Below are 114066 nucleotides of genomic sequence, written 5' to 3' on the forward strand. Positions count from 1 at the left end.
GACTCAACCCACTCGGCAGTCTCTTCCGGATCACGATCAGGCAGCTGGTTAGTCAACCCGCTGAGGATATGGGAGGTATCTTCTCCTGCAGCCATGGCAGCCTCTTTTCATCTTTGAATGCGTAGGCGATGTTTTCGGATGGTGAGAAAACACTTTTGCCATTCGAGATTAGAGAGGCGCGGACGTACGATGCAATTATGACTGGCCAAGCGAGGAGAACACCGTGAGTACCCCTGATCAGATCCGAAAAGTCGCCGTCGTCACAGGAGCCGGTTCCGGCATCGGGAGGGAGGTGGCCCGGCAGATGCTGGCGGACGGCTACCGGGTGGCACTGGCCGGCCGCAGGGAGGAGCAGCTGAAGGAGACCGCCAAAGGTCATCCGGACGCGCTCGTGGTCCCCTGCGACGTCACCCGGCCCGACGACGTCGAGCGGCTTTTCGAGGCAGCCCGCCAACAGTGGGGGCGGGTGGATGTGCTGTTCAACAACGCCGGCGTCTTTGGTCCGGCGGCCGGTGTTGACGAAATCAGCCTGGCGGACTGGAACGCGACGCTGGCGGTGAACCTCACCGGATCCATGCTGTGTGCTGCCGCAGCCGTCCGGACCATGAAGGCGCAGGAGCCACAGGGCGGGCGGATCATCAACAACGGCTCCATCTCCGCGCACTCACCGCGGCCACGGACCGTGGCGTACACGGTCACCAAGCACGCGATGACCGGGCTGACCAAGAGCATTGAACTGGACGGGCGCGGCTACGGCATCACGTGCGGACAGATCGACATCGGCAACACGGCCACGGAGATCATGGACACCATCGGCGTCGGTTCCGGGGCGTTGCAGGCGGACGGCAGCCGCAAGGTGGAACCGATGTTCCCCGTGGCGGACGCGGCGCGCGCAGTGCTGCTGATGGCCAACATGCCGGCCTCGGCAAGCGTGGGTTCCGTGGTCGTCACGGCGGCCGGAATGCCCTTCATCGGCCGCGGGTAGATCGGCGGCCCGCCCGGGCGCTAGAACGGCAGCAGTGCCGACAGGTCCGCGCGCAGGCCGGACGCTGCTACCTTGCCCGCGCCCACGGCGTCCGCCCAGTCCAACTGGCCCGTGACCATCGCAAGCCAGGTGGCGGCGTCGCACTCAATGACGTTGGGCGGGGTGCCGCGCGTATGCCGCGGGCCCTCCACGCACTGGGTGACGCCAAACGGCGGCACCCGCACTTCAACCGAATTACCCGGCGCCCGCGCCGTCAGCTCCTCCAGGGAGTACCGTACGGCAGTTGCCAAGACGGTCCGCGGCAGGGGAGCGTCCGACGGCGGCCGGGCGGCTTCCAGCCACGCGTTCAGCGCTGCTTTGCCTTCCTGGACGTCAATACGACGACGGGCTACGGCCATGCTTTCAGTCTTCCTTCTGCATCGGTTGGGGAGGGTCAGTCCAGGAGCGCGGAAACCGCAGGCCCCAGCCGGATCTTGCCCACCGGATGGCCGCCACCCAGCACGGGTTCCACCACTTTCTCCAGGGCGCTGGCAACGCCAGGGATCTCGACGGCGCCTGCTGCGGCAAGCAGGGTCAGGGCCACCAGCGATGTTGCCCGGATGTTCCCGTCCAGGACCTTGACGGCGACGGAAACCCCTTGGGGCGTGGCCATGGCCAGGACGCCCTCGGCCCCGATCTTGGCGATAATCTCCAGCTCGTCCATCACCAGGGTGTTGGCCTCGCCGCGGCCCTGCACGGCCCACGGGTAATCGAGCATCGAAGTGGCGATGGTGGCCGCCCTGGCGCTGTAGCTCTGGTCACCGGGTGCTTTGGCCAGCTGGGAGTAGGCCCGGGCCAGGCCCTTGAGCGAAACAGCTGCCACGGGGGCACCGCAGCCATCGATTCCCAGATGGGCGATCTTCTCACCGGTGTATTCCTCAATGACGCTGCGCACCCGCTGCTGCAGCGGGTGGTTGGGCTCCAGGTAACTGTGCGTGTCCCACCCGTTCTCCGTGCAGGCCCAAAGGAACGCGGCGTGCTTTCCGGAACAGTTGTAGGCCAGCCGCGACTTCCCCTTTTCGGAGCGCACCAGCCAGTTCCGGGCCGTTTCGTCCTGCGGCCAGGCTTCGGGGCACTGCAGCTGGTCTTCACGGACGCCGGCCGCTTTGAGCATGCCCGCCACCACGTCCATATGGTCCAGGGAGCCGGTGTGGCTTCCGCACGCAATGGCCACCTGGGCGCCGCGCAGCGGAACCCCGGACTGCATGGACGCCAGCGCCTGGAACGGCTTCAGGGTGGACCGGGCATAGATGGGCGTATTGATGTCGCCAAGCTCAGTGACTACCGAACCGTCGGCGGACAGAAGGACGGCAGAACCGATGTGCCGCGACTCCACAAAGCCGCTGCGTTCGATCACGGCCAGTTCGACGGCGGAGTCCACGGTAAAGGTTGCGTGCGGATTGTGCGGCATGATGCCAGTCTATGGGCCCGTTCCGCAGATTCCCGGGCAGGGCGGCGGCAGGCGGCTGGGCATCTACTGCACGGTGACCATCACCGACTGCCACCCAGAGGCGCCGTCAGGCACGGGATCCGCGCGCTTGTCCGTCTGGACCTGGCCGGTCCCGTCCGTGGCCCGGACCTTGATGTAGTGCGGACCGGGCGTGGCGTCCCACTCATAGGACCACTGGCGCCAGGTGATGGTGGAGGCTTCTGCGGAAAGGGTGGCTTCCCCCCAGTCGCCGTTGTCGACCTGGATTTCCACCTTGGTGATGCCGCGGGTCTGGGCCCAGGCGGTACCACCCACGGCGACTTTGCCGGCCGGCACTTTGGCGAAGGACTTGGGCACGTCCACGCGTGCCATGGTCTTGATGGGACCACGCTCTGACCAGCCGCGCCCGGTCCAATAGGCCTTGTTGTCCGCGAAACGGGTGACCTCCAGGTCCACCACCCATTTGGTGGCGGAGACAAAGCCGTAAAGGCCTGGAACCACCATCCGCACCGGATAGCCGTGCTCCAGCGGCAGCGGTTCGCCGTTCATGCCGATGGCCAGCATGGCATCCCTGTAATCCTGCAGGACCTCCAGGGGAGTGGAGGCGCTGAAGCCGTCGATGGACTTGGACAGCACCATATCGGCACCGTCCTTGGGCCTGGCCCGGGCTAAGACCTCGCGGATGGGAAGGCCCAGCCATTTGGCGTTGCCTGCCAGGTTGCCGCCCACGGGGTTGGAAACGCAGGTGAGGGTCACGTGGGATTCGATCAGTTGCGCGTCCAGCAGGTCCTGGAAAGTCAGCGTGACCTCCTGCTCCACGAGGCCGTGGACGCGCAGCTGCCAGTCATCAATGTTGATTTCGGGAACGCTCAGGGCCGTATCGATGCGGTAGAAGTCGTTGTTGGGTGTCAGCCACGGGGTGACGCCCGGTACCGGGGACTGGACCCCGGCCGGTACGGGGGACGCCGCCCTTGCCGGCGACGGCAGCGAGAGCGCTTCACGCGCCCTGGTGACGTTGCTTCGGGCGGCGCCCAGGAGCCGCCCGCCGGTGGCGGCGATGCCGGCGGCCACGGCGGTAACCCCGGCAGCAGCAAAGAAGCGCCGGCGGTTGGTGCCTGCACCCTGCTGCCGGGCGTCGTCGTCGTCCGCTTGGTCCGCCGGTGCTTCCGGCCAGGCCTTCAGCCCCCACAGCGGCACCATGAGCCGGCGAAGGACCACCAGTCCGGCAACCGTCCCCAGCACGGACGGGATGGCGTCCGCGTCGCTGACGCCGGAGCGGGTCACCACGCAGGCCACGATCACGGCCCCCATGAACAGGACCCCCAAAACCCCCAGCGCCCACTTCCGGTAGGCCAGCACGCCGAGAATGCAGGCAAGCACTGCAATGGTCAGGCCCATGCCCACGAACAAGGCGGCCTTGTCGTTGGTGCCGAAGGTGGCGATCGCGAAGTCCTTCAGCCCGGGCGGCGTGAAGTCGATGAAGGTGGACCCCAGGGCAAACAGCGGGGTTGCCCTGGCGGTAAAGAATGCGCCAATCAGCTCCGCAACGGCAAGAACGACGGCGGCTGCCACCACGCCTGCCAGTGCGGCCATGGGGGCGGGGCCCGTCATCCGGTTTCGAAGCTTTGTCATGGTGGTGGTTCGGAGCGGGCGGCAGCGCGGATTGACCGGGCGGACGGGGAAGGACACAGCTTAGGAGCAAAAAGGGTGCACAAAGTACCCTTGGACACTGTGAAGGTACTCGTCATTGGCCCCGGAGGCCGCGAACACGCCATTGTCCGCTCCCTGCTTGCCGACCCCAACGTGTCCGAAGTCCACGCGGCGCCCGGCAATGCCGGCATCAGCAAGCTGGTCCCCACGTACGACATCAACGGCAACGATCCGGAGGCGGTTGCGGAGCTGGCCACCCGGCTCGCCGTGGACCTGGTGGTGGTAGGCCCCGAGGCTCCGCTGGCCGCAGGTGTCTCCGACGCCGTCCGCGAAGCCGGTATCCCCGTCTTCGGACCCAGCAAGGCCGCCGCCCAGCTGGAGGCTTCAAAGGCCTTCGCCAAGGAAGTCATGGCCGAAGCCGGTGTTCCCACCGCGATGGCCATGGTGGCCACCAACGCCGAGGAAGCGGCGTCCGCACTGGACACCTTCGGCGCGCCGTACGTGGTGAAGGATGACGGCCTCGCTGCCGGCAAGGGCGTAGTGGTCACCAGGAACCGGGAGGAAGCCCTGGCCCATGCGCAGTCCTGCTTCACCGCGGGCGGTTCGGTTGTGATCGAAGAGTTCCTGGACGGTCCCGAGGTTTCCCTCTTTGTCCTCTGCGACGGCCAGAACACCGTGGCGCTCTCGCCCGCCCAGGACTTCAAGCGCATCTTCGACAACGATGAGGGGCCCAACACCGGCGGCATGGGTGCCTACACCCCGCTGGAGTGGGCGCCGGAGGGCCTGGTGCAGGAGGTCCTCGAAAGGGTAGCCCAGCCCACCGTCAACGAGATGGCCCGCCGCGGAACGCCCTTTGTCGGCGTCCTGTTCGTCGGCCTGGCCCTCACGTCACGCGGGACCCGGGTCATCGAATTCAACGTCCGCTTCGGCGACCCCGAAACGCAAGCGGTCCTTGCCCGGCTCAAGACCCCCCTCGGCGCTCTGCTGATGGCAGCGGCCAAGGGCGAACTGGACAAGGCAGAAGAGCTGCGGTGGGCCAAGGAAGCCGCGGTCGCCGTCGTCATCGCCGCCGAAAACTACCCGGACAAGCCCCGCACCGGCGACCGGATCCGCGGGCTCAAAAAGGTGGAAGCCCTTGACGGCGTGCACGTCATCCACGCCGGAACCGCCCTGGATGCGGACGGCAAAGTAATTTCCGCCGGCGGCCGCGTCCTGGCCGTCGTCGCCCTGGGCAGCGACCTGGTGGAGGCCCGCGAAAAGGCGTACGACGGCGTGGAGCTGGTCCAGTTGGAAGGCTCGCAGTTCCGCACCGACATCGCCCGCAAGGCCGCCCGCGGCGAAATCAAGGTTCCGTACGGCGCCACGGGCTCGATGCCCATCGTGAAAGCAAAGGCCTGACATGACTGAAACCCCGGAGAACCGCGGCTACGCCACCGATACCCTGGACCTGCCCGGCTGGAAGCACATCTATTCCGGCAAGGTCCGCGACCTCTACGAACCCGCGGATGAGTCCATCCTGCAGCGGCTTGGCCAGGACTGCGTGCTGGTGGTGGCCAGCGACCGCATCAGCGCCTACGACCACGTGCTGTCCAGCGAAATCCCGGACAAGGGGCGCATCCTCACCCAACTGAGCCTCTGGTGGTTTGACCAGTTGGGCGTCGAACACCACGTGCTCGGCTCCACCCTGGAGGACGGGGTCCCGGCTGAGGTTGAGGGCCGGGCCATGATCTGTAAAAAGCTGGACATGTTTCCGGTGGAGTGCATTGCCCGCGGCTACCTCACCGGGTCGGGCCTGCAGGAATACAAAGCCTCCGGCACGGTCTGCAATATCCGGTTGCCGGAAGGGCTGGTGGACGGATCGCGCCTGGAGCATGCCATCTTCACGCCGTCGGCCAAGGCCCTGATCGGCGAGCACGACGAGAACATCACCTACGACGCCGTCGTGGCCCTGGTGGGGGACGACATCGCTGCCCGCCTGAGCGAGCTGACCCTCAAGATCTATACGACGGCGGAAAAGATCGCCCGGGAGCGCGGCATCATCCTGGCGGACACCAAGGTGGAGTTCGGGTACGACGCCGTCTCCGGGTCCATCACGCTGGGCGACGAGGTGCTGACCCCCGATTCCTCGCGGTTCTGGGACGCAGCCACCTACAAGCCGGGCCAGGCCCAGCCGTCCTACGACAAGCAGTACGTGCGCGACTGGCTGACCTCCGCCGAGTCCGGCTGGGACAAGTCATCCGACACCCCGCCGCCCGCGCTTCCGGCGGACGTGGTGGAGCGTACCCGCAGCCGGTACGTCGAGGCGTACGAGAAGATCACCGGAAAGACTTTTTCTTAAGATCTGGCAAGAGCCAGGCAAGCCCGCCGTTCCCGGTCTTGCCTGGCTCTGCTTAACTCGCTTTCTGGTTTGTGGGCCCGTGGTCAGCTGGCTTTGGAAGCAGCGGCCGCGCGCTTCTGCGCAAGTTTGATTTCGAGGATGGCATCCAACGCCTGTTGCACCCGGTCCTGGGCACCGGCAGTCGCGAAGGCCTTCTGTGCCTCCTCCAGATGCACGAGCGCTTCGTCCGGTTCCCCCGAGGCTTTGAGCGACTTGCCCAAGAGAAGGGAAACTTCTCCCGCAGTGTGCTTGGCAAGCTCTGCTCGCTCAGCATGGATTTCACGAAGTTTTTCGACGGCGGCCACGATATCTCCGGTCAGGTAGAGCCACCGGGCGCGGATAAAGGCGACCTCCAACTGATCCGACTTATTTCCGCCAACGATCGACAACGCCAGCTCGGCTCGCTCAATCGCCGATAGTGTCTCTGGCTCAACGATTCCCGAGGAAAGTCGGACCGCGGCAGACGCCTTGTTGAACCGCGCCCACAGTCCTATGTCGTTAGCGGGCGAAAGCAGACGGGCCGCCCGCTCGTGATGCCGCACGCCCTCGGCGTAGTCATGCCGCATGAAAGCCACGTTTCCCACCACCCAGGCAACCTCGCCCGCGAGTTGGGTCATCGAGAGCTCGTCGACGTGGTCGATCATGGCCTGGCAATACGTCCAGGCCTCGTCCAACCGGCCGCTTTCGGCCAGGGCACCGATCAGAGCATGGTGGGCGTTAATGATTAGTGTGGACCCCTTAGGGAGCTGCCTGGAAAGGTCAACAGCCTGGATTCCCTGATCGACAGCCAGGCTTAGCTGACCCTGGCCCTGATAGATACCGGCCAGCATCTGATGTGCCCGAACGGCTAATCCGGCCGATTCTCTGGCCATGGGGTGCTCCAGCAAGTGCTCCATGATTTTCTGGGCTTCGCGCCAGTTTCCCTGTTTGATCAGGCACTCGGCCTGCATATAGGTCATGTTCCACCATGCACTGGTGTTCCGGCCTTCCAGGGCAATCTTGGCAGCTGTGGCAGCGTGGCTTGCGGCCAATGGATAGTCACGCAAGTCCCAGGCCTGGCGCGCATACAGGCCAGCCAGCACGTATTCTGCATCGCTGACGGAAATAGGCTGGCTCCATGCTTCAAGAGCTTTCGGTGCCAATTCCAACCGGCGGGCCAATTCTTCAATGACCTCGGCTGTCGGCTCCCTGCGGCCGGTCTCAAGCAGGGAGATATAGCTGGGTGAATACAGGTCTTTGCCCAGTTCGGCCTGCGTCAGTCCACGCTCAAGGCGCTCCGCGCGGAGCTTTTCTCCGAACCCGTTGCCCACGCGTTTCCTCCTTCTGGACACTTGGGCCATCGAATGCTTGACAGCCCCTGTGGAAAATATTTTACAATGTGTGTCAACAAGGACAGTGCTGGCTTTGTAACGAATCCGACTCGTATAGAGGAACTTATATGTTCAAGAAAATCGCAACCGCGGCCGCCTTGGCTGGGGCCCTGGCTTTTTCTGCGGCGGCTCCGGCCGTACTGGCTTCAGGTTCCGTCGCCGACAATTCGGGCGTGTCGGTAGCTGTTGGCAACTGGCCTGACCCCGCCTCCGCAAAGGTGAAGAAGGACAAGAAAGCCGATACTACCCTCACTACCTACGTGGGCAACTGGCCTGATCCCGGATAAACAGCTTCCTCGCAACAGGAGGCGAAGACGGCCCTGGAGCAACAGCTCCGGGGCCGTTACTTTTAAGTGGGAGCCCTGGTGGTGCGCCGTTGCTGTAACCAGATCGAGACGCAAAAAGAGGGCCGCCGCAAGGAGACCCTCTTTTCGTTATGGTCGGGATGACAGGATTTGAACCTGCGACCTCTTCGTCCCGAACGAAGCGCGCTACCAAGCTGCGCTACATCCCGATCCGCTGCAAAAGCAACTTTACAAGGATAGCCGATCCAGCGTCCCGATGCGAAATCCTGGACGGCAACCGGTCTCCCGGACCTCAGACCAGCGAATCCTTCCACGCCCCGTGCAGGTCAGCGAACCGGCCGCCGCCGCCAATCAGTTCTTCGGGCGTGCCGTCCTCCACGATCCGTCCGTCGTGGACCACCAGGACCCGGTCTGCCGTCTCCACTGTGGAGAGTCTGTGGGCGATGATCAGCGCCGTCCTCCGCGCCGCTTCCGTCCCGGCCAGCAGCCTGGCCAGCCCCGCCTGCACCAGGCGTTCGGACGGGATGTCCAGCGAGGAAGTGGCTTCGTCCAGGATCAGCACCGCCGGGCGGGCCAGGAAAGCCCTGGCAAAGCTGATCAGCTGGCGCTGCCCGGAGGAGACCCTGCCGCCTCGTTTGTTGACGTCGGTGTCGTACCCCTCGGGAAGTTCCAGGATGAACTCGTGCGCGCCCACAGCCTTGGCAGCTTCTTCGATTTCAGCACGTGACGCCTCGGGCCGGCCCAGGGCGATGTTGTCCGCCACAGAGCCGCTGAACAGGAAGGCTTCCTGCGTGACCATGACGATGTTCCGGCGGAGATCGGAAGTGGCAAGGTCCCGGAGATCGACACCATCCAGGGTGAGCGTGCCGGAGGTGACGTCATAGAACCGGGCGATGAGCTTGGCAAGGGTCGATTTCCCGGCTCCCGTTTGGCCCACCAGCGCCACGGTCTGGCCGGCCGGGATGTGCAGGTCCAGGGTGGGCACCACCTCGGGGCCATCGCCGTAGCGGAACTCGACGTCGTTAAAGTCGATACGCCCGGTGGCGCTCGGCAGGGCAACCGGGTTCCTTGGCGGCCGGACCGTGGGCACCTCTTCGAGGAGTCCGGAGACCTTCTCCAGGGCTGCCTGGGCACTCTGGAACGAGTTGTAGAACATGGCCATCTGGTCCACCGGCTGGAAGAACCGCTTGGTGGACAGAATGAGGGCCAGGAGGACGCCTACTGCGAGGTCGCCGCCCAGCACGCGGAACCCGCCGAAGAGCAGGACGATGGCCACGCAGACGTTGCCGATCAGCACCAGGCCCGGCTGGAAGATGCCATTGAGGTTGATGGAGCGGACGGTAACCAACCGGTAGTCCTCCGCCAGCTTTCCGTAGCGCCCCGAGTTCTCCTTCTCCTTGCGGAAGGCCTTCACCGCGCGGATGCCGGTCATGGTTTCCACGAAATGCACAATCAGCCGGGCAGAGACCACGCGTGATTCGCGGAAGGCGATCTGCGAGTGCTTCTGGTACCAGCGGGCCAGGAAGAACATGGGCACCCCCGCGGTCAGCACCAGCAGCCCGCTCCGCCAGTCCAGGGCGAAGATGGTGGCGGCGGTGAAGGCCATGAACAGCATGCCGGAGGCCAGGGAACTGACGCCCGAGTCGAGGAGCTCACGCAGCGCCTCCAGGTCAGAGGTCTGCCGCGCGATAATCCGGCCGGACGTGTACTTCTCGTGGAACTCCAGGCTGAGCCGCTGGGTATGCCGAAAAACGCGGACGCGGAGATCCAGCAGCATGGCCTGGCTGAGCCGCGCCGTAGAGGTGACGTAGAGAGCGGTGAGTCCCGCCGTCGCAATGGCTGCCAGCAGGTAGGCGACGCCGGTGAACACCAGCGGTAGGTTGTCGCCGGCCTGGAGGGCGGGGAGGGCATGGTCGATGCCGAACGCGATCAGGGCGGGGCCCGCCACGCGCGCAGCCTGGGAGAGCACCACCATGGCAATTGTCAGCCAGAACCGTCCCCGCACCGGACGGATCAGCGACGCCAGCAAGGCGAGCGAGCGCCGTCGTACCGCCCGGCTCTCCGCCTTGCTCAGGTGGGCGTTGTCTTCGTTGGCTGTGCCGAACGCTGCGGTGCTCATCGGGTCACTTCCTCGGACTGGTCCTCAAGCGCCGACAGTTCGGAGTCCAGGTCCCGCGGCTCCCGGTCCAGGCTGGCGATTACATAGCGGTAGTGCTGGTTGCGGGCCAGCAGTTCGGTGTGCGTTCCGACGGCGGCAATGCGCCCGTGTTCCAGCAGCGCGACCCGGTCAGCGAGGGCCACGGTGGACGGCCGGTGGGCCACGATGAGGGTGGTGGTGTCCTTCAGCACCTCCCGCAGCCGGGCCTCGACCAGTTCCTCCGTGTGGACGTCCAGTGCGGAGAGGGGATCGTCCAGGACCAGGACGCGCGGGCGGGCGGCGATGGCACGCGCCAAGGCAATGCGTTGCCGCTGGCCGCCGGACAGGCTCAGGCCTTCCTCGCCGATCAACGTGTCCACGCCCTGGGGCAGCGAGTAGGCGAAGTGCGCCTGGGCTACGTCCAGGGCCTCGTCCAACGCCTCCTCGGAGCGGACCGGGGCGCCGAGCAGGACGTTGTCCCGCACGGAGTTTGAGAAGAGCGTGGTGTCCTCGAAGGCCACTCCCACGATCCTGCGCAGTTCCTCCACGTCGAAGTCCCTGATGTCGACGCCATCGATGCTGATGCCACCGCTGGTGACGTCGTACAGGCGCGGCACCAGTTGGATCAACGCACTTTTGCCGCTGCCGGTGATGCCTACCAGGGCCATGGTTTCCCCGGGCCGGACAGCCAGGTTGATGTCGTTGAGGATTGGCTTGTCCGGAGCGTCCTCGAAGGCGAAGGTTGCCTTCTCGAAGTGGAGCGCACCGGTCAGTTCATTTGGCCGCCGGGGTTCGGCAGGGCTGGTGATGGTGTTCCGGGTGTCCATCACTTCGTAGTGGCGGTCGACGGCGGTCTTGGCAGTGAGTGCCATGGCCAGCAGCATTCCGGAGAATTCCACGGGGGAGGCGATCACTGCCGCGGTGGCGAAGAACGCCACCAGGGCGCCGATGCTCAGTTCGCCGCTGGCGCACAGCATGACACCCACCACCAGTCCGGCGCCCAGCGCGAGCTCGGGAAGCAGGGTGACCACCATGGTGAACGCAGCCTGGTGGCGCGCCTTCTCGATCTCCGTCTGGCGCAGTTCCTCCGCCTGCTCGTTGAAATTCTCAAGGGCTTCCCGGCTGCGGCCGAACGCCTTGAGCACGCGGATGCCGTGGACGGATTCCTCCACGGTGGTGGCAAGGTCGCCGGCCTGGTCCTGGCTGCGCCGTGCAACCTTGCTGAACCGGGTGCGGAACCGGAAGCTGTTGATGGTGATGGGAACGGCCGCGGCAAGGAAGATCAAGGCCAACTGCCAGCTCATCATGAACATGGCCACGATGCCGATGACCACGGTAAGGGTGGTGACCACCAGCATGATGGCACCGAAGGCCATCCACCGCCGCAGGAAGTTCAGGTCCGTCATGGCCCGGGACAGCAGCTGCCCGGAGCCCCAGCGGTCATGGAATGAGACTGTGAGTTCCTGGAGGTGGTCATAGAGCGAAACCCGCATCCGGGTTTCCACGGTGGTGGCAGGGTTGATGACGAACTGTCGCCGAAGCGCCACCAGTCCCGCCTCGGCGACGCCCAGGACCAGGATGATTCCCGCGGAGGCCCAGACCGCCTCCGCCGTGGCCCCCGGCTGCAGGGCCGTGTTGACCAGGACCCGCAGCACCTGGGGGATGGTCAGTGCCACCATGCTGGCCAGGAGCGCAGAAAGAAGGCCCAGTAAGAGCCTGGGGATGATGGGCCGGACGTGCGGATAAAGGCGGCTGATGGAACGGAAAAAGGGAGTCTGCTTGGCCATGCCCGCTTCTCAAGCTCTAAAACGAATGTAGTTTCCTCTAGCAACAACCCTATGCCATGGAGTGAGGCGACTCACAGAGCTGTGGGCGTCTGCCGGGTGCTTGCCCAGTTATTCAAGTTTGTAATGCGATGGTCAGTTGCGGGAGGTCAGCGTCAGCAGCACGGCTTCCGGCTTGCAGGCGATCCTCACCGGGGCGAAGCGGGAGGTGCCGATGCCGCCGGAGACGTTGACCGGCGTCGTACTTCCATTGCTTGACCAGTCGTTCAGGCCCTTGGCGCGCCAGGTGGGAATATCGCAGTTCGCGATAATCGCACCGTACCCCGGGATGCACAGCTGTCCGCCGTGCGTATGGCCGGCGAGCAGGAGGTCCGCGCCGTTGTCGGTGAAGTGGTCCAGCACCCGCTGATACGGCGCATGGATGACGGCGATCCGGAGGTGGTCGTTTGAGTCCTGGTTGACCGTTCCCCGGGGCCAGCCGGCGTACCGTTCCCGGTTCAGGTGCGGATCATCCACACCGGAGAAGTCGAAGCGCATGCCGTTGAGCACCACTGACTGGTGGCGGTTGGTGAGGTCCACCCAGCCGCTCATGCCGAAACCCGAACGCAGCCGGGGCCAATCCAGGGCAACCGGCTTGGGCTTCACCTTGGACGGTCCCAACAAGTAGGACGCGGGATTCTTGGGGCTGGGCGCGAAGTAGTCATTGGAACCCGGGACGAAGACGCCGGGCAACCGCAGCAGCGGCTTCAAGGCATCCAGCAGCGGGTCCACCGCTTTGACGTGGCTGAGGTTATCTCCGGTGTTCACTACCAGGTCCGGCCGGAGGTCCGCCAGTGACCCAAGCCAGTCAGCCTTTTTCTTTTGCCCGGGCACGAAGTGGATGTCGCTGAGGTGCAGAATCCGGAAAGGGTCCCTGCCCGGCGGGAGGATAGCCAGGGTTTCCTCGCGGAGGACGAACTGGTTCTTCTCCCACAGGCCGTACCCGAAGGCGGCCATTCCGGCCGCGGCCCCGGCACCGGCAGTGACGGCAAAGCCGCGCCCGATCGAACGGGCGCGGCTTGCCAGGCTATCGATACTCATGCGCGCTTAGCCCTTTCCATTGCCATTGCCGTTTCCGTTGTTGCTGGGGGCAGGCGCCGGCGCCTGGGTGGCGGGAGCCTGCGTTGCCTGCGGGGCGGGGGCCGGGGCCTGGGTTGCCTGCGGTGTGGTGGTCCTTCCAGGCGAGGTAGTGGTGGTGCCGCTGATCATGTTGCTCGGTGGCGCGGGGAAGGGGTTGGTCCCGTACGCCGGTGCGATCTTGGCCATGTAGGTGGAGAACATGGGTCCTGCAATCATGTAGCCGTCAATGCCCTGGTAGAACTTCCCGTTGACGGTGATGTTCTGGCCGGCGCGGGTCTGGCCGCCCAAGGGGTCACCGAACCAGGCAGCGGTGGCCAGGCCCGTGGTGTGGCCGACAACCCAGGTGGAACCGTTGTTGTTGGACGTACCGGTCTTGGCCCCAATGGGGAAGCTGGTACGGGTGGAGATCCGGGGCTGGATCAGCGACCCCGAACCCCGGTTAAGCACTTCCTGAAGCGCGTAGTTCACGCCGCGGGCAACCTCGGGCTTGATCGCATCGCGGCAGCTGCTGGACTGGGCCGGGAGCTGTTTGCCCGTGGCGTCGACCACCGCGGTAATGGCGATGGGTTCGCAGTACTTGCCGTCGTTGGCGAAGGTGGCAAATGCACTGGCCATGGTCAGCGGCGACGTCTGGGTGGAACCCAGCAGGTTGCCCAGCGTCATCATGTCCACCTTGGGGTGCGCCTCGCTGCCGTCCGCGGAGGGCAGTCCGCTGTGCAGGCCTACCGCGTCGACGATCTTTTGGATGCCGCAGAAGTCCAGCTGGGCTGCCGAAGCAAACGTCACGGTGTTGATGGAGTTGTAGAGGCCCTCGAGGACCGTCAGCGGCTTGTACCACTGGGGCTCCGCGTTTTGGAGGTCGTCCGCCGCGCCCAGGGACTTCTGCGCTGTGTTGTACGCGCCGTTGACCTTGCCGCAGGTGTTCTTCCACGGGTAGTTGAGCGGGTAGACGCGCTGGGCTGCATTGACCACCGTGTTCATGGTCTTGCCTTCGTTGAGCCACTCGGCGAAGGTGAACGGCTTCATGGTGGACCCCGGCTGGAAGCCGCCGATGCCGTTGAGGTCGTTGCCGTCCTTGTCCAGCTTGTCCACGTTGAAGTTCAACTGGGAATCAAAGCCCTGGCCGGGCAGGAACGTGGTGTTCTGGGCCATCGAGATGATCTTGCCGGATCCCGGCTGCACGGACACCATTGAGGAGCCCCACTTATCGGGGTTGGCCCCCGCGGCTGCGTTGACCTGTTCCTGGGCCGTGGCCTGGGCTTTGGGGTCCAGGGTGGTGGTGATGGTCAGGCCGCCGCCGTAGATCAGGCGCTGGCGTTCCTTGACGTCCGCGCCGTAGGCCGTGTTGTTCTCCAGCAGGTGCAGGATGTAGTCACAGAAGTACGGGGCGGAGGCGGCATAGGCGCAGCCCTGCTTGGGCTGGGTCACCTTGGGCTCCACCGGCGTGGCCACGGCGGCCTCATACTCTGCGGCCGTGATCTTGTTCTGGTCCTTCATCAGGCCCAGCACCAGGTCACGGCGCTGCTTGGACTTCTCCGGGTTGGTGATGGGGTCGAAGGCGGAGGGGCTGTTCACCAGGCCGGCCAGGAGCGCCGCCTGCGGCAGGGTCAGGTCCTTGGCGCTGGTGCTGAAGAAGTAATGGGATGCGGCCTCAATGCCGTACGCGTCACGGTTGAAGAACACGATGTTCAGGTAGCCCTCAAGGATCTGGTCCTTGGTGAACTCCTTCTCCAGCGCGATGGAGAGCTTCATCTCGCGAAGCTTGTCGCCCACACCCTTGTTGACGCCATTGAGCTTGATCTGGTCCTCTTCGCCGGCAGCGGCGAGGTTGGCATTGAGGACGTTGTTGACGTACTGCTGCGTAATGGTGGACGCGCCCTGCTTGTTGCCTCGGGCGGTGGCCACCAGCGCGCGCAGGATGCCGGTGGTGTCCACGCCGCCGTGCTCGTAGAACCTGCTGTCCTCCACCGCGATGATGGCGTTCTTCATGTTCGGCGAAATCTGGTCCAGCGGAACCTTGGTGCGGTTCTCCGTGTACACACTGGCGATCTCGCTGCCGTCCGCAGCCAGAATCCTGGTGGTCTGGCTGGGCGGATCAACCTTCAGCTCCGCCGGAAGGGAATCGAAGAAATCGATCGAACCGCTTGCCGCACTGCCGGAAACGGCCGCGGCAGGGACCAGCAGGCCCGCCACGAGGACACCGCAAATCGCGCTCACACCAAGGAAAAGAAGGATCTTACCCAGTGTGGTGGCAGTGTCGAATAAGGGGTTCTTGCGAGTCGCCATGTTTTCCACTTTACCGGCAAGGGCTACGCTTTCTCTCATGACCAAATGGGAGTACGCGACGATTCCGCTCATCATCCACGCCACAAAGCAGATCCTGGACCAGTGGGGAGACGACGGCTGGGAGCTTGTCCAGGTAGTCCCCGGACCTGACGGCAACGGCCTTGTCGCCTACCTCAAGAGGGAGAAGCAGTAGCATGAGCACCCCCGCAGAAGCCCAGTCCAGCGCCGCAACGGCGCCAGTATCCGCCGTCGAACAGCGCCTCGCGGAACTCGGCCTCACCCTCCCTGAGGTCGCCGCCCCGGTGGCCGCCTACGTTCCAGCCGTCATCTCCGGCAGCCACGTCTATACCTCGGGCCAGCTGCCGTTTATTAACGGCAAACTCGAAGCTACGGGCAAGGTATCCGCCGGCACGGAAGGGTTCGCCGACGAACCGACCGTTTCCCCCGAGGATGCCCAGCGCTACGCGGCCGTCTGCGCTGTCAACGCCCTGGCCGCCGTCAAGAGTGTTATCGGGGACCTGGACCGCATCACCCGCATCGTCAAAGTTGTGGGATTCGTCGCTTCGGACCCGTCCTTCACGGGCCAGCCCGCCGTCGTCAACGGCGCCTCGGAACTGCTGGGCCGGGTCCTCGGTGACGCCGGGCAGCACGCACGTTCCGCCGTCGGCGTTGCCGTTCTTCCGCTCGACTCTCCCGTAGAGGTCGAACTGATCGCCGAATTCAGCTAAGACCGGACACTTCCCTTGCCTCACCTCGCACGACGCCTGTTTGCACTGCCCCAGGATCTTGAAGGGGCAGCACAAAGCTGGCTCGAACACGGCGAACGGACCCCCAGGGCCGCGCGCTATGCATCATCCGTGGTCCTCCTGCGTGATTCCCCCACCGGCCTGGAGACGTGGCTGGGTTACCGGCCCGGCTCCTCGCCGCTGGGGGTCCTCGCCTTTCCCGGCGGGTCGCTTGACCCGGCCGACGACGAGCCCATGGGCTGGCTGGGTCCGTCGCCGCAGCATTGGGCTGAGCAAATGGGAATCGACGACGTCGGGCTGGCGCGGCGCCACGTCGTGGGCGCCGTCCGGGAACTCTTCGAAGAAACAGGCATCCTGCTGGCTGGTGCGGACATGTCCAGCACCGTGGAAGCCACCTCCACCTCTGAATGGATGCGTGCACGCGTGGCCGTTGCGGAACAGGAGAAGACCCTTGCCCAGGTCCTGGGCAAGCGCGGGCTCTCCCTGCGCACCGACCTGCTCAAGTCCCTGGTCAACTGGCGCAGCCCCGACTTTGCGCACCGCCGGTTCGACACGCGTTACTTTGCGGCCACCCAGCCGCTTGGCCAGGAACCGTCGCTGCTTGAGGGCAAAGGCGTCTGGGGCAGGTGGGTCAACGCCGCGCAGGTGGTCCAGGAGCGGGACACCAGCAAGCTCGGTGACGAGGCAGGCCAGGAGAACACGGTGGGCCGTCCCCTGGGCGAGCTGCTGGTCCCGGGCTCCGAGATCATGCTAGAGAAGATGGCTACCGCCAACGGCTGCATTGCCTACCTGAGCTACAAGCGGAAGCCGCACGTGTACCAGCCAACCCTGGTCGAAGAAGACGGCAGGCTGATGCTTGAAGTCGAGGCCGCCAAGACCGTGGCGGGCGACCACCAGCGCGAACGCTGATGCTTCGCCGGGCCGAAGTATAAACTCGTCACCAAAGCCACACCGGGAGCAAGGGGGCGCCTTTGCGCGCAACGGTCAAGGACGTAGCGCGCCTCGCGGGGGTTTCGCCAAAGACGGTTTCCAACGTCATGAACGGAATTGTCCCGGTCAGCGGCCCCACCAGGTTCAAGGTGGAACAGGCCATGGCGGAGCTGGATTACGTTCCCAACCTCTCAGCCCGGGGATTGCGCAACGGCAGGTCGGGCGTCATCGCCCTGGCATTGCCGGACCTGGCCACGCCGTACTCCGCCGAAATCGCCCACAGCGTGGTGGAAGTAGCCCATGAACAAGGCTGGAGCGTGCAGATCGAGGAGACGGGGTCCGATCCCACCCGCGAGTACGAATTGATGTCCCGCGCGCGGTCCAATCTGATCGACGGGCTCATCCTTAACCCGGTGGTGCTGGACGAGAGCGCCGTCAAAGTGGGCGTCTCCCTCCCTCCTGTGGTCCTGCTTGGGGAAGTGTCCCAAAAATTGGCCGACCGGGTGTGGGTGGACAGTGTCGCCGCCGCCCGGGACATGACACTGGCCCTCGGCAGGACGGGCAGGCGGCGTATCGCGGTCCTGGGAGCCGCCGAGGGCAGGGGATCGGCCGCCGCCGTCCTTCGCACCCGTGGGTACCAGGCCGCACTCGATGTACTCGGCATTCCTTGGGATGACTCGTTGATCATCCCCTGCGAAAAGTGGAGCCCCGATACTGCAGCCCGCGCACTTTCCGCTTATCTTGAGGCGCACCCGGTGCCTGAAGCGCTTTTTTGTTTCACCGATTCCATGGCCATCGGGGCCCTGAGTGTGCTGTGGAAGCGCGGCGTTCGCGTCCCCGACGACGTTGCCGTTGCCGGGTTCGACGACATCGCGGACGCGAAATACGCTGTGCCCGCACTGACAACCGTTTCCTTCGACAAGCGCCGCGTGGCCAGTGAGGCGCTGCGCCTCCTCACCGAACGCATGCAGGACCGCGGGGGCCCCCAGCGGGTGGTGGCCGTCGATTACGAGGTCGTGGAGCGGGAAAGCACGTCCGCCTAGGCACTGTCCGGGGGGCCAGCCTCCTGCCGTGAACCGAGACCGGAGGCCCACTTTTGGGAACGCTAACAATTTTTCGTTGCGGTAGCCATTACATCGATGTAATGTGAGGCGTGCGTCACACCGGGCCTGCGGGACTGCGATGAGGGACTACCGGCAGCAACGGTTGTGGCAACGGAATGACTTTCAGCGGACCCATCCAAAGGAGTGACGGGTGAAGCAGTTTGATTTTTTCGAAGGCAGGCAGCTGTCGAGGCGCGGGCTATTGTCGGGAGCCGCGGCGTTGGGAAGCGTGTTCGCCGCAGCAACCTTGTCCGGGTGCGGCGGAAATGCCTCGGCCGGGGCACCCCGGGATATCCAGTTCTGGCATCTCCTGTCCGGCGGTGACGGCATCAAGATGCAGAACATGATCAGCAGGGTGAACGATGCCAACCCCGGTTTCAAGGTGCATCCGACCGTGCTGGCCTGGGGGCCGCCCTACTACACCAAACTGGCCATGGCATCGGCCGGTGGCCGTCCCCCGCAGCTGGCCATCATGCATGCCAGCCGGGTGCCGGGCTATGCGCCGGGCGGCCTGATCGATCCATGGGACCTGGACCTGCTGTCAGAATTCGGTGTCACAGACCAGAGCTTCGCGCCAAGGATCTGGGACAAGAGCCAGAACAACGGCAAAGTCTTTTCCATCGCCCTGGATTCGCACCCCTTTGTCATGTTCTACAACCGGGACGTGGCGGGGAAGGCAGGACTGCTTGGCAGCAACGGGCAGTTGCAGGAGGCAAAGTCGCCGCAGGAATTCATCAGCATCGCGCGGGAAATGCAGAAGGTGACGCAGGCGCATGGTTTGTCCTTCGGATACCTTGGCAGCGGCTCCCAGATGTGGCGTCTCTTCTACACCCTTTACCGGCAGCACGGGGCAACCATGGAGCTGACTCCCGGCAAGCCGATGGTTGCCGACAACGAGGCCGCGGTTGAGTCCCTGGAGTTCATGACATCGCTCTTCGATGACACCATCGCGGCGCAGAGCGGCGATATCAGCACCGGAATCGCAGAGTTCGCCCGCGGCGGATCGGGCATGCTCTTCAGCGGGGTTTGGGAGCTCCCCACCTTCAAGAAGGCAAACCTGCCCGTTGACGCCGCCACCATTCCCACGCTGTACGGGACGCCGGCCGCCTACGCTGACTCGCATTCCTTCGTGCTTCCCCGGCAGCTGAATGTCGACGAAGCCAAGCGCCGCGACGTCTACAAATTCGTGAGTGACATCCTCAAAGGTTCGCTGTCCTGGGCCGAGGCAGGACACATCCCCGCCTATCAGCCGGTGGTGCAGTCCCAGGCCTACCGGGAACTTACGCCCCAGATCCATTACGCCAACGCTGCGGACATCATCGCCTACGACCCTGAGGCCTGGTTCAGCGGATCCGGCTCCGACTGGCAAACCTACTTTGCGGAGACCGTGCAAAACGTGCTCCTCGGCCGCGACAAGGCAACTGACGGCTGGGATGCCTTCGTGCGGCGCACCAACACCCTGCTTTCCCGTCCCAACCCGGTTTGAACCGCCAAGCGACACAGGAGTCCAAATGAGTTCCGTAGCAACATCACACGACAGCGAGGGGCAGGCGGGTTCGCTGCCCGGGTTGTCCCGCCAAAGAATGTCCAACCAGGCGGGGGCCGGGTCCGCCCGGTCCCGTTCCCAGGGAAGCCGGGACAACGTCAGCGGCTGGGCTTTTGCGGCCCCGTTCCTGGCCTTCTTCCTGATCTTCCTCGTCTGGCCCCTCCTTTACGGGCTGTACATGAGCCTGACCGGCAAGTCACTTACCGGCGCCAACGACAGCCTTATTGGGCTGGCAAACTACTCCGAGGCCCTCGCGGACTCCGACATGTGGCGTTCACTGGGCAACACCCTCTACTTCACCGTCATCAGCACTGTCCCGCTGGTGGTAATGGCCCTGGTCATGGCCGCCTTGGTCAACGTGGGACTGCCCGCGCAATGGCTGTGGCGGCTTTCCTACTTTGCCCCGTACCTACTGGCCTCCACAGTTGTCTCCCTGTTCTTCACGTGGATGTACAACCCCCAGCTGGGCCTGATCAACGACTCCCTGGCCAGGATCGGGCTGCCGAAAGTGGCATGGCTGAACGATCCCGGGGTGGCGATGTGGGCAATCGTCATCGCAACACTGTGGTGGACGGTGGGTTTCAACTTCCTCCTCTACCTGGCGGCGATGCAGAACATCCCCGCGCAGCACTATGAGGCGGCGTCGCTGGACGGCGCCGGCGCGTGGCGGCAGTTCTTCTCGATCACCCTGCCGCAACTGGCCCCCACCACCGTGATGATCGTGCTCCTCCAGATCCTGGCGTCGCTGAAGATCTTCGACCAGGTCTACCAAATGACAGCCGGCGGCCCCGGTGGCGCCACCCGGCCCGTGGTGCAGTACATCTTCGAGACCGGCTTCACCGGATACCGGCTTGGCTACTCCGCAGCCATTTCCTACATCTTCTTCGGACTGATCGTGGCTGTTTCGGTCATCCAGTTCCTCATCACCCGCCGCAGGAGTGCATAGCTATGGCAACTGAGACCCTCGCCCGCCCTGTTTCCTCCACTGCCACGACCACTGCCGGGGGAAGGAACGGCCGCAGGATGAGCCCGGGCCGGATGGCGGTCCTGGTGGTCGCCGCCCTCTTGGCCGTCCTCTGGATGGTGCCCTTTGCCTGGGCAACCGTCACCGCTTTCAAGAGCGAGACGGATGCCGCCGCTCCCAAGATCAGCTGGATCCCGCCGTCGGGCTTTACCGCTGATGCGTTCGTCAAGGTGTTCCAGGACGGCAACATTCCGCTGTGGACCTGGAACTCCCTGTACACCTCGGCGGCCATCACCGTGATCACGCTGGTCATTTCCGCACTGGTGGCCTACGCGCTGTCCCGCATCGACTTCCGGGGCAAGAAGGTCCTAATGACGGTGATCATCGCGTCCATCATCGTTCCGCCGCCGGTCCTGATCATTCCGCTGTTCTACCAAATGGTGGCACTGCACCTGATCGATACCTCGTGGGCCATCATCCTGCCGCAGGTCATCCACCCGGCCATGGTGTTCGTGCTCAAGAAGTTCTTCGACCAGATCCCCCGTGAACTCGAAGAGGCCGCGGTCATGGACGGTGCCAGCCGGATGCGGATCTTCCTCCAGGTGGTCCTGCCCCTGTCCCGCCCCATCCTTGCCGCCGTGGCGATCTTCGTGTTCATTGGCGCCTGGAACAACTTCCTGTGGCCCTTTATCGCCACCAACGACGGCTCCGTCCTGACCCTCCCCGTGGGACTGCAGACCATCAAGAGCGCCTACGGCATCCAGTACGCGCAGAACATGGCGTCAGCATTGCTCGCGGCCCTGCCCCTGATCGTGCTGTTCCTGTTCTTCCAGCGCCAGATCATCAAGGGCGTTGCGACGACGGGACTCGCCGGCACCTGACGCCCACCCCTACTTTCCATCACCTGCCTGACGTACAAACCAAGGAGATCGCTTTTATGTCCCGCGCCAGAATCACCCTCGACCGCGACTTCACCATCGGCGAAGTGCCCCGACGCCTTTTTGGCTCCTTCGTGGAACACATGGGCCGCTGCGTCTACACCGGCATCTATGAACCGGGCCACCCGGAGGCGGATGAAAACGGCTTCCGCCAGGACGTCCTTAAGCTCGTCAAGGAGCTGGGCGCCACCGTGGTCCGCTACCCCGGCGGCAACTTTGTCTCCGGCTACGACTGGGAAGACGGCATAGGCCCCCGCGAAGACCGGCCCCGCCGGCTGGACGGTGCCTGGCACACCCTGGAAACCAACGCCTTTGGCCTCCACGAATTCGTTGACTGGTCCCGCCAGGCCGGTACCGAAATCATGGAAGCCATCAACCTGGGCACCAGGGGAGTGGATGCCGCCCGTGCCATCGTGGAGTACGCCAACCATCCCGGCGGCACCCGCCTTTCGGACCTGCGCGCCAAGAACGGCCACAAGGACCCCTTCAACATCAAGTTGTGGTGCCTTGGCAATGAAATGGACGGCCCCTGGCAAATCGGCCACAAGACCGCGGAAGAGTACGGCCGGTTGGCCCAGGAGGCGGCCAAGGCCATGCGGTTCGTCGACCCGGACATCGAGCTGGTGGCCTGCGGAAGCTCCAACTCGAGGATGCCCACCTTCGGGGCCTGGGAACAGACCGTCCTGACCCACGCCTACGACGAAGTGGACTATGTTTCACTGCACGCCTACTACCAGGAGCATGACGGCGACGTCGGCAGCTTCCTGGCCAGCGCCGTGGACACCGACTACTTCATCGAATCGGTCATCGCCACCGCCGACGCCGTCCGGGCCAAGGGCAAGCACAAGAAGCACGTCAACCTGTCCTTCGACGAATGGAACGTCTGGTACCAGCGGGGCCTGGACACGGAGGACCAGCCGCACAACGTTTCCAAGGCCGGCTGGCGGGAGCACCCCCGGGTTATCGAGGACAAGTACAACGTGACAGACGCCGTCGTGGTTGGTACATTGCTCAACTCGCTGCTCCGGCACGGCGACCGGGTCAAGATCGCCAACCAGGCCCAGCTGGTCAACGTCATCGCCCCGATCTTCAGCGAGGAGAACGGCCCGGCCTGGCGGCAAACCATTTTCCACCCCTTCTCCCGGATGGCAGAACTGGCGAAGGGCCAGATCCTGCGGTTGTCCGTCGACTCGGACAAGTACGCCAACGCCCGGTTTGGCGACACGGACCTGGTGGATGTCAGCGCCACCTGGAACGAGGAGACGGGCCGGGTGGCCCTGTTCCTTGCCAACCGCGGGCTCGAGGAGGCGGCGGACGTGGAGGTCAGCCTGCGGGGCTTCGACGCGCAGCGGGTTGTCAGGGCGGAAGTACTGGAAATCCCTGACGGCGGCGACCGCTTCACCATCAACAACCAGCAGAATCCGGACCGCGTGGGCCTGAAGCCACTGGAGGGCGCGAAGGCGAACGGCTCCGAACTGCGGCTCAGCCTTCCTGCGTTGTCGTGGGCTGTCGTCGAACTGGACGTGGTGAAGAGCTGACCTCAAGTCCAGGCAAACAAAAAAGGCCGCCCCTCGGGGCGGCCTTTTTTATTTGGTCCTAGCGGGAGCGCTGGCGCAGGCGCTGCATGTCCAGGATGACCACGGCGCGGGCTTCGAGCCGGAGCCAGCCACGCTGGACAAACTCGGCCAAGGCTTTGTTGACGGTTTCGCGGGAGGCGCCCACCAGCTGTGCCAGTTCTTCCTGCGTGAGCTCGTGCGCCACCAGGACGCCGTCCGTGGCGGGGCGTCCGAAGCGGTCCGCAAGGTCCAGCAGGGCCTTGGCAACGCGGCCCGGGACGTCGGAGAAGACGAGGTCCGAAAGGGAGTCGTTGGTGCGGCGCAGGCGGCGGGCCAGGGCCTGCAGCAGCTGGGCTGAAACCTCGGGGCGGGTGCGCAGCAGGGCGTTCAGGCTCTCGTTCTTGAGCCCGGCCAGCCGGGTTTCGGACACCGCGGTGGCGGTGGCCGTGCGGGGGCTGGGGTCGAACAGGGCCATCTCACCGAAGAGCTCACCCGGGCCGAGGATGGCCAGGAGCGACTCGCGGCCGTCCGGGGACGTGCGGCCCAGCTTCACCTTGCCGGAGACGATGAAGTACAGCTGGTCACCCTGGTCACCTTCGCGGAACACTGATGCGCCACGGGACAGGTCCACCTCGGTGAGCTCGTCCGTCAGCAGCCGGAATGCGTCGTCGTCGAGCGTGGCGAAAAGGGGTGCTCGGCGCAGTACCTCGATGTCCATGAAATCTCCTGAGTAAAAGTATCGGCTGTGGGCGCTTTTGCCATTGTTTCAGAATTTTCAAGGTTCTGTGACGAACTTGGCACGGGAAACACCTGCAGGCCGCCCGCGGCCGGTCCGCGGGAGGCCCCTGCACCCCACAGAAGATTGTCAGCGCCCGCCACTAGAATGGGGGTTCAACTGTAAATAAGGAGCCTTTGTGGTCGGCCTGACTGTCCTGGACATTGTCCTGATCCTGGCGCTGCTGTCGTACCTGGTCTACGGCCTCCGCAACGGGTTCCTGGTCACGGTCGGTGGCCTTGCAGGCTTTGCTGCCGGCGCCATCGCGGCTTTCTTCGCCGTCCCCCTCGTCAGCACCTTCGTTGAGGACTCCGGGTGGAGGCTCACCGCCATCATCGCTGCCGCCGTCGTCCTGATGGCACTGGGCCATGGCCTGGGAACCACGGTGGGGCGCCAACTCCGCGGCGTGGTGCGGATCCGGCCGCTGCGTGCGGTGGACCGGCTGGTAGGCGGGGCGCTGAACCTGGTGGTCTCCGCCCTGGTGATGTCCATGCTGGCATTCAGCGTCAGCTCCCTCGGCGTGCCCGTGGTGTCCCAGCAGCTGGCCGAATCCAAGGTAATCCGCTTCATCGACGGGCTCACTCCTACGCCGGTCAAGGCCACCATGGCGGAGCTGCGGTCCACGGTGATCGGCAACGGCATCCCCACCCTGCTCGAAGGGCTGGACCAGGGCCAGGCAGTCCAGGTGCCCAACACCAGCACTAACACCCCCGCGCTCAACAGGGCTGCCCAGTCCGTCCTGCGGATCGCCGGGACGGCCTATGAGTGCGGCCAGAACCAGACCGGCAGCGGCTTCGTCGTCTCGGAAGACCGCGTGGTAACCAACGCGCACGTGGTTGCGGGCGTGTCGCAGCCCGTCGTGGAAATGCCCGACGGCGGCGCGATGCCCGGACGGGTGGTCTACTTCGACACCCGGCGCGACCTCGCGGTCCTGGCTGTGGACAACCTGCCGTCGCAGCCGCTGCAGCTGAGCCGGGACCTGCCCGGCGGCAGCCAGGCTGCGTTCGCCGGGTACCCCCATGGCGGGCCGTTCCAGTCCAAGCCCGCCACCGTCCAGGACATTGCCACCGTCCTGGTCCCTGACATCTACGGCAACAATCCCTCGCCGGAGGACATCTACCGGTTTGCCGGGGACGTCCAGCCGGGAAATTCCGGTGGCCCGTTGCTGACCACCGGAGGCCAGGTGGCGGGGGTGATCTTCGCCAAGGCAACCTCGGATGCCGAGGTGGGGTTTGCCATCACCATGAATGACTTGGATCCTGTCGTGGAGCAGGCGCCGTCGCTGTCCTCGCCCGTTTCCTCGGGGCAGTGCATCCAGAAGTAGTCTGCTACAGGACCTCGGCCAGGTAGTCGATGGCGAGCTTGTAGCCGAACACGCCGGCGCCCACGATCACTGCCGCGCAGACCGGCGACAGGTAGGAGTGGTGCCGGAATTCCTCCCGCTGGTGCACGTTGGTGATGTGGACTTCGACGGCGGGCAGCTGCACTGCGGCAAGGGCGTCGCGAAGTGCCACGGAGGTGTGCGTGAAGGCGCCGGCGTTCAGGACGATTCCCACTGCCGCGCCCCGCGCTGCGTGGATGGCGTCCAGCAGGACGCCTTCATGGTTGGACTGGACGCACTTCACGGCGAAGCCATGGTTCTTCCCGGCGGCCGCAACCAGCTGTTCCACGTCGGCAAGGGTGGAGGTGCCGTACTTTTCCGGCTCCCGTGTACCCAGCAGGTTCAGGTTGGGGCCATTGATCACAAGGATGGTGCCGCGGCCGGCTTCGACAGTGGAGGAGGCTTCAGTCATGCCTGCAAATCTATCGGTTGGCCCTGCCCGCCGCGCATTCTTACGTTGGCACACCCCATCGATTGCTGAGTACTTGTCGTTGTGAAGCTCGAAAACGACAAGTACCCAGCAATGGATTAGAGGGCGGTGACCTTCAGCAGGACTGCGTGCTCCGGGTTGAGGATGGGCATGGGCAGCCCTACTTCTGCCAGGAACTTGCCGTTGGCCGCCGCGCCTTCGGCCAGCCATGCAGGCGGCTGGACCTGCGTGAACGTGTGGGCGTAGTCGGCGTCGTCCACAGTGGGGAAGACCGCCTCCACCCGGTAGGAGCGCCCGGCGTCGAGCCCCGGGATGCCGATCCTGCCGGGGGCCTCTGCGGCCGAGGTGCGCGTGCTGACCAGGGCGAACAGCGCCGCCGTCGTTCCTTTCTGCACTTCAATGCCGTCCCCGGCAGGTTCAGCTGCCACCACGCCGTGCAGCAGCAGTGACTCGTCCGCGGGGTCGGCGTGGACCCGGCGGCCGCTGTGGATCAGGTCCCGGTGCTCCTTGTACAGGCCCACGATGCGCCGAAGTTCCTCGCGGTCCTTGCCCTCGACGCCCCGGATGTCCCACTCCATGCCGAAGTGCCCGAACAGCGCGGTGATGGCGCGGAAGGACAGGTCGTGGGTGCGGGCCGTGGTGTGCGAGGTCGTGGGCCCGATGTGGCTGCCCACCAGTTCGGGCGGAACCACGGCACCGGTCCAGCGCTGGATGGTCTGCCGTTCCAGCGCGTCGTTGCAGTCGGAAGCCCAGACGCGGTCCGTCCGTTCCAGGATGCCAAGGTCAACCCGTGCCCCCCCGGAGGAGCAGCTTTCGATTTCCACACCGGGGTGTGCCTTCTTGAGCTCGTCAAACAAGCGGTACGCGGCCAGGGTCTGCGCGTGCACCGAAGCCCGGCCGGCGTGGCCGTGCTCGGCCAGGTCGCGGTTCTGGTCCCACTTCAGGTAGCTGATGTTGTTGGCGGCCAGGAGCGCATCAATCCGGTCAAAGACGTACTGCCACGCCTCGGGATTCACCAGGTCGATGACGTGCTGGTTGCGCCACTCCAGGGGCAGCCGGCCGCCGTCCTTGTGCGCCGCGGCGGACGGGCCGACAATCCAGTCAGGGTGCGCGCGGGCGACGTCAGAGTCAAGGTTCACCATTTCCGGTTCCACCCAGAGACCGAACTCCATGCCGCGCGAGGTGACAGCCTGGATCAGCGGGGTGAGGCCGTCCGGCCAGACGGTCTCGTCGACATACCAGTCGCCCAGCCCGGCGTGGTCATCGCGGCGGCTGCGGAACCAGCCGTCGTCGAGCACGAAGCGCTCCACCCCAAGGTCGGCCGCGGACTCCGCCAGTTCGATCAGCGTGTCCAGGTTGTGGTCGAAGTACACAGCCTCCCACGTGTTCAGGACCACCGGACGCGGTTTGCCGGCAGGCAGGCCGGCGGACGCGGCGGGCAGGACGTGGTGCGGGCGGGAGCGGAACCAGCTGTAGAACGCCTCGGTGATGCCGTCCAGGCCGCGGTCCGAGTAGGCGGCAAAGAGTGCCGGCGTGGTGTAGCTGCCACCCGGTTCCAGGGTGACCTCCGCTGGGCCCAGTAGCTCCGAGCCGCCGATCATGGTCCGGCCGTCACCGATAGTGTCAGCGAACTGTTCGTGGTTGCCGCTCCAGGCCAGGTGCGTCGCCCAGACTTTGCCGTGCCGGTTGCCGAAGCCCTGGGTGCCGGCGGCGAACAGCAGTGAGGAATCGTGGCCGGTGCGGCCGTGCCGGCCGGTCCGCACCCAGGTGCCCTGCTGGATCCGGTGCCGCTGCGGGTGGCGTTCCCGGCACCAACGCCCGGTCAGGTCCAGGAGTTCGACGGCGTCCGGCGCCACGGGCAGGACAGTGGCCAGTTCGTCGACCTGGAAAGCCGTGGTGCCGTCATTGGTGACGGTATGGCGCAGTTCCAGCAGGCCGCCGGGGTGCAGCGCCAGATGCGATGAGACACTCAGGCCCGCGTCGCCGTCGGCCTGCACGATGGTGGCCGTGGCACCCTCGGCGGTCACGGACGTGATTCGGAGGCGGGACGAGAAATCGAAGCCGGCGCCGTCGGCGGTGATGCGATGGCCGCGCAGGGCCGGCCGGCCCCGCCAGGCGGAAGCGGCCGAGGGGAGGAGTCCGGCGGGAACGCGGGCGTCAATGGAGGAGTGTCCCACAGGGGCGGCCAGGATGGCGAGGTCCGGCACATCTGCTCCGAGGTCGGCGCCCCAGTGGATGACTTCGGCCTCCCCGCTGTCGAAGCTGACCAGCAGGCTGGTGCCGGCGGAACGGAGGTACAGGGGGTCCATAGGAAAGTCTCTCTTCGTGATGGTGCTGTGCGCGGTTGGTAAAGGATGATGGCCGGATGCCGCCGCCGCGAGGAGGGGGCGGCATCCGGCCGGGTGGCTGCGACCACATACGCAGCCACGTGCGGGGGGCTACTTGAACAGGGCGTTGACCTGGTCGTTGGCGGCCGTGAGGGAGCTCGCCGGGGCCTTGCCGGAGACCACCGCGTCCATGGCCGGCTTCATGATGCCGTCAACCTTGGCCGCCTTGTCAGCGATGGGGAAGAGGAAGGTGGTGCCGTCCTTGACCTGCTGGCTGAACGGGGTCACGTCCACGCCCTTGGCCTTGAAGGCTTCCACGGCCTTGTCGGCGGAGGACTTGATGGCGGGGAAGACGACGGCCTTGGCGGCCACGACGTCCTGGCACGCGGTGGAGCCCAGGTATTCGACCCACTTGGTGGCGGCCTCAGGCTTCTTGGTTCCGGCGTAGATGGAGTCCGCCAGCCCGTTGTACATGCTTGAGCGCTTGCCGTTCACGCCCGTAGGCGTGGGGGCGATGCCGACCTTGATGTCCTTGTAGCCGGTGTACTGTCCGATCATCCAGGACCCGTTGGCGTTGATCACCGACTTGCCGGCGGCGAAGGTGTCCGCCATGCTGGCGCCCACGGTGGTTTCGAGCTTGGGCATGTAGCCCTTCTCCACCAGCCCGGCGAACCAGTCAATGCTCTGCTGGAACTTGGGGTCGTCATAGTTGAAGTGCTTGCCCCAGGGGTTCTTGTCCGTGTGCGTCCACCCGGTGGTTCCCGTGAGGTAGCTCCACTCGGTCTGCCCCTGGCCGGAGCCGGATCCGTTAAGTCCGAGGCCGTAGACTGCAACGTTGTTCTTGTCGAAGCCGGGCTCGTCGCCGCGCTTGCCGTTCTTGTCCACGGTCAGGTGGGCGATGGTCTTTTCGTACGTGCCGCCGTCCTGGGGGTTCCAGGTCAGGGTGGCCATCTGTTCCGGGGTGACGCCGGCGTCTGCGGCCAGTTTGGTGTTGTAGAAGAGGCCGATCGTGTCCCAGTCCTTGGGGAGTCCGTAGCGCTTGCCGTCCTCGCCCACCCAGAGGTCTGCCAGGCCGGAGTTGTAGATTCCCGTGTCGATGTTGTCCTTCTTGGCGGCGTCATCCAGGGCGAGGATCTGCTTGTTCTTGACGAACTCGGGGTACTTGGCCAAGTGGTCGGTGAAGACGTCCGGCGCGGTGCCTGCGACGAAGCCGTTGGTAAGGGTGCCCCAGTAGTCGTCCCAGCCGCGCTGGGTGACCTTGACGGTGATGTCCGGGTTGGCCTTGTGGAAGTCGTCGGCGCACTGCTTGTAGGCCGGGAGCTGGTTGGCGTCCCAGAGCCAGTAGTTGATTTCGCCCTTGCCGGCCTCGGCGGAGCCACCGCTTCCGCAGGCGGAGAGTGCCAGGACGGCGGCCGCGGCTGCAGCAAGGGAACCGAGTGCTTTCTTCTTGTTCATGGGGGTCCTTTCAGGGTGTACTTCCGGGCGCGCCGCCATGGCGCGTGGAGGAGAGGAGTTGCGGGTGTTGCGGAGAGGGAGTTACTTGATGCCGGAGAAGCCGATGGAGTTGACGATTTTCTTGCCGAAGGCGGCGAACAGGATCAGGACCGGAAGGGCCGAAACCAGGGTGGCCGCCATCAGGCCGGACCAGTCCGGTGCGCCCTGGGGCGACTGGGACTTGAAGACGCCCAGGCCCACGGTGAGGACGCGGACGGACTCGTCCTGGCCTACCAGCAGGGGCCAGAAGTATTCATTCCACTGGCCGATGAAGGTGAGCAGGGCCAGTGTGGCGAGCGGGGCTGCGGCGTTGGGCAGGATGATCTGGAAGAAGATCCTGAGGTGCTTGGCGCCGTCGAGCATTGCCGCTTCTTCGACTTCGCGGGACATGTTCAGGAAGAACTGGCGGAGGAAGAAGATGGCGAAGGGGGTCATGAAGATATAGGGCAGCACCAGGCCCACCATGGTGTTCAGCAGGCCCAGGTTCTTGATGAGCAGGAAGTTGGGCAGGGCCGTGAAGATGGGCGGCACCATCATGGTGGCCAGGAACAGGCTGAACACCGCGTTCCGTCCCCGCCAGCGAAGCCGGGCGAAGGCATAGGCCGCCATGGCGCTGAAGAATACGGCCCCCGTGGTGGTGATGGAGGCGAAGAGTACGGAGTTGCGGAGGTAGCTCCAGAAGTCGATCTGGGCGCCGGAGCCGCCCTGGGCCACCGCTTCCTCCGGCGACTGCAGACCGAAGACGCGCTGGAAGGCGCCCAGGTTGAAGTCTGCGGGAAGCAGGTTGGTGGCGTTGGACGCCAGTGCCCCGTTGGTTGACAGGGCAGTCCGCAGGACCCAGTAGAACGGGAGGACGGACACGGCGACGGCGACGGCGACGAGGGCCCAGGCGCCGGCACGGCGCCAGTTGAACGGACGACGCCGGGTGGCCGGCAGGGCGGGAGTGGAGAGTTTGGCGGTGGTCATGGGTCGTCCTTAGTCCAGGTCCGATTCATTGCCCTTGAGGAACTTCATCTGGATGAAGGCCACCAGGGCGAGGATGACGAAGAGGATGACGGCCAGGGCAGAGCCGTAACCGAAGTCCGATTCCGTGAAGGCCTTTTGGTAGATGTAGAACTGCAGTACGCGGCTGGCGTTGACCGGGCCGCCCTGGGTGGTGACGGCGACGGTGTCGAAGACCTGGAAGGAACCGATGATGGTGACGATCAGGACCAGGGCCAGGACCGGGCGCAGCAGGGGCAGGGTGATCTTCCGGAACGTCTGCCACGGCGAGGCGCCGTCCAGGTTGGCAACCTCGTAGACATGGTGGGGGATGGCCTGCAGGCCGGCGAAGATCAGCAGCGCGGTGTAGCCCATGTGCCGCCACGTGTTGATCAGGGCCTGCGTGGGGATGGCCCATTCCTCGCTGCCGAAGAAGGCGACCTTGGGCATGCCCAGGGCATCGATGAAGTAGTTCACGATGCCGATCTGGTAGTCCAGCAGCCAGAACCAGAGCAGCGCGGCGATCACGTTGGCCATCAGGTAGGGGAGGAGCAGGGCCCCCCGGATGAGCGTTGACTTGGCCACCCGGTGCATCAGGAGGGCCAGGCCCAGGGCCAGCGCGGTCTGCAGGACGATGTTGATCAGGACGTACTGCGAGGTGACGGCCAGGGCATTCCAGAACAGCGGATCCTTGGCGATGGCCTCATAGTTGGCCGTGCCGATCCATTGGGGGTCGCCGAGGATGCTGTACTCGGTGAAGCTGAGGTAGATGCCGCGAAGGGTGGGCACCAGGTAAAAGACGATAAATCCGATCATTGCGGGGGCGATGAAGAACAGTGCGATCTTCAGGTCGCTTTGTCCCCGGCGCTTCAGTGGCCGGTGCGCCGCACGGGCTCCCGGGCTGGCGTTCCTGGTAAGGGTGGTCATCGTCGACCCTTTCCTGAGTGTGATGGAAGTAACAAGCTGGAAGTAATCTACACGAGTAGATTCCAGCCCGCAATACCCTTTCTAAGTGTTTCAAGGTCGAGTGTTTTACGCCATTTGCTGGATGTTGACTCGAGTAGATACAGGTGAAACACTCGGAGAAACCTCAATCGGAAGGCAAACAATGACGTTCTCCATTGGCATCGTGGGCGCAGGCCAGTTCGGCTCCCAGTTCGCCCACCTCTTTAACCTGCATCCCGGCGTAGATTCCGTTTACGTGGTGGACGAGCGCACCGACCGGGCCGCCGAAGCTGTTGAGCGGTACCACCTGGCAGGGCAGAAAGCGGACTTTGACCACCTGCTTGCCTCCGACGTCGACGCCGTGGCCATCTTCACCCAGCGCTGGACCCACGGTCCGCTGGTGGAAAGGGCGCTGCGCGCTGGCAAGCACGTCTATTCGGCAGTGCCCATGGCCATCTCAGAAGAGGAAATCGAGCGCATCATCGTTGCCGTCCGCGAGACCGGGAACGTCTACATGATGGGGGAGACCAGCTACTACAACCCCGCCACCGTCTACGCACGCCAGCAGCACGCCGCCGGCAAGTTCGGGCGGATCTTCTACTCGGAGGGTGACTACGTCCACGACATGGACCTGGGTTTCTACGATGCCTACCAGTACAGCGGCGGCGAGCACTGGAAGGAGACGGCGAGCTACCCGCCCATGCTTTACCCCACCCATGCCATCGGCGGTGTGCTCGGCGCGGTCCCGGCGCACGCCGTCAGCGTCAGCTGCGTCGGGGTCAGGGACCAGCGGAACGACGGCGTGTTCGACAAGGACGTCAGCATGTTCGGCAACGACTTCTCCAACGCCACGGCACTCTTCGAACTGAATGACGGCGGAGTGATGCGCACCAACGAGATGCGCCGGGTGGGTTACCCCTCCCACATCCGCGAATCCCGGTTCCGTTTCTTCGGCACCGAGGCCAGCTTCGAACAGCTCGCCAAGGTCACGGTATGGCAGGACAAACAGAACGTCCACGACATCTCCGAACAAATGGAAACCCGGCCCAGCATGTCCCTGGACGATCCGTCCCTGGCCAACGTCGCCCCGGAACTCCGGGACGCCTTCGTGTCGGGACTCTCCCCGGTGCACGAGCACGACGCAGGGCGGCTGCCTGCGGAGTTCCAGGGAGCGCCCAACGGACACGAAGGCAGCCACCATTTCCTGGTGGACGACTTCGTCACCGCGGTGAACAACCGGACTCTGCCCCCGGTGAACGCCTGGGTGGCGGCACGTTTCACCCTTCCCGGGATTGTGGCCCACGAATCGGCCCGGCAAAACGGCGCCCGGCTGCACATCCGCGACTTCGGCGATGCCCCCGCCGACTCGTAGTTAGCATGGACACCATGACATCTCCGGCAATAAAGGCTCCCCGCGGGGGTCCCGTGACGCGCAAGGACGTGGCGCGCTATGCCGGCGTCAGCACCGCCGTCGTCAGCTACGTGGTCAACGGCGGCCCCAAGAAGGTGGCGCCCGCCACCGAGGCAAAAGTCCAGGACGCCATCCGTGTGCTCGGATACCGGCCCAATGCGGCCGCCCGGGCACTCAAGCTGGGTTCAAGCGAGACCCTGGGGCTCATCATCCCGGACAATACAAACCCTTTCTTCTCCCTGCTCGCCCATGCTGTCGAGGATGCGGCGGCGGACCTGGGGTACGCCCTGGTCCTCAGCAATTCAGACGGGAACCTGGCCAAGGAGCGGCGCAACATCCGCAACCTTGCCGCCCGCCAGGTGGATGGAGTGCTGCTGGCCAGTGTCCTTTTTGAACCGGACCTCGAAGCGCTTGAAACGGCGGACATCCCTGCGGTACTGCTGAACCAGGAACGAGACGCCCCGGGTTTCAACAGCATTGGGGTTGACCTGGCTGCGGGGGCCCGGATCGCTGTTGAGCACCTCATCAGCCATGGTCACACCAACATTGGGCTGGCCATGGGCACCAACGTTTCCGGCAGCATGGATGGCCGTGAGGTGGGCTGGCGCCAGGCGTTGCAGGCGGCGGGGCTGCAGGAAGGACCTGTCGTGTACAGCGGATTCACCTGGCCCGGCGGCTATTCCGCAGGCCAGCGCCTGGTCGCCTCGATTAACAGGCCAACAGCCATTTTTGCGACGTCGGACACGCAGGCAGTGGGTCTGCTGCGGGCTGTCCATGAGGCAGGCTTGGCAGTCCCGGGGGATATCGCCGTGGTGTCCTTCGATGGATCGATTGAAGCCGAATACTCCTGGCCACCCCTGACCACGGTGGAGCAGCCCGTGGCGGCAATGGCGGAGGCGGCCGTGAACGCCCTGGTGGAAGCCCGGCGCGGGGGAAAACCGAAACACGCCATCTTCCCCACCAAGCTTCACGTCCGCCAGTCCTGCGGCTGCCCTTAAACCAAAAAGACACCATCCCCGCCGGCCGCGGGGATGGTGTCTTTCTTGGTGGGGGAGCACTTCCCCCATGGAGAGTCCTGCAGTTACTCCTTGACGGGGATGGACTGCGACTTCAGAGCTTCGATGGTCTTCTTCTGACCGTTCTTGAGGGCATCCAGAAGCGTACCGTTGCCGCCCGTTGCCTTGCCGAAACCGTCTGAAACGTCGGTGTAGGTCTTGGTCATGGTGGGCCCCCAGGTGAAGTTCGGGTTCACGTTTGCGGATGCGTCGGCGAAGACGTCGTAGATCTTCTGGCCGCCGAAGTAGTCCACGCCGCCGGAGAAGGAGTCCAGGTCCTTGGCCGATTTCGCCGCAGGGTAAAGGCCGCCGAGCTTGTTGGCCAGCGCCAGCGCTTCAGGATCGGTGTTCAACCACAGTGCGAACTTGGAAGCCTCGTAGGGGTGCTTTGAGCCCTTCAGGACTGCCGTGGAGGAACCTCCCCAGTTGCCTGCGGCCTTTCCGCCGGCTTCCCACTGCGGCATGGGGGCAACCGCCCACTTCCCGGCCGTATCAGGCGCTCCGCTCTGCAGGGTCGAGGCGCCCCAGACAGCAGAAACCCAGGTCCACTGCTGGCCCTTGTTGAAGGAGGCATTCCACTCATCGGAGAAGGATGGCAGGGTGGATACTTCGCCCTTTTCCAGCAGCTTCTGCCAGTAGTTGGCCACCTTCTCGGACTCCTTGCCGGTCAAATTGACCTCCCACTTGTCGTTGGCGTTCGAGAACCACTGTCCTCCCGCCTGCCAGACATTGCCGGCGAACCAGTTGACGTCGCTGCGCGGGAAGTTGGTGATGTAGGAGCCGCGGGCCTTGATCTGCTCCGCAGCCGCAGCGTATTCGTCCCAGGTGGTGGGGACCTTGATGCCCGCCTCCTTGAACAGGTCGGCCCGGTAGAACATTGCCATCGGGCCGCTGTCCTGCGGAATTGCGTACACGGCCTTGTCTTCACCGAACGTGACCTGGCCCCAGGTCCAGTCGACGAACTTGTCCTTCGCGCCGGTTACCCCCTCACAGGCCGCAATGTTCTCCAGCCCGTCCTGGACCCGGAAGTTCGGCAAGGCGTCGTATTCGATTTGGCCCAGGTCAGGGGCGTTGCCGGCCTGGAGTTGGTTGAAGAAGTTTTGGTACGTGCCCGAGTTGCCGTTGGGGCCCGTCTGGACCTTCACCTTGATGTCGGGGTGGTCCTTGTTCCAGAGGTCCACCACCTTGTCCATGCCGGGTACCCAGGTGGTGAACGACAATTCAACCGGCCCGGAGGAGGGCTTGCAGGACGTGTCCTGGGACGCGGAGGTGCTTTCGCCGCTTGAGCAGCCCGCAAGGGACAGCGCCGAGACTATGGCAAAGGCGGCAGTGGCTTTTCCGTAACGCACGCGCATTTCTATTCCTTATTGGTGGGGTGGGTGTACCGGGGCGGGGCGCCGCGGGACGTGTAATGGGGGGAACTGCAGAGGTTATTTGACGCTTCCGGCGCCAAGGCCGCTGCTCCAGAAGCGCTGCAGCGCCAGGAACGTCGCGATAAGCGGAAGGATCGACACCAGGGCGCCGACGATGACCAGGACCCGCAGTTCCGGAATCTGGCTGATTTGGCTGTTCCACGCGTAGAGTCCCAGCGTGACCGGGAACAGGGCCTGGTCCCGCAGCATGATCAGGGGCAGGAAGAAGTTGTTCCAGATGGCCACGAACTGGAACAGGAAAATGGTCACCAGGGCGGGAGCCATCAGCCGGGTGGAAACGGTGAAGAACGTCCTGGCTTCCGAGGAACCATCCAGGCGCGCCGCCTCCAGCAGTTCCGTGGGGACGCTTGCAGCGGCATAAATCCGCGCGAGGTAGACGCCGAAGGGGCTGACGAGGCTGGGCAGGAAGACGGCCCAGAGGGTGTTGGTGAGTTTCACCTGGCTGAAGATCAGGAACAGGGGAAGGGCAAGGGCCGTGGCGGGAACCAGCACGCCGCTCAGCACGACATTGAAGATTGCTTCCCGGCCGCGGAACTCGTACTTCGCCAGTGCATAGCCGCACATGGCGGCGATGACGGTGCCCAGCAGGGCGCCGAGCCCGGCGTAGAGCGCACTGTTCAGAAGCCACCGGCCAAAGACCCCGTCGCTGTAGGTGAACAGGTTGCCAAGGTTTGCAAAGAACGTGGGGATCGAGTCCGCTGTGAACCACAGCGGCGCCGTGCCGGTGACGTCCCCTCCGTTTTTGGAGGAGGAAACCAGCAGCCACCAGATGGGCGTCAGGAAGTAGAGCGTGAAGACACCCATGATGAGCATCGCCGCGCCGCGGGACATGATGCTGTGCCGCGGGCCCCGGGGGCTGCCGGATACGGGGGCCGTCTTCTTGGACGTGGTCACGGCTGTTGCTGCGCTCACTGGGAAACCTTCCGCTGGGTCGCCTTGAGGAAGACGAAGGAAAGAACGAATGTGGCCAGCGCCAGCACCACGGAGAACGCTGCTGCCAGGCTGTAGTTCGGCACCGACGCTGTTGTGTAGACGGCCAGGTTGGGAGTGAACGTGCTGCTGATGGCTGAACTGAAACTGCGAAGGGTCTGCGGCTCGGCAAGGAGCTGGAGGGTTCCGATGATGGAAAACACTCCCGTGAGGATGATGGCCGGAACCACGAGCGGTATCTTGATCCGCCAGGCGATCTGCAGGTTGCTGGCGCCGTCCAGTTTTGCTGCCTCGTAGATTTCCGTGGGGATGGCCAGCAGTGACGAGTAAATGATCAGCATGTTGTAGCCGACGTAGACCCAGGTCACGATGTTTGCGATGGCCCAGAGGACCAGGTCTGCCGAGAGGAAGTTCACCTGTGACGTAACGGCGCCGAAGGGGGAAAGCGATGGTGAGTAGAGGAAGCCCCACATGATCGCGGCGATAACGCCCGGTACTGCGTAGGGAGCGAAAAACGCCAGCCGGAAGAACTTCTTGCCCTTCAGCAGCGGTGAATCAAGCAGCAGGGCAAACAGGAGGGCAAGACCCAGCATGACGGGCACCTGGACCACCCCGAAGAGCAGGACGCGGCCCACGGATTCCCAGAATTCGGTGTTCTGGAACACCTGCTGGTACTGGACGAAACCGCCGAAGACCTGTTGGGGAGGTCCGAAGGTGCCCTTACGCTCCACCGTGAGGAGGGATTGCACCACGGCGAAGACGATCGGCACCGCATAGAACGCCAGGAAGAGCAGGCCGAACGGCGCAACGAACAGGAGGACGGCGCGGCGCTGGGCGGCCGAAGTCTTGGGTTTCCGGGCTGGCGGTGCCCCCGTGGCCATTGCCGGAGCAGTTTGGTGTCTAGTCACTTTCATCATCCTTAAGGCCGGTGATGCGGCCAGTGGTTGGGGGTGCTGAGCTGTAGCTGCGGACGACCCGTACGGTGCCGGCAGGAATGACGACGGCGGTGGAGACTTCTTCCCCCGCGATCAGTTCGTAGCCGTGTGCAGGGTATTTGTGCTCATCGTCCGAGTGGTTGATAAGGAAGGTGTACGTGTGCTCCGCGTCTGACCTGGCAATGACTTCCAGGCCTGCCGCGGTTGCCTGCACAGCGACACCGGCTTCGGCGGCGGCTCCGGCCACAACGTCGCGGAGGGCTTGGGGATCGAGCACTGTGCCGATGTACCAGGCGTCCCCGGAGCCGTGCCGGTTGCGGGTAACTGCCGGGGTTCCGGCCAGGTGGCCTTCAGTGAAGGATGCCTTCGCCTCTGCACCCTCCAGGCGCAACGCCTCGGCCCACAGGGATGCCGTGGCTCCGTTATCCAGCGTCAGGAGCCGGCCGGGCGGCATGGGCAGGAATTCCTCCGAGCGGACGCCGAGGAGGTCCCGGAACGCGCCCGGGTAGCCCCCGGTCAGTACTCTGTCGTTTTCGTCGACAATGCCGCTGAAGTAGGTGACAACGGCGTGGCCTCCGTTGCTGACAAAGTCTGCCAGGGCCGCGGATTCCTGTTCCCGGACGAGGTAAAGGCCGGGGACCAATGCCAGCTTGTAGCGGGAGAGATCGGAGCCGGGGGCCACGATGTCCACCGTGATGCCGTTTTCCCAGAGCGCTTTGTAAAGGGAGTGCACCTGGTCCAGGTACCGTACGTCCGACGAAGGGTGCGACTCCTGGTCGTAGGCCCACCACGCTTCCCAGCTGAAAACCATTGCAGCTTCGGCCTTCACCGTGGTCCCGGCCACCCCGGCGAGCCTTTCGAGGATGTGGCCGAGCTCTTTGACTTCCCGCCAGATCCGCGAGTCCGTTCCGGCGTGGGGGAGCATTGCCGAGTGGAATTTCTCGCTGCCCTGGACAGAGGCCCGCCATTGGAAGAAGCAGAGTCCGTCCGCGCCGCGGGCCATATGCGTGAGGGAGTTGCGGAGCATCTGGCCGGGGGCCTTGGCGATGTTGCGGGGCTGCCAGTTCACGGCCGAGGTGGAATGTTCCATCAATAACCAGGGTCGGCCCTGGGCCAGTCCGCGGGTGGCGTCGGCAGCGAAGGCCAGCTCCACCGTGGGGTCCTCGAGCCGGTGGTCGAGGTAGTGGTCGTTGGCGATGACGTCCATGTGCGGCGCCCATGCCCAGTAGTCCTGGTTGCGGATGTGGGCAGCGACCATGAAATTGGTGGTGACCGGGATGCTGCTGTGCTTCCTCAGCACGTCCGCCTCTGATTGGTAGTAGCCAAGCAGTTCGTCGGAGCTGAAGCGTTGGAAGTCCAGCAGCTGGGTGGGGTTGTTGGTGGAGACCGTGCTTCGCGGGGGCAGGATTTGCTCCCAGGCCGAGTAGCGCTGGGACCAGAACGTGGTGCCCCAGGCGCTGTTAAGCGCATCGAGGGTGCCGTAACGCGCGGCAAGCCAGGTGCGGAAAGCGGCGGCGGACACGTCGCAGTAGCAGAGGGCGTTGTGGCAGCCGAGTTCATTCGAAACATGCCACAGCCGTACTGCCGGGTGCGAGCCGTAGCGCCGTACAACTTCGTCCACGAGCCGGAGGGCATACTCCCGGTAGCGCGGGGAACTGGGGCACCACGCCTGCCGTCCACCGGGCCATGCCCGGACCCCCGTTGCGGACTCCGGGAGGATTTCCGGATGCAGGGTGGTCAGCCACGCAGGGGTGGATGAGGTGCCGGTGCCGAGGTTGGCCCCGATGCCATTGGCGTGCAGCAAATCCAAGACCTGGTCAAGACCTTCAAAGGAGTAGGTCCCGGGGGAGGGCTCCAATTCGGCCCAGCCAAAGATGTTTACCGCAACGAGGTTGACCCCCGCCTCCTTCATGAGCCGGACATCTTCCTGCCAGACGGCGGGATCCCACTGCTCCGGGTTGTAATCGCAGCCGTAAACGAGCTGTCCGTTCCCGGAAAGCTCGGCAACTGACGTTGTGATGGGGCTCAACCCTGCTCCTTCGGCTTGCTGCAAACGTGCAAGACGGGGAAGCCCCTACTCTTGGACGCTGTTGTCTCAACGATCTCTGTGAACGTTCCCAGACCCAGTCGACAAATAGTGATGCAGGTCATCTGGGAACGTTCCCAGAGTACGGGGGCACTTGGGGCCGTGTCAATGTCTGCGGGAGGACGTCCCCCGTCCAGACTCCGCTACAGTACAAATATGTCGCTGACACGCACCCGTGCCCGCCGCGCCACCATCAACGATGTCGCGGACGCCGCCGGGCTTTCCCGGGGGACCGTTTCACGCGTCATGAACGGGGAAAAATATGTCTCCGACGAGGCCAAGCAGGCCGTGGAAGAAGCCATCGCCCGGGTGGGATACGTCCGCAACAACGCTGCCCGCAACCTGGTCACCCAGGAATCCCGGGCCATCGGGCTGATCATCCACGAACCCCACTCGCTATTGTTCGAAGACCCCAACATTGGCTCCATCCTGCTGGGCGCCAACGAGGTGCTGTCCAAGGCTGATTACCAACTGGTTTCGCTGATCATCGATTCGGACCGCGACAGCCGCAGGGTGGCGGATTACCTGCGGGGCGGCCTGGTTGACGGCGCAGTCATCATCTCGGCGCGCGCCTCTGATCCCATTGCGGCGGCCATAGCGGACATCGGATTGCCCGCGGCATTTGTCGGCCACCCCGAAGGAACCCCGGCGCTGCCGTACGCCGCCATTGACAACGTTGAGGCTGCCCGGAGCATCACCAACAGGCTGCTGGGAACGGGGCGGAAACAGGTGGGGATGATCGCCAGTGCCTTGGACCGCGACTCGGGAAAGGACCGGCTTGCCGGATTCCAAAAGGCAATGGGCGGCCGCTTTGACCCGAACCTGGTGGTGGAATATCCGTTGTACACCTATGCTGCCGGCTTGGAGGGAATGCAGGAGCTGCTGCGGCGCGCTCCCCACCTGGACGGAGTTTTCGCGGCATCGGATGCCGTGGCGGCTGGAGCCATGACGGCATTGCAGGAGGCCGGGCGGCGGGTCCCGGAGGACGTAGGAATCGTAGGGTTCGACGACAGCAGTTGGGCCCTTCGCTGCAGGCCACAGCTGTCCACCGTTCGCCAGCCGGCCGACCTTTTGGGGAGCACCGCCGCTGAACTCGTCCTGGCGCAGCTTCAGGGACTGCCGGGTACGCCCCGTGTCCTCGAGACCACCATCATGTGGCGCGGATCAGCGTAACCGCGCTTACGCGGGCACCACGCGGAGTTTGGCCCGTTCGCCAAGGACGCGCTGGGCCTCGGCGCTGAGCCCGGCATCGCTGATGACCTCATCCACGTCATCGAGTGCTGCGATGGAGCTGATGCCCAGCATGCCCCACTTGGTGTGGTCGGCAAGGACCACGGTTTTGCGGGCGGCGGCCACGAACGCGCGGTCGGTTTCGGCTTCGAGCAGGTTGGGAGTGGTGAACCCGGCGTCCGCGTCCATGCCGTGGACGCCCAGGAACAGGACGTCGAGATGCAGTTGCCTGAGGGCTCCGGTGGCGATGGGCCCGACCAGGGCGTCCGACGGCGTGCGTTCGCCACCTATCAGGATCACGGTGGACCCGCCGGGGTGGAAGAGATCGGCAATCCGCATCGAATTGGTCACCACGGTGATGCGCGGACCGGCTGTCAGTTCCCTCGCCAGCGCCCACGTGGTGGTGCCTGCACTCAAGCCGACCGCCATGCCTTCCTGCACCAGCCCCGCGGCGGCCACCGCGATGGCACGCTTCTCCGCCGTCAGCTGCGTGGACTTCAGCTCGAAACCGGGCTCGTGGGTGCTGGCGTCCCCCGGAAGTTTCGCGCCCCCATGGATGCGTTCCAGCTTCCCGCCCTCTTCAAGCTGCTCAATGTCCCGCCGCACAGTCATCAGCGACACGCCCAGCTGCGCGGCCAGGTCCGAAACCCGCACCACGCGCTCGCGCTGGACGGCATCCACGATGGCCTGGTGTCGAGCAGCTGCAAGCATGTGAACGGATTCCTTCATCGAGGGTTGCGGGGTTTGCTCCCAGCATACGGCGACGGCGCCACCCGGCCGGGCGGCGCCGTCGTCAAACCATGCCTACTTCCGGAGTGACGCGGCGATCTGCTGCATGATGGCCGGGTCCGAAAGGGTGGTGGCGTCGCCCGGATCGCGGCCTTCCGCGACGTCTTTGAGGAGGCGGCGCATGATCTTGCCGGAGCGGGTCTTGGGCAGCTCCGGCACCACCAGGATGTTCTTGGGCTTGGCGATGGGGCCGATTTCCTTGCCCACGTGGTTGCGCAGTTCCTGGACGGTGGCATCGCCGTTGTTCGCGGCGTCGCCGCGCAGGATGACGAACGCGACGACGGCCTGGCCGGTGGTCTCGTCCGTGGCGCCCACGACGGCGGCCTCCGCTACTGAGGGGTGGCTCACCAGTGCGGATTCGATCTCGGTGGTGGAGAGTCGGTGCCCGGAAACGTTCATGACGTCATCCACCCGGCCCAGCAGCCAGATGTCGCCGTCTTCGTCCCTCTTGGCGCCGTCGCCGGCGAAGTACATGTTCTCGAAGCGGGACCAGTACGTGTCCTTGAAGCGTTCCGGGTCACCCCAGATGCCCCGCAGCATGGCTGGCCAGGGCTCCCGGATGACCAGGAAGCCGCCGTGGCCGTTAGGGACTGATTCGCCCATCTCGTCGACGACGTCCACGGCGATGCCGGGCAGCGGCACCTGGGCGGAGCCGGGCTTGGTGGCGGTAACCCCGGGGAGCGGGGCGATCATCTGGGCACCGGTTTCGGTCTGCCACCAGGTGTCAACGATGGGTGCCTTGTCGCCGCCGATGACCTTGCGGTACCACATCCAGGCTTCGGGGTTGATCGGTTCCCCGACCGAACCCAGCACGCGGAGCGACGAGAGGTCGTACTTCGCCGGGATGTCCGAACCCCACTTCATGAAGGTGCGGATGGCGGTGGGCGCGGTGTAGAGGATGGAGACCTTGTACTTCTCCACGATCTCCCACCAGCGGCCCTGGTGCGGGGAGTCCGGCGTGCCTTCGTACATGACCTGGGTGGCGCCGTTGATGAGCGGGGCGTAGGCGACGTAGGAGTGGCCGGTGACCCAGCCGACGTCGGCCGTGCACCAGTACACGTCCGTTTCCGGGCGGAGGTCGAAGACTGCCTTGTGGGTGTAGGCCGTCTGGGTGAGGTACCCGCCGGTGGTGTGCAGGATCCCCTTGGGCTTCCCGGTGGTGCCTGAGGTGTACAGGATGTACAGCGGGTGTTCCGAATCGTGGCCCGGCGCGGTGTGCTCTGACGAGGCGGTGCCGACGGTGTCGGCCCACCAGTGGTCGCGGCCTTCCTTCCAGTCGACGTCCTGGCCGTTGCGCTTGACCACTACCACGTTCTGCACCGTGTGGCCGCCCGCATCTCCCTCGTGGGACAACGCGTCGTCGACGGCGGCCTTGAGCGGGCTCGGCTTGCCGCGGCGGTAAGTGCCGTCCGCGGTGACCACGAGCTTGGCCTCGGCGTCGTCGATCCGGGATCGGAGGGCTTCGGCGGAGAATCCGCCGAACACCACGGAGTGGACCGCCCCGATCCGGGCGCAGGCCAGCAGGGTGATGACCGCTTCCGGGATCATGGGAAGGTACACGGCCACGCGGTCGCCCTTGGCCACACCCAGGGACTCGAAGGCGTTGGCAGCCTTTTTCACCTCTTCGGTCAGCTGCGCATACGTGTACGTCCGGGTATCACCGGGTTCGCCCTCAAAGTAGATGGCCACGCGGTCTCCGTTGCCGGCCTCGACGTGCCGGTCCAGGGCGTTGTACGCGGCATTGAGCTCACCGCCCACAAACCACTTCGCGAAGGGCGGATCGGACCAGTCAAGGGCCTGCGTGAAGTCCTTGGACCAGGTCAGCAGTTCCCTGGCCTTCTTGGCCCAAAAAGCCGGCCGGTCGGCGTCCGCTTCCCCGTACTCGGCGGCGGTGACGACGGCGTTGGCAGCGAACTCCGGGGAGGGCGGGAAGGCCCTGGTCTCATGAAGCAGGTTCGCAAAGGCATCGCCCTGGTGGCCTTGCTGACCTGCCGGCTGGGCGGAAGCGGAAGGAACGGTGGCCGTGGAGCTGGGAGTGTCCTGGGACATGTGAACCTCATCATTCATCGATCTTTGCCGCGCGGGATGCCGCCACCGCGGGGCCCACCGTTCGCACGGCACTGGGCTCCAGCCGGCGCGGACATACCGCAAAGAGCTGTTCCGCAACCTAGCCTAATGCTTGCCGCGTATCCTCTGTGCTCCCCGTCACAGACGCGGCCATGAGCGGCATTTTTTAAGCGGTGAATGGTGTCCGCATTACTCATCCCGGCGCCCCGAAGGCTTGCTCCAGCTAGTGATCAGCCAGGCTGTTGACTAGGCTGAGATGGAATTGTGACTTCACTTCGGACCGCCCCGGCCAGGCACAAACAGCGGCTTGCCGGGCCCGGACCGCATGTCAAGACGGCACAGTTTTCGGGTCCGGACCGGGCCCGGTGCCGCCACGCTAAGGAGAGCAGAATGAACCAGCAGAGCTTCGGCCAGCGAACGGGCCCGGACACCGAGGCGGGCCGCGAAGGCTCCGGATCCGCCGCCGGGGGACCGGGGAACCCGTCGCCCGCCGGTAACACCGCCAACGGACAGGTGGCAGGGCAGAAGGCTGGCTCGGGAAAGATCGACCCGAACGCCAACCAGGCGGTCCTTGGCCCCTTTACCGTGCGGGACCTGGCCGTCTTCGCCGGCACCGTGATCCTGTTCGTTGCGTCCTTGCTGCCCCTTTTCGGTTCCCGGTACAACCTGTGGAACCTGAACAACCTGTTCTTCCTTGGACTGGGCATCATCCTGCCGTTGATCGCAGGCGCGCTGTTCGCCGCCCGCCGCCTGGCCCCTGCCACGAAGATCCGGGTTGGTTCGCTCTCGATCGACCAGTTCGCCTCCGTGGTGGCCTCCTTCGCCCTGGCCTTCTTCTTCCTGTCGGTGGCGGGTGGATACGTGACCAGCCTGCTGGTGGGCCTGATCGGCTCGCTGGTCCTGTTCGCTGCCACAGTGCTGGGCCGTTTCCTGCCGTACCTGTCCGGTGACTTCAAGGACCGGCCCGAGGTCCCGGCGCATGTCGTGGCACGCGAAGCCGCGGTTCCTGCGCGGAAGCCGCGGGCCCCCAAAGCGCCAAAGCCGGAGTCCGGCCCGAACCAGTCTAAGGGTGGCTTCAAGGGCGCGGGTGTATTCGGCGGTGCCGGTGCCGGCTCCTCCGCCGTCCAGCCGGGGACTGCCAGCCCCAGTCCCAGCCCTGAACCGGTCCGTTCCACGCAGGCTCCCGCCACCGCTGCTGTCCCCGTTGCCACCGCCGGGGCCTCGACCTCAGGAACCGCCGGTGCCGCAGTTCCCACGTCGGGAGCCGGCGCTGCTGGAGCCGGCGCCGCAGCCGCCAGGACTGCCGGGCCGGCCACGTCTGCGCCTGTGTCAACCGCCCCCGAAGCTTCGGACCGCACCCCCGCGGTGGACGCCGGCCCGCCCACCCAGGCAGCCGACGTCGTCCGCCCTGCTCCTGCCCCGGCTGTTGAGGAGACCCAGTACGGGGACGTCCCCACAGCCAATGCGCCCCAGGCGGCATGGGAGCCGCCCGCTGCCACCGCCGTCCATCAGCAGGTCCGTGCCGAACAGCCCATCGGGGCCACCGTGGACCCGGCGAACCGCCATGACGAGATGGACGGGCAGCCGATCCACGAGGCCTTCTGGTTTGCCGTTGCCCAGCACCGCACCGCCTTCGACCCCCGGACCGGTGCGCCCGCCTTCGTGATTGAACCCGGCGGCTGGGTACTGGCACTCGAGGACCGCGGCCACGAATTCCTGGTCCAGCACACTGACGGGCGGCTGGGCGTGCTGCGCGACCTCAGCAACATCGAGCGCGGCTGACGCCGGTGGCCGGGGCCCGCACCAAGACCGGCCAGGCCGCAGGGATGCCCGTGGTCTCGTCCGAATCCGTCCTGGCGCTTAAGCGGAGGGCGCGGCGCATCCACAAGGCCCTGGCCGAGAAATACCCGTACGCCCATGCGGAACTGGACTTCCGCAACCCGTTCGAACTGCTCGTGGCCACCGTCCTGTCGGCCCAAACCACCGACGTCACGGTCAACCAGGTCACCAAAGTGCTGTTCGCGCGGTGGCCGAATGCACGGGCCCTGGCCGAGGCGGACCCCACCGAGCTCGAGGCCATCCTCAAGCCCACCGGATTCTTCCGTGCCAAGGCGAAGAACGTCCAGGCGCTGTGCACGCGGCTGGTGGACGAGTTTGACGGCGAGGTTCCCGGCCGGATGAAGGAACTGGTCACGTTGCCCGGTGTGGGGCGCAAGACGGCCAACGTGGTGCTGGCCAACGCTTTCGGCGTCCCGGGCATCTCCGTGGACACGCACTTCGCCCGCCTCGCGAAGCGGTTTGGGTGGACCCAGTCGGAGGACCCCGTGCAGATCGAACAGGACGTGGCCGAACTGTTCGAGCGCAGGGACTGGACCATGCTGTCCCATCGGGTCATCTTCCATGGCCGCCGCGTCTGCCACGCCCGGAAGCCCGCCTGCGGGGCCTGCCCCGTGGCCAACTGGTGCCCAAGTTACGGGCTGGGCGAGACCGATCCCGTCAAGGCTGCCAAGCTTCTCAAATACGAACTCGCTCCCGGCAGCGAGGAGCTGCTGGAGCAGTACCTCGCAGAACAGCACCGGGCCGCGGAGATCCGGATGGCTTCCCAAAAGAGGACCCCTTGAGCGCACGCGAAGACCTTGCCCGGCTGGTCCGGCGGGCTCAAACCGGAACGGCCGGGCCTCCTGATCCGCGCTGGGCAGCCCTGACGGTGGACGCGGCACGCGCCCGCAGGGCTGCAGTCCTGATGCTCTTCGGGGTCCTCGACGACGTCCCCGCGGCGTCCGGCAAGCCACTCGCGCCGGCAGACCTTGACGTCCTGCTGCTGGAACGCGCCCACACTCTGGGGTCCCACCCCGGCCAGGTGGCGTTTCCCGGCGGCGGCATCGACAGGAACGAAACCCCCATAGCGGCTGCGCTCCGGGAAGCCGAAGAGGAGACCGGACTGGATGCAGGCGGGGTCGAGGTGCTGGGGACACTCCAGGAGTTGGGCCTGGCGCACAGCAACTTCCTGGTGACGCCTGTTCTCGGGTGGTGGCAGGCGCCCTCACCGGTCCGGGTGGTGGACTACGGCGAATCCGCCCAGGTGTTCCGCGTCCCGGTGCGGGACCTGCTTGACCCGGACAACAGGGTGATGGCCACCGTCCACCGGGCAGGGCGGACCTTCGACAGCCCCGCGTTCACGGTGAACGGCGTGGTGGTGTGGGGTTTCACGGGCATTGTGCTCAGTGGCCTCTTCGACCAGCTGGGCTGGTCGGTTCCGTGGGACCGGAACCGGCTGCATCCGATCGGGGCCTGACCTTCAGGAGGCCAGGCCTTCAGTAGTCCAGGCTTCAGGCCTGCTGCCGCAAGTCCACCACAATGGCGGTGGCGGCGTTCTCCCGCATGGCCTTGATGCCGTCGCGGAGCATGGTCAGGGACCTGAAGGTTGGCGAAACGGCAACGGTGTTGCCCTCGGCGTCGGTGAGGCGCAGCCGGTACGACTCGTCGCCTGTGCGGTGTATTTCAAATCTTCCCGCCATGGACGGGGACCTCCCTGGTATGCGTCGTTGCATCAGCGTGTGGACCGGTCTGTTTCAGCCACCGGTTCCGACTGTAACCTGCGCCACCCTACCCGTCGAGCTACTGCCGGGTAGGTTACCTTGCGTCTCGTTTGCAGGTACTTGGCGCCCTTCAGGAAAGCTATTTCGCCAGGTTGTAGGAGTCGACGACGGCGAGGCTGACCGGGAACTCCACCGGGATCCGTCCGAACAACAACTCCTTCGCGGCACGGGCTGATTCTTCGATCGCTGAGATGCAGGCGTCCACACCGTCAGAGGGCGCATGCACCATCACCTCGTCGTGCAGGAAGAAGACCAACTCAGCCCCGACAGCCCGGCCGCTGCCGCCGGTGCCGGGCGTCCGCAAGATGCGCAGCCGCCGTCGTAATTCCGCCAGCCAGCATGCCGCCCAGTCCGCCGCAGAGCCCTGGACCACAAAATTCCGGGTGAAACGCCCACGGGACCGGGCAATGGACTCTGCCCGCCGCTGCTCTTCAGCCGTGGTGGAGCGCTGGCTCAGGAACCACCGCTCCGATGGCGGTGGGCTGCTGCGGCCCAACCGGGTGGTCACCGTCCCGCCGGCTTCGCCTGCCCGCGCCGCCCGCTCCACAAAGTCGACGGCACGCGGATAGGTGCGCGCCAGCTGCGGCATCAGGCGCCCTGCCTCACCGGAGGTGGCCCCGTACATGGCGCCCAGCAGGGCCATCTTCGCTTTGGCCCGGTCTCCGCCGAAGCCCTTGGCGGCGATCCCGGCATACAGGTCCTGGTCCCGGGCGGCCTCCGCCATGGAGGAGTCCTGGGCGAGGGCCACCAGGACACGCGGCTCCAGCTGGGAGGCATCCGCGACGATCAGTTTGTGGCCGGGGTCTGCGTGCACCGCGCCGCGGACCTGGCGCGGGATCTGCAGCGCGCCGCCGCCGCGGGACGCCCAGCGCCCCGAAACAACCCCGCCCACCACATACTCGGGCCGGAACCTGCCGCCGTCCACCCAGGCATCCAGCCAGGACCAGCCGTTGGCCGTGTGGAGGCGGGAGAGCTTCTTGTATTCCAGCAACGGCTCGATGACGGGGTGGCTGGATTCCCTGAGCTCCCATTTCCGGGTGCTCTTCACCTCGATGCCGTTCCGGTGCAGGGCGCGCATCAGGTCCTGCGGCGAGTCCGGGTTGAGGCCCGGGGAATTGAGCAGCGTGCGCAGTTCCGCGGCCAATGCCTCCAGTCTTTGCGGGCGCTGGCCGGCGGGCGGGCGCGGACCCAGCTGGTCAACCAGGATCTGTTCGTGCAGGTCCTCCCGCCAGGGGACGCCGGCGTGCTGCATTTCGGCAGCAACCATGGCAGACGCCGACTCCGCCGCCAGCAGCAGCTGCAGGCGGTTCCGGAGGTTCTCCACGATTTCTACGCCGGCGAGGGCGCCCTGCTGGGCAGCGTACTCGGCGCGGAGTTCCTCGAGGGCCCAGCCGGGCGCCGGCCCGGCACCTGGGTCGTCGAACAGCGCGCCTTGGTCCGCAGGGGGACGGGGCGGCAGCAATGACTTCGGCGGAAGCACCGGGTCCTCCACCGGGACCCTGTCTGTATTCCTGGCGTAGTCGGTGTGGGCGCTGAACTGCGAAAAGGCCAGGATGTTGCCGCAGAGCGTGACGTCGTAGCAGCGCTCCACCTCCACGCCTGCTGCGAGCAGGGCGGGGTACCAGTCCTGCGTCCGGTGCCAGATCCAGCGCGGCGGCTGTCCGCCGGGGCGCCGGGCTTCCAGTTCACGGACGACGGCGGAGAGCTCGTTGGGTGCCACCAGCCGGGGCTCGGGGTTGGCCGGTTGGGGGTGGCCTGCCTGTGTCAGTTCCTGCAGTGCCACACCGCGGGGGTGGGCGGCGAGCAGCAGGTACATGCTCCCATTGTGCCTTGCCGGGAGCGGTGGCTCCGGTTGTCCACATACGGGGTTCGCCCCCTTATCTGTCTTTCGCGGCCGCGGCAGAGTGGCTCCATGAGCAGGCACCAGCTGAAAGCACCGCAACCCGGGCCGGGGCAGGCCACAGGTTCCTCCCGGCGGAAACCGAACCGGGACGCACCATCCCGCACTTCGGTGGCGGACAACCTGTCGTCGGGCAGCGAGGCGGGGTACGGTGCGGCCTGGCTGCCGGCCGGTTCCCTGCCGGGGAGTTCAGCCCCGGGTCAATCTGTGCACGATGGACTTGTGGCGGGCGGTCCAGCTTTGGGTGCTTCACCGCCGCATGGTGGGAGGCCGGACGGCTCCGGCGAGGTGCTGCTGGTTACCTCGTCCGGCGTCCTGCGCGCGGAAGTGGAGCGCATAGTGGCAGCCGCTGGTGCCCAGCTCCGCGTGGTTCCGGATGCGGTGGAGGCGGGACGTTACTGGGATGCTGCATCGGCCGTGCTGGTGGGCAGCGATGTGAGGGAGCTTCCACCGCGGCGCCGCATGCCGGCGGTCATGGTGGGCCTCGACGGAGAGGGCGACAGCCTCTGGCACCTTGCCGCCGCCCTGGGTGCTGAACGCGTTGCCGTGCTGCCCGATGCCGCTGCCTGGCTGGCGGATCATCTGAGCCGGTCGCGCTCGCCGGGTCCCGGCGGGCTGGTCCTTGGCATCACGGGAGGTTGCGGCGGGGCGGGGGCCACCACCGCCGCCATTTGGACAGCCCAGGCAGCGGCAGGCCTGGGGGCGCGCGTCCTGCTGGTGGACGGCGACCCCTGGGGCGGCGGCCTGGAGCTTGCGCTCGCCGCGGAGGACAACCCCGGGCTGCGCTGGCCGGACCTCGCGGAGGCAAGGGGCAGCATTGACCCCCTGCAGCTCTCCGACTCCCTGCCCGTCGCCGGAGGGTTTTCCTTCCTGTCCTGGCCTGCCACCCGGGAGCAGCCGGTTCCTGTCCCTGCTGCAACGGCAGCGGGTGTGCTGGACGCTGCCCGCCGTGGTTTTGAGCTGGTCGTTGTGGATGTGGGAAGGGGTGCGGAGTCGCTTCACACTGTGGCGTGGGACTGCGACCGGATCATGGTGGTGGTGCCGGCGCAGCTGAAAGCGGCGGTGGCGGCCGTGCGGCTGCTGCAGGAGCTTCCGCCGGTGGAGGCTGCCCTGCTGGTGCGGGGGCGGCCCGGTGCTGCGCTGGACGGTTCCCTGATTGCTGACGCCGTAGGGCTGCCGGTACAGGGCCGCATCCCCCACCTGCGGGCCGTCCCGGGGGCCATGGAGTCAGGCCGCCTGCTGGACCTTGGGAAGCGGCGGACCATCCGGTATTTCGGCGCCACGGTGCTCGATTGGCTTGGAGAGGACCTGCAGGCGGGGGACGTCGCATGAGGCGGCCGCCCATTGCCCCTTCGTCTCCAGCCCGGGAAACGGGCGGCGCAGGTGGGTCCGGAGGCGTTGGCGCACGGCGCAGTGCACGGATCCTGGAGGCGAACAAGGCTGGCCGCCAGGCGCGGGTCAGCGGCGCCGGTACTGGCCGGACCGTTGATTCCGGGCTGCTGGAGTCTGTCCGTGAATCGATGATGGCGGAGGCAGGAACAGTAACACCTTCGCGCGTTGCCGCGGCCGTACAGGCCACCGGCAAGCTGTTGGGCACCGCCGGAGCGCTTGCCGCAGTGGAGCGGATCAGCGCCGAGCTCAGTGGATTGGGCCCCCTGCAGGAGCTCACCAGGGATCCAGCGGTAACAGACATCTTCGTCAACGCTCCGGATTCCGTGTGGGTGGACCGCGGCCGGGGCATCGAGCGCGTACCTGTCGTGTTCGATGGCGAATCCCAGCTGCGGGCGCTGGCATGCAGGCTCGTGGCCGCAGGAGGGCGCCGCCTGGATGACGGGTCGCCCTGTGTTGATGTCAGGCTTGCCGGCGGCTACCGTGTCCACGCCGTGTTGCCGCCGGTGTCCACGTCCGGGACGCTGTTGAGCGTCCGGATCCGCAGGGAGCAGGTCTTCAGCATGGCAGAGCTGCGTACGGGCGGCATGTTCGGCCAGCGGGTGCAAACGGTGCTCGAACGGATCGTGGACAAGAGGTTGAGCTTCCTGGTCAGCGGTGCTACGGGTTCAGGGAAGACCACGCTGTTGTCCACCCTGCTGGGCCTGTGCTCCGCGCAAGAACGGCTGGTCCTGATCGAGGACGCCTCCGAACTCAATCCTGTCCACCCGCATGTGGTTGCCCTCGAATCACGCCACGGAAACCTTGAAGGCGGCGGTGCCGTGGACTTGGGGGAGCTGGTTCGCCAAGCGCTGCGCATGCGCCCGGACAGGCTGGTGGTGGGGGAGTGCAGGGGTGCTGAAGTCCGCGAGCTCCTCACCGCGATGAATACCGGGCACAGCGGTGGCGGCGGAACCATCCACGCCAATACGGCGGCCGCAGTTCCGGCCAGGCTCAACGCCCTCGGCGCGCTCGCAGGGCTCGGTCCGGAGGCCGTGCGGCTTCAGGCCGCCAGCGCCCTTGATGCTGTCATCCACGTCGGCAGGACACCCAAAGGCAGGGAAGTCCTGGGCATTGGACTCATCGCCAATGGGCCGGAAGGACTGACCGTGCTGCCGGCCATTGGGGAATCAGGTGTCCCGGGTTCCGCGTGGCCGGCGCTCACGGCCCGGCTGGGGATGAACCCCGAGGAGATCCCGTGACGCTCCTCTTCCCCGTGCTCCTGTGCAGCGCTGTGCTGCTGCTTCTCAAGCCGCCCCTGGACGCTGCTTCCAGGTTGCGCGCCGCAACCGGCAACAGGACGAAAGCGGCGGCTCCCCGGAGGGGCCTTGTCCTGCCGTGGAACAGGAAGGGCACCGCAAGGGCGGCAATAGCGCGGGGACCAGGCCTGACCCTGGTGGTGCAGCAGATGGCGGCACTGCTCCGGGGTGGCCGGACGCCCGCACGGCTGTGGGACGAGTTGTGGATGGTGTACGGCAAAGGTGATAACGGGCGGCAACATCAGGAAGCCGCCCCGCTGTCCGGGGCCATGCTGTCAAAGGGATCAGCTGCGGTCCTGGCAACCGCGCGTGCGGCCGCCGCTACCGGGGCTCCCGTTGCGGAAACCGTCCGCCGTGCCGTTTCCACGGCCTTTCCGCCCCGCGACAGGGAGGCCAGGACCTGGTTGGAGCTTGCCGCCTGCTTCGACATCGCCGAAGCCAGCGGGTGCCCGCTCGCTGACGTGCTGACCCGGTTCGCTGCCCAACTGGAAGCAGAGGATGACGCCGACGCGGCCCGGCAGACGGCTCTCGCAGGGCCCAAAGCCACCGTCCGGCTCCTGACCTGGCTTCCCTTGATGGGTCTGGGACTCGGCGCTGCCCTGGGTGTGGATCCCCTGGCCACCCTGCTGGGGACACCCCTTGGACTGGCCGCGTTGTTGGGCGGCGTGGTCCTTACCGCGGCGGGAAGGGCCTGGTCTGCCCGGTTGGTGGCGTCAGCTGCAGGGGCAGGAGCGCAATGAACCCGGTTTGGGCCCCCGGCCTGGCATTGTTCACGCTGCTCGCGGCCGGTGCATGGCTTGCCTGTCCCGGCCACGGGAGGTTGCGAAAACGGCTTCGCCGGGTGTGCCCATCCGCTGCAAGAGCACAGCAGGCGGCCGCCAAGGGGTCGGCAGCGCGTTGCGGCAGCGGCCTGAAGGATACGGCCATGATGCTCGAACTTGTGGCGGCGATGCTGGACGCCGGAGCCGGAATTGGCAGGGCCCTCGACCTGGTGGCTGCTTCCGCTGCGCCACAGTACCGGGACTCCCTGCGGCCTGTGGTCTCCGCGCTGGCCATCGGCGCTGACTGGGAAACAGCATGGCGCAGCTCCGCCGTGCGGCTCCCCGAAATCCTGGAGCTGCGGGACGCCCTGGGCTTCGCCGCGCTCACGGGGGCACCATCATCCGCGATCCTGTATGCCCAGGCTGCAAGGCTTCGCCGGGAACGCTTTCGGGCGGCGGAGAAGCGCGCCGCTTCCTTAGGCGTGAAGCTGGTGGTTCCGCTGGGCCTGTGCTCACTTCCGGCCTTCATCTGCCTCGGCGTGGTCCCGGTGCTCTTGGCCTTGGTGCCGAACGGCGCATAGCCACCCTGCCGCTTCCGTCCCCACGACTCCTCGCCCTGTCTTCCCGTCCCCGCCGCTGCTGGCCCTGTCTTCCCGTCCCCGCCGCTGCTGGCCCGTCCACTCCTCCACAGCGCTGGATCTGCAGAGCTTTTCCACTTAGCGCCCCACCTCCCTTACCGGCAACAGTTCGGCCGGGAAGAGTCAAGAGAGCCGGCAAAACCACCGGCACCAACGGAAAGGAAACACAATGCCCATCAACCACTACCGCCGCAACCCCTCCGCCGGAATGTCCACAGCCCCCTTTTCCAGGCCGATGCGGACTGCCTCCAGTCCGATGTTCGCGGGACCAACCGGCAGCCTTCGCAACACCGGCGCGGCGCCATACGCTTACGCCGTTGACTTCGATTCGACCACGGCCGCATCCACTGCACTCATGCCGAAGGCACCAGTTTCACGTGCATCCTTTCCAGCGGCATCCTTCCCGCCGCCCGGCAACGTGGTGGAGCTGTACCCCGGTGCGGGCGCCACGCGCAAGACCCGGCGCACTGCAAGGCTCGTGGGCTCGGAAGCCGGCATGGCGACGGCCGAATACGCCATTGCCACCCTGGCCGCGGTGGGATTTGCCGGGCTGCTGGTGTTCATTCTCCGCAGCGACGAAGTGCGAGGCTTCCTGCTGAACCTCATCCGCACCGCATTGGCGCTGCCGTGACGCATTCGGCAGGAGTGCTGCCGTCACGGAAGCCCCTGGAATCGGTGACCGGCCGTGTGGCTTGGAGCAACGGAGGAGGGCAACCCTTGGATGAAACCGCGAAGGCCCGGGGCACCGTAACGGCCGAGTTCGCGGTGGCGCTCCCGGCAGTGCTGGCACTACTGGCCATGCTGCTTGCCGGAGCCGCTGCAGGCACGACGCAACTGCGGATCGAAGAAGGAGCCCGGGCCGGCGCCAGGGCCCTGGCCCGGGGCGACAACCCCGCGGCGGTTGAACGGACCGTCAGGACGCTCGCCGGCAGCTCGGCAGTTGCATCAGTTGCCGCCGACGGCGAATGGTTCAGCGTCACCGTGACCGACCGGGTGGCTGGTCCCCTGGGCTCCTCCATTCCGTGGACCCTCACCGCCCGCGCCTCCACGCGCAGCGAGACTCCGGGGACTGCTGCTGCAGGCGGCGCCGCAGGTCAGGCCGGCGCCGGGGGCGCCAGATGATGGATCGCGACGGGCTGCGACACCCCATGATCTGGACCAGATGCCCCAACACAGGGCCCGGTCGCCCTGCCGCCGGGCGATGGCAGCGCACGGCAACGCGGGCTGGCCCTGCTCACGGGCAGTGCAGGCAACGCGGTGCGGATGGCCACGAACGGGGGTCGGGGACGGTCCTTGCCGCAGGGCTGTCCCTGGTGGTCATGATGGCGATGGCCGTCATGTTGCTGCTGGCCCAGTCAGCCGTGCTCGCAAGCAGGGCGGCAGCGGCAGCCGACCTGGCAGCCCTTGCCGGGGCGGATGCCCTTCGCGGCATCACCACGGGGGAGCCCTGCACGGTCGCCGCGGAAGTGGCGGCCCGCCACGCCGCCACGGTCCTCAGTTGCTCCGAGGGTTCGGGGCAGACGATCGAGGTACGCACCGAGCTCGGCGAGCGCCCGCTGCTGGGCGCCGCGACCGGACGTGCCCGGGCGGGTCCGCCGCCATAGGGGCAGCGCCGCCGGGACAGGACACGAGCACATGCGCACACTGTCGCAAGGGGGACGGCGCGCCAAAGAGGGGCAGGGCCATACAGATCAGGGCCATAGGACGGGTCCATAGGACGGGGCCGCCCAGGGACAAGGCCCGTGGCGGGTATCAGCTCCTGGCTTCCAGATCCACCGGCGTGGCTTCCGTGGCGTCCTTGAGCAGCACGTCAAGCAGGGTCACGGCGGCGGCCTTGTCCAGCGGATTGTTCTTGTTGCCGCATTTGGGGGACTGCACGCAGGACGGGCAGCCGGCCTCGCACTCGCAGGCCTTGATGGCATCGCGGGTTGCTGCCAGCCAGACCATGGCTTTGTCGAATCCCCGCTCGGCAAAGCCGGCTCCGCCAGGGTGCCCGTCATACACAAAGATGGTGGGCACCCCGGTGTCGGCGTGCAGGGCAGTGGACACGCCGCCGATGTCCCACCGGTCGCTGGATGCCACCAGCGGCAGGAGTCCTATCGCGGCGTGCTCCGCGGCATGCAGGGCGCCCGGGAACTGCGCTTCGATGAGGCCCGCCCCAGTCAACGAGCGGTTGTCCACCACGAACCACACCGCCTTGGTGAAGAGCTCCCGTGCACCCAGTTCCAGCGGCTCCTCGCCCAGGACCTCATTGGAAATCAGGGCCTTGCGCTGGAAGGAGACAACCTGCGTGGTCACCTTCACGTCGCCGAAGTGCACGGTCACATCGCCCCACTGCATGGTCCGCAGGGTGTCCAGGACTTCGATCTGGGTTACATCCCGTGCTGTGGTGTAGTAGTCGGGGTTGGCCCGGCGGACCATGACGCAGTGGTCGTCTTCGTTCAGGTCCTCCACCACGTAGGTGTCGCCCTGATGGACGTACACCGCTCCGGTGTGGGCTTGGTAGTGCGTTTGAGGCGAATCCATGGTTCCCAGGAGGGAACCGGTCTCTGCGTCGACGATGCTGACGGGTCCGCCGCCGTCTGCCCTCAGGTTGACCATTGCCGCCGCGCTCTGCGAGTGGGTCCAGAACCAGCCGGCGGGGCGCCGGCGGAGGTAGCCTTGCGCCACCAGCCGATCCAGGAGCATTTCAGCGGTCGGCCCAAAAAGGTCCAGCTCGGCAGGTCCCAGGGGAAGTTCAGCGGCCGCTGCGCACAGGTGCGGTCCCAGCACATAGGGGTTGGAGGGGTCAAAGACCGTAGCCTCCACCGACACGTCGAAGATGGCTTCGGGATGGTTCACCAGGAACGTGTCCAGCGGATCGTCGCTGGCCACAAACGCCGCAATGGCATCCTGGCCCGCCCGGCCGGCCCTGCCGATCTGCTGGAACAGTGATGCCCGGGTGCCGGGCCAGCCTGCCACCAGCACTGCATCCAGGCCGGAGATGTCGATTCCCAGCTCCAACGCAGACGTGCTGGAAACGCCCAGCAGCTGGCCCGAACGCAAGGCTTTCTCCACCGCCCGGCGTTCCTCCGGAAGGTACCCCGAACGGTACGCGGCCACCCGTTGCGGGAGGCTCGGATCCACCTCGTCAAGGAGGCGCTTGGTAATGGCGGAGATGGTCTCCGCGCCGCGGCGGGACTTGATGAAGGCGATGGTGCGGACCCGTGCTGATACCAGGTTGGCCAGCAGGTCAGAGGTTTCGGCAACGGCCGTGCGCCGCTCCTTGGCTCCGTTCTCGCCCCTCACGTCGGTCAGCGCCGGTTCCCACAGTGCCACGGTGGTGGCCCCGTGGGGGGAGCAGTCGCGGGACACTGCCTTGACGGGCGCACCGATGAGGCGGGAGAAGGAGACATCGGGCTCGGATGCGGTGGCGGAGGCAGCGATGAACACTGGCTCGGGGAACGTGGTTCCCGCACCGTAGTAGGCGCAGATCCGGCGGAGACGCCGCATCAGGTTGGCCACGTGTGAACCGAACACGCCCCGGTAGCTGTGCGCCTCATCAACGATGACGTAGCGAAGCCGGCGGAAGAAAGCTGCCCACCACGCATGGTTGGGAAGGATGCCGAAGTGCAGCATGTCCGGGTTGGCCAGGATGAAGTTGGCGTGGTCCCGGATCCACCGGCGGGCGGAGGGATCGGTGTCGCCGTCGTAGGTTTCCGCCCGGACCGTGGGCAGCTTCAGGGCGCGGATGGCATTCAGCTGGTCGGCCGCCAGCGCCTTGGTGGGGGAGAGGTAAAGGGTGACGGCGCCGTCGTCGTGAATCCTGCCCGGGTCCGCGAGCACGCGCAGTTCGGACCGGTGGATCGCATCCAGCGAGGGCAGCTGGTACGCCAGCGACTTCCCGGACGCAGTGCCGGTGGCCACCACAACATGCTCCCCAGCGTGTGCTGCATTGGCCGCGTCAACCTGGTGACGGTATGGCTCGCGGATGCCCAGCGTCCCGTACGCCGCAGCAATGTCCGGGTGCATCCACTCCGGCCAGGGCGCGTGGACTGCCTCCCGCGCCGGAATGGTGCGGACATGACGCAGCTGTTCCGGATCCGGGCCGCGGCCCAGCAAAGGAATCAGGGAGTCATGGGGGTTCACCCCACCATTCTTTCATCCGCTGCAGGACCGCATGCCCGCGGTTCGCCCAAGGGAAAACCGTACGGCGGTTCCGGAGCAGCAGGTTCAGCTCAGTGAGAGGTCCGCCCCGTCATGGGACGCTGACAGCATCAGGACCCGGGCCACCGTGGTCCAGCCCAGATGCGAGTAGAGCTTCTGCCCGTCCAGGGACGCCAGCAGCAGGCCGGCGCGGACATCATGCCCGAAGGCCTGGGCCGCCAGCGCCCGCATGATGAAGCTGCCCAGGCCCCTGCGCTGGAACGCCGGCTCGGTGATGATCTTGTCGAACACGGCGGTATCACCCACCACGAACACCCTGCCACTGGCCGCGAGTGTGTCTCCTGAGCGGACCTCCGCGTAATGGACGCCAGCCTGCTCGAAGGTGGACAGGCTGAGGTCGTCGTCGGAAAGCCAGGGGTCCTCGGCGTCCTGCGTCTCCATGTCCACGATCATCATCGTCTGCGAATCAGAGGTGACGTTCAGGCCCCGCCGGGCTACCAGGGCGGCATAGCGGGCGGGGTCGTTGGTGAGGATGGTCAGTACCCGGGCGGGGGATTCCGCCGTCCTGGCCGCGAGGGCGGCGAACTCGTCATCCGTGGGTTCGGACGCGAAGACTTCCCATTCCCCGCTGGTGTCAGCGCGGAGGGCAGCGGGAAATCGGCCTTCCGTGGAAGTCCGGTAGCCGCGACACCCGGCCCAGCCGGCAACCCACACTTCAAGCAGGCCAGTAATGTCTTCCACCATGGTTTGCGGGCTCATGGCATGAACAATATTCCAGCCTGATCACAAGCAACAGAGGGTGCGGAAGTGCTTATGCAATTGTGATCAGCGCCGGGGCCAGGACCTGCAGCCGCCAGGACCGGTCCGGCAGCGCAGCCGGTACCCTTAAATGCGTGGCTTTGAACAAGATTGTGCTCTTTTACGGCTTTACCCCCATTACTGACCCGGACGCCGTCCGCCTCTGGCAGCGTGCCCTGTGCGAAAAGCTTGGCCTGACCGGGCGCATCATCATTTCCAAGGACGGAATCAACGCCACGGTGGGCGGCGAAATCGGCGCCGTCAAACAGTACGTCAAGACCACCCGCGAGTACTCCGGGTTCCGGGGCATTGACGTCAAATGGTCCGACGGCGGCGCGGAGGACTTCCCGCGGCTCAGCGTTAAGGTGCGGGACGAGATTGTGTCCTTCGGCGCGCCCGGTGAGCTCAAGGTTGACGCCGACGGCGTGGTGGGCGGCGGACAGCACCTCAAGCCGGACCAGCTCCACGAGCTCGTCGAGGCCAGGAAGCAGGACGGCGAGGACGTGGTCTTCTTCGACGGCCGGAACGCCTTCGAAGCGCAGATCGGCCGGTTCAAGGACGCCGTGGTGCCCAATGTCGCCACCACCCATGACTTCATCAAGGAGCTGGAGTCCGGCAAGTACGACTCCCTCAAGGACAAACCCGTGGTGACCTACTGCACCGGAGGCATCCGCTGTGAGGTGCTCTCCAGCCTGATGGTGAACCGCGGCTTCAAAGAGGTGTACCAGCTGGACGGAGGGATCGTACGGTATGGCGAAGCCTTCAAGGACCAGGGGCTCTGGGAGGGCTCGCTGTACGTCTTTGACAAGCGCATGCACCTGGAGTTCAGCGAGGACGCCAAGACCATTGGCCAGTGCGCCCGCTGCTCGGCGCCCACCAGTAAATTCGAGAACTGCTCCAACCCGAGCTGCCGCACCCTCACGCTGTACTGCGCCGTATGCGCCGCCAGCCCGGAGACACTCCGCTGCCCGGAAGGCTGCGCGGCGGCCTGAGCCACCAGCGGGTTCAGGCAACCGGGCCGCTCAGCTGGGAACGGCCGGGCAGCCGGCGTCAGAGCCGGTGGACGCGGAACGCGTAGTTCGCGGCAGTCCTGGCCTCCACCCGGACCGTGAGGACGCTGTCCGTTGACAGGTAAATGACGTTCTCGCGGTTGATGCCGCAGCGCAGGCCCAGGTCAACCAGGGTGAGGGTCTCGGTGCGGACCGTGAAGGTCACCCGGCGCTGGCTGCGGCAGGCGATGGACAAAATGTAGGTTCCGGTTTCCAGCTCCGGCGATGAAAAGGTCCGGTCCTCCCCGGCAGCCAGGAGCCCCGCGTCGGCCTGGACCACGGGGCCGGTGGTGCCTGGAAGGGCCCGGGACACCCAGTCACCCAGCTCCGCTTCGCTGACCGGATCCTGTTGCAGCGGGTCGCGGGTAAAGGCCGGCGCCGGGGCAACGGTCGCGGTGCCCTGCGCGTTGCCGGCCCGGCCGTCGTCGTACGTATACTCACAACCGGCCAGCGCACCTGCCGCAAGCACCAGTCCAAGGGCGACGGCGGCCACGGGCTTCGGTGCCCGGGGCGCCCGTGCTGTCCCTTCGGAAAGGGGCGCGGGGGTCCCCCGCACGCTGGGCATAGTCCGACTTTAAGCCCGCAGCGGTCCGCGGGCCAGAGCCCGGACAGTGCTTAGTGCGCCGGTGCCAGCTGGTAGGCGTAGAGCAGCGGAGCGTCCACGCTCGAGCTGCTGATTTCCACCCGGCCCGCGGCGGGCAGGTTGATTTTGGTGGTCTCCTGCCGGCCGTTGCACGCGGCCCCGGCTTCTGCAATGGCTTTGCCGTCCAGGGACACAGCGAAGAAGGCCTTGCCGGTCCCTTCGCAAACCGCCGTGAGTACATAGCTGCCGGCGGGCACCCTGGCGGCTTCCTGCACGATGCGGTCCCGGTTGAGGATCTTTCCCGAATCCTGGAGCACGACACCCGCCGGTGATGATGGCAGCGCTGTGGCCCGCCACTTGGGAACATCCGCGTTCTCCACAGAGTTCGTCGGCGAACACCCCGCCACGGCCAGGCAGAGGACCGCGGCAACCACTGTCCCGGGCAGCGAACGGCGGACTGCGGCGGTTGCCGTGCGGGCGCGCGGAAAGAGGGTGAGTCGGGAAGGCATGGGACCACCGTACCCCGCAGCCACCCCGGACTAAACTTGGGCGATGCCTGGATCCCCTTATGAATTCACCGCCGGAAACACCCCCGACGCTCCCCGCAGCGACCTCCCCGCACTGCTGTCCGCCCTCGCCGCAGACCTGCGCGGGCTGGACTACACGCTCGACGGTGTGGCACGGCTGCTGGGGCCGGCGGCCTCGGCCGCGCTGAACCGGGACCAGATCATCCCCGCGCTGCTCGCCGTTGAGCATGCAGTGCAGGCTGACGACCGGGAGGTGCCGCTTGCCGCCGCCGTCCGCCTGTGGCTCCTCGCCGAGCCGCAGGAACGCCGAACGCTCGACGCCGCCCTGCCCGGTACCGGCGCGCAGGGGCTCCTGGACCTGGGGCTGGTGCAGCCCGTCCCCGGCTCCGGACTGCTCACAGCGAAGGCCGACCTGCGGCCGTACGGCTGGGATAAGAACGACGACGGCAGCGGCGGCGCGGAGCTGTGGGTGGCCAGCGACCTCGCCGCCCACCAGCAGGCGGGGGTACTCCGGCACGACCACGTCCTGGGCATCGGGCAGGCATCCACCACCCTGGTGCAGACCACCATCCGCCGCCACACCGAGCGCGCCCTGGACCTGGGGACCGGCTGCGGCATCCAGGCCTTCCACCTGCTGCACCACTGCCAGCACGTGACCGCCACCGACATTTCGGAGCGTGCGCTGGCCTATGCACGGTTCAACATCCTGCTCAACGCCGAGGCGCTCTCCGTCGACCCGGACCGCCTCGAAGACAGGGTGAGCCTGCGCCTGGGTTCACTCCTGGAGCCGGTGGCCGGGGAGGAATTCGGCCTGGTGGTGTCCAACCCGCCGTTCGTCATCACTCCGCGCAGTACCGGCGAGGACGCGGCGGACCAGTTCACCTACCGCGACGGCGGGCTGCCGGGCGACGGGATCGTGGCCTCCCTGGTGGCGGACCTGCCCACCATTCTGGGGCCTGGCGGATGGGCACAGATGCTCGGCAACTGGGAAGTCGCCAACGGCAGCAGCTGGGATGAGCGGCCGAAGTCGTGGGTGCTGCCCGGCACGGAAGCCTGGTTCATCCAGCGCGAACAGGTCAGCCCGGAACAATACGCCGAAACCTGGCTGCGGGATGCCTCCGAGTCCCGGGACCGGCAGCATTACCAGGAGGCGTATGCGGCCTACCTTGCGGACTTCGCCTCAAGGAATGTCGACGGCATCGGCTTCGGCATGGTCTGGCTGCGCCGCCCCGCCGACGGCCGCCCTGCCGCCATCAGCCGCTTCGAGGAAATCACCTACCCCATCGAACAGCCCATCGGCCCCCACCTGGGCGCCGCCGTCGAACGCAGCGACTGGCTCGCTGCCCATGACCTTGCCGGCACGCACCTGCTCGTGGCTGACGACGTCACAGAGGAGCGCCACCAGCGTCCCGGCGCCGAGCACCCGGGCGTGATACTGCTCCGTCAAGGTGCCGGGCTGCGGCGCACCAACCTCATGAGCACCGAGCTGGCCGGCTTTGTGTCCGCATGCGACGGCGACCTCACCGCCGGGCAGATCGCCGGGGCTTTGGAGGCCCTCCTGGGCGGTGGCGAGGGGTTCGACGCCGGGACCTTCCAGGGTGCGTTGCTCGCCGACGTGGCCAACCTGGTCCGTGACGGCTTCCTCGTCCCGGCCTGAATTCCCGCCCGGCCGCAAGCCCCCTCAAGCCCTCAACAGAGCCCCGTCTTTTCCACATGAATGCGCACGATTCCCCAAAATATGGTGAACTAGGCGAACATGGGCTCATCTGCCCCAGCAACCTTTTTCTGTAGGAGCACCGTGCCAAGCAAGGCCAAAACCGGCAAGAAACTCGTGATTGTGGAGTCTCCGGCCAAGAGCAAGACCATCGCCAAGTACCTCGGCGAGGGCTTCATCGTAGAGGCCTCCATTGGTCACATCCGCGACCTGCCGCAGCCGTCCGAACTCCCTGCCGAGCTGAAGAAAACCTCCGTCGGCAAGTTCGCCGTCGACATCGAACACGACTTCAAGCCCTACTACGTGGTGTCCCCGGACAAGAAGAAAAAGGTTACTGAGCTCAAAGCTGCGCTCAAGGACGCCGACGAACTCTATCTCGCAACCGATGGGGACCGCGAGGGCGAGGCCATCGCGTGGCACCTGCTGGAAGTGCTCAAGCCCAAGGTTCCGGTGTACCGGATGACGTTCGGCGAAATCACCAAGGAAGCCATCCAGCGCGCGATGGGCAACCTGCGCGACGTGGACCAGGACCTGGTGGACGCCCAGGAAACCCGCCGTGTCCTGGACCGCCTCTACGGCTACGAAATCTCACCCGTGCTGTGGCGCAAGGTGGCCCGCGGGCTGTCCGCCGGGCGCGTGCAGTCAGTGGTCACCCGCATGGTGGTGGACCGCGAACGCGAACGCATGGCCTTCAAGGCTGCCTCCTACTGGGACTTGACCGGCCAGTTCGGCGCCGAATCAGGCTCGTTCAAGGCCAAGCTTGCCGCCGTGGACGGTGCCAAGGTGGCCAGCGGCCGTGACTTCAACGACGACGGCGTGCTCACCTCCAAGAACGTTGCACACCTTAACGAGGAGCTGGCAACCTCGCTGGCAGCAGGGCTGCAGAAGGCTGACTTCCGGGTCCGCTCTGTCGATACCAAGCCGTACACCCGCCGCCCGGCCGCGCCCTTCACCACCTCCACGCTGCAGCAGGAGGCGGGGCGCAAGCTGCGGTTCTCCTCGAAGAGCACCATGCAGGTGGCGCAGCGCCTCTACGAAAACGGCTACATCACCTATATGCGTACGGACTCGTCCGCGCTGAGCGACGAAGCCGTCACCGCTGCCCGGCGGCAGGCTTCCGAGCTGTACGGCCCGGAGTACATCCCGGGATCTCCGCGGGTCTACTCCAACAAGGCGGCCAACGCGCAGGAAGCGCACGAGGCCATCCGTCCCGCCGGTGACTCGTTCCGCACCCCCGCCCAGGTGGCAAAGCAGCTCTCCGGCGACGAATTCCGGCTCTACGAGCTGATTTGGAAGCGGACCGTCGCCTCCCAGATGGCTGATGCCAAGGGCTCGACGGCGACCATCCGGCTGGGTGCCGTGGCCGCCGACGGGCGGGACGCCGAGTTCTCCGCCTCCGGCACCGTTATCACGTTCCCCGGCTTCCTTGCCGCTTACGAGGAAGGCAAGGACGAGACCCGGGGCGACGACGACTCCGACGAAGGACGCCGCCTGCCCAACGTGGCCAAGGACGACTCCCTCACGGCCGCGGACATCCAGGCCGTGGGCCACGAGACCTCCCCGCCGCCCCGGTACACGGAAGCGTCACTGACAGCGGAACTGGAGAAGAAGGGGATCGGCCGCCCGTCCACCTACGCCTCCACCATCCAGGACCGAGGCTACGTCCGGAAGCAGGGTTCGGCCCTGGTGCCCAGCTGGATTGCCTTCTCGGTGATCCGGCTCCTGGAGCAGCATTTCTCCGATTACGTGGATTACGAGTTCACCGCCGACATGGAAGGCGACCTGGACAAGATCGCCAACGGCCAGGAAGCCGGTGCCTCCTGGCTGCGGCACTTCTACTTCGGCGAGGATTCCGATCCCGGCCTGCTGAGCATCGTCAACAACCTGGGCGAGATCGACGCCCGGGAAATCAACTCGATCCCCATCACCGACGAGATCACCCTCCGGGTGGGCAAGTTCGGTCCGTACCTGGAAAGTTCTGCCGCCGTGGTGGACCCGAAGACGGGCGAAATCGTGGAATCGGCGCGCGCCAACGTGCCCGAGGACCTAGCGCCGGACGAGCTGACGGCGGCCAAGGCCATCGAACTGATGGAGACGGCTGCGCCTGAGGAACGCGTGCTCGGCAGCGATCCGCACACGGGACACACAGTGGTGGCCAAGAACGGCCGGTACGGCGCCTACGTCACCGAGATCATCCCGGAGATGACCGACGAGGAACTGGCCAACCAGCCGGTGGAGTACTACAAGAACGGCAAGCCCAAGCCGCCCAAGAAGCCGGTCAAGGCCAAGCCGCGCACGGGTTCGCTTTTCAAGTCCATGACGGTTGAGTCCGTGACCCTGGATGAGGCGCTACAGCTCATGAGCCTGCCCCGGGCGCTGGGGGAGGACGCGGAGGGCAACCTGATCACGGTCCAGAACGGCCGGTTCGGGCCCTACCTGAAGAAGGGGACCGACTCCCGCTCCATCGGCTCGGAAGAGGAAATCTTCACCATCACCCTGGAGCAGGCCCTGGAGATCTACTCGCAGCCCAAGCAGCGCGGCGCCCGTGCCGCGGTGCCGCCGCTGGCGGAGTTCGGCCCGGACCCGGTGTCCGAGAAGAACATCGTGGTGAAGGAGGGTCGGTTTGGCCCCTACATCACGGACGGCATCACCAACATCACAGTTCCCCGCGCCACCTCCCTGGAGGAACTCACGCGGGAACAGGCTGTGGAGTTGCTGGCCGAGAAGCGCGCCAAGGGCCCCGTCAAGCGGACCGCCACCCGCAAGGCGCCTGCCAAGAAGAAGGCAACGGCCAAGAAGTAGCCGTGTGGCCGGCACGTTTGCGCCGGCCACCGTATCGTGATCGGCTAGGTGTATGACTGAACAGCCCGCGCACACGGACCTTTCCCCGCTCAACGACCTTGAGGAGAAGCTCGCCACCGGCGGACAGCCTGAGGCGAACCCCGTGGACGTCATCCTGTCGTTCCTCAACAGCGAGGTCTACATCATCAGCTCGGACGCCGTGGAGGGCATCGACTCCCAGGTGGAGCCCCTGGTCCTTGCCAACGCCGACGGCGACCCCGTCCTTGCCGTTTTCTCGCACCCCAGCAGGGTGGACCAGCAGTACCTGGAAGCCGCTCCCAACGTGCTGGGCACGCAGGGCGCTGCCATCATCGCCAACATCGGCGAGGAGCTGGGCATGGTGATCAACCCCGGTGCAGCCTACGGTTTCGAGATCAACCCGGAAGGCGTTGCCAACATCAAGCGCGACTTCAAGCGCGCTGACGAGCAATAATGTCCCCATGCGTCTAGGCGTCCTTGATATCGGGTCCAATACTGTCCATTTGCTCCTGGTGGATGCCCACCCGGGCGCCCAGCCGGTCCCTTTCGCTTCCCATAAGCGGCCGCTGTCCCTGGTGCAGTACCTCGAACCGGACGGCAGCATCAGCGACGAGGGACAGCATGAGCTGACCGAGTTCGTGCTGGAAGCCTGGGAGTTCGCGGCCCGGCACAAAGCGGAGGACCTGCTGGCCTTCTGTACGTCAGCCATCCGTGAGGCCACCAACGGTCCCGCCGTCCTGGCCCGGGTCAAGCACGAAACCACCGTGACCCTGCAGGAACTCACGGGCAGTGAAGAAGCGTCCATGACGTTTTTTGCGGTACGGCGCTGGCACGGCTGGGGAGCCGGTCCCATCCTGAACCTGGACATCGGCGGCGGCTCCTTTGAAATGGCCTTCGGCCAGGACGAGCTTCCGGAAGTCGCCACCTCGGTGCCGCTGGGTGCCAGCAGGCTCACCAGGGACTGGCTTCCCGAAGACCCGCCGTCGGCCAAGAGCGTCAAGGAACTCCGGCGCTACATCAGGGCCACGCTCAAGCCTGCGGTCCGCGAATTCGACGGCCTGGGCCGGGCAAACGTGGTGGCCGGCACCTCCAAGACCTTCCGTTCCCTGGCCCGGATCGCCGGAGCCGCTCCCAGCGCCGAAGGCCCGTACGTCAAGCGGGAGCTGCACGCCTCGGACCTGGGCATCTGGACCCAGCGGATCTCGGCCATGAGTTCCGAAGACCGGCTGCACCTGCCCGGCGTCTCCGAGGCGCGGGCCCACCAGCTCCTTGCCGGCGCTTTGGTGGCCGAAGCTGCGTTGGAAATGTTCAAGTTCAAGAAGCTGCGGATTTGCCCATGGGCGCTGCGTGAAGGACTGATCCTGCGCCGCCTGGACCAGTTGGTGTTCGCCGGACCCCTGGAGCCCGCGCCCCATGTGGCCGCCTCCCGGACAGTCGACGCAACAGTCTAGCCATGGGCATGCTGCCTGGTCTGCAGCCGGCTAGTCAGCCAGTCGGGCGGTTAAAAGCGGAAGCACCGGGGCCGGCAACAGGAAAATGGGGGAAAACCTGCTGCCGTGCCACCGGTGCCCTGGCAGGCATCCCCATGCCTGCCGCATCACTCGCACCCTCAATGAGGTAATAACTACGTTAGGACCCTAAGTTGTGTGCGGGCTGCGCTGAAGATGGGAGTTGCCTGTGAATGCCTCCCAACTGCAATGATGGAGGCATGAGCAACCGAATCGCATTCCTTGGCTGTGGATCCATGAACGAAGCCATTCTTGGCGGCCTGCTGGAGGCGGGGAAGGATCCCGGGGATGTTGTGGCCACGGTCCGCCGCGCTGAACGCGCCGCGGAACTGGCCGAGCGGTACCACGGGATCACCGCCATTGCCGGTGAGGAAGAGCCTGACAACAACAAGCAGGCCGCCAAGGGGTCCGCTGTGGTCATCCTTGGCGTCAAGCCGGTGGGCATCACGGATCTGGCCCGGGAAATCAGCCCTGCCCTTTCGCCTGGCACGGTGGTGGTCAGCGTGGCTGCCGCCGTGTCCATCGCGCAACTGGAGGCCGCACTCCCTGCAGGGCAGCCGGTGATCCGGACCATGCCCAACACCCCCGCAAAGCTGGGCCGCGGTGTCGTTTCCGTCTCGCCCGGCACGCACTGCACCCCGGAACAGCTCCAGATGGTCAAGGACATGCTGCAGGGCGCCGGGACCGTCGTTGAGGTCCCCGAGGAGCAGGTGGACGCCCTCTCGGCCATCAGCGGCTCCGGCCCCGCCTACGCGTTCTACCTTGCCGAGGCCATGGCGTCGGCAGGGGAGGAACTGGGCCTGGACCGGGAGCTGTCGCTGCTGCTGGCCCGCGAAACCGTGGCCGGGGCCGGGCTCATGCTGGCCGAGCCCGGAGCCGATCCTGCAGCGCTCCGCAAGGCCGTCACCAGCCCCAACGGCACCACGGAACGCGCCATCGCCACCTTTGACGAACAGGGCATCCCGGCCATCATCGCCGCGGGCGCCAAGGCGGCAGCGGACCGGGCGGCGGAGATCACCAGGCAGCTCGGCTAACGCTTCGAGGGGACTACGGCCGGGCGGCGAACCTCTCCAGCAGGTCCACGTGGCCGGAGACGATCAGCATGTCCCGTGAGGACACTTTGGTCTCCGGGCGGGCGTAGGTGAAGTCCTCACCCGGGGACTTCACGCCCACGATCGTCACGCCGTACTTTGACCGGACCTTTGACTCATCCAGGGTGAAGCCCACCGTTTCGCGCGGCGGGTACATTTTGACGATGGCAAAGTCGTCGTCGAACTCGATGAAGTCCAGCATGCGTCCGGAGACCAGGTGGGCAGCGCGGACACCGGCGTCGGCCTCGGGGTAAATGACGTGGTTCGCGCCGATCCGGGTGAGGATCTTGCCGTGGGAAGGCGTGATGGCCTTGACCCAGAGGTGCTCGATGCCCAGGTCCACCAGGTTCACGGTGATCAGCACCGATGACTCAATGGAGGTGCCCACCCCCACGACGGCAGAGCTGAACTCCTGCGCGCCGAGCTGGCGGAGAGCGTCGATGTTGGTGGCGTCAGCCTCCACTACGTGGGTCAGCAGGGGTGCCCATTTCTGCACCAGGTTCCGGTCCCGTTCGATGGCGAGCACTTCCCGGCCCTGCTTGACCAGCTGCTCCGCGGTGGATGATCCGAAGCGGCCCAGCCCGATCACCAGTACCGGGGCGTTGTGGGCGGGGCGCCGGGGGGCGTCTGTGGAACTAGCCAATGATCGGCCTCTCTTCGGGGTAGTGGTACAACTGGCTGCGCTGGCGCAGGGCCAGCGCAGCGGCGAGGGTTACGGTGCCCACGCGGCCGGCGAACATGAGGGCCGTGAGGACGTAAACGCCCTCGGGCGGCACCTCGGCGCTGAGGCCGGTGCTCAGGCCAACCGTGGCAAAGGCCGAAATCGTCTCGAACAGTACCCGGTCCAGTGACGCGCCGCTGAACTGCAGGAGCAGGAAGGCGGAGACGGAAACCAGGGTGGCGCCGGCAACGATCACCGAGATGGCCACCCGCATGGTTCCCTGCGGAATGGTCCGGCCGTACACCTTCACGTCGGCGTCGCCGCGGGCCTCGGCAACAATGGCCAGGAACATCACGGCGATGGTGGTCACCTTGATGCCGCCCGCCGTCGACGCCGACCCGCCCCCGGCGAACATCAGCGCGTCGGTCAGCAGCTTGGTGGTGGATTCCATGTGATTCTGGTCCACCAGGTTGAAGCCACCCGAACGCGTCATGACGGAGGCAAACAGGGAATGGGTGATCTTGTCACCCAGGCCCATCGGTCCGATGGTCCGGGCGTTGTCCCACTCCATCAGGGCCCACAGGAAGGTGCCCGCGGCGAGCAGGATGAGGGACACCTGGATGGTGAGCTTGGTGTGGAGGTTCCATTTCTTCCAGTTCAGCCCGTTCTGCTGCAGCACCATCACCACGGGAAAGCCCAGGCTGCCCAGGAAGACGCCCACCATCAGGGGAATGAGGATCCACAGGTCCGTCTCGTAGGGCACGATGCCGTCGGAGTGCGGCGTGAAGCCGGCGTTGTTGAACGATGAAATGGCGTAGAAGACACCGTGCCAGACAGACTGCCAGAACGGTTCGCCCAAGGTGAGGAAGCGGGGGATCAATGTCAGCGCCAGAATGCCTTCGATGACCACTGACGTAGTGATGACGATCCGCAGCAGCGTGCCCACTTCGCCCAGGCGGCCGGCGTTGTTCATGGACTCCGCGGCGATGATCTTGCCGCGCACGCCCAGCCGCTTGCTCACCATGAGCGCCAGCAGCGAGGCGAGGGTCAAGGTGCCCAAGCCGCCGATGAAGATGCCCACCAGGATTACCAGCTGGCCGAAGAAGGACCAGTGGACCGCCGTCGACACCACCGTGAGTCCCGTGACGCACACTGCCGAAACGGCCGTGAACAGTGCTTGGTGGACAGGGGTGGGAGTTCCATCCGCCGAGGCGACCGGCAGGGACAGCAGGAAAGTAAACACCGTGCAGACAGCGGCGAACGCCGTCAGTGCCAGCCGTGCGGGGGAGGTGTTGGCAATATCGTCAATGAAGTCGCGCAGCCGCGTGAAGATCCAGAGGCCCTCCCGCTCCTGCGCCGGGGGGTGCCAGGGGGCCGGGGTCCGGGGCCGCGACTGGCTTTGCGTCATGTGTGGCTTTTCCTCGGTTGAAACGGCTTCCCTCAGTAGTAAACCACTAAAGCCTGCGTCATGGCCGGGCCGGGGGCAGTGCGGGCTCGGGTAGCCTGTGATTGATGACATACCTGCCCGGACTCAGCCAGCCCGCGCCGCCAACGATGGTGGCGTGGAGTCCTGACATGACAGCTTACAACTTCGGTCCGGGCCACCCCATGGCGCCGGAACGGATGGACCTGACGGCGCGCCTGTCCCGCAGCCTGGGGCTCTTCGACCTGGACCACGTTGAGCTGGCAGCGCCCGAGGTGGCGTCCGACGCGGAGCTGGAGTCAGTCCACTCGGCTGATTATGTTGCAGCAGTCCGCCGGGTCAGTGCGGACCCCTCCCGGCCGGATGAAGCGCGCGGGCTGGGAACCGAGGACGATCCGGCGTTCGCCGGCATGCATGAGGCCGCCGCCCGCCTGGCCGGCGGCTCGCTGCTGGCGGCCCAGCACCTGCTGGATGGCTCGGCCGTGCACGCGGTGAATTTTGGCGGCGGCATGCACCACGCCGCCCGGGAGCGCGCCAGCGGATTCTGCATCTACAACGACGCCGCCCTCGCCGTGCAAAAGCTGCTCGACGGCGGCGTGCCCAAGGTGGCCTACATCGACGTCGATGCCCACCACGGGGACGGCACCCAGAACATCTTCTGGGACGATCCCCGGGTCCTCACGCTCTCGCTGCATGAGACGGGGCTGACCCTTTTTCCCGGGACCGGCTTCGCGAACGAGATCGGTGGCCCCGCAGCGGAAGGGACTGCGGTGAATGTCGCCTTGCCCGCAGGCACATCCGACGCCGGCTGGCTGCGCGCTTTCTACGCCGTGGTGCCGCAACTCGTGGGGGCATTCGAACCGGACGTCATCGTGAGCCAGCACGGCTGCGATTCGCACCGCAGCGACCCCCTCACGCACCTCAACCTCAGTGTGGACGGACAGCGCGAGGCCGCGAACGCCGTCGGGCATCTGGCAGAGCGCTACTGCGGCGGACGCTGGATCGCCACCGGCGGCGGGGGTTACAACGTGCTGGACGTGGTGCCGCGGGCGTGGAGCCATCTGGTGGCCATCGCAGCGGGCCGGCCCGTGCCGCTGCGGACGCCCGTGCCGGCGGACTGGCGGCAGTACGTCTTGGAGAAGTTCGGCACCGAGGCGCCCGCCTTCATGGGGGACGACGTGGAGCTGTGGTGGCGCTCCTGGGAGGTGGGTTTCGACCCCAACGACGCCGTTGACCGCACCGTCATGGCCACCCGGAAGGCGCTGTTTCCGCTGCACGGGCTGGACCCCTGGTTCGACTAGTCCGGCCGGAAACCCGTGCCGCCGAAATAGTTGATGCCTTTAGACGTATATGTCGCTAGGGTGGGAGGCATGGTGACAGACGACGTATTTGCCGTCATAGCGGAATCCACCCGGCGGGACATCCTGGTGGCCCTTCGGGCAGGCGACAAAGCCGTGGGGGAATTGGTGGAGGAACTGGCGGCGAGCCAGCCCACCATTTCCAAGCACCTGAAAGTCCTCCGTGAGGCACAGCTGGTCAGCATGCGCGCCCAGGGCCAGAAGCGCTTCTACGCGTTGAACCGGGGCCCTTTGGAGGGCATCGCCAGCTGGCTGGAGACGTTCGACGTCGGCCCTGGCGCCAACGCCGCAGCCGCACCGGCCGGCCTGGATCAGTCGACGGCGGAACAGCCAGCCGCCGGTCAGGCAGTCCCCGCCCCGGCAGCCCCTGCCCACCTGCAGGAAGGCGTCGCCGCTGCCGCCGTGTCGCTGCCGCCGGCCCCGCGGGGGGCGGAGCCTGCTGCGGCGCAGGCGCCCCGGGAGGACGTCCCGGCGCCCCTCCTGGTGCGGGAAGGCGCCGAGCTGAGCCCCGCCGTCGTCATTCCAGGCGGCACTGCCGCCCCGCTGAGCGACGACACCGTTCCGCAGCAAATCGGACGCACCGTTGGCCGCGCCGCCACCAAAGCAGCCGACCTGCTGGCCAACCTCCCCAACCTGCCTAAATTTGGGCGCAAGAAATAGGGTTTGGCCGGAAGGAGCAGGGCTTACTTAGCCAGCAGCCGCACGTGGTCCGGGGTGAGCTCGGAAATCCGGCTGACACCCAGGAGCGCCATGGTGCGGGCCATGTCCTTCTCAAGGATCTGCAGGGCACGGTCCACGCCCGCGCGTCCGCCCGCCATCAGGCCGTAAAGGTAGGCGCGGCCGATCAGCGTGAAGTCGGCGCCCAGGGCCAGTGCCGCCACAATGTCCGCGCCGCTCATGATGCCGGTGTCCAGCATGATGGCTGCGTCGGTGTTGTCACCGGTGAAAGCCTGCTTGACCTCGGGGAGCAGGTGGAACGGGATGGGAGCCCGGTCCAGCTGGCGGCCGCCGTGGTTGGACAGGACCACACCGTCGGCGCCGTGGTCCACAACGCGGCGGGCATCCTCGACGGTCTGGATGCCCTTGACCACCAGCTTGCCCTTCCAGGTTTCACGCAGCCAGTCCAGGTCCCCGAAGGTGAGGGTGGGGTCGAACATGGAGTTGATCAGGTCTGCCACAGTCCCCGTGTAGCGGGACAGCGAGGCGAAGGTCAGCGGCTCGTGGGTGAGGAAGTTGAACCACCAGGCGGGCCGGTAGGAGGCATCCAGCACGGTCTTGAGCGTCAGCGCCGGCGGGATGGTCATGCCGTTGCGGACGTCGCGGAGGCGGGCCCCGGCCACGGCGGTGTCCACGGTGACCATGAGGGTGTCGTTGCCCGCTTTGGCGGCGCGCTCGATCAGCTCCAGTGAGCGGTCCCGGTCCGTCCACAGGTACAGCTGGAACCAGTTGCGCCCGTTGGGGGCAGCGGTGGCCACGTCCTCGATGGAGGCGGTGCCCATGGTGGACAGGGTGTAGGGGATGCCGGCGGCTTCGGCGGCCTGCGATCCGGCGTACTCGCCCTCGGACTGCATCATGCGGGTGAAGCCGGTGGGGGCGATTCCGACGGGGAGCCGCGACGGCTTGCCCAGGATGTCGGTGCTGAGGTCGATGCTGGAGACGTTCCGCAGGATGCCGGGCCGGAACTCGATGTCCAGGAATGCCTGGCGTGCGCGGCGGAGGGTGATTTCCTCTTCTGCGGCGCCGTCCGTGTAGTCGAAGGGGGCCTTGGGGGTGCGGCGTTTCGCGATGTCGCGCAACTCCCAGATGGTGCTTGCCCGCTGCAGCCGGGCAGCCTTGCTGAATTCCGGCTTCTTGAACTGCATCAGCGGCGCGAGGTCCGAGTACTTGGGAATGCGCCGTTTCAGGGCAGCAGGCAGGGCGGACGACGACGGGGCCTGGCCAGATGCCGGCGCTGCGGGAATGTCCGTGGTCTCCGGGGCCGGGGTGGCCTCCGGATTGTTGGGCTGGATGGTGTGGGTCATGGCTCCTCCTATGGTCCAACCACACTCTAGGTCATGTGGTCCAACCACATCAACTACTATTTTGTCATGCGTACTCACCAGCTGGTCCTGCACTGGATCGAGGACCGGCTCTCAGCCGGCGACCTGGCTGTCGGCGGCCGGCTCCCGGCGGAGCGCACTCTGGCGGAACAGCTCCAGGTCTCGCGGACCTCCGTGCGCGAGGCCATCCGGATCCTCGAAGCCATGGGTGTAGTCCGTTCAGGCGTAGGCTCCGGTCCCGACGCAGGGACGGTGGTGATCTCGGATCCCGCCGCCGCCCTCGGCTCAGCCCTTCGGCTGCATGTGGCCACCCAGCACCTGCCGGTGGCGGACATCGTGGAGACCCGTGTCCTGCTGGAGTCCTGGGCGGCTGCAAAGGCCCGCCGGGACGCGCCCGAGCTTGCGGAGGCGGCCACGCTCCTTTCCGCGATGGATACACCTGAAGGACTGCCCGCGCGCGATTTCCTGGCCCTCGATGTGCGGTTCCACCTGGCCCTGGCCAACGCCGCAGGCAACGCAGTGGTCAGCGCCATGATGGGATCGCTGCGCGAATCCATCCAGGGCTACGCCGCCGAACTGACGGGCAACCTGCCGGACTGGAACGCTACCGCCTCGCGTCTGCACGCCGAGCACCACGCCATCCTGGCGGCGATCAGGAAGGGCGACGGCGGCCGGGCGGCCCAGTTGGTGGCTGCCCATATCGAAGGGTTCTACAAAGAAGCCGGGCTGGGCAGGGATCACCCTGCCCAGCCCGGCCTGATCGGCTAGCGGACTTCGATGGCCAGTTCCTGGAAGTCGTCCTCGGCGTGCCGGCCCACGAGGATCCGGAAGGTGCCGCGCTCAAACTGCCAGCCGCCGTCGTAATGCGCGAAGGAACGGGCGGGAATCCGGACCTCCACGCTCTCCGTTCCGCCGGGCGCCAGGTGGGTTCCGGCGAAGCCGGCGAGCCAGCGGACGGGCCGTTCCACGGTGGATTCGGGCCGGTCCAGGTACACCTGGACTACGTCACGGCCGGAGCGGCTGCCGGTGTTGCGGACGGGGACGTGGACTACAACGTCGGAGCCGGCCGGGACCGATTCCCGTGCGTAGGCTGCGCCGAACTCGAACGTGGTGTAGCCCAGGCCGTAGCCGAAGGGAAGGGCCGGTGCGGCACCGCCCGCTGCCTGCTGCTTGAGCCAGGCACGGTAGCCGATGTGGATGCCCTCGGAGTACACCACCTTGCCGTCCACCGGGGTGGTGTCCAGGACCGGGACGTCCGCCAGGGCCGCAGGCCAGGTGGTGGGAAGGCGGCCGCCGGGCTCTTCGGCGCCCAGCAGGATGTCGGCGATGGCGCGGCCGAATTCCTGGCCGCCAAACCAGCCGAGCAGCACGGCCCCCACCTTGTCCAGCCACGGCATCAGGACCGGCGAACCGGAGTTCACCACCACCACGGTGCGCGGGTTCACCGCCGCCACCGCTTCCACCAGCTCGTTTTGCCGGCCCGGGAGGTCCAGGTCCTTGCGGTCGAAGCCTTCGGACTCGATGGCGGCGCTGGTACCCACCACCACCACCGCCACGTCGGCGGACCGGGCGGCCTCCACCGCCGCGTCGATCTCTGCCTGGGGGTCCTCCACCACCGTTTCCTCGCCCAGGAGGATGGCCGTAAAGGGGATGGCCTGCTGCTTGGGCAGCTCGTATACGGCCTCGATGCGCACCGTGCCGCCAGCGGCAGTGGTGACCGGGTGGACAGTCTTGGGCGGGTCGAACAATGCCGCGCCGAGCACGTCGGTGTCGTCCTCGATCTCGCCGTTGAACACCTCCTCACCGTTCAGGGCCAGCCGGATCCGGCCCACGGTGCCGATGCCCAGATGGTGGATGCCCGCCGTCGGGGCGGTCCAGTCCGTTTCCATCCGGATGGCAGCTGCGCCCTCGGGGATGCCCACGCCGAACCAGATCAGGTGTGAGGCCAGGCGGTCCTCGCCCGAAATTTCCGTCCCGTCCTCGGCCAGGAACGTCACCCGCAGGCCGGGCACACCGGAGACCGGGTTGTGCAGCGAGGTGCGGGGGAATGCCTGCAGGCCTTCCGCCACTTTCGCGCCGCGGGCGTAGCTCACGCTGACGCCCGGCAGTGCTTCGCGCAGGCCTTCGAGGGGGGAGACGTTCTGCTTGGGCATGACGGTGGCGCTGCCGCCGCCCTGGGTGCGGGCTTCCTCAGCGTTGTGGCCGCTGACGGCGACGCTGGCCAGGGCCGGGCGATCCAGCGGCAGGAGGCCGTCCCGGTTGCGGACCAGGACGGCGCCGCGGACTGCCACTTCGCGGGCGACGGCGGCGGCATTGAGCGGTGCCGGGAGTTCCGTCACGGAGGGGGAGACGCCGTTCAGGGAACCGACGCGGGCAGCAAGCCGGAGGATGCGGATGACTTTTTCGAGGATGGCGGACCTGCTGACCCGGCCGTCATTGACCGCCGCCAGCAGCTTGGGGCCCCAGTGGCCTACCGGCCCGGGCATTTCCAGGTCCTGGTTGGCGTTTGCGGCGTCGATGGAGCGGACCCCGGTCCAGTCCGAGACAACCACGCCGTCAAAGCCCCATTCCGTGGACAGCGGCGTCTTCAGCAGGTCGTTTTCGCTGGCGGTGGTGCCGTTGATGGAGTTGTACGAGCTCATTACCAGCCAGGCGCGGGCCTCGGTGACGGCGTCCTCGAACGCTGCCAGGTACAGCTCGCGCAGCGGGCGCTCGTCCACCACCGAGTCCGAGGTGAAGCGTTCGGTTTCGGCTTCGTTGGCAAGGTAGTGCTTGGGGGTGGCGCCCACTCCCATCGACTGGACTCCGGCGACGTAGCCTGCGGCCATGGTGGCGGTCAGGCGGGGGTCTTCGCTCATGCACTCGAAGTGGCGGCCGCCCAGCGGTGACCGGTGCAGGTTGATGGTGGGGCCCAGGACCGCGTGGACTCCCTTGCGCCGGGCCTCCTGGCCCAGGACCTGGCCGTAGCGGTGCGCGGTTTCCACGCTCCACGTGGCGGACAGGGCGGACGACGACGGCAGGGAAACGGAGTCGTGGCGCTCGTCGAAGTCTTCACCGCGGACGCCGGAGGGACCGTCGGACATGACAACCCGGGACAGGCCGATAGCGGGCAGGGCATGCGTTGCCCAGACATCCGCGCCGGTCAGCAGCTGGATCTGCTCTTCGAGGGAGAGGCTTTTGGCCAATTCCCGGATGCGGGCCTCGGCATCCGGCGTACCGGCGGCGGGAGCCGTGACGGCGGGGGAGAGGGTGGGATTCATTTACTTGACTCCTTTGATGCGGGTGACGAGGACGGCGCCGATGATGCCGACGACGGCTCCGCCGATGAAGAGGGCCGGGTAGCCGCCGAAGGTGATGACGGGGAAGGCGATGGCGGGTACCAGGGACTGGGGAAGCGCCTGGGCGATGTTGAAAACGCCGAAGGTCTTGGCGTTCTCACTGTTGGTTCCCGGCAGCAGGTCGGTGATGAGGGCAACGTCGACTGCCCCGAAGCAGCCAAGACCCAGGCCGGCCAGGGCCTGTCCCACCAGGACCTGGTCCGTGGTGCTGCTGGTGGCAATGACGATCAGGCCGGCCATCATGATGGCCGCGGAAGCAATGACCATGGCCTTGCGCTTGCCGATCCGGTCGCTGATCCAACCGCCGGCGATGCTGGTGACCACGGTGCCTGCGGAGCTCACCAGGGTTGCCTGGAAGACGAGGCCCGGTACTGCGGTTTCGGCAACGTGGAGGTGGTCGGCAAAGAAATAGGGCAGGTAAAGCAATCCTGCACAGTAGCCGATGTAAACGAGGAACTTGGTGAACCAGGCCCAACCCAGGCCGGGGTACGTGCGGGGGTTGAAGTAGAACGAACCCGCAATCTCCTTCAGGTTGAGCGGGGCGGGCTTTTCCGTCAGCACGCGGTCCTTGAAGGTGAACGCGAAGGCGAGGGTGACGGCAGTTCCTACGACTCCGGGGACCACCGCCATCTGGAAGGCGTTGTCGAACAGCTGGGCAAAGTACGCGGCGGCCACCAGGCCCACCGGCAGGGTCATCCCGATCAGGCCGGACAGGCGGCCTCGCTCGGCGGGGGCCGTCTGGTCCGGGAGGGTGGCCACCAGTGCCGCCAGCGCTGCGTTGAAGCTGAGCTGGGCGATGACCCAGGCAACCAGCACGCCGGTCACGTTGGTGGCGGAGCCCAGCAGGACGAGGGATGCCAGGCCTACCAGGGAACCGCCCACGATCCACGGCTTGCGCATTCCGAAGCGCGATGTTGTGCGGTCGCTGAGCCGGCCGAAGAAGGGGTTGGCCAGGAGCGCGATGAGTGCTCCGACGCCTGCCACCAGGCTAAGCGCGCCGGCGCGTGTCTCGGGGGTGGTGATTTCTGAAACCTTGATGGCCAGCACCACCAGGGCCGGGGCCAGGACGGCCATCCAGAGTCCGGCACTGGCGATGGGCATGCCGATGACGTAGGCCCGGGGTGTGCGGGTGGGCGCTCCCGCAGTAGCGGTTGAAACGGTGGTTGCTGAGGTTCCGCCGGCAGGCAGCCCTGCGGAATCCTCGGTGATGGTCTTGACGGCCACGGTGCCTCCTGACAAAAAGTGACCCTCCGTTGGGTCCTGCAAAAAGATGGTACCGGTAAAAACCGAGTGTGACTAGGTTTTCTCCAAAGGCGGTGAAATACACTGGGCTGATGCCCTCATCAAAGCCGCGCGGCCAATACGCCAAAGGAGCCGAGCGCCGCGAACAGATCATCCAGACGGCCACGGACGTCTTCGCTACTGAAGGCTTTGAAGGCACCGCCCTGAAGCGCGTGGCAGAGCTCGTGGGGGTGAGGGAAGCCACCCTTTTCCACTACTTCCGGGGCAAGCAGGAACTGCTGACCGCAGTCCTGGCTGAGCGGGACCGCCGCAGCCTGGCGGCAATGGGCGCCGAAGAAGCAGGGCTGGCGTTGATGGTGCGTTCTGCGGAGCGGAACCGGAGTGAACCGGGGCTCACCACCCTTTACGCCGTGGCGTCAGCCACCGCCAACGACCCGGGACATGACTCGCACGGCTACTTCAAGGAGCGTTACGGCGAGGTGGTTGACGTGCTGGCAGCTGACATCGAGCGCCGCCAGTCGGCCGGGCAGGCACGCTCCGACCTGCCGGCGGGGGACCTGGCCCGCCTGGTGGTGGCGGTTTCCGACGGCCTGCAGCTGCAATGGCTTTATGACAAGGGCGTGGATGTGGCCGATGGGCTGCGCGAGTTCATCGATGTGCTCCTGAAGCCGCCGTCCGCGTAGGGGGTATCAGCCGTGGACGGTGGTGCGCGGCGCCTTGGCAGGGCCGGTGCTGGCCCGGATTTCAAGGCGCGGCTGGTAGCGGCTGCCCGGGGTTTCGGTCCCTTCCTTCCGGATCAGGGCCCGGAGCTGGTGCCAGGCCTGCTCGCCCAGTTCGGTGATGGGCACCGCGCCGGTGGTGAGTGCCGGCGTCGTATACCTGGCGAAGGGGATGTCATCGAAGCCGGTGACGGAGATGTCGCCGGGAACGTCCATGCCGCGCTCGTGGAGGCCGCTCATCAGGCCCATGGCCACCAGGTCGTTGAACGCCAGGATCCCCGTGGCCCCGCTGGCAAGCACCGCATCCACGGCTTCATGCCCGGTATCGAAGTCAGAGCCGCCCTCCAGCATGGTGACGTCCACTTCGGGGTGGGCGGCCTTGAACTTCTCCAGGCCCTTGAGCCGCATCTCGTTGGAGGCGCTGCGGGGCGGGCCCGCCAGGAAGGCCAGGCGGGTGTGGCCTAGTTCCACCAGGTGTTCGGCGATGTCCTGGACACCTTGGCCGTAGTCCACTACCAGGCTGGGTACATCGGGCGCTGTGGTGGTGCGGTTGATCAGCACCAGGGGGTGGAGTGAGGGTGCAATCTCCTCGAGCTCCGCGTCCGTCATGCGCGGGGCGCACAGGACCAGTCCGTCGCAGCGCCGTCGCGCTTCGCCTGCCAGGATGGATTCCTCGCTGGACACCTCGAACGAGTCCGCAATGAGCACCCGGTAACCGTCCTGCGCCGCGGCCCGGCTCAGGCCGCGGAGGATCGCCTGGAACGTGGGGTTCGCAAGGTCCGGCACCACGATGCCGATGGTGTCCGTCTTGCCCAGCGCCAGGCTGCGGCCCACGGGGTTGGGCTGGTACTTCAGTTCCGCAGCGGCCGCACGAACCCTGGCTGCGATGTCCGGGTCCACGGTGAAGTTCCCGTTCATGACGCGGGAAACCGTGGCATGGGAAACTCCCGCCTTGACGGCGACGTCCGCGATGCCGATCCGGCCGCTTGCCGATTTTCTGGCCATGGAGAACCCTTCTTTTGCGCCGTTGGCCGGCGCCGCAGGCTAAATGTTGGTGTTCGCGGCACGCCGGCCTCCCGGCGGGTGCTGTGAAAGACAGCATATACGGCAGTGGGAAAGCGATTTCTACCTTCTTCCGGGTCATTTTCCCGTGTTGGGTGAAGGGGAGTCGTGATGCCTCGCAGGAAACCGCTTTCTTCCTTTCCTGGAAGTGGTTGACGGATGCGCCGACAGGTTGGTACAACTCTTATAGGGGAGTGAGAAAACGCTTTCTCGCTCCTCTGCCCGGTGCAGCAACGCGCCGCCGCCTGAACACCGCCGCCCTCCGCGGGATATGAGCTTTTTCGAAAGGGACCCCATGGTCAACACAGCCGAGACCACGTCGGCCGCAGCTGCTTCTCAGCCCGGCACTGCCGCCGGCGCCGAGACCGCCACCGCTGGAGGCACTGCCGCCCGGAAGGGCGGGAAGGCCCGCATTGCCCTGATCGGCACCGGCGGCCGCTCCGAAATGTACATCCGCGCCATTTACGGCAAGCATGCGGACACCGCCGAGCTGGTTGCCTTCTCGGATGTGAACCCCGGACGTGTGGGGTTCTACCAGAAGCTCATCCAGGAACTGGGCGCCCCCGGCCCGGTTGCGTCGTTCGACCCCGCCCAGCTCACCGGCTTCGTCCAGGCCAACAACATCGACCGGATCATCGTGACCACGCCGGACTACACCCACGCCGACTACATCGTGGAGGGGCTCCGCGCGGGCGCTGACGTCGTCGTTGAAAAGCCCCTGACCATTGACGCCGGGAGCTGCCGCCGCATCGTCCAGGCTGTCCATGAGACCGGCCGGAATGTTGTGGTCACGTTCAACTACCGCTACTCGCCGCGCAACAGCGCCCTCAAGGAAATCATCCAGAGCGGCGTGATCGGCAAGGTCACCTCCATCGATTTCAGCTGGGTCCTGGACACCGTCCACGGCGCTGACTACTTCCGCCGCTGGCACCGCGAGAAAAAGAACTCCGGCGGGCTGCTGATCCACAAGGCCTCCCACCACTTCGACCTGGTCAACTGGTGGATCGACGATGTTCCGGAGCGGGTCTTCGCTTCCGGCGGCCTGAAGTTTTACGGCGACACGAACGCTGCGGAGCGCGGTCTGGGCCCGCGGCCTGACCGGGGAACGCCCGACGCCGGTGCCCCTGCCGTCGAAAGGGATCCCTTTGCACTCGACCTGAGGGAGGACGAGCGGCTCAAAGCCCTGTTCCTGGACAACGAGCACTACGACGGCTACCGCCGTGACCAGGACGTTTTCAGTGGCGGGATCACCATCGAGGACAACCTCGCGCTGGTGGTGGAGTACCAGGGCGGACCGCGCCTGAGCTACTCCCTGAACGCCCACAGTCCCTGGGAGGGCTACCGGGTGGCGGTCAACGGCACCGAAGGCCGGGCAGAACTTGAAGTGGTGGAGCGTGCCGCCGTCCTGCACAGCACTGACCAGAAGACCGTGGTGGACCCCAGCGCCACCCCCGTCGAGGAGGACGACGCGGTCCGCCGCAACGGCGAACGCCTGGTGGTCCAGCGCCACTGGGAGGCCGCCTACGAAGTCCCCATCATCAACGGCGAGGGCGGCCACGGCGGCGGTGACGAACTCCTGCTTTCCGACCTCTTCAACGGCCCGGGCGAGGACCCGCTGGGCCGTCCCTCCGGCTACCTGGACGGGTTGCGTTCGGTGTCAGTGGGCATCGCCGGCAACCGCTCCCTTGAAACGTCCCTGCCCGTCCGGGTTGAAGACCTGGACCTGGGGGCCGACCTTCGCCGCGGGAGTAAGGGAAAGCCATGAGCAGGATATTCGTTACCGGCGGTGCCGGCCGCCTGGGCCGCAGCGTAGTTGCGGGGCTGGCCGGGGCGGGCCACGAGGTGATCTCCGTGGACCGCGAGGCCGTGCCCGCAGAACTGCTGCCTGCCGGCGTCGTTCAGGAAACCGCCGACCTCCTGGCCCCGGGAGAGGCGCTGCGCCTTCTCCGGGACGCAGCGCCCGACGCCGTCATCCACCTTGCGGCGATCGCGGTGCCGTTCAGTGCGCCCGAGGACGTCATTTTCGCCACGAACACCCGGCTCGCCTTTGCCGTCATCAGCGCAGCGACGGAGCTGGGGGTGTCCAAAATCGTCACGGCCAGCAGCCCCACTGTCCTTGGATACGGCTGCCCGGCCGGGTGGCTGCCGCCGTCGTTCCCGCTCGATGAACGGACCCCGCCGAAGCCCTGGAACGCCTACGCGCTGTCCAAACTCATCGCGGAGCAGACCATGCAGATGTTCGCCGCCGCGCAGGGGGAGAAGATCCGGTACGCCGCGTTCCGCCCCTGCTTCGTCATCTCGCCGGAGGAATGGGAAGGCGCGCCCACGCAGCAGGGCCACACCCTCGCCGAACGCCTGGCGGACCCGGCCCTCTCGGCCCCGGCGCTGTTCAACTACGTCGATGCGCGGGACGTGGCGGACTTCCTGGACCTGCTGCTCGAAAAGATGGAAGACATTCCCAACGGGGAAACCTTCTTCGTGGGAGCGGCAGACGCCCTTGCAACTAAGCCCCTGGCGGAGCTGATGCCGGCACTCCTTCCGGGCAGCGAGGCGCTCAGCTCCGGCCTCACCGGCACCAGCCCCGCTTTTTCCATAGCTAAAGCCCAGGAGCTCCTGGGGTGGCAGCCCAAGCGCAGCTGGCGCACAGAACTCAAGTCAACCCTCAACGACGAGGCCTCCGCGCTGGTAACCGCCGGCACCCGAGGCAAGGAGACATCATGAAATTCGACGGCGTACTGTTCTTTCCCGTGACCCCGTTCACCGCCGAAGGTGCCGTGGACGTGGATCTGCTCAAGGAACACATCAGCTCCCGGCTTCCCTTTGGACCGGGCGGAGTCTTCCCCGCCTGCGGCACCGGCGAATTCCATGCCCTCAGCATCGAGGAGGTCCGCACCGTGGTGGCGGCCGCCGTCGAGGTTGTTGCCGGACAGGTCCCGGTGGTGGCCGGTGCCGGAGGACCGCTGGGCCACGCGCTCGCCGCCGCCCGCGCCGCAGAGGAAGCCGGCGCCGACGCCCTCCTGGTGCTCCCGCCGTACCTGGTCACCGGACCAACCGACGGGCTCGTGGCCTACATCGAGGCGGTGGCCAACGCCAGCAGCCTGCCGGTCATCGTGTACCACCGCGGCAACGCCAGGTTCACGGCCGCCTCCATGGCCAAGCTGGCCGCCAATCCCAAGGTCATCGGGTTCAAGGACGGCCTGGGCGATGTTGGCCTGGCCCAGGAAATCGTCACGGCGGTGAAGGCTGCCGGCCGGACGGACTTCGCCTTCTTCAACGGCCTGCTGACCGCCGAACTGACCCAGGGCGCCTACCGCGGACTGGGCATCCCGCTCTACTCGTCGGCAGCGTTCGCCATGGCACCGGAGATCGCCAAGGCCTATTACGACGCCTACGTGTCCGGCGATGAGGACCGCCGCAACGCCCTGCTCGAAGGCTTCTACGCGCCCCTGGTCCGCCTGCGCGACCAGACCCCCGGGTTCGGGGTCTCCCTGATCAAGGCCGGCTTGAGGCTCGCTGGGCTGCCCGTCGGTTCGGTGCGTCCGCCGCTGGTTGATCCCACGGAGGAACAGCTGGTGGAGCTCAAGGCCATCCTCGCCAAGGGCTACGAGCTGGCTGGCCGCTGATGAGCGCACCGGCCGCGGAGACGGTCCGCACCGTTCCCCGCATTACCGGCCTGTCCACCCGTCTCCTGACGGTTCCGCTGCGGCGGAGCTGGGGTGTGGAGGCGCCCGAGAACCACGTGATCGCCACCGAGATCCACACGGATGACGGCGGCGCGGGGCACGGTTTTTCCTGGACGCCCACCATCGGCCCCCAGGCGGTCCAGGCGCTGCTTGACTACGACATCGCACCGTTCGTTACCGGGCTTCCGGCCAACCCGGAAATTGTTTGGGACCCGCTGTGGAAGCGGCTGCACGAAGCCGGCGGCGGGGGACTCACCACCATCGCGATGGCAGGCGTTGACCTGGCACTCTGGGACCTGCAGGCACGGCGGGCGGGGACGTCCGTCACCGGCCTCCTGGGCCAGCGGCAGGACTCGGCCGAGGTCTACGGGTCCGGGGTGAACCTGCACTACACGCTTGAGGAACTGGTGGCGCAGGTTGACCGTTGGGTCGCCGCAGGCCACCAGGCAGTGAAGATCAAGGTGGGCAAACCGGACCTCCGCGAGGACTATGAACGTGTTGCCGCTGTCCGGTCGGTCCTGGGCCCTGACCGCCGGCTCATGATCGACGCGAACCAGCGGTGGGACCTGCCCGCCACCCTTCGCGCACTGGATGTACTCGCCGAATTCGGGCTGGAGTGGCTGGAGGAACCCATCCGTGCGGACGACCTCTGGGCCTACCGCAGGCTCCGAAAGCATTCCCCCGTGCCCATAGCCCTGGGCGAAAACCTGCACACCATCTACCGGTTCCGTGATTTCATCGAGGCGGAGGCGGTGGACATCATCCAGCCCAACATCATCCGGGTGGGAGGCATCACCCCCTTCCGGCGGATCGTGGAGCTGGCACGGACCCACAGCATCAAAGTCATGCCGCACCTGCTGCCGGAACTGTCCGGCCAGCTGGCCCTGACCCTGGCGGAGCCCACCCTGGTGGAAGACGTCGAAGAGGCGTCCTTCGAACAACTGGGCATCCTTGCCGGGCCATCGCCGGTGCGGTTCCACAACAGCAGGGTGACCCTCATGGACCCTGCCGGGCTGGGCTTCCGCTTCAAGGACGAGCTGTAACGATGCATCCCAACACGACTTTCACTGGATAACGAGGTACCTGACGTGACAACTGCAACGCTTTCCCTGACCGAGCTCACTGCTGCCGCCACGGCGGCAGCGAAAATCTCCGCGGCTGCCTCCGACGCCGAACGTGCGGGCTGGCTCAACGCCGTGGCGGACGCCCTGGACGCCGACGCCGCCGAACTGGTGGACATTGCTGACACCGAAACCAGCCTTGGGGCGCCGCGCCTGACGGGCGAGGTGGCCCGCACCACCGGCCAGCTGCGCCTGTTCGCCCGCGTGATCACCGAAGGCTCCTACCTGGAAGCCATCATCGACCACGCAGACCCGGCGGCAACTCCGCCCAGGCCGGACCTCCGCCGGATCCTCAGGCCCATCGGCCCGGTGGCAGTCTTCTCCGCCTCCAACTTTCCGTTCGCCTTCTCGGTGGCCGGCGGTGACACGGCTTCGGCCCTGGCCGTAGGCTGCTCGGTGATCGTCAAGGCCCACTCCGGCCACGTGCGGCTCTCCGAACGGACCGCGGAAATCATGGCGGAGGCGCTCCGTGCCGCGGGTGCGCCGGAAGGCCTGTTCGCCCTGGTCAAGGGCCGCGAAGTGGGCACCGCCCTGGTCCAGGACCCCGCCATCAAGGCCGTGGGCTTCACCGGCTCCATCCCCGGCGGGCGTGCCCTGTTCGACCTTGCCACCTCCCGCCCCGATCCCATTCCGTTCTACGGGGAACTGGGCAGCCTCAACCCTGTGGTCATCACCGCGGCAGCACTGAAGGCCCGCCCCGCGGAACTCGCTGCCGGGCTGGCAGGCTCCTTCACCCTGGGCGCCGGGCAGTTCTGCACCAAGCCGGGCCTGGTGTTCATCCCGGCCGGGACGGACTTCGCTGCGGAGGTGGCTGCTGCCAGCAAGGACAAGCCCGCCCTGGGCATGCTGACCACCCGCATCGCGGAGGCGTACCCGGACGGCCTGCGCAGCTTCGCTGCAGTGGACGGCGTGGACGTGGTGGGCGGCAGCGTCGACCAGGACGCAGTGGCCAACGGCGCTGCCCCGGTGGTCTTTTCCACCAGCGTGGCAAAGGTCCTGGGGCGGCCGGAGCAGCTGCTCGAGGAATGCTTCGGGCCCACCACCATCCTGATCGAGTATGCGGACCAGGACGAACTGGCTGCCGTCCTGGCCAAGGTCCCGGGCAGCCTCACGGCCACGCTCCACAGCGAACCGGGCGAGGACATCACCGGCCTGGTGGATCAACTGTCCGGGCTGGCCGGACGTGTCCTGTTCGAAGGCTGGCCCACAGGTGTGGCCGTCAACTGGGCGCAGCAGCATGGCGGCCCGTACCCGGCCACCACATCGCTGTTCACCTCGGTGGGGGCGACGGCGGTCCGCAGGTTCCAGCGCCCCGTGGCCTACCAGGACGCCCCGGAATCGGTGCTGCACCCCGCGCTGCGCGAGGACAACCCGCTGGGAATCCCGCGGCGGGTTGACGGGGAACTCCGGCTCCCCTGAAACGCCCGCTCACTTTTGCCCAATTAAACTGGATCGCCCGCTCACTTGCGGCCGCACTGACGGCCCCGAGTGAGCGGGCGTTTCGGTTTTAAGCCCCAAATGAGAGCGGGCGTTGGGCCTAGAGCTGCAGCGTCACCGGCCGGGCCAGCCCGTTCACGGTGGCCACCGGCCAGCGCGGGTCCACGGTAAGGACGCGAAGCCCGGTCTCCGTGAGCTGCACTGTGTCCTCGATCTTGACGCCCGGCCCCGACGGGTTCCACGTGAAGGCCTGGTCCAGCACCACCGTGTCGGTCACAGTAGACGTCACCCGGGGATCCCGGCCGGCGTAACCGGCCGGTCCGCCCTGGTGGTGCTGCTCCCACTGGTCCGCCCCAAAACCGTGCCGCACGTAGGCGGCCTGGATCTCGGCAAAGATCCGATCCAGCGACGCCCCCGGAACCGTGGCGTCGAAAATGTCCGCCTCCACTGCGGCGATGCGGGCCTCGGCGTCGCGCTCCTCGGGGGTGCCGGCGTCGAACCTTATCCAGCGGGTGATGTTGGCAACCAGGCCGTCCCGGCGGGCGCACACCACGGCCATGGCGCGGCGTCCCAAGGGGGAGTGGGTTGCCAGGGGGTGCCGGAAGGCACTGCGGGAGCTGCCGTTGCAGAGGAGAACCAGCGGTTCGGCGCCGGCGGCCACTACGCGGGCAGCCAGTGCAGAAACCAATTCAAACTCTGTGGTGTCCCGGCGGGCTGCGGACAGGACATCCGTCATCATGCCGGCCAACTCCGCGCCAAGCAGCGAGTACCGCGCACCCTCGGCCGGGAGGAGCTGCTGCCGGGCCGCGCGCAGCTCCGCTGTGACGTCGCTTTCCGCCAGCGGCGGCTGGGAGCTATTGCCGGCGGCGGCCGCGGCCTGGGCCAGGTTGCCGTACCAGGGCACACTGTGGAGGTTGACCCCGGGAGGCAGTTCCTCCGCAGCAATGCGGCCGGCTTCGTTATTGAACGTCACCAGGTGGTCGCCGTAGCGGTCCACCAGCAGGGCGGCGATGGGATCACCGGCCAGGCTGATGTGGACCCGGCTGCCGTCCAGGTACCAGGTCAGGGCCGTGTTGGTGGTGAGGAGCAGTGAATCCCGCCCGGCTGCAGCCAGGATGTCCAGCACACGTTGGCGCTTAATGGCCCGGTCGGCCGGCGACCCGGGCGCCAGGCGTCCCCCCTGCGGTGGGGCGGCGGTGGTTGATGTTTGCGTCATGACGGGTCCCCCTGTTGGTTGATGAGTGCTTCGATCTCGGGTGTGGCCAGGATTCCGTCAGCCACGAAAACGGTGATGTGCCGCCGTACCGGACTTCCCGGGCGGGCGATGACGGGGGCGTCCCATGCCAGTGACTGGCCGATGCCCGGGTAGCCGTCCACCCGGACGAACCATGGGTCGGTGCAGTCCCCTGGAGCGACGAACACCAAGGTGGCCGGGCCGCCGTCGAACTGTCCCGACCATGCAAGCCAGCGCGCAACGCTGCCGTGCGTCTCCGCCTCGCCGGTGCCGGCCGGCGTCCATACGGCGGCGTCCGCACAGTGGGGCAGGCGCCAGAAGAAGCCGCCGTAGCCGCCTTCGAACCGGCCGTTGGAGCCGGGGCTGCCCAGGCTCACCGGCTTGTCCCCGGACGGGGACAGCGCGAAGTCCAGGGACAGCTGCCAGATGGAAGGCGCGACGCCGGACCATGCCCAGGTGCGTTCCTCTAGGAGGACGGGGGAGCCGTTGGGTCCGTTCCAGCTCAGGGTCTGCTGCAGACGGCCCTCGTGCCCGCTGCCGGCGTCAGGCTGTTCCAGCGCGGTGCCCGTGCTGGCGATGCTGCCGTGGTCGGGGCGCCAGACGTATGCCCCAGCTTCCCGGGTATAGGTGCGGCCGCCCCAGAAGTTCACCCCGTCCACGTCCTGCAGCGCCACGCCAACGCCCAGGTGCCACACGTGGTCCAGCGGCTGGTGGTCCGTCACCACCGTGCCGCCCAGCGTCCTGACGGGATGCAGGTAGGGCCGCGGGGAGGAGACTGCGCGGATGTGGCTGCCGTCCTGGTAGTCCGCCACCGGCTGGCCGTCCAGGGCCAGCGTGTGGACGGGCGGGAGGCACCGCGCCCAAGGGACACCGAGCTCTGCGAATGTGGCCTGCGCTTTGACGGCGCGCTCCATGAGGTCACTGATGCCCTGGACCACGGGGTGCGCGTCGTCGCCTTGGCCCTCCCAGGAGACGTACTGCGGGTCGATCGGTGTCGGTGCCGGGGAGGTGCGGATGGCTTCCAGCACGGCGGTGAACGCCCCGGTGTCTGCCAGTGCGGACAGCAGCGGTGCCCCCGTGGCACGGGCGTCCAGCAGGTTTTCCAGGAGGTCGGTCCGGCCGTACGTTTCGCGGCGCTCGCCGCCAGGCGTGGAGATAAGGACCTCGTCTTTTGTGTAGGAGAGGGTGATGTCGCCCAGGGTTCCGTGGACGGTGACGGTGGGGTCCAGTTGTTCGGGGGCGCAGAGCGTGAGGGCGCACAGCAGGGCGGATCCCTTGGCGGTGCGGATCCGAAGCACCGAGGTGTCGTCGCTTTCGGTCTCGTGCGCGCGGTACAGGTCCGTTTCCACGGAGGCGACATCCGCCAGGGAGTGGGCACCGGCCACATGCAATGCGGTGGCAACGGCATGGGCCAGCGCATTGGTGGCCACGCCGTCCACCACATCCGTGCCGTCCAGGCTGCGCTTTCCGGCCCAGCGGGAACGCTTGAAATAGGCCTTGGTCCGCAGCCACTGGCCGGTGGCGCTGACACCCAGGACGGTGCCGACGTCCCCGCCGTTCACCGCGTCCCTGATGGCGGGCAGGGCATGCGATCCCAGGCTCTGGAAGCCCACCTGGACCAGCCGTCCGTTCTCCTCCGCCGCTGCAAGGACTTGGCGGAACTGGGCCAGGGACGCCATCGGCGGCTTTTCGACGTAAACGTCCATCCCGGCTTCCAGGGCGGCGATCGCCAGTGGGGCATGGGTTTGGATGGGCGTGGCAAGAATGACGACGTCGACCCCCGGCTGTGCGGCCAGCAGGCCTTCCAGGTCCGGGAACACCGCCACCGACCGGGCCAGCGTGCCGGCTTCGGGCGGGTTGGGATCGGCGACGGCCACCAGTTCCAGGGCTCCGGCCTTTTCGAGCCTTGCCAAATTGGCGAGGTGGTGTTCGCCGAAGCCGTGCACACCCACCAGGGCGATCCGCGGGATTGCAGTGGGCGCGCCCTGGTGGTGCGCGAATTCCGGTGAAGACTGTGTTGTCACGGGCGTCCTTGGGGAGCTGATGGAAGGGTGGTCAGTAGGCCAGCGTCTTGGCCAGGAAATCAGTCGCCTCGGCCTGCATGCCCGCAGTGAAGACATGGCCGCCGGGCCAGAAGCTGCCGGTGTACATGTCCGTGCCGGCATGCAAGGCTTCCAGCCGACGGTGTGCCTGGCGCATCCCGTCCTCTGGAAAAAGTTCATCCGCGAGGGCGTACTGCACCAGAAACCGGGCAGCCGCTGACCTGCCGGTAAGATCCGGCCAGTCGCCGAGCTTCCACAGCCCCGGAGTCTGCAGCAGCCAGGAGTGCGCGTCCAGGTAGGCCGGGAAGAGTGACTCGAAGGTGGTCATCATGCAGGTGACCACCGCAGCCCGGATCCGCGGGCTGAGGGCGGCGAGGACCAGGGACCGGCCGCCCCCGCCCGAGAACCCGATGCACCCCAGGTTCTCCTGCTCCACGCCGGGCAGGGAGGCCAGGATGTCCAGGGCGGCGAGGTCGTCGTACGCCACCGTGCCGGCGAGGCTGGTGCCGAGCAGGCCTGCGGCTTTGGCAACCGTATCCTCGTGGAAGCCGGCGGCCGCGTTGTACTCATCCGCGTCGGAAGGCACGACGCCGTCCTCCCGCCACTGCGACTGCCTTGCCGCTGCCGCGGAGGCGGTCCGCCACGGGGGCGTTGAGAGGTCGAATTTACGGCTGCCCCAGGCGAAGGTGTCGTGGGCCAGCACCGCGAAACCGCGGCGGGCAATATCCGTGGCCAGGGCGCGGCCGTCATAAAGGCCGGTGCGGGCAGCGGTTGCTGACGGGTGGCCCTCCGGGAGCTCCACCAGCCGGTCCGCGCCGCCGAACTTGTTGCCGCCATGGCAGTGCAGTGCCAGGACGCCCGGCAGGGAACCGGAATGTCCAGCCGGCCGGACCAGCCACGCTGTAGTCCGCGGCCCGAAGCCCAACTGCCAGCTGAGCTGGGAGGTGGTGGCGCCGTCGTACGTTTCCTCCCAGTGCACCTTCACCTCTGGCAGCCCGCCAGCGCCCGGTACGCCCAGGGCGTCGGAGAGCTCCTGTGCCGCGGCCGTTGAGGCTCGGTGGCGGGGATGCTCGCGGATGTAGGCAGGCCAGTCATCGTGGCCTGGGATGGCGCTGGGGCGCGGTGCAGACGTCATGCTGCCTGCCTCCTTTCGGTGGGGAGATCTTTCCGAAGAGTACCTCCCTGCCGGTTCCCCGTGCGCCACGGGAGAAGTAACAGAAAGCGTTTTCTGAAAAACTAGCAAAGGGCTATACAGCCGTCAAGAAACCGTTTACTTTGGTACGGAGCCGCTTTTTTGATGGCAGCGCGGCGGCCGGAGTCCTGAAGCCTTTCCAGGCATCAGCCCGGCCGCCGCAGGTGCCGGATCCCCATCGCCCGGCGATGACAGCAACGTGGAGGCCACGATGACCAAAGGAGACCACATGGCCGCAAAACACATCCCCAGGACACCGCGTCCGGCCAAGGTGCCGGATGCCGTGCGCCTGGCGTCCCGGACGGAGCAGTTCCTGTGAGCGCCATCAGCGAGCTCAGCTCCATCACCCGGCGGAAGGGCAAAGCCACCGCCGAGGAAAAGAAGGCCAACAGGCGGGACAATAAGGCCGCCTATATCTTCCTGCTGCCGTGGCTGGTGGGCCTGGTGGCCATCACCATCGGCCCCATGCTGATGTCCCTCTACCTGTCCTTTACGGACTACAACCTGCTCCAGCCGCCCGAATGGACGGGGCTGGACAACTTCACCCGGATGCTCAGTGACGCCCGGCTGCACAACTCGCTGCGGGTCACTTTCACTTATGTCTTCGTCGGTGTGCCTCTGCAGCTCGCCGTTGCGCTGCTTATTGCGCTGGTGCTGGACAAGGGGCTCCGCGGCCTCCCGTTCTACCGATCGGTGTTCTACTTGCCGTCCCTCCTGGGCGGTTCCGTTGCTGTTGCCATCCTGTGGAAGCAGATCTTCGGCACCACGGGCCTGGTCAACCAGGTCCTGGCCATGTTCGGAATCCAGGGTCCGGGCTGGATCTCGGATCCGAGCACCGCTTTGGGGTCGATCATCCTGCTGCACGTCTGGACGTTCGGCGCACCCATGATCATCTTCCTGGCCGGCCTGCGGCAGATCCCCACCATGTACTACGAGGCAGCCAAGGTGGATGGCGCCAGCACGCTCCAGCAGTTCTGGCGGATCACCATGCCGATGTTGAGCCCGATCATCTTCTTCAACCTGGTGCTCCAGATCATCGGTTCCTTCCAGTCATTCACCCAGGCGTTCATCGTCTCGGGCGGCAACGGCGGGCCCTCGGACTCCACCATGTTCTTCACCTTGTACCTGTACCAAAAGGGCTTCGGCCAGTTCGATATGGGCTACGCGTCCGCCATGGCGTGGGTGCTGCTGCTCATCATTGGCGTCTTTACCGCCATCAACTTCATCGCTTCTAAGTATTGGGTTTTCTATGACGACTAACCTGGAGACGCTGCCCCCCGCGGACAAAAAGACCGCGGGCGCCGGCAAGCCTAACAACCGCAAGCGGCGGGTCCGTGAATCGCGTGGGACACTGGCCTTCAGCCGGGCCCAGCGCGGCAAATCGCTGATGAAGCACGGCATCCTGATCCTGGCCGGGGCGCTGATGATCTATCCGCTTCTGTGGATGGTGGTGTCCTCGCTGCGGCCCAACGAGATGATCTTCCGGGAGCCGGGCCTCTGGCTCAACAGCCTGGAGATGGGCAACTATACGTCCGGCTGGTCCGCCCTGACCCACCCCTTTGGCCACTACATGCTGAACTCGGCCATCGTGGTGATTGGCTCCATCCTGGGGAACCTTGTTTCCTGTTCCATGGCCGCCTACGCCTTCGCCCGGCTCCAGTTCACCGGGAAGAAGCTGTTCTTCGGCATCATGCTGCTGACCATCATGCTGCCGTTCCACGTGGTGATTGTTCCGCAGTACATCCTGTTTTCGCAGATCGGCTGGGTGAATACCTTCTGGCCGCTGCTGGTGCCCAAGCTGCTGGCCACGGACGCGTTCTTCGTCTTCCTGATGGTGCAGTTCATCCGCGGCATCCCGCGCGAACTCGATGAAGCTGCGCGGATTGACGGTGCCGGCCATCCGCGCATCTTCCTGCGGGTCATCCTGCCGCTGATGGTGCCGGCGCTGGCCACCACCACCATCTTCACCTTCATCTGGACCTGGAACGACTTTTTCGGGGCCCTGATCTACCTCACCGATCCGGACATGTTCACCGTTCCGGTGGCGCTGCGGGCCTTCGTGGATTCACAGTCGGCCACCAGTTGGGGATCGTTGTTCGCCATGTCCATCGTTTCGCTCCTGCCGGTCTTCCTGGTGTTCCTCTTCGGCCAGCGGTTCCTCATCAAGGGCATCGCCACCACAGGTATCAAGTAACCCCCAGGCAATGCCCCTCAGGGGTCCGCCCCGGCGGCGGGTCCCAGGCTGTTATGGGCAGACGCGTCCACTTACTGCCACGGCCAAGCATCTTGTATTACAAGTTTTAGGCTTGTAGCCTAGGTACCGGAAAGCGCTTTCATAGGTTTCATTTGGACCCGGCGGGTTTCCCGCCCTGACATTCCCCTCAAGCAATTACCAGAGACCACCCACCCGCACCTGGATCAACGAAGATCGGAGTACACAGTGCCGCTTTTTCCCCGACCTGTTTCTGCTGCCAAGCAGCATGCAGGGGCACCCACCTCAGGCCCCAACCCTAGAACCCGCAGTGGCCGGACCCGCAAGGCCGGTGCAGTTGCCGCCGCCGTTGCCGCCGTCATGGCGCTCAGTGCATGCGGGGGAGGAGCCGCGCCGCAGAATGCGGACGGCACCGTCGAGCTCCGCTTCTCCTGGTGGGGCGGCGACAAGCGCGCCCAGCTCACGCAGGAGGCCATCAAGCAGTTCGAAGCCGAAAACCCCAAGATCAAGATTAGACCGGAGTTTGGGGACTGGAGCGGCTACTGGGACAAGCTGGCCACGCAGGTGGCGGCCAATGACGCCCCCGACATCATTCAGATGGATGAAAAGTACATTACGGAGTACTCCAGCCGCGGCGCCCTCCTGGACCTCTCCAAGTACGACATCGACACCTCCAAGCTGGATGAAGCAGCGCTCAACGCCGGCAAGGGAGAGAAAGGCCTGACAGGTATCGCCGCAGGAATCAACGCCGCCACCATCCTGGCCAACCCGGCCGTCTTCCAGGCTGCGGGCGTTCCGCTTCCGGATGACACCAAGTGGACGTGGGACGACTTTGGCCGCATCGCCGCCGAGATTACCGCCAAGTCCCCGAAGGGAACCTACGGCGCTGCGGCTTACGGAACCGACGAGGCGTCCCTGGGGGTCTGGCTCCGGCAGAACGGCAAATCGCTGTATACGTCCGATGGCAAGCTGGGCTTCGAGTCTGGTGACATCGCGGAATGGTGGGCTTTCCTGAAGAAGCTCAGCAAGGACAAGGCGGTGCCGTCGGCATCCGAGGTGGTGGAAGCCGAGGCTGCTCCGCTCGACCAGAGTGGACTGGCAACAGGCAAGAACGGCATGGCCTTCTGGTGGTCCAACCAGGCGCCGGCCCTGGAAAAGGCCAGCGGCGGGGACCTGAAGATCCTGCGGTTCCCCACCAAGACCGGGTCGTCCGCTGACACCGAGCTCTGGTACAAGGCCTCGCAGTTCTGGTCAGCATCATCACGCACCAAGCACCCGCAGGAAACCGCCAAGTTCATCAACTTCCTCACCAACAACGTCAAAGCGGGCGAGGCACTGCTGGCAGACCGCGGCGTCTACCCGAACTCCGACGTCCGGGCAGCCATCCAGCCGAAACTCACGCCGGCCGACGTCAAGGTGGTCAACTTCATCGACCAGATCAAGGATGAGCTCGGCGAGGCCCCTGCCCCGCCGCCGAAGGGTGCCGGCGCCATCCAGGAAATCATCAAGCGCTACACCTCCGAAGTTCTCTTCGAGCGCTTGTCCCCGGAAGATGCCGGCAAAAAAGCAACGGATGAGATGAAGTCGGCCATCACCAAGTAAGTCCACCGCCAACACGGCTCCGGACAGTCTGCAGGGACGCCTCCCAATCCAGACGTTCGACGGCGGGTCGCAGCCCTGCCCCGGAAAGTAACCAATGGTTCTTCCCGGGGTGGGGCTGTTTGGCGCTCTGTTGACTCCGGTATCAGGCACCGCGTGAACTCCGGCGTCAGCAGGGCGAGCAGTACGGAACGCCTGTCTTGCTGGGCCTCGAGTCTTGGGGGAGCTGCCGGGGCCCGGTGGCGCGGGACGGTGCGACCCTCCCCAAAGTGTGGACGGCATGAGTGGGCAGGGCCTGTACACCTTCCTGCGGCCCCTCTGCGCCGCCAGTCCGCCCGGCCGGCGGCGGTGGGACTTCCTGATCTTTGGTTTGTGCTACACAATCCCCGCTGGATGAAAGAGGAGGGCTCGCAGGTCGGGCCATTGGTGGATCGGCCAGTCGAGTGCCTGGGAGTGGTGGAGTGGTAAGTGTGACCGGTTGGGGTGGTGTTCGCCACCGTGTGCCGCGGACCGGGGACGGGTTCCGCTGTCCATCTGGGTGTTTCTTTGGTGTGGTTGCAGGCTTCGCACAAACCCTGCCCGTTACTGGCCGTCGTGGGTCCGCCGTTGTGCCAGGACGTCACGTGGTCGTGGTGCCGGATGGGGGCGTCACAGTACGGGGTCCGGCAGGTATCGTCCCGGACCTGGAGGAAGCGTTTGAGTCCTGCCGGGAAGAGCCGGGCTTTGGAGTCCATTGCCACCAGGTTCCCGCTGCCAGGGGCGGTGTAGAGCCGGCGGACCCAGAGGTCGAGCTCGGGATTCGACCCCGAGTCACGTGTTGCCGTTCCGGCGCGTGCTTCGGTGCCGGCAAGGGCGAGTTCCCTGGCGACTCCTGCGGGAATAATGCCGTAGCCGGGCAGCCGTGCCGGTTCGGCGTCGGCCTGCAGGAGGGTGCGGTCGGTCATGACGAGCTGGATCTCCACCCCGGTGATGCCGCCGGGGGTGCCCGTGACGCGTTCGACCAGGGCGTCCGCCATCAACTGCCCCCGCGACTGGTCATCACCGTTCGAGCGGGCGGTGTCAGCGTCTGTACTGAGAGCGGCGTACGCGGCCACGCCCTGGGCGAGGGGCAGCAGCGCGGTCAGGTAGGCCATCGTGTCCGGGGCCGGGCGCAGGCTCACGGTCCGTTCCGTGACCGCCCGTGCCGCCCGTTTCGCGACCGAGGCGGGGTCCCGCCGGTACGCCGCCGCCCGGACCGCGGCGATGATGGCCTTGTCTCCCATGCCCTCCAGCGCACCGGTGTCGGCGGCGAGTTCCTCATCCACCCCGGCCCGGTCCTCGACCGTCAGGCAGATGGTGTCCTTCACGATCAGGGTGGCCCGCCACTCATTCAACAACCCACTGCGGAACGCCGCGAACGTGTGGGCCATTCCGGTCAATGTTTTGGCCAGGCCCAGCAGCCGGGAACCCCGGGCTGGTGACTCCCGCCGGGCCAACGCGATCTGCGCCGCGACTCCAGAGCCCTGTTCCTCGGCCGGCACTCCGGCGGCCGCCTGCTCCCGCCGCTGGGACAGATCAAAAGCCACGGATATTTCGGCCTGCCGGGCACCCGCGAGTGATTTCAGGTCCTCCAGGCCACGAATCTGATCGATCATCCCCGCACCATCGGCAGGGAACGGGACGCGGGAGAGCAGGCCCAGGACATCACCAAGGGAAGGTGCGGCGGGCGGGTAAAGAGCGGCACCAACAGCGGACAATCCGACGCGTCCCACCGCCCGTTGTACTCCCACCGATTCCACAACCGCTTCCATAACCAAAGTCTTCCACCAGGGTCCGACAACGCCAGCCACCCAAAAGCCCCATGTGGAAAACACGACCTGCGTCCGCAGGAGCCCTGCCATAAACGGAAAGGGCGGCACCCAAAGGGAGCGTGCCGCCGTCGTACGTTTGGCGCAGCAGAGCCTAGCCCTCAGCAACCACCGCCACGCCGCCCGCGGGAACAGAGCCGCCAAATGGCTCACCTGTCAACAGATCGGTGCCCGTGGCGGAAACTGAGGCATCCGAACGAGTGTGGTTGATGGCGAACAGGAAGCTCTGCCCGTCGGCCGACGTCCTGCGGACCAGCTCCACCCCGGCATCGGCGGCGGCAGCGGGGGAGACCCCCGACTCGGCCACCAGCTTGTCCAGGAGAGCACCAATGCCATCCGGGTCGGGGAAGGTCGCCAGGTACCAGGCCGCCCCGGAACCTACGGCACGGCGGGTAAGGGACGGAACACCTTCCAGCGGGTATTCGGTAAAGGCCTGGACGGCTTCGGCGCCCTCCAGGTGGACATGCTCGCTCCACACCGAGGAGACCGTCCCGTCGCTCAGCTTGAGTTGCGACCCGGCAAGCAGGGGGTGGAACTCCTCCACGCGCGCCCCCAACAGGTCGCGGAATGCGCCGGGATAGCCGCCCAGCCGCACGTGGTCCTGCATGTCAACGATCCCGCTGAAGTAGCCCACCAGCACGGTGGCGCCGGCAGCAGCCGCGGCAGCGATGTTGGCTGCATTTCCGTCCGACACCGCGTACAGCGTGCACACCAGCACCAGGTCGTATCCCTCCAATGACGCGGAGGGATGGACTACGTCCACGGAGATCCCGCGGAGGAACAGGTCGCGATGGAACGCCCGCAGCAGGTCCAGGTACTTCACATCGATGCTGGGCTTCGAGTCGATTTCGCCGGCCCACCACGCCTCGTAGTCAAAGACAATGGCGGCCCGGGACCGCACCCGTGAGCCGCGGACCGGCTCCAGCCTCTTCAACGCCTCGCCGAGTTCCACAACCTCGCGCCACACGCGCGTGTCCCGGCCGCCGTGCGGAACCATGGCGGAATGGAACTTCTCCGAGCCGGCGAAGCTCTGGCGCCATTGGAAGAACATCACTGCATCAGCTCCACGGGCCACGTGCGCTAAGGAATTGCGCAGCATCTCGCCGGGCATCTTGGGCTGGTTGCGGGGCTGCCAGTTGACGGCCGACGTCGAATGTTCCATCAGGATCCATGGGTCGCCGCCCGCAATGCCACGGGTGAGGTCCGCGCTGAACGCGAGTTCGACATGGCGTTCGGGGTCTGCGGCCACCAGATAGTGGTCGTTGGCGATGACGTCCAGGTCCTTGGCCCAGTCGAAGTAGTCCATGGCCTTGGTGGCACTTGAGGCCATCAGGTTGGTGGTGCAGGGGATATCCGGGGTCAGCTCGCGCAGGATTGCCACGAGCTCGCGGTAATAATCCATCAGCGCCCAGGAACTGAACCGCTGGAAGTCCAGTTGCTGGCCCGGGTTCAGCGTGGACGGCGCAACAGAAGGCGGCAGGATCTCAGCGAAGGAGCCGTAGTTCTGGGACCAGAACGCCGTGCCCCAGGCGGCGTTGAGCGCGCCGATGGTCCCGTACCGCCGCTCAAGCCACGTGCGGAAAGCGGCGGCGTCTTCCTCGCCATGGAACTCCGAGACGTGGCAGCCCAGCTCGTTGTCCACGTGCCACAGCGCCAGGGCCGGGTGGTCCCCGTACCGTTCGGCGAGGGCCCGCGTGATCCCCGCGGCGTAGCGGCGGTAAACGGACGACGACGGCGTGTAGTGCCGCCGCGAGCCCGGCCCCAGCACGGTTCCGTCAGCCGTGACCGGCAGGATTTCCGGGTGCTTGCGGACCAGCCAAGCCGGGGGAGCGGCGGTGGCGGTGGCCAGGGCTACCTTCACGCCGATCCCTGCGAGGTTGTCCATCACCTCATCCAGCCACCCGAAATCGTACTGCCCCTCGGCGGGTTCAAGCAGTGCCCACGAGAAGATCCCCACGCTGAGGAAGTTCACGCCCGCCTCCTGCATGAGATCCAGGTCCTCCAGCCGGACGCTCACCGGCCACTGCTCAGGGTTGTAGTCACCGCCGAAGGCGAGGCCCTCAACCTTGTTCCAAATGCTCGGAGGGGCGGTGGTTTCCTGCTGTGCCATGTGGCTCCTTTGTCTGCTCGGGAGTTGGAACGGGGTATTGGACAGACGTCTGGAAAACGCTTGCCCAATGACGGGAATGCCGCTATTGTATCGTTTCAGAAGCCGTGTAAGCCAGCTCACTACTCACGTTGTAGAAAGAGAAAAGGGCGACACACATCGAGCAAGGAGGCTCCCGTGATCAACAGAAGGCATTTCCTCACAACCGTGGCCATCGGTACCGCATCTGCCGCTGCACTTTCGGCGTGCGGGTCCGGATCCAGCTCTTCCGGCCAGACCGGAAGCGCCGAGAAGCCTGTCACCATCAACTACACGTGGTGGGGCAACGACGACCGGGCCGAGCGGACGCGCAAGGCCATTGCCCTCTTTGAATCGAAGAACCCCGACATCAAGGTCAACGGCAACTTCACCGACTTCGCGGGTTACTGGCAAAAGCGGGCCACCGAGGCCGCAGGCGGCGGACTTCCCGACGTCATGCAGTGGGACCTTTCCTACCTGCGCGACTACGGCCAGCGCAACCAGCTCCTGGACCTGGGCACGGTCAAGATCAACACTGACGCCTTTGAGAAGTCCCTCTTGCCCTCCGGCCAGATCAAGGGCAAGACCTACGGCATCCCCACCAGCACCAACGCCTTCGCCGTCTACTACGATCCCGCCAAGCTCGCCTCCCTGGGCATCGCCGAGCCGGACGGCAGCTGGACCTATAAGGAATTCAACGACTTCCTGTCCCAGGTGGGTGCTAAGAGCAACGGCGCCCTTTACGGCGGTACCGATTACACCGGTGTGTGGTGGATGTTCAACATCTGGCTGCGCCAGAACAAAATCGAGGCGTTTACCTCCGACGGCAAGCTCGGCTTCACCAAGGATGACCTCAAGAAGTGGTGGGACCTCCCCGCCGAGCTGCGCGGGACGGGTGCCATTATCCCTGAGGACCGCGTAACGCAGCTGGCACCGAAGTCGCCGTTCGGCTCCAACGCCACGGCCACTGAAGTGACCTGGGACAACTTCATGGCCGGATACCTTGGAGACAGCGGCGCGAAGGAACTCAAGCTGGTTCCAGTCCCGTCCGACGACCCGGACAACCTGGGGCTGTTCCTTAAGCCCTCCATGCTGATGGTTGCCAGCGCCAAGACCAAGTTCAAGGATGCGGCCGCCCGCTTTATCGATTTCATGGTCAACGACCCCGAGGTGGGCCAGATCTTCAAGACCTCCCGCGGCGTTCCCGCCTCAAAGACCCAGCGCGACGGCACCACTTTCGAAGGAACCGACAAGCTGGTGGTCGACTACGAGAAGTCCATCGAGAAGTACCTCAAGGATGCACCCGAGCCGCCCATCGTTGGCTTCGGCACGCTTGAAGCCTCCTTCAAGCGCATCGCATCCGACCTGAACTACGGCAAGCTCACCATCGACGGTGCCGCGGATGCGTGGTTCAAGGAAGCCGAAGACCTCATCAAGCAGAACGCCTGATCCGGCGCCATGCCCTCCCACCCAGGTTCCACGACTGACGGAATGAACTCGTGACTCAAAGCCCAACCCTGAGCAGGCCTCCGGCGTCGTCCGCCGCCCCGCTGCCGCGCAAGACACGGCAGCGGGGCGCGGACGCCCGCGCCGGCTACACCTTCCTGCTGCCCTGGCTGCTGGGATTCATTGCCCTCACTGTGGGGCCGATGATCTCCTCGCTGTACCTGTCCTTCACCAACTACAACCTGTTTGAGCCGCCCAAGTGGATCGGCCTGGACAACTACACCACCCTGTTCCAGGACGAGCGCTTCCTGCAGTCCGTGGGCGTGACAGTGGGATACGTGGTCTTTGGTACCCCCTTGAAGCTCGCGGCGGCGCTGGCGGTAGCGATGCTGCTGAACAGCAAGCGCCGAGGCCAAGGCTTTTACCGGTCCGCCTTCTACGCTCCGTCCTTGATCGGCGCATCAGTCTCCATCGCCATTGTCTGGAAAGCCATGTTCGGGGACTCCGGTCCAGTGGACCAGGGCCTGTCCTTCTTCGGGATCAACCTGGGCGGCTGGGTGGGCAACCCCTCAATGACCATGCCGATGTTCATCCTCCTCACGGTGTGGCAGTTCGGAGCCCCGATGGTGATCTTCCTGGCCGGGCTCAAGCAGATCCCCGGTGAACTGTATGAGGCTGCGTCGATGGACGGCGCCGGACCCGTGCGGAAGTTTTTCAACATCACCTGGCCCATGCTGTCGCCGGTGATCTTCTTCAACCTGCTGATGGAAACCATCCACGCATTCCAGATCTTCGCGTCGGCGTACATCATTTCCAACGGTGAAGGCGGCCCCGCCGGCTCCACCCTCTTCTACACCCTCTACCTCTACCTGCGGGGCTTCAGCGACTTCCGGATGGGCTACGCCTCGGCCATGGCATGGCTGTTGGTGATCGTGGTGGGCATCATCACCCTGATCTTCTTCCGCACGTCCAAGTCCTGGGTCCACTACAGCGGTGATTCGAAATGACAACCATGGCAACGCCCACGCAGTCCACACCGGAGGCCGCCGCGCCGGCCTACAACCCCAAGTCAGAGTCGGTTGGAGCCAAACGCGCCAAGAGCGTCATCTTCCACCTCGTTGCCCTCGTCCTTACCGCCATCGTGCTCTACCCCGGCCTGTGGATGATTGCCTCGTCCTTCAAGCCCAACTCGGAGATCGGCGGCCAGAACACGTCGCTGTGGTCAAACAACTTCAATTTCGACAACTTCGTCACGGCGATGGACGGCATCGGCGGGGTGTCCACCCTGCAGTTCTTCACCAACTCGCTCATCCTGGCCCTCGGCGCCGTCGTCGGGACCATCCTGTCCGCCAGTGTCTCGGCGTACGCGTTCGCCCGGATCAACTTTCCGGGCCGCAGCGTGTTCTTCGGCATGATGATCGCCACGCTGCTGCTGCCCTTCCACGTGGTGATCATTCCGCAGTACATCATCTTCCAGCAGCTGGGCCTGGTGGATACCTATGTACCGCTGCTGATCGGCAAGTTCCTGGCCGGGGACGCGTTCTTCGTCTTCCTGATGGTCCAGTTCATGCGCGGCCTGCCCGCAGAGCTGGATGAGGCAGCCAGGATCGACGGCGCCGGGCACGCGCGGATCTTCGGGTCCATCATGCTGCCGCTGATGAAACCGGCCCTAATCTCCACCTCGATCTTCTCCTTCATCTGGAGCTGGAACGACTTCCTGGGGCCGCTGCTGTACCTGAACACCCCTGACAAATACCCGCTGCCGCTGGCCCTGCGGCTCTTCGTGGACCAGACCCAGTCCTCCGACTACGGCGCCATGATCGCCATGTCGGTGCTGGCCCTGCTCCCCGTGCTGATCTTCTTCCTGATCTTCCAGCGGTACATCGTCGAAGGCGTCTCCACCCAGGGACTGAAGGGTTAGGAAAAGGAAAATGAGCGTTATGGACAGCACCACATCCGCAGCAGGCCACCAGCCCATCCCGGTGAACCGGTTCGCCCTGTTCTCCGAAACCGTCCTGGCGGGGGTGCTGGTGCTGGTGCTGTCCATCCCGCTGGTCACCATCCCGGCCGCCTACGCGGCCGGGATCGCGCACCTGGAGCGGCACCTGAATGGCCGGGACGATTCCGTCCGCGGCCTGTGGGGCCTGTTCAGGGCTGCCCTGCCCGGCAGCTGGAAGCTTGGAATGACGACGGCGGCAGCCGCCGTCGTGATTGTCCTGAACCTTTTGCTCGCGTGGGTGGGGCAGCTGCCGGGCAGTGGCGTGGTCCTTCCGGCCACGCTGGTCCTCGCCGCCGGCGCGGCCATCCTGCTGCTGCGCACCGCCTCCGCCTGGTCCGGCGTCCGGGCTTCCGCTGCCACCGGCACGGCCGCCTGGCGCCAGGCCCTCCTAACCGGCAAGGACATCTCCCTGCGTGACTGGACCGGCTCGCTGCTGCTGGCTGCCGCCCTGTTCTGCGCCGTGGTGTTCGTCTGGATGTTGGCCGCACTCTTCGTAGTGGTTCCCGGCACCCTGATCCTGGCCGCGGCCGCCGTCAAACTGCGGTCCAGCAACTCCCGGCGCTGACGGTGCCTTCCCGCCGCGCCCGCTCGGCGCCGCCGGCCCGCCCCCGCATCAGCGAGCCACGCTGGTACCACCCCCTGAAACAACACAATTACCGGATCTTCCTTGCCATGCAGCTGGCCGGCAGCCTGGGCGTGTGGATGCAGCGCCTGGCGCAGGACTGGCTGGTGCTGCAGCTGACGGGAAGCCCCGCCGCGGTGGGCGCCGCCGTCGCCCTCCAATTCCTGCCCATGCTCGTGGTGGGCCCGCTCGCCGGACTGGTGGTGGACATCTTCCCCAAGCGCAGGATCATGATGGTGTGCCAGTCAGTCATTGTGCTGCTGGGCCTGGGGCTGGCGGCCTGGGCTGCCAGCGGCACCATCACCGTCTGGGTTGTGTACGCCAGCTGCATGGCGCTGGGCATCACCGCGGCTGTGGACCAGCCCACCCGCCAGGTCTTCGTCAACGAAGTGGTGGGCGACGCCGCCCTGCGTCCCGCCATCGGACTGAACAACGCCCTCGCCCAGCTGGGCGCCATGGCCGGACCGGCGCTGGGCGGCGTACTGATCGCACAGGCGGGACCGGCCGCCGCCTTCGCCTCAAACGCACTGATCGGTGTGATGGTGCTGGGTCTGATCGCCGGCATCCGGCTGCACGAACTGCATCCGGGCACACCCGCCGAGCGCGGCCGCGGGCAGGTGCTTGCCGGCTTCCGCTACGTCCGCGAACGCCCGTGCCTGCTGCTCCTCATCCTGCTGGCCGGCCTGCTGGGCGCCTTTGGCATGAACGGGCCGGTGGTCCTTGCGGCCTTCGCCCAGGAAGTGTGGCACAACGGCGCAACCGGTTTTGGCTTGTTCAATACCGTCAGCGCCGGCGGTGCCCTGGCCGGCGCCCTCCTGGCGGCCCGGATCGGGAACATGGGCCGCAGGGGCATTGTGGCCGCAGCCGGCCTCTTTGGCCTGTCCCAGCTGGTTGCCGCACTGATGCCCACCATGGTGCTCTTCGTGGCGATGCTGGTGGTGGTGGGCATGATGACGCTGTTGTTCCTGACCAGCGCCGCCACAGCCGTCCAGCTCGAAGCCGGGCCTGCCATCCGCGGCCGGGTGATGGCGTTGTACCTTCCGCTCCTGCTTGGCGGCCACGCTTGCGGCGGCCTGCTGGCGGGCTGGCTGACCGAAGAGTTCGGCGTCCGGACGGGGCTGGTGGTCACCGGCGGCCTTGGCATGCTCTCCGCGGCCGTGGTGGGCCTGCTCCTGTGGCGGCACGCACGGCACCGGGCGGTCGCTGCCCGGGACTGAAGGTCCAGGTTCGGGCTGGTTCTGCCGCCGGGTCTTGAAGCGCTATCAGGACGCCGGGATGTCGAAGACCACCGGCGCAGCGGCAGCCCAGGGCAGCCCCAGCCCGCTGAACGTGGCGTGCTCCCGGCCCGCCTGCTCCAAGGCTTCCTCGATGCCCACCACCACGGCGTGTGCCGCGTCTCCTTCGCCTTCCCAGCGGAGGTAAGCGGGATCGATCGGGGCGGGAAGCGGCGCGGTCCGGATGGCTTCCAGCACCAGCATGAAGGCTCCGCTGTCCTCCAGGCTGCTGGTCAGCGGAACGCCGTGAGCCCGGTGGGCCACGAGGTTCTCCGTCAGGTCGTCCCGGCCGTAGGTTTCCTCCGTACGCCCGGCCGCCGTCTCCACGGTGAGCCGGTCCTCGGTGTAGTGGAACACCGCGGTGCCTGCCGAGCCCTGGAGGGTGACGTACGGCTCAACGGACTCGGACGCGCAGATGGTCAGGGCGCAGGTAATGGGCAGGCCCGCTGCGGTGCGGATCCGGATCACGGAGGTGTCATCCGATTCGATGTCATTGGCCCGGTACAGCTCCGTCTCCACGGAAGCCACATCCCCGGTGGTGCGCGCACCGGCGATCCGAAGGGCAGTCGCGACGGCGTGCGCCAACGGGTTGGTGGCCACGCCGTCCACCACATCGACGCCGTTCATGCTCCGTTTCCCTGCCCAGCGGGAGCGCTGGTAGTAGGCCTTGTCGCGGACCCACCGGCCGGTGGCGGAGATGCCCTCCAGTGTTCCGATGGTCCCGGCGGCGAGCAGTTCCCCGATGGCTTCAAGCGCCTGCGAGCCGAGGCTCTGGAATCCGATCTGGACCCCGCGGCCCGACTCCGCGGCCGCCGAGCACAACCGGTTGAAGTCTGCCAGCGAGGCGACGGGAGGCTTCTCAAGGTACAGCTCCGCGTCAGTGGCCAGGGCAGCCAAGGCCAGCGGGGCGTGCGTCTGGATGGGCGTGGCCACGATGATCAGGTCCAGGTCCCGGGTGGCAGTAAGGAGCTCCTCGAGCCCTGGGTAAACAGCGGCCGACGGCGGGACGGCGCCCGGTGCCGGCGGCTGCGGGTCCGCCACGCCAACCAGTTCAACACTTCCTGCCGCCTGCAGCCGTTCGAGGTTCCGCAGATGGTGGGTGCCAAAGCCGTGCACTCCCACCAGCGCAATTCTTGGTGCCGGTGCGGTTGCTGGGGCTGTGGCCGAGGTGCTGCCGGCGGCTTCCGTTGCCGTTTCCATGGTTCTCCTTCTGCCATTTGGCGCCAGCGTGGCGGGCACCGGGATCTTACGCGAGCACATAGTCAGGCAAGCGCTTTCCACCTTCATTCTGCGCGATCAAGGCCGTTCCCGTCTAGCTGTGTAACGATTCAATTCTGGCCCGCATCCGCTCTGGGAAGCTCCAAGCCGCAGCGGTCTTAGCGGCAACGCAAAGATGGGCAGCCCCTGGGGGACTGCCCATCTTTGCGTTGCAGTAAGTGCTCTAGTGAACTACCGCGTACTAGAGTCCCAGGAGTTGGTTGAGCAGGTTCGCCAGGCCGTTCAGGCCCGTGCCGCCGTCCAGGAGCCCGGTCACCGCGCAGAGCAGGTTGCCCACAAGGTTGCCCGCGCCGGTCTGGGAGGTGATGTCCAGGACAACCTGGTTCAGGTCGACATTGAGGCCCAGAAGGTCAAGATGCAGCGGTCCGAGGACCAGGTTGAGGACGTCGCAGGAGCCGCCCGAGGCTGCGGCTGCCGCGGTGGAGGGTGCCGCAGCGGCGGTGGTGGTTACCGTCTGGCTCACGGGGGTGGCCACACCGGCCAGGTTGGTGAATGTACCCTGCACCAGGCCCGTGACGGTCAACTGGCCGTTTTCGGCGCTGAAGCCGGACGGCGTAAACGAGCCGACGAAGGTGCCCACGCCGTCGATGGTCTGGTTGATTGTTCCAGAGACGTTGGCTACCTGTGATGACTGGGAAGTGGCGGAAGGAGCCGCGGGTGCCGCGGCGGTCGCCGGGCCTGCCATGCCGAAGAGCATGGCGCCGGAGAGGGCGATGGCGGTTACTGAAGCTGAGACCTTTGTGCGCATTTTCGGTAAATCCTTTCAGCACCGGGTTGCGGTGCAATGAATCCCCGAGGCTCCGCCCCCATGGAGAACCCCGGCGGAACTGTTTATTTCAAATGCAGTTCATTTCTGATGCAGCCCTGGCGGGCCGCGACGCGTGGCGTTGGACCGTGATCCCGGCCACGGGCACGTCGACCAACGTATTAGTAAGTATGCTGATGAGTCAAGCTGGCCGCGGGACTGGCTGGGGGCGTAAGCGCCTGGACGGTGCGAGGTGAGGCAAGATGGGGAAGGTCAGGAACTGCCCACTGGAGGGAGGCGTGGTATGGAGCCTGTATTGGTCGACGGCGGCAAGGGCACCGTGGAATTACGCACTGACGGCGTCATCCACCTCATCTGGGAGCCGAAGGTGCGCATCGAAATGGAGGACGCGCAGGCCGCGATGGCTGCCGTGAACCGGATCGCGGGGGACGGCACCTACCCGATGCTGGTGGACATGGCCACCACTGAGAACGTCAGCATGCCGGCCCGCTCGGTGTTCTCGGTCCCGTGCGCGGCAAGCCGGATAGCGCTGCTTGGGACAAGTCCGGTAGACCGGATCCTCGCGAATTTCTTCCTGGGTGTCCATGTCCCGCCCTGCCCAACGCGGTTCTTCACCTCCCGGACCGAGTCCATGAAGTGGCTGCAGGAGACGGGCAAGTAATGCGCGCCGGCTGATCAGCCGGCGTCGGACGCAGCCGTGCTCTGCCGGACAACCAGTTCCGGCGTGAAGACCACGGACCGGTGGGCGGGGTTCTGGGACTCCACCTCTTCGGAGAGCAATTCGATGGCTGTCCGGCCCAGCAGTTGGGTGGGCTGGCGGACGGAAGACAGGGGAACCACCGCGGAGACTGCAAAGTCGATGTCGTCATAGCCGATCAGCGCCACGTCCTCGGGGATGCGGAACGTGTGGGTCATGGTCAGCGACTGCATGACCCCCAGGGCCAGGAGGTCGTTGGCACAGAAAATCCCCTCGGGCAGGTCGGCCCGGCCGCGCCGCACCAGCATGTCACCCACGCTCCGGCCCGCCAGGACGGTTTGGCCCTCCGTGTCCAGCACCTCGAGCGTGGCCGCTGGCTCCTCCTTTACGGCCCGCTGGGCCCCCTGGAGGCGGTCCGCCACCTGCCGGATGGACGCGGGGCCGCCAACGAAAGCCAGCCGACGGCGGCCAGTGTCCAGCAGGTGCCGGGCTGCGAGGTAGCCGCCGGCGTCATCGTCAACGGCAACTGAGCTGAACTTTGATTCGTCAGCCAGCCGATCCACCAGCACTGTGGGCACGCCGCGCTCACGGAGGAGGTCCAGCCTGTCCGTCACATCGCCCACCGGCGAGATCAGCAGGCCCTGCACGCGCTGCTCCTGGAAGAGGTCGATGTAGTTCGCCTCCCGGCTGGCGTTGTGGCCGCTGTCGCCCAGCAGGACGGCGCTTCCCTGCAGTGCTGCCGCGTCCTCTGCCGCCCGGACCACTGAGGTGAAGAACGGGTTGCCGACGTCAAGGACGATGAGCCCGATGGTGCGGCTGTGGCCCACCCGGAGTTGGCGGGCGGCATCGTTGCGCACAAAGCCCAGATGGTCGATGGCGCGCAGGACCCGTTCCTTGGTCCGATCCGACACCCGGTCAGGGTAGTTAAGGACATTGGAAACCGTCCCCACGGCCACGCCCGCGTGGTTGGCCACGTCCTTGATACTGGCTGTGCGGTTCATCGATTCTCCGTGCCGACATGCCCGCCGCGGGAGCTTCCGCGCCGGAAATCAAAAGTTTCTGCCATTGCTTGACACCTGCTCAAATCCAAGAGTACTTTGAATCGTACCAATGAAACGATTCAAAACTTTTTGAAGTTGGAAGGGACATCCAGATGAGGGTGTGTTTCCGTTCTTCCGTCCAGCCAGCGCTGCTCGACGAATATCGACGCCGGCACGCCGCGGTGTGGCCGGAAATGCTGCACGCACTCAAGGAGGCCGGCTGGCATAACTACTCCCTCTTCCTGGCAGAAGACGGGCTCCTGGTGGGGTACGTGGAGTGCGACGACTTTGACGCCGTCCGTGCCCGCATGGCCCTGACGGATGTTAATGCCCGTTGGCAGGCCGAGATGGCCCGCCTCTTTGAAGATTCCGGCCAGGCACCCGACGAAGGGTTCCAGGTGCTGGAGGAAGTCTTCAATCTCGACAGCCAGTTGCTCCAGCAGCGGGGCATCAACCAATCGCATCAGACAGACGCTCAACACCGGAAAGAACCATCATGAACGACGTAGCAACGGCGCTGGGCAGGCTCGGGGAGCTTGCCATTGAGGTCCCTTCGTGGGCCTATGGAAATTCAGGCACGCGCTTCAAGGTGTTCGGCACGCCGGGCACGCCGCGGACCGTGCAGGAGAAGCTGGCGGACGCCGCCAAGGTCCATGAGCTGACCGGCCTGGCCCCGACAGTGGCGCTGCATATCCCGTGGGACAAGGTGGATGATTACGCCGCTTTGAAGGAGTACGCGGCGGGACTCGGTGTGGGGCTGGGCACCATTAACTCCAATACCTTCCAGGACGATGAGTACAAGTTCGGCTCATTGACCTCTTCCAACGAGGCTGTCCGCCGGCGGGCTATCGACCACCACCTGGACTGCATCGGGATCATGCACGCTACGGGCTCGCAGGACCTGAAGATCTGGCTGGCGGACGGCACCAACTACCCGGGCCAGGATGACATCCGTGGCCGCCAGGACAGGCTCGCGGAAAGCCTGCAGGAGATTTACGCAGCCTTGGGCGACGAGCAGCGCCTGGTGCTGGAGTACAAGTTCTTCGAGCCGGCTTTCTACCACACCGACGTGCCGGACTGGGGCACCTCCTACGCCCAGACCCTGGCCCTGGGGGAGAAGGCGTTCGTCTGCCTGGACACCGGGCACCATGCCCCGGGCACCAATATCGAGTTCATCGTGATGCAGCTGCTGCGCCTGGGCAAGCTGGGGTCCTTCGACTTCAACTCCCGCTTCTATGCCGACGACGACCTGATCGTGGGTGCCGCGGATCCGTTCCAGCTCTTCCGCATCATGCACGAGGTGATCCGGGGCGGTGGCTACGGCAAGGACTCCGGTGTGGCGCTCATGCTGGACCAGTGCCACAACCTGGAAGAGAAGATCCCGGGCCAGATCCGCTCCGTGCTCAACGTCCAGGAAATGACCCTGCGTGCCCTGTTGGTGGACACCGAAGCGCTGAACGAGGCACAGTGTGCGGGCGATGTCCTGGCCGCCAACGGCATCTTCAATGATGCCTTCTACACCGACGTCCGGCCCATGCTGGCCGAGTGGCGTGAATCCCGCGGCCTGCCCGCGGACCCGATGGCAGCCTACAAGGCCAGCGGCTACCAGAAACAGATCAACGAGGACCGCGCAGGCGGCCAGCAAGCCGGATGGGGCGCATAACCAGCCATGAGCAATAAGACTGTTGAAGACCTGATTTCGCGTTCGAACCGCCTGGGCGCGGATAAGCGGAACACCAATTTCGCCGGCGGCAATACCTCGGCCAAGGGCACCGAGAAGGACCCGGTCACGGGCCAGGACGTGGAACTGCTGTGGGTCAAGGGTTCCGGCGGGGACCTGGGCACCCTGAAGGAGCAGAACCTTGCGGTGCTGCGCCTGGACCGGCTGACCGCGCTTAAAAACGTCTACCCCGGCGTCGAGCGGGAGGACGAGATGGTGGCCGCCTTCGATTACTGCCTGCACGGCAAGGGCGGCGCAGCCCCATCGATCGATACGGCCATGCACGGCCTGGTGGACGCCGCACACGTGGACCACCTGCACCCGGACTCCGGCATCGCCATCGCCACCGCCGCTGACGGCGAGGCGCTGACCGAAAAGATTTTCGGCAACAAGGTGGTCTGGGTGCCCTGGCGCCGTCCCGGGTTCCAGCTGGGCCTGGACATCGCCGCGATCAAGGACGCCAACCCGCAAGCGGTCGGCACCATCCTGGGCGGCCACGGCATCACCGCCTGGGGCGCCACCAGCGAAGAAGCCGAAACCAACTCGCTGTGGATCATCGACCAGGCCGAAAAGTACATCAAGGACAACGGCAAGGCCGAGCCCTTCGGGCCCAAGCTGCCCGGCTACGCTGCCCTGCCCGAGGCCGAGCGGCACGCCAAAGCCGCAGCCCTGGCACCGGTGATCCGCGGCCTGGCCTCCACGGACAAGCCGGTCCTGGGGCACTTCAGCGATGACGCCGTCGTCCTGGACTTCCTCGAAGCCGCCGAACACCCGCGGCTGGGCGCGCTCGGCACCTCCTGCCCGGACCACTTCCTGCGCACCAAGGTCAAGCCACTGATCCTGGACCTGCCCGCGGACGCCTCCATCGAGGACTCCATCGCCCGGCTGCACGAGCTGCACGCCGACTACCGCGAGGACTACCAGGCCTACTACGACCGGCACGCGGACGTTGGCTCCCCGGCGCTGCGCGGCGCGGACCCGGCGATCGTTCTGGTCCCCGGCGTGGGCATGTTCTCCTTCGGGGCGAACAAGCAGACCGCCCGGGTGGCCGGGGAGTTCTACCTCAACGCGATCAACGTCATGCGCGGCGCGGAGGCGATCTCCACCTACGCCCCGATCGAGGAATCCGAGAAGTTCCGGATCGAATACTGGGCCCTGGAGGAAGCCAAGCTGGCCCGGATGCCCAAGCCCAAGTCCCACGCCACCCGCATCGCGCTGGTGACCGGTGCCGCGTCCGGCATCGGCAAAGCCATCGCCACCCGCCTCGCCGCGGAAGGCGCCTGCGTCGTCATTGCCGACCTGAACGTGGAGAACGCGCAGAAGGTCGCCGAAGAACTCGGCGGCTCCGACGTCGCCATCGGTGTCCAGGCGGACGTCACCGACGAGGCACAGGTCTCGGCCGCGATCGACGCCGCGGTCCTTGCATTCGGGGGTGTGGACCTGGTGGTCAACAACGCCGGCCTGTCCATCTCCAAGCCGCTGCTGGAAACCACCGAGAAGGACTGGGACCTGCAGCACAACGTCATGGCCAAGGGCTCGTTTCTCGTGGCCAAGGCCGCCGCCAAGGTGATGATCGCCCAGGGCATGGGCGGGGACATCATCTACATCTCCTCCAAAAACTCTGTGTTCGCCGGCCCCAACAACATCGCCTACTCCGCCACCAAGGCAGACCAGGCCCACCAGGTCCGGCTGCTCGCGGCCGAACTGGGCGAGTACGGCATCCGCGTCAACGGCATCAACCCCGACGGCGTGGTCCGCGGCTCCGGCATCTTCGCCGGCGGCTGGGGCGCCAAGCGCGCCGCGGTCTACGGCGTGGACGAGGAAAAACTGGGCGAGTACTACGCCCAGCGCACCCTGCTCAAACGCGAAGTCCTGCCCGAGCACGTGGCCAACGCCGCCGCCGTCCTCACCGGCAACGAACTGTCCCACACCACCGGCCTGCACATCCCCGTGGACGCCGGCGTCGCAGCAGCCTTCCTGCGATGAGTAGCGTGTCAGGCGGGGCCGACGCGCATCCTGCCTCTGGCGTGTTTGCCGCCGTCGACATCGGCGCCTCCTCGGGCCGGGTGATGCTGGGACGGGTCTCCCCTGAAGGGGTTTCGCTGGCGACTGTCCACCGCTTCCCCAATGGTGTGGTGGAGCTCGACGGCGGCCTCCGCTGGGACTTCGACGCGTTGTTCGCGGAGGTGCTCAAGGGCTTGGCCGCCGCAGCGAAAGCCGCCGCCGTGCAGGGCGAAACGATTGCCAGCATTGGCATCGACACGTGGGCCGTGGACTACGGGCTGGTGGACGTCGCGGGAAATTTGGTTGCCCAGCCGTTCAGCTACCGGGACGACCGCAGCCGGGCCGCCGTCGCACCTGTCCACGCCAAAGTGGACCCCGCACGCCTGTACCAGACCACCGGACTGCAGTTCCTGCAGTTCAACACCATCTACCAGCTGGCCACCGAGAAGGACCTGGACGGGTTGCAGGCGCTGCTCATCCCGGACCTGATCGCCTTCCTGCTCACCGGAGTGCGCCGGACCGAGGCCACCAACGCCTCCACTACGGGGCTGTTTGACGCCGTGGCGGGGGAGTGGGCCGCCGAATTCTTCACGGCACTGGGGCTGCGGAAGGACCTGTTCCCGCCGCTGATCCAGCCCGGCGAAGCCTACGGGCAGCTCCTGCCGGGGATCGCTGCGGCCCTTGGACTGCCTCAGGACACCCAGGTGGTGGCGGTCGGCTCGCACGACACTGCCTCCGCCGTCGCAGCTGTTCCTGCCGCGGAAGACGCCTTCGCCTACATCTCGTCCGGCACGTGGTCACTGGTGGGGCTGGAACTGAAGCATCCGGTCCTGGCCGAGGCCAGCCGGGAAGCCAACTTCACCAATGAACGCGGTGTGGACGGCACCATCCGCTATCTGCGCAATGTGGGTGGATTGTGGCTGCTGAGCGAGTGCCAGCGGACCTGGGCCGGCGAAGGCTTCCAGCCGGACCTTGGCGCGCTCCTCGCAGCCGCCGCTGCCCTTCCCGCAGGCGGCCCGCAAATCAACGCCGATGACCCGTACTTCATCGCCCCGGACAACATGCCCGACCGCATCCGGGCGGCGGTGCGGCGGACCGGGGAGGTCCTGCCCAATGATCCCGCGGCCATCGCCCGCTGCATCATGGACAGTCTCGCAGCCGGCTACGCGAGGACCATCACTGCTGCGGAACGCCTCGCCGGCCGCAAAGTGGACGTAGTGCACGTGGTGGGCGGCGGCTCGCAGAACAGCCTGCTGTGCCAGCTCACTGCCAATGCCACCGGACGGCCCGTCGTCGCGGGTCCGGTGGAAGCCACTGCCTTGGGCAACGTGCTGGTCCAGGCCCGTGCCGCCGGGGCCGCCGCCGGAGGACTGGCGGAATTGCGTGGAATCGTCGCGGCCGGAACAAGCCTTTGCCGCTACGAACCACTTATCAGCGTGCGTCAGGAATCCATGCAGTAGAAATAGAGGAACTCCACGGCGAGGCTGCCGGCCAACCGAAAACAGGACAGGACAACGATTCCATCTTCGACCTTCCGCTTTCCGGGCTCCGCAACTACGCCTCCGATGTACGGTCCAATGTGACGCGCGTAATTTGGCGGCTGGGCCAGCCGGGGCTTATGGTCTCTTCCATGACTAACCGTTGGTATGCGTATTTTTCGTTGGCTCTGGAGGAGCCCGCGTCTAACTGACACGCATCCAACTTCCTTCAGAGCCAACAGGGCAGAGATCATTCTCTGCCCTTCGCCGTTTCTCCGGCGGGTTCTGAAATCCGGGCCCGCTTCCCATCTGGAACAGGACCCCGAACATGAGCACCGCAACAGCAGCAGCCCCGGCCAGCGCCACCAAGTCCACGTCCAACCTGCGCGTGAGCGAGTTCACTCCGCTGCCCACCCCTTCGGACCTTCTCACCAAACTGCCGCTGGGCGCGCGGGAGGCCGCCGTCGTCGAACGCGGACGGGACGAAGTACGCGCCATCATGGACGGCGTGGATGACCGCCTGCTGGTCATCGTGGGCCCCTGCTCCATCCACGACCCCAAGGCAGGGCTGGAATACGCGCGCCGCCTGGTGAGCCAGGCGGAGAAGCACAAGGCAGACCTGCTGATCGTCATGCGGACTTACTTCGAGAAGCCGCGCACCACGGTGGGCTGGAAGGGCCTGATCAACGATCCCCGGCTGGACGGCAGCCACGACATGGTCACCGGCCTCCGCGCTGCCAGGCAATTCCTGCAGCAGGTCACCGCGCTGGGCCTGCCCACGGCCACTGAATTCCTGGAACCGATCAGCCCCCAGTACATGGCCGACGTGATCTCCTGGGGCGCCATCGGCGCACGCACCACGGAGAGCCAGATCCACCGGCAGCTGGCCTCCGGGCTCTCCATGCCCATCGGCTTCAAGAACGGGACCGACGGCGGCCTGCAGGTTGCCATCGACGCCTGCGGTGCCGCCGCTGCGGCCCAGGCGTTCCTGGGGATCGACGGCGAGGGCCGGGCCGCGCTGGTGGCAACGGCAGGAAACCCGGACACGCACGTCATTCTCCGCGGCGGCCGCAAGGGGCCCAACTACTCAGCGGCTGACGTCGAACGGGCCTCCACCGAACTCGCGGGCAAGGGGCTCAACCCCCGCCTGATCGTTGACGCCAGCCACGCCAACAGCGGCAAGAGCCACCACCGCCAGGCAGAAGTTGCACTGGAAATCGGTGCGCAGCTTGAGGACGGCGGCGCCGCGGCGCGGGCCGTTGCCGGTGTCATGCTTGAGAGCTTCCTGGTGGGCGGCGCCCAGAACTTGGACGTTGCCGAGCACGCCGCGGGCCGGGCGGAGCTGGTGTACGGCCAAAGCGTCACCGACGCCTGCATGGACTGGGACGTTTCCGCATCGGTCCTGGAACAGCTGGCGGCATCGGCACGGAAGCGGCGGCAGTCGAATTAGGGGGTGAAATAGGGGAGGCACTACTTTCACATCTGCCACATGAACATCTAGAGTATCTACTTAGGTGGTTGGTGGATGGCTCAGCATCGGAACACCGCATTGGCACGTACCTGGGGTCACTGTTGTCCATCCGTCAGCAAAGGAAAATAGGGAAATGTCGGCAGAACAGAACTTCTCCAACGCGAAGTTCCTGACCGTGGCTGAAGTAGCCGAGGTCATGCGCGTCTCCAAAATGACTGTTTACCGGCTGGTCCACTCCGGCGAAATGCCGGCGGTGCGGTTCGGCCGCTCCTACCGGGTCCCGGAAAACGCCGTTGAGCAGTACCTTAAGGGCGCCGTTGTGGACGGCCACACCGAGACCGCCTGAGACCGCCTGTCCTGAGCCGCCTCCGATAGGCGGTACCCTGTTAAGGAACGTTTTACGTCATTGTAAGAATCTGTCAGTTGTTCAGTTCGTAGCTTTGTCCACGGACATTCCCCATCAGGCAGGTACTGCATCTAGTTTGTAAGGAACTTTCGTGGGTTCAGTTATCAAGAAGCGTCGCAAGCGTATGGCCAAGAAGAAGCACCGCAAGCTGCTTCGCAAGACTCGTCACCAGCGCCG

Annotated in this window: 96 protein-coding genes, 1 tRNA gene and 1 pseudogene (1 of these 98 only partly in view); 57 read left to right on the forward strand and 41 right to left on the reverse strand. The window is 66.2% G+C overall.

Going from position 1 to position 114066, the window contains the following annotated elements:
• Positions 1–223 precede the first annotated feature (223 nt).
• Positions 224–985 carry an SDR family oxidoreductase gene (locus ACR65J_RS10605; RefSeq protein WP_440168476.1) on the forward strand — a complete coding sequence of 254 codons (762 nt, stop codon included), beginning with the start codon at positions 224–226 and terminating at the stop codon, positions 983–985.
• Between the two features lie 20 nt (positions 986–1005).
• On the opposite strand, the gene ACR65J_RS10610 is transcribed toward ACR65J_RS10605, so the two are convergent.
• The 3 genes from ACR65J_RS10610 to ACR65J_RS10620 form a co-directional block, all read right to left on the reverse strand.
• Positions 1006–1383 (reverse strand): sterol carrier family protein, encoded by a 378-nt coding sequence (locus ACR65J_RS10610; protein ID WP_440168478.1) that lies wholly within the window; start codon positions 1381–1383, stop codon positions 1006–1008.
• 35 nt (positions 1384–1418) lie between these two features.
• The gene (locus ACR65J_RS10615) at positions 1419–2435 is read right to left on the reverse strand and encodes an asparaginase (protein ID WP_440168480.1); all 1017 of its coding nucleotides are present in this window, start codon (positions 2433–2435) and stop codon (positions 1419–1421) included.
• Positions 2436–2498: 63 nt separating this feature from the next.
• Positions 2499–4085 (reverse strand): molybdopterin-dependent oxidoreductase, encoded by a 1587-nt coding sequence (locus ACR65J_RS10620; RefSeq protein WP_440168482.1) that lies wholly within the window; start codon positions 4083–4085, stop codon positions 2499–2501.
• 99 nt (positions 4086–4184) lie between these two features.
• Here ACR65J_RS10620 and purD point away from each other — a divergent pair, with 99 nt between their 5' ends.
• Both purD and ACR65J_RS10630 read left to right on the forward strand, forming a co-directional pair.
• Positions 4185–5501 carry a phosphoribosylamine--glycine ligase gene (gene purD, locus ACR65J_RS10625; protein ID WP_440169082.1) on the forward strand — a complete coding sequence of 439 codons (1317 nt, stop codon included), beginning with the start codon at positions 4185–4187 and terminating at the stop codon, positions 5499–5501.
• A 1-nt stretch (position 5502) separates the two neighbouring features.
• Positions 5503–6441, forward strand: a complete 939-nt coding sequence (locus tag ACR65J_RS10630; protein ID WP_440168484.1) for a phosphoribosylaminoimidazolesuccinocarboxamide synthase — start codon at positions 5503–5505, stop codon at positions 6439–6441.
• Between the two features lie 83 nt (positions 6442–6524).
• Here the strand turns inward: ACR65J_RS10630 and ACR65J_RS10635 are convergent, their stop codons facing one another.
• A complete protein-coding gene (locus tag ACR65J_RS10635; RefSeq protein ID WP_440168486.1) occupies positions 6525–7790 on the reverse strand; it encodes a helix-turn-helix domain-containing protein in 1266 nt (421 codons plus the stop codon).
• A 128-nt stretch (positions 7791–7918) separates the two neighbouring features.
• Between ACR65J_RS10635 and ACR65J_RS10640 the strand changes: the two genes are divergently transcribed.
• Entirely contained in the window at positions 7919–8137 is a 219-nt protein-coding gene (locus ACR65J_RS10640; protein WP_440168488.1) for a hypothetical protein, read from the forward strand.
• Positions 8138–8287: 150 nt separating this feature from the next.
• On the opposite strand, the gene ACR65J_RS10645 is transcribed toward ACR65J_RS10640, so the two are convergent.
• The 5 genes from ACR65J_RS10645 to ACR65J_RS10665 all read right to left on the reverse strand — a co-directional run bounded on the left by ACR65J_RS10645 (position 8288) and on the right by ACR65J_RS10665 (position 15481).
• Positions 8288–8364, reverse strand: a tRNA-Pro gene (locus ACR65J_RS10645).
• Positions 8365–8447: 83 nt separating this feature from the next.
• Positions 8448–10274, reverse strand: coding sequence for an ABC transporter ATP-binding protein (locus ACR65J_RS10650; protein ID WP_440168490.1), 1827 nt, complete (start codon positions 10272–10274; stop codon positions 8448–8450).
• Entirely contained in the window at positions 10271–12079 is a 1809-nt protein-coding gene (locus tag ACR65J_RS10655; protein WP_440168492.1) for an ABC transporter ATP-binding protein, read from the reverse strand. Before ACR65J_RS10655 ends, ACR65J_RS10650 begins: the two co-directional genes overlap by 4 nt.
• Positions 12080–12211: 132 nt before the next feature.
• Positions 12212–13156: a metallophosphoesterase gene (locus tag ACR65J_RS10660; protein WP_440168494.1), complete on the reverse strand. Its 945-nt coding sequence runs from the start codon at positions 13154–13156 to the stop codon at positions 12212–12214.
• 6 nt (positions 13157–13162) lie between these two features.
• Complete coding sequence (locus ACR65J_RS10665) at positions 13163–15481, reverse strand: transglycosylase domain-containing protein (protein WP_440168496.1); 2319 nt, start codon at positions 15479–15481, stop codon at positions 13163–13165.
• 37 nt (positions 15482–15518) lie between these two features.
• Here ACR65J_RS10665 and sp36 point away from each other — a divergent pair, with 37 nt between their 5' ends.
• From sp36 to arfA, 8 genes are all read left to right on the forward strand, one after another.
• Complete coding sequence (sp36, locus tag ACR65J_RS10670; protein WP_003797879.1) at positions 15519–15674, forward strand: Sp36 family protein; 156 nt, start codon at positions 15519–15521, stop codon at positions 15672–15674.
• 1 nt (position 15675) lies between these two features.
• Entirely contained in the window at positions 15676–16209 is a 534-nt protein-coding gene (locus tag ACR65J_RS10675; RefSeq protein WP_440168499.1) for a RidA family protein, read from the forward strand.
• Between the two features lie 15 nt (positions 16210–16224).
• Positions 16225–17136, forward strand: coding sequence for an NUDIX hydrolase (locus ACR65J_RS10680; RefSeq protein ID WP_440168501.1), 912 nt, complete (start codon positions 16225–16227; stop codon positions 17134–17136).
• A gap of 62 nt (positions 17137–17198) precedes the next feature.
• On the forward strand, positions 17199–18200 hold the full coding sequence (locus ACR65J_RS10685) for a LacI family DNA-binding transcriptional regulator (RefSeq protein WP_440168503.1): 1002 nt from the start codon (positions 17199–17201) through the stop codon (positions 18198–18200).
• A 211-nt stretch (positions 18201–18411) separates the two neighbouring features.
• On the forward strand, positions 18412–19746 hold the full coding sequence (locus ACR65J_RS10690; RefSeq protein ID WP_440168505.1) for an extracellular solute-binding protein: 1335 nt from the start codon (positions 18412–18414) through the stop codon (positions 19744–19746).
• A 97-nt stretch (positions 19747–19843) separates the two neighbouring features.
• The gene (locus ACR65J_RS10695) at positions 19844–20752 is read left to right on the forward strand and encodes a carbohydrate ABC transporter permease (RefSeq protein WP_440169083.1); all 909 of its coding nucleotides are present in this window, start codon (positions 19844–19846) and stop codon (positions 20750–20752) included.
• Between the two features lie 2 nt (positions 20753–20754).
• Positions 20755–21651: a carbohydrate ABC transporter permease gene (locus ACR65J_RS10700; protein ID WP_440168507.1), complete on the forward strand. Its 897-nt coding sequence runs from the start codon at positions 20755–20757 to the stop codon at positions 21649–21651.
• A 56-nt stretch (positions 21652–21707) separates the two neighbouring features.
• The gene (gene arfA, locus ACR65J_RS10705; RefSeq protein WP_440168509.1) at positions 21708–23246 is read left to right on the forward strand and encodes an arabinosylfuranosidase ArfA; all 1539 of its coding nucleotides are present in this window, start codon (positions 21708–21710) and stop codon (positions 23244–23246) included.
• A 58-nt stretch (positions 23247–23304) separates the two neighbouring features.
• Here arfA and ACR65J_RS10710 read toward each other — a convergent pair whose 3' ends face one another.
• Positions 23305–23982 (reverse strand): Crp/Fnr family transcriptional regulator, encoded by a 678-nt coding sequence (locus ACR65J_RS10710; RefSeq protein ID WP_011775987.1) that lies wholly within the window; start codon positions 23980–23982, stop codon positions 23305–23307.
• Between the two features lie 196 nt (positions 23983–24178).
• Here ACR65J_RS10710 and ACR65J_RS10715 point away from each other — a divergent pair, with 196 nt between their 5' ends.
• Positions 24179–25363: a MarP family serine protease gene (locus ACR65J_RS10715; protein WP_440168512.1), complete on the forward strand. Its 1185-nt coding sequence runs from the start codon at positions 24179–24181 to the stop codon at positions 25361–25363.
• 4 nt (positions 25364–25367) lie between these two features.
• Here the strand turns inward: ACR65J_RS10715 and aroQ are convergent, their stop codons facing one another.
• From aroQ to ACR65J_RS10740, 5 genes are all read right to left on the reverse strand, one after another.
• A complete protein-coding gene (gene aroQ, locus ACR65J_RS10720; RefSeq protein WP_440168514.1) occupies positions 25368–25832 on the reverse strand; it encodes a type II 3-dehydroquinate dehydratase in 465 nt (154 codons plus the stop codon).
• 116 nt (positions 25833–25948) lie between these two features.
• Positions 25949–28159, reverse strand: coding sequence for an alpha-galactosidase (locus ACR65J_RS10725; protein ID WP_440168516.1), 2211 nt, complete (start codon positions 28157–28159; stop codon positions 25949–25951).
• Between the two features lie 129 nt (positions 28160–28288).
• Positions 28289–29632, reverse strand: a complete 1344-nt coding sequence (locus ACR65J_RS10730; protein ID WP_440168518.1) for an ABC transporter substrate-binding protein — start codon at positions 29630–29632, stop codon at positions 28289–28291.
• An 81-nt stretch (positions 29633–29713) separates the two neighbouring features.
• Positions 29714–30637 carry a carbohydrate ABC transporter permease gene (locus tag ACR65J_RS10735; protein WP_440168520.1) on the reverse strand — a complete coding sequence of 308 codons (924 nt, stop codon included), beginning with the start codon at positions 30635–30637 and terminating at the stop codon, positions 29714–29716.
• 9 nt (positions 30638–30646) lie between these two features.
• Positions 30647–31579, reverse strand: coding sequence for a carbohydrate ABC transporter permease (locus ACR65J_RS10740; RefSeq protein WP_440168522.1), 933 nt, complete (start codon positions 31577–31579; stop codon positions 30647–30649).
• Between the two features lie 181 nt (positions 31580–31760).
• On the opposite strand from ACR65J_RS10740, the gene ACR65J_RS10745 reads away from it, so the two are divergent.
• Both ACR65J_RS10745 and ACR65J_RS10750 read left to right on the forward strand, forming a co-directional pair.
• Positions 31761–32969, forward strand: coding sequence for a Gfo/Idh/MocA family protein (locus ACR65J_RS10745; protein ID WP_440168524.1), 1209 nt, complete (start codon positions 31761–31763; stop codon positions 32967–32969).
• A gap of 14 nt (positions 32970–32983) precedes the next feature.
• The gene (locus tag ACR65J_RS10750) at positions 32984–34006 is read left to right on the forward strand and encodes a LacI family DNA-binding transcriptional regulator (RefSeq protein ID WP_440168526.1); all 1023 of its coding nucleotides are present in this window, start codon (positions 32984–32986) and stop codon (positions 34004–34006) included.
• A gap of 83 nt (positions 34007–34089) precedes the next feature.
• On the opposite strand, the gene ACR65J_RS10755 is transcribed toward ACR65J_RS10750, so the two are convergent.
• The 4 genes from ACR65J_RS10755 to ACR65J_RS10770 all read right to left on the reverse strand — a co-directional run bounded on the left by ACR65J_RS10755 (position 34090) and on the right by ACR65J_RS10770 (position 39390).
• Entirely contained in the window at positions 34090–35418 is a 1329-nt protein-coding gene (locus tag ACR65J_RS10755) for an ABC transporter substrate-binding protein (RefSeq protein ID WP_440168528.1), read from the reverse strand.
• Positions 35419–35493: 75 nt separating this feature from the next.
• A complete protein-coding gene (locus ACR65J_RS10760) occupies positions 35494–36327 on the reverse strand; it encodes a carbohydrate ABC transporter permease (RefSeq protein WP_440169085.1) in 834 nt (277 codons plus the stop codon).
• 77 nt (positions 36328–36404) lie between these two features.
• Complete coding sequence (locus tag ACR65J_RS10765) at positions 36405–37340, reverse strand: carbohydrate ABC transporter permease (RefSeq protein ID WP_440168530.1); 936 nt, start codon at positions 37338–37340, stop codon at positions 36405–36407.
• Entirely contained in the window at positions 37327–39390 is a 2064-nt protein-coding gene (locus ACR65J_RS10770; protein ID WP_440168532.1) for a beta-galactosidase, read from the reverse strand. The genes ACR65J_RS10765 and ACR65J_RS10770 overlap by 14 nt, the downstream gene beginning before the upstream one ends.
• 213 nt (positions 39391–39603) lie before the next feature.
• Here ACR65J_RS10770 and ACR65J_RS10775 point away from each other — a divergent pair, with 213 nt between their 5' ends.
• Positions 39604–40620 carry a LacI family DNA-binding transcriptional regulator gene (locus tag ACR65J_RS10775; RefSeq protein ID WP_440168534.1) on the forward strand — a complete coding sequence of 339 codons (1017 nt, stop codon included), beginning with the start codon at positions 39604–39606 and terminating at the stop codon, positions 40618–40620.
• A 6-nt stretch (positions 40621–40626) separates the two neighbouring features.
• Here the strand turns inward: ACR65J_RS10775 and ACR65J_RS10780 are convergent, their stop codons facing one another.
• Positions 40627–41388, reverse strand: coding sequence for a DeoR/GlpR family DNA-binding transcription regulator (locus tag ACR65J_RS10780; RefSeq protein ID WP_440168536.1), 762 nt, complete (start codon positions 41386–41388; stop codon positions 40627–40629).
• A gap of 93 nt (positions 41389–41481) precedes the next feature.
• Positions 41482–43515 carry an acetate--CoA ligase gene (gene acs, locus ACR65J_RS10785; RefSeq protein WP_440168538.1) on the reverse strand — a complete coding sequence of 678 codons (2034 nt, stop codon included), beginning with the start codon at positions 43513–43515 and terminating at the stop codon, positions 41482–41484.
• Between the two features lie 408 nt (positions 43516–43923).
• Here acs and ACR65J_RS10790 point away from each other — a divergent pair, with 408 nt between their 5' ends.
• The 3 genes from ACR65J_RS10790 to ACR65J_RS10800 are packed head-to-tail and all read left to right on the forward strand — an operon-like array spanning position 43924 to position 46828.
• Positions 43924–45315 (forward strand): energy-coupling factor transporter transmembrane component T family protein, encoded by a 1392-nt coding sequence (locus ACR65J_RS10790; protein WP_440168540.1) that lies wholly within the window; start codon positions 43924–43926, stop codon positions 45313–45315.
• A gap of 44 nt (positions 45316–45359) precedes the next feature.
• Entirely contained in the window at positions 45360–46154 is a 795-nt protein-coding gene (gene nth / locus ACR65J_RS10795; protein ID WP_440169087.1) for an endonuclease III, read from the forward strand.
• Positions 46151–46828: an NUDIX hydrolase gene (locus tag ACR65J_RS10800; RefSeq protein ID WP_440168542.1), complete on the forward strand. Its 678-nt coding sequence runs from the start codon at positions 46151–46153 to the stop codon at positions 46826–46828. The genes nth and ACR65J_RS10800 overlap by 4 nt, the downstream gene beginning before the upstream one ends.
• Before the next feature lie 34 nt (positions 46829–46862).
• On the opposite strand, the gene ACR65J_RS10805 is transcribed toward ACR65J_RS10800, so the two are convergent.
• Both ACR65J_RS10805 and ACR65J_RS10810 read right to left on the reverse strand, forming a co-directional pair.
• Positions 46863–47051, reverse strand: a complete 189-nt coding sequence (locus ACR65J_RS10805) for a YegP family protein (RefSeq protein ID WP_440168544.1) — start codon at positions 47049–47051, stop codon at positions 46863–46865.
• 160 nt (positions 47052–47211) lie between these two features.
• Entirely contained in the window at positions 47212–48948 is a 1737-nt protein-coding gene (locus ACR65J_RS10810; protein ID WP_440168546.1) for a bifunctional 3'-5' exonuclease/DNA polymerase, read from the reverse strand.
• Between the two features lie 96 nt (positions 48949–49044).
• Between ACR65J_RS10810 and ssd the strand changes: the two genes are divergently transcribed.
• From ssd to ACR65J_RS10845, 7 genes are all read left to right on the forward strand, one after another.
• The gene (gene ssd / locus ACR65J_RS10815; protein WP_440168548.1) at positions 49045–50364 is read left to right on the forward strand and encodes a septum site-determining protein Ssd; all 1320 of its coding nucleotides are present in this window, start codon (positions 49045–49047) and stop codon (positions 50362–50364) included.
• On the forward strand, positions 50361–51662 hold the full coding sequence (locus ACR65J_RS10820; protein ID WP_440168550.1) for a TadA family conjugal transfer-associated ATPase: 1302 nt from the start codon (positions 50361–50363) through the stop codon (positions 51660–51662). Before ssd ends, ACR65J_RS10820 begins: the two co-directional genes overlap by 4 nt.
• Complete coding sequence (locus ACR65J_RS10825; RefSeq protein ID WP_440168552.1) at positions 51659–52459, forward strand: type II secretion system F family protein; 801 nt, start codon at positions 51659–51661, stop codon at positions 52457–52459. The genes ACR65J_RS10820 and ACR65J_RS10825 overlap by 4 nt, the downstream gene beginning before the upstream one ends.
• On the forward strand, positions 52456–53061 hold the full coding sequence (locus ACR65J_RS10830) for a type II secretion system F family protein (protein ID WP_440168554.1): 606 nt from the start codon (positions 52456–52458) through the stop codon (positions 53059–53061). The genes ACR65J_RS10825 and ACR65J_RS10830 overlap by 4 nt, the downstream gene beginning before the upstream one ends.
• Before the next feature lie 226 nt (positions 53062–53287).
• Complete coding sequence (locus ACR65J_RS10835) at positions 53288–53749, forward strand: DUF4244 domain-containing protein (RefSeq protein WP_440168556.1); 462 nt, start codon at positions 53288–53290, stop codon at positions 53747–53749.
• A gap of 86 nt (positions 53750–53835) precedes the next feature.
• The gene (locus tag ACR65J_RS10840) at positions 53836–54240 is read left to right on the forward strand and encodes a TadE family type IV pilus minor pilin (protein ID WP_440168558.1); all 405 of its coding nucleotides are present in this window, start codon (positions 53836–53838) and stop codon (positions 54238–54240) included.
• Between the two features lie 26 nt (positions 54241–54266).
• Complete coding sequence (locus ACR65J_RS10845) at positions 54267–54722, forward strand: Rv3654c family TadE-like protein (protein WP_440168560.1); 456 nt, start codon at positions 54267–54269, stop codon at positions 54720–54722.
• A gap of 148 nt (positions 54723–54870) precedes the next feature.
• On the opposite strand, the gene ACR65J_RS10850 is transcribed toward ACR65J_RS10845, so the two are convergent.
• A complete protein-coding gene (locus ACR65J_RS10850) occupies positions 54871–57246 on the reverse strand; it encodes a DEAD/DEAH box helicase (protein ID WP_440168562.1) in 2376 nt (791 codons plus the stop codon).
• Between the two features lie 84 nt (positions 57247–57330).
• On the reverse strand, positions 57331–58023 hold the full coding sequence (locus ACR65J_RS10855) for a GNAT family N-acetyltransferase (RefSeq protein WP_440168564.1): 693 nt from the start codon (positions 58021–58023) through the stop codon (positions 57331–57333).
• 134 nt (positions 58024–58157) lie between these two features.
• On the opposite strand from ACR65J_RS10855, the gene trhO reads away from it, so the two are divergent.
• Positions 58158–59054, forward strand: a complete 897-nt coding sequence (gene trhO / locus ACR65J_RS10860) for an oxygen-dependent tRNA uridine(34) hydroxylase TrhO (RefSeq protein WP_440168566.1) — start codon at positions 58158–58160, stop codon at positions 59052–59054.
• Positions 59055–59112: 58 nt separating this feature from the next.
• Here trhO and ACR65J_RS10865 read toward each other — a convergent pair whose 3' ends face one another.
• The gene (locus ACR65J_RS10865; protein ID WP_440168568.1) at positions 59113–59676 is read right to left on the reverse strand and encodes a DUF6023 family protein; all 564 of its coding nucleotides are present in this window, start codon (positions 59674–59676) and stop codon (positions 59113–59115) included.
• Between the two features lie 50 nt (positions 59677–59726).
• Positions 59727–60203, reverse strand: a complete 477-nt coding sequence (locus tag ACR65J_RS10870) for a DUF6023 family protein (protein ID WP_440168570.1) — start codon at positions 60201–60203, stop codon at positions 59727–59729.
• Positions 60204–60246: 43 nt separating this feature from the next.
• Between ACR65J_RS10870 and ACR65J_RS10875 the strand changes: the two genes are divergently transcribed.
• From ACR65J_RS10875 to proC, 5 genes are all read left to right on the forward strand, one after another.
• Complete coding sequence (locus ACR65J_RS10875; RefSeq protein WP_440168572.1) at positions 60247–61878, forward strand: DUF7059 domain-containing protein; 1632 nt, start codon at positions 60247–60249, stop codon at positions 61876–61878.
• Between the two features lie 141 nt (positions 61879–62019).
• Complete coding sequence (gene topA / locus ACR65J_RS10880; RefSeq protein WP_440168574.1) at positions 62020–64737, forward strand: type I DNA topoisomerase; 2718 nt, start codon at positions 62020–62022, stop codon at positions 64735–64737.
• A 52-nt stretch (positions 64738–64789) separates the two neighbouring features.
• Entirely contained in the window at positions 64790–65209 is a 420-nt protein-coding gene (locus tag ACR65J_RS10885) for an SseB family protein (protein ID WP_440168576.1), read from the forward strand.
• Between the two features lie 7 nt (positions 65210–65216).
• Positions 65217–66206, forward strand: coding sequence for a Ppx/GppA phosphatase family protein (locus ACR65J_RS10890; RefSeq protein ID WP_440168578.1), 990 nt, complete (start codon positions 65217–65219; stop codon positions 66204–66206).
• Positions 66207–66463: 257 nt separating this feature from the next.
• Complete coding sequence (gene proC, locus ACR65J_RS10895; protein ID WP_440168580.1) at positions 66464–67297, forward strand: pyrroline-5-carboxylate reductase; 834 nt, start codon at positions 66464–66466, stop codon at positions 67295–67297.
• Positions 67298–67310: 13 nt separating this feature from the next.
• Here the strand turns inward: proC and ACR65J_RS10900 are convergent, their stop codons facing one another.
• Positions 67311–67997: a potassium channel family protein gene (locus tag ACR65J_RS10900; RefSeq protein ID WP_026265713.1), complete on the reverse strand. Its 687-nt coding sequence runs from the start codon at positions 67995–67997 to the stop codon at positions 67311–67313.
• Entirely contained in the window at positions 67990–69423 is a 1434-nt protein-coding gene (locus ACR65J_RS10905) for a TrkH family potassium uptake protein (protein WP_440168583.1), read from the reverse strand. The genes ACR65J_RS10900 and ACR65J_RS10905 overlap by 8 nt, the downstream gene beginning before the upstream one ends.
• A 104-nt stretch (positions 69424–69527) precedes the next feature.
• On the opposite strand from ACR65J_RS10905, the gene ACR65J_RS10910 reads away from it, so the two are divergent.
• Positions 69528–70739 (forward strand): acetoin utilization protein AcuC, encoded by a 1212-nt coding sequence (locus ACR65J_RS10910; protein ID WP_440168585.1) that lies wholly within the window; start codon positions 69528–69530, stop codon positions 70737–70739.
• Between the two features lie 69 nt (positions 70740–70808).
• Positions 70809–71456: an ArsR/SmtB family transcription factor gene (locus ACR65J_RS10915; RefSeq protein WP_440168587.1), complete on the forward strand. Its 648-nt coding sequence runs from the start codon at positions 70809–70811 to the stop codon at positions 71454–71456.
• A 23-nt stretch (positions 71457–71479) separates the two neighbouring features.
• Here the strand turns inward: ACR65J_RS10915 and ACR65J_RS10920 are convergent, their stop codons facing one another.
• Positions 71480–72817, reverse strand: a complete 1338-nt coding sequence (locus ACR65J_RS10920; RefSeq protein WP_440168589.1) for an alpha-hydroxy acid oxidase — start codon at positions 72815–72817, stop codon at positions 71480–71482.
• A 66-nt stretch (positions 72818–72883) separates the two neighbouring features.
• On the opposite strand from ACR65J_RS10920, the gene ACR65J_RS10925 reads away from it, so the two are divergent.
• A complete protein-coding gene (locus ACR65J_RS10925) occupies positions 72884–73603 on the forward strand; it encodes a FadR/GntR family transcriptional regulator (RefSeq protein WP_440168591.1) in 720 nt (239 codons plus the stop codon).
• Here ACR65J_RS10925 and ACR65J_RS10930 read toward each other — a convergent pair.
• A complete protein-coding gene (locus ACR65J_RS10930; RefSeq protein WP_440168593.1) occupies positions 73600–76095 on the reverse strand; it encodes a beta-glucosidase family protein in 2496 nt (831 codons plus the stop codon). The two genes, ACR65J_RS10925 and ACR65J_RS10930, sit on opposite strands and share 4 nt — an antisense overlap.
• The gene (locus tag ACR65J_RS10935) at positions 76096–77397 is read right to left on the reverse strand and encodes an MFS transporter (protein WP_440168595.1); all 1302 of its coding nucleotides are present in this window, start codon (positions 77395–77397) and stop codon (positions 76096–76098) included. It abuts the gene before it with no gap.
• Positions 77398–77507: 110 nt separating this feature from the next.
• Here ACR65J_RS10935 and ACR65J_RS10940 point away from each other — a divergent pair, with 110 nt between their 5' ends.
• Positions 77508–78098, forward strand: a complete 591-nt coding sequence (locus ACR65J_RS10940) for a TetR/AcrR family transcriptional regulator (RefSeq protein ID WP_440168597.1) — start codon at positions 77508–77510, stop codon at positions 78096–78098.
• 6 nt (positions 78099–78104) lie between these two features.
• On the opposite strand, the gene ACR65J_RS10945 is transcribed toward ACR65J_RS10940, so the two are convergent.
• Positions 78105–79139: a LacI family DNA-binding transcriptional regulator gene (locus ACR65J_RS10945; protein ID WP_440168599.1), complete on the reverse strand. Its 1035-nt coding sequence runs from the start codon at positions 79137–79139 to the stop codon at positions 78105–78107.
• A 352-nt stretch (positions 79140–79491) separates the two neighbouring features.
• On the opposite strand from ACR65J_RS10945, the gene ACR65J_RS10950 reads away from it, so the two are divergent.
• The 5 genes from ACR65J_RS10950 to ACR65J_RS10970 are packed head-to-tail and all read left to right on the forward strand — an operon-like array spanning position 79492 to position 85419.
• Positions 79492–80961, forward strand: coding sequence for a Gfo/Idh/MocA family protein (locus tag ACR65J_RS10950; RefSeq protein ID WP_440168601.1), 1470 nt, complete (start codon positions 79492–79494; stop codon positions 80959–80961).
• Complete coding sequence (locus tag ACR65J_RS10955; RefSeq protein ID WP_440168603.1) at positions 80958–81917, forward strand: NAD-dependent epimerase/dehydratase family protein; 960 nt, start codon at positions 80958–80960, stop codon at positions 81915–81917. The genes ACR65J_RS10950 and ACR65J_RS10955 overlap by 4 nt, the downstream gene beginning before the upstream one ends.
• Complete coding sequence (locus tag ACR65J_RS10960; RefSeq protein ID WP_440168605.1) at positions 81914–82819, forward strand: 5-dehydro-4-deoxyglucarate dehydratase; 906 nt, start codon at positions 81914–81916, stop codon at positions 82817–82819. Before ACR65J_RS10955 ends, ACR65J_RS10960 begins: the two co-directional genes overlap by 4 nt.
• Positions 82819–83922, forward strand: coding sequence for a mandelate racemase/muconate lactonizing enzyme family protein (locus ACR65J_RS10965; RefSeq protein ID WP_440168607.1), 1104 nt, complete (start codon positions 82819–82821; stop codon positions 83920–83922). The genes ACR65J_RS10960 and ACR65J_RS10965 overlap by 1 nt, the downstream gene beginning before the upstream one ends.
• Positions 83923–83967: 45 nt before the next feature.
• The gene (locus tag ACR65J_RS10970) at positions 83968–85419 is read left to right on the forward strand and encodes an aldehyde dehydrogenase (NADP(+)) (RefSeq protein ID WP_440168609.1); all 1452 of its coding nucleotides are present in this window, start codon (positions 83968–83970) and stop codon (positions 85417–85419) included.
• 118 nt (positions 85420–85537) lie between these two features.
• Here ACR65J_RS10970 and ACR65J_RS10975 read toward each other — a convergent pair whose 3' ends face one another.
• From ACR65J_RS10975 to ACR65J_RS10985, 3 genes are read right to left on the reverse strand one after another with little or no spacing between them, the layout of a single operon-like run.
• The gene (locus ACR65J_RS10975; protein ID WP_440168611.1) at positions 85538–86653 is read right to left on the reverse strand and encodes a M24 family metallopeptidase; all 1116 of its coding nucleotides are present in this window, start codon (positions 86651–86653) and stop codon (positions 85538–85540) included.
• Complete coding sequence (locus ACR65J_RS10980) at positions 86650–88695, reverse strand: DUF6807 family protein (protein ID WP_440168613.1); 2046 nt, start codon at positions 88693–88695, stop codon at positions 86650–86652. Before ACR65J_RS10980 ends, ACR65J_RS10975 begins: the two co-directional genes overlap by 4 nt.
• A gap of 31 nt (positions 88696–88726) precedes the next feature.
• On the reverse strand, positions 88727–89848 hold the full coding sequence (locus tag ACR65J_RS10985) for an acetylxylan esterase (RefSeq protein ID WP_440168615.1): 1122 nt from the start codon (positions 89846–89848) through the stop codon (positions 88727–88729).
• A 372-nt stretch (positions 89849–90220) separates the two neighbouring features.
• Between ACR65J_RS10985 and ACR65J_RS10990 the strand changes: the two genes are divergently transcribed.
• The 3 genes from ACR65J_RS10990 to ACR65J_RS11000 all read left to right on the forward strand — a co-directional run bounded on the left by ACR65J_RS10990 (position 90221) and on the right by ACR65J_RS11000 (position 93719).
• Positions 90221–91165: a carbohydrate ABC transporter permease gene (locus ACR65J_RS10990; RefSeq protein ID WP_440168617.1), complete on the forward strand. Its 945-nt coding sequence runs from the start codon at positions 90221–90223 to the stop codon at positions 91163–91165.
• On the forward strand, positions 91155–92099 hold the full coding sequence (locus tag ACR65J_RS10995; RefSeq protein ID WP_440168619.1) for a carbohydrate ABC transporter permease: 945 nt from the start codon (positions 91155–91157) through the stop codon (positions 92097–92099). The genes ACR65J_RS10990 and ACR65J_RS10995 overlap by 11 nt, the downstream gene beginning before the upstream one ends.
• 246 nt (positions 92100–92345) lie before the next feature.
• Positions 92346–93719, forward strand: a complete 1374-nt coding sequence (locus tag ACR65J_RS11000; RefSeq protein ID WP_440168621.1) for an ABC transporter substrate-binding protein — start codon at positions 92346–92348, stop codon at positions 93717–93719.
• 446 nt (positions 93720–94165) lie between these two features.
• Here the strand turns inward: ACR65J_RS11000 and ACR65J_RS11005 are convergent.
• Positions 94166–95350: pseudogene (locus ACR65J_RS11005) on the reverse strand (HNH endonuclease); the annotation flags it as partial.
• A gap of 307 nt (positions 95351–95657) precedes the next feature.
• On the reverse strand, positions 95658–97673 hold the full coding sequence (locus ACR65J_RS11010; protein WP_440168623.1) for a beta-galactosidase: 2016 nt from the start codon (positions 97671–97673) through the stop codon (positions 95658–95660).
• A 174-nt stretch (positions 97674–97847) separates the two neighbouring features.
• On the opposite strand from ACR65J_RS11010, the gene ACR65J_RS11015 reads away from it, so the two are divergent.
• From ACR65J_RS11015 to ACR65J_RS11035, 5 genes are read left to right on the forward strand one after another with little or no spacing between them, the layout of a single operon-like run.
• Positions 97848–99137 carry an ABC transporter substrate-binding protein gene (locus tag ACR65J_RS11015; protein ID WP_440168625.1) on the forward strand — a complete coding sequence of 430 codons (1290 nt, stop codon included), beginning with the start codon at positions 97848–97850 and terminating at the stop codon, positions 99135–99137.
• Between the two features lie 50 nt (positions 99138–99187).
• The gene (locus ACR65J_RS11020) at positions 99188–100141 is read left to right on the forward strand and encodes a carbohydrate ABC transporter permease (protein WP_440168627.1); all 954 of its coding nucleotides are present in this window, start codon (positions 99188–99190) and stop codon (positions 100139–100141) included.
• Positions 100138–101055, forward strand: coding sequence for a carbohydrate ABC transporter permease (locus tag ACR65J_RS11025; protein ID WP_440168629.1), 918 nt, complete (start codon positions 100138–100140; stop codon positions 101053–101055). Before ACR65J_RS11020 ends, ACR65J_RS11025 begins: the two co-directional genes overlap by 4 nt.
• Before the next feature lie 10 nt (positions 101056–101065).
• Complete coding sequence (locus ACR65J_RS11030; protein WP_440168631.1) at positions 101066–101698, forward strand: Poxvirus protein I5; 633 nt, start codon at positions 101066–101068, stop codon at positions 101696–101698.
• 2 nt (positions 101699–101700) lie between these two features.
• Positions 101701–102972, forward strand: a complete 1272-nt coding sequence (locus ACR65J_RS11035; protein ID WP_440168633.1) for an MFS transporter — start codon at positions 101701–101703, stop codon at positions 102970–102972.
• Between the two features lie 45 nt (positions 102973–103017).
• On the opposite strand, the gene ACR65J_RS11040 is transcribed toward ACR65J_RS11035, so the two are convergent.
• Entirely contained in the window at positions 103018–104229 is a 1212-nt protein-coding gene (locus ACR65J_RS11040; protein ID WP_440168635.1) for a Gfo/Idh/MocA family protein, read from the reverse strand.
• Positions 104230–104488: 259 nt separating this feature from the next.
• The gene (locus ACR65J_RS11045) at positions 104489–105055 is read right to left on the reverse strand and encodes an ABC transporter substrate-binding protein (protein WP_440168637.1); all 567 of its coding nucleotides are present in this window, start codon (positions 105053–105055) and stop codon (positions 104489–104491) included.
• A 301-nt stretch (positions 105056–105356) separates the two neighbouring features.
• Between ACR65J_RS11045 and ACR65J_RS11050 the strand changes: the two genes are divergently transcribed.
• Positions 105357–105734: a DUF7793 family protein gene (locus tag ACR65J_RS11050; RefSeq protein WP_440168639.1), complete on the forward strand. Its 378-nt coding sequence runs from the start codon at positions 105357–105359 to the stop codon at positions 105732–105734.
• A gap of 14 nt (positions 105735–105748) precedes the next feature.
• On the opposite strand, the gene ACR65J_RS11055 is transcribed toward ACR65J_RS11050, so the two are convergent.
• Positions 105749–106771: a LacI family DNA-binding transcriptional regulator gene (locus ACR65J_RS11055; protein WP_440168641.1), complete on the reverse strand. Its 1023-nt coding sequence runs from the start codon at positions 106769–106771 to the stop codon at positions 105749–105751.
• A gap of 152 nt (positions 106772–106923) precedes the next feature.
• Between ACR65J_RS11055 and ACR65J_RS11060 the strand changes: the two genes are divergently transcribed.
• From ACR65J_RS11060 to ACR65J_RS11090, 7 genes are all read left to right on the forward strand, one after another.
• Positions 106924–107310, forward strand: coding sequence for an L-rhamnose mutarotase (locus ACR65J_RS11060; RefSeq protein WP_440168643.1), 387 nt, complete (start codon positions 106924–106926; stop codon positions 107308–107310).
• Entirely contained in the window at positions 107307–108473 is a 1167-nt protein-coding gene (gene rhaI, locus ACR65J_RS11065; protein WP_440168645.1) for an L-rhamnose isomerase, read from the forward strand. The genes ACR65J_RS11060 and rhaI overlap by 4 nt, the downstream gene beginning before the upstream one ends.
• 6 nt (positions 108474–108479) lie before the next feature.
• Positions 108480–110516, forward strand: coding sequence for a bifunctional aldolase/short-chain dehydrogenase (locus ACR65J_RS11070; protein ID WP_440168647.1), 2037 nt, complete (start codon positions 108480–108482; stop codon positions 110514–110516).
• Positions 110513–111994: a rhamnulokinase gene (locus ACR65J_RS11075; RefSeq protein ID WP_440168649.1), complete on the forward strand. Its 1482-nt coding sequence runs from the start codon at positions 110513–110515 to the stop codon at positions 111992–111994. Before ACR65J_RS11070 ends, ACR65J_RS11075 begins: the two co-directional genes overlap by 4 nt.
• A gap of 346 nt (positions 111995–112340) precedes the next feature.
• Positions 112341–113462: a 3-deoxy-7-phosphoheptulonate synthase gene (locus tag ACR65J_RS11080; protein WP_440168651.1), complete on the forward strand. Its 1122-nt coding sequence runs from the start codon at positions 112341–112343 to the stop codon at positions 113460–113462.
• A 154-nt stretch (positions 113463–113616) separates the two neighbouring features.
• The gene (locus ACR65J_RS11085; RefSeq protein ID WP_043452394.1) at positions 113617–113829 is read left to right on the forward strand and encodes a helix-turn-helix domain-containing protein; all 213 of its coding nucleotides are present in this window, start codon (positions 113617–113619) and stop codon (positions 113827–113829) included.
• A gap of 151 nt (positions 113830–113980) precedes the next feature.
• Positions 113981–114066: the 5' portion of a 30S ribosomal protein bS22 gene (locus tag ACR65J_RS11090; RefSeq protein ID WP_003792170.1), read on the forward strand. It continues 13 nt past the right edge of the window; 86 of the gene's 99 nt are visible here — the first part of the coding sequence; its start codon is at positions 113981–113983; its stop codon lies beyond the right edge, outside the window.

Source organism: Arthrobacter sp. SAFR-044 (genome assembly GCF_059414985.1).

What these genes read in the sequence shown, in the direction of transcription:
- ACR65J_RS10910 (WP_440168585.1), top strand. Translation starts at nt 69,528, where the DNA reads ATGACATACCTGCCCGGACTCAGCCAGCCCGCGCCGCCAACGATGGTG.
- ACR65J_RS10950 (WP_440168601.1), top strand. Translation starts at nt 79,492, where the DNA reads ATGGTCAACACAGCCGAGACCACGTCGGCCGCAGCTGCTTCTCAGCCC.
- rhaI (WP_440168645.1), top strand. Translation starts at nt 107,307, where the DNA reads ATGAACGACGTAGCAACGGCGCTGGGCAGGCTCGGGGAGCTTGCCATT.
- ACR65J_RS10960 (WP_440168605.1), top strand. Translation starts at nt 81,914, where the DNA reads ATGAAATTCGACGGCGTACTGTTCTTTCCCGTGACCCCGTTCACCGCC.
- ACR65J_RS10650 (WP_440168490.1), bottom strand. Translation starts at nt 10,274, where the DNA reads ATGAGCACCGCAGCGTTCGGCACAGCCAACGAAGACAACGCCCACCTG.
- ACR65J_RS11040 (WP_440168635.1), bottom strand. Translation starts at nt 104,229, where the DNA reads ATGGAAACGGCAACGGAAGCCGCCGGCAGCACCTCGGCCACAGCCCCA.
- ssd (WP_440168548.1), top strand. Translation starts at nt 49,045, where the DNA reads ATGAGCAGGCACCAGCTGAAAGCACCGCAACCCGGGCCGGGGCAGGCC.
- ACR65J_RS10630 (WP_440168484.1), top strand. Translation starts at nt 5,503, where the DNA reads ATGACTGAAACCCCGGAGAACCGCGGCTACGCCACCGATACCCTGGAC.
- acs (WP_440168538.1), bottom strand. Translation starts at nt 43,515, where the DNA reads ATGTCCCAGGACACTCCCAGCTCCACGGCCACCGTTCCTTCCGCTTCC.
- ACR65J_RS10830 (WP_440168554.1), top strand. Translation starts at nt 52,456, where the DNA reads ATGAACCCGGTTTGGGCCCCCGGCCTGGCATTGTTCACGCTGCTCGCG.
- ACR65J_RS11075 (WP_440168649.1), top strand. Translation starts at nt 110,513, where the DNA reads ATGAGTAGCGTGTCAGGCGGGGCCGACGCGCATCCTGCCTCTGGCGTG.
- ACR65J_RS11060 (WP_440168643.1), top strand. Translation starts at nt 106,924, where the DNA reads ATGAGGGTGTGTTTCCGTTCTTCCGTCCAGCCAGCGCTGCTCGACGAA.
- ACR65J_RS10730 (WP_440168518.1), bottom strand. Translation starts at nt 29,632, where the DNA reads ATGAACAAGAAGAAAGCACTCGGTTCCCTTGCTGCAGCCGCGGCCGCC.
- ACR65J_RS10750 (WP_440168526.1), top strand. Translation starts at nt 32,984, where the DNA reads ATGACATCTCCGGCAATAAAGGCTCCCCGCGGGGGTCCCGTGACGCGC.
- ACR65J_RS10955 (WP_440168603.1), top strand. Translation starts at nt 80,958, where the DNA reads ATGAGCAGGATATTCGTTACCGGCGGTGCCGGCCGCCTGGGCCGCAGC.
- ACR65J_RS11080 (WP_440168651.1), top strand. Translation starts at nt 112,341, where the DNA reads ATGAGCACCGCAACAGCAGCAGCCCCGGCCAGCGCCACCAAGTCCACG.
- ACR65J_RS10885 (WP_440168576.1), top strand. Translation starts at nt 64,790, where the DNA reads ATGACTGAACAGCCCGCGCACACGGACCTTTCCCCGCTCAACGACCTT.
- proC (WP_440168580.1), top strand. Translation starts at nt 66,464, where the DNA reads ATGAGCAACCGAATCGCATTCCTTGGCTGTGGATCCATGAACGAAGCC.
- ACR65J_RS10665 (WP_440168496.1), bottom strand. Translation starts at nt 15,481, where the DNA reads ATGGCGACTCGCAAGAACCCCTTATTCGACACTGCCACCACACTGGGT.
- ACR65J_RS10695 (WP_440169083.1), top strand. Translation starts at nt 19,844, where the DNA reads ATGTCCAACCAGGCGGGGGCCGGGTCCGCCCGGTCCCGTTCCCAGGGA.
- ACR65J_RS10620 (WP_440168482.1), bottom strand. Translation starts at nt 4,085, where the DNA reads ATGACAAAGCTTCGAAACCGGATGACGGGCCCCGCCCCCATGGCCGCA.
- ACR65J_RS11070 (WP_440168647.1), top strand. Translation starts at nt 108,480, where the DNA reads ATGAGCAATAAGACTGTTGAAGACCTGATTTCGCGTTCGAACCGCCTG.
- ACR65J_RS10915 (WP_440168587.1), top strand. Translation starts at nt 70,809, where the DNA reads ATGGTGACAGACGACGTATTTGCCGTCATAGCGGAATCCACCCGGCGG.
- ACR65J_RS10660 (WP_440168494.1), bottom strand. Translation starts at nt 13,156, where the DNA reads ATGAGTATCGATAGCCTGGCAAGCCGCGCCCGTTCGATCGGGCGCGGC.
- ACR65J_RS11030 (WP_440168631.1), top strand. Translation starts at nt 101,066, where the DNA reads ATGAGCGTTATGGACAGCACCACATCCGCAGCAGGCCACCAGCCCATC.
- ACR65J_RS10905 (WP_440168583.1), bottom strand. Translation starts at nt 69,423, where the DNA reads ATGACGCAAAGCCAGTCGCGGCCCCGGACCCCGGCCCCCTGGCACCCC.
- ACR65J_RS10945 (WP_440168599.1), bottom strand. Translation starts at nt 79,139, where the DNA reads ATGGCCAGAAAATCGGCAAGCGGCCGGATCGGCATCGCGGACGTCGCC.
- ACR65J_RS10735 (WP_440168520.1), bottom strand. Translation starts at nt 30,637, where the DNA reads ATGACCACCGCCAAACTCTCCACTCCCGCCCTGCCGGCCACCCGGCGT.
- ACR65J_RS10610 (WP_440168478.1), bottom strand. Translation starts at nt 1,383, where the DNA reads ATGGCCGTAGCCCGTCGTCGTATTGACGTCCAGGAAGGCAAAGCAGCG.
- ACR65J_RS10675 (WP_440168499.1), top strand. Translation starts at nt 15,676, where the DNA reads ATGAGCACCCCCGCAGAAGCCCAGTCCAGCGCCGCAACGGCGCCAGTA.
- arfA (WP_440168509.1), top strand. Translation starts at nt 21,708, where the DNA reads ATGTCCCGCGCCAGAATCACCCTCGACCGCGACTTCACCATCGGCGAA.
- ACR65J_RS10755 (WP_440168528.1), bottom strand. Translation starts at nt 35,418, where the DNA reads ATGCGCGTGCGTTACGGAAAAGCCACTGCCGCCTTTGCCATAGTCTCG.
- ACR65J_RS10975 (WP_440168611.1), bottom strand. Translation starts at nt 86,653, where the DNA reads ATGACGCAAACATCAACCACCGCCGCCCCACCGCAGGGGGGACGCCTG.
- ACR65J_RS11045 (WP_440168637.1), bottom strand. Translation starts at nt 105,055, where the DNA reads ATGCGCACAAAGGTCTCAGCTTCAGTAACCGCCATCGCCCTCTCCGGC.
- ACR65J_RS10725 (WP_440168516.1), bottom strand. Translation starts at nt 28,159, where the DNA reads ATGGACCCCCTGTACCTCCGTTCCGCCGGCACCAGCCTGCTGGTCAGC.
- ACR65J_RS10740 (WP_440168522.1), bottom strand. Translation starts at nt 31,579, where the DNA reads ATGACCACCCTTACCAGGAACGCCAGCCCGGGAGCCCGTGCGGCGCAC.
- ACR65J_RS11085 (WP_043452394.1), top strand. Translation starts at nt 113,617, where the DNA reads ATGTCGGCAGAACAGAACTTCTCCAACGCGAAGTTCCTGACCGTGGCT.
- ACR65J_RS10765 (WP_440168530.1), bottom strand. Translation starts at nt 37,340, where the DNA reads ATGAAAGTGACTAGACACCAAACTGCTCCGGCAATGGCCACGGGGGCA.
- ACR65J_RS11025 (WP_440168629.1), top strand. Translation starts at nt 100,138, where the DNA reads ATGACAACCATGGCAACGCCCACGCAGTCCACACCGGAGGCCGCCGCG.
- ACR65J_RS10655 (WP_440168492.1), bottom strand. Translation starts at nt 12,079, where the DNA reads ATGGCCAAGCAGACTCCCTTTTTCCGTTCCATCAGCCGCCTTTATCCG.
- ACR65J_RS10865 (WP_440168568.1), bottom strand. Translation starts at nt 59,676, where the DNA reads ATGCCCAGCGTGCGGGGGACCCCCGCGCCCCTTTCCGAAGGGACAGCA.
- ACR65J_RS10640 (WP_440168488.1), top strand. Translation starts at nt 7,919, where the DNA reads ATGTTCAAGAAAATCGCAACCGCGGCCGCCTTGGCTGGGGCCCTGGCT.
- nth (WP_440169087.1), top strand. Translation starts at nt 45,360, where the DNA reads ATGCCCGTGGTCTCGTCCGAATCCGTCCTGGCGCTTAAGCGGAGGGCG.
- ACR65J_RS10775 (WP_440168534.1), top strand. Translation starts at nt 39,604, where the DNA reads ATGTCGCTGACACGCACCCGTGCCCGCCGCGCCACCATCAACGATGTC.
- ACR65J_RS10820 (WP_440168550.1), top strand. Translation starts at nt 50,361, where the DNA reads ATGAGGCGGCCGCCCATTGCCCCTTCGTCTCCAGCCCGGGAAACGGGC.
- ACR65J_RS10700 (WP_440168507.1), top strand. Translation starts at nt 20,755, where the DNA reads ATGGCAACTGAGACCCTCGCCCGCCCTGTTTCCTCCACTGCCACGACC.
- ACR65J_RS10855 (WP_440168564.1), bottom strand. Translation starts at nt 58,023, where the DNA reads ATGAGCCCGCAAACCATGGTGGAAGACATTACTGGCCTGCTTGAAGTG.
- ACR65J_RS10845 (WP_440168560.1), top strand. Translation starts at nt 54,267, where the DNA reads ATGATCTGGACCAGATGCCCCAACACAGGGCCCGGTCGCCCTGCCGCC.
- ACR65J_RS10920 (WP_440168589.1), bottom strand. Translation starts at nt 72,817, where the DNA reads ATGACCCACACCATCCAGCCCAACAATCCGGAGGCCACCCCGGCCCCG.
- ACR65J_RS10890 (WP_440168578.1), top strand. Translation starts at nt 65,217, where the DNA reads ATGCGTCTAGGCGTCCTTGATATCGGGTCCAATACTGTCCATTTGCTC.
- ACR65J_RS10710 (WP_011775987.1), bottom strand. Translation starts at nt 23,982, where the DNA reads ATGGACATCGAGGTACTGCGCCGAGCACCCCTTTTCGCCACGCTCGAC.
- ACR65J_RS10805 (WP_440168544.1), bottom strand. Translation starts at nt 47,051, where the DNA reads ATGGCGGGAAGATTTGAAATACACCGCACAGGCGACGAGTCGTACCGG.
- sp36 (WP_003797879.1), top strand. Translation starts at nt 15,519, where the DNA reads ATGACCAAATGGGAGTACGCGACGATTCCGCTCATCATCCACGCCACA.
- ACR65J_RS10790 (WP_440168540.1), top strand. Translation starts at nt 43,924, where the DNA reads ATGAACCAGCAGAGCTTCGGCCAGCGAACGGGCCCGGACACCGAGGCG.
- ACR65J_RS11010 (WP_440168623.1), bottom strand. Translation starts at nt 97,673, where the DNA reads ATGGCACAGCAGGAAACCACCGCCCCTCCGAGCATTTGGAACAAGGTT.
- ACR65J_RS10985 (WP_440168615.1), bottom strand. Translation starts at nt 89,848, where the DNA reads ATGACGTCTGCACCGCGCCCCAGCGCCATCCCAGGCCACGATGACTGG.
- ACR65J_RS10835 (WP_440168556.1), top strand. Translation starts at nt 53,288, where the DNA reads ATGCCCATCAACCACTACCGCCGCAACCCCTCCGCCGGAATGTCCACA.
- ACR65J_RS10780 (WP_440168536.1), bottom strand. Translation starts at nt 41,388, where the DNA reads ATGCTTGCAGCTGCTCGACACCAGGCCATCGTGGATGCCGTCCAGCGC.
- ACR65J_RS10870 (WP_440168570.1), bottom strand. Translation starts at nt 60,203, where the DNA reads ATGCCTTCCCGACTCACCCTCTTTCCGCGCGCCCGCACGGCAACCGCC.
- ACR65J_RS10760 (WP_440169085.1), bottom strand. Translation starts at nt 36,327, where the DNA reads ATGTCCCGCGGCGCGGCGATGCTCATCATGGGTGTCTTCACGCTCTAC.
- ACR65J_RS11055 (WP_440168641.1), bottom strand. Translation starts at nt 106,771, where the DNA reads ATGAACCGCACAGCCAGTATCAAGGACGTGGCCAACCACGCGGGCGTG.
- ACR65J_RS10995 (WP_440168619.1), top strand. Translation starts at nt 91,155, where the DNA reads ATGACGACTAACCTGGAGACGCTGCCCCCCGCGGACAAAAAGACCGCG.
- ACR65J_RS10925 (WP_440168591.1), top strand. Translation starts at nt 72,884, where the DNA reads ATGCGTACTCACCAGCTGGTCCTGCACTGGATCGAGGACCGGCTCTCA.
- aroQ (WP_440168514.1), bottom strand. Translation starts at nt 25,832, where the DNA reads ATGACTGAAGCCTCCTCCACTGTCGAAGCCGGCCGCGGCACCATCCTT.
- ACR65J_RS10965 (WP_440168607.1), top strand. Translation starts at nt 82,819, where the DNA reads ATGAGCGCACCGGCCGCGGAGACGGTCCGCACCGTTCCCCGCATTACC.
- ACR65J_RS10940 (WP_440168597.1), top strand. Translation starts at nt 77,508, where the DNA reads ATGCCCTCATCAAAGCCGCGCGGCCAATACGCCAAAGGAGCCGAGCGC.
- ACR65J_RS10745 (WP_440168524.1), top strand. Translation starts at nt 31,761, where the DNA reads ATGACGTTCTCCATTGGCATCGTGGGCGCAGGCCAGTTCGGCTCCCAG.
- ACR65J_RS10875 (WP_440168572.1), top strand. Translation starts at nt 60,247, where the DNA reads ATGCCTGGATCCCCTTATGAATTCACCGCCGGAAACACCCCCGACGCT.
- ACR65J_RS11050 (WP_440168639.1), top strand. Translation starts at nt 105,357, where the DNA reads ATGGAGCCTGTATTGGTCGACGGCGGCAAGGGCACCGTGGAATTACGC.
- ACR65J_RS10615 (WP_440168480.1), bottom strand. Translation starts at nt 2,435, where the DNA reads ATGCCGCACAATCCGCACGCAACCTTTACCGTGGACTCCGCCGTCGAA.
- ACR65J_RS10810 (WP_440168546.1), bottom strand. Translation starts at nt 48,948, where the DNA reads ATGTACCTGCTGCTCGCCGCCCACCCCCGCGGTGTGGCACTGCAGGAA.
- ACR65J_RS10930 (WP_440168593.1), bottom strand. Translation starts at nt 76,095, where the DNA reads ATGAATCCCACCCTCTCCCCCGCCGTCACGGCTCCCGCCGCCGGTACG.